The sequence below is a fragment of the Deinococcus misasensis DSM 22328 genome (assembly GCF_000745915.1).
Classification (GTDB): Bacteria; Deinococcota; Deinococci; order Deinococcales; family Deinococcaceae; genus Deinococcus_C; species Deinococcus_C misasensis.
In genome coordinates, this window is sequence record NZ_JQKG01000011.1 from 57,672 (window position 1) to 163,729 (window position 106,058).

Genomic DNA, 106,058 nt, shown 5'->3' on the forward strand with positions numbered 1-106,058 from the left:
GAGCAGGGCCTCAACATTGCCCGTCTGGCTGCCCTGCGTGCCGGTTTTCCCGACACCACTGGCGGAGTGACCATCAACCGGTTCTGCTCCTCTGGGTTGCAGACCATTGCCATGGCCGGTGCAGCCATCCAGACCGGTCAGGCCGAAGTGATGCTGGCCGGAGGGGTCGAATCCATGAGCATGGTGCCCATGAGCGGCCACAACCCGAGCCCCAACCCTTCCCTGATGGACACCCGTCCCGGTGCCTACATTGGCATGGGTCTGACTGCCGAGAACATTGCGGTGAAATACGGCATCAGCCGTGAAGATCAGGACAAATTTGCTCTGGCCAGCCACCAGAAAGCTGCCAAAGCCCAGGACGAAGGCAAATTCAAAGATGAAATTGTGCCTGTCCCTGTGCGCGTGGACAAGTACAAAGGGACCAAAGTGGTTTCTGAAACGGTCACCTTCGAGCAGGATGAACTGGTGCGCCGGGATGCCAGTGTGGAAGCCATGGGTGGCCTGAAACCCGTGTTCAAGCAAGGTGGAAGTGTGACCGCTGCAAACGCCAGTCCTTTCAGCGATGGTGCAGCAGCAGTGCTGATCATGAGCCGTGAAAAAGCCGATGAACTGGGCCTCCAGCCCATCGGTCGTTTCCTTGGCTTTGCAGTGGGCGGCGTGGAACCCGAGTACATGGGCATCGGTCCTGTGAAAGCCGTGCCCAAAGTGCTGGAGCAGGTGGGCCTGACCATGGACCAGATTGACCTGTTCGAACTGAACGAGGCTTTCGCTGCGCAGGCCCTCGCCGTGGTCCGTGAACTCGGCATCCCCGAGGAAAAACTCAATGTGAACGGTGGAGCCATAGCTCTGGGTCACCCCCTCGGGTGCTCTGGGGCCAAGCTGACCGCCACCATCTTGCACGAACTCAAGCGCCGTGGAGGCAAGTACGGCGTGGTGACCATGTGCATCGGTGGGGGCATGGGTGCTGCCGGGGTGTTCGAAGCGCTTTAATCCAACCCTGAGATCTGGGCAGAACAGGCGTCATGCCTGTTCTGCTTTTTCTTTTCTTTGCACACAGGCAAGGTAAAGCGTTTCAATTTGATCCTCTGACAGCGGAATGCCAAAATCTCGGGTCAGGCGGTCTGCAAAGGTGGGTCTGTCCAGAAAAGTCTCCTGTCCGTCTTCCACCCATTTGTGGTCGGTCAGGTACATTTTGTGGTCTGGCACCTGAAAGCCACAAAACAGCTTTTTGCGAAATCCCGAGTCTTCATGGGTTGCATAATGCCTGCACATCTCAAAAAAAGCTTCAAAAGGATGCTCCTGTTCATCAAAAACGTAGAGCTTCTTGTCGTTTTTGATGTCGATGTATGTCCACAAGTCTCCTGCTTTTTGCAAAGTGCAGCCGTTTTCGATGTGCCCTTCCATCAATGGAAAAGGATGCACACTGCCATCGTTGAAGCCCACATCCACCAGAAAATCCTGCGCATCCAGATGCACTTTTAAAGCCAGATGGGCAAAGGGTGGGGCCAGTTCACCATCTGCTTTGAAGGGTCGAGTCATGATGAACTGCACCTCATACCCGAGGTGTTCCAGCAAACTTGCAAAAGCATGGTTCAGCTCATAACAAAAACCGCCCCGTTTGCGGGCCACGATTTTGTCCAGCAAGCGGTCAGGGTTCAGGTCGATGGGTTCACCCAGATGCAAACTCAGGGTTTCAAAGGGGACATGTTGCAGGTGTTTCTCTTGCAAGATCCGCAGGTTTTCCAACGATGGGGGAGAGGGGACAGCATCAATGCGTTTCAAGTATGGGGCAAAGACGGGCAGGGGTTGCATGGTCCATTTTGTTCTGGGCAAGGATTTTGCTTTGCGGTGGAGTGCACCATCCATCCTGATGGATGGTTTATGACGGAGGATGGTCCACCAGAGCAGGCAAAAGGCTGCACCTCTTTCAATGCAAAATCCACTCTGAAAGGGGTGCAGTGACAGCGGAAGAACCTGAGTTTAGCAAGAACCAGTCATGCTGTCAGGTTGAATGGTTTTAAGCTTGGGTTTCCAGCGTGCTCTGGGCCAGACGCTGAAGTTGTTCATTGGCATTTTCGGTGACCAGACCGCCGTGGTAGCAAACGATGGTTTGCACGTCCAGTTCGGCCAGTTTGCGCACAGAAGCTCTGGCGGTTTCGTAATCGGGGGTGGCGCTGGGCATGGGCATGTTCAGCACCCCTCCCTGAGCGGTCAAGGCATCTCCGGCAATCAGGATCTGGTCTTTGGGCAGATACAGGCTGATGTGTCCGGGTGTGTGACCGGGAGTGAACACCACCTGCACCCCTCCTGCAATGTTCAGCACCTGACCGTCTTGCAGGCCTTCAGCAATTTGTGGATACACGTAACGGGCCATGGCTTCACGCAGACCGGGCACGTTTTCAAACATCTGCTCGGTGGGAAATTTGATGGGTCGCTGGGTGCCGTTGATGTAAGGAATTTCAATCTGGTGGGCAAGGGTGTGTGCAGGATGCTCTTTCAAGAGATCACTGAGGGATCCCACATGGTCGAGGTCCTGATGGGTCAGCACGATCCTTTTGAGGTCTGCGAGATGCAGCCCAATGCCAGAAAGCTCCTGCTCAATCTTTGCTTTTGAACCGGGAACTCCAGTGTCCACCAGAGTTGCCCCGTTTTCGGCATCCAGCAGCAATGTGGGATGAATGGTGTTCTCCTGACCGCGGATCACCATCGGCAGTTGCAGCACATGAACCTGTTCACTGAGTTTGAGCATCTGAAAACCCCTTTCTGGATGACAATCAAAACCGCTCAAAATGTACGGGCCTTTCCAACATAGTCAACACAAAAAAAGGCAAATGTGGTGCTTCCACATTTGCTGTATGCCGTTTGACTTATTTCTCGGGCCTTCTCTTTGAAAACCCCATCCAAAGTAAAAATCAGATGAAATCAAGAAGTGGGGTTCAGGCTTTCCATCAAGAACTGGCGGATTCTGCGCTCGACGATGTCTTTGGCCCCCAGCCTTCTTTTGAGTTCTTTTTCCAGAGCCCCTGTGGGAATCAGGTTCTGAGGTGCACGCCGGTCTTTGAAAGACTCGCTGGCCAGTCTGGAGAGCAGTTCGCCAGAGAAATCTGCCACCAGTTTGATGGCTGGAGGCAAATCTTCCACCTCTGGGGGGGCGTAAGCTTCCACACGCACCAGACCCCCATAAGACTGCATGTAAGGGGGCATGGCAGCCAGACGCACATACCACGAATAACGGGCGTAGGTTTCCCCTTCGTATTTGAAGTAAAAGATGGGGGTGCGTTCTCTGGGTTTGAGCTGGGCCAGCAGTTGTTGCTCAGCAGGGGGCAGAAAGTGGGTGTACTGGGTTTTCACAATCCCAAACACCAGTTTCTCGGGGTTGTCGCGCCTGAGGCGGCCATCCTGAAACACCAGACTTTTCAGTTGAATCGGATGGACTGAGACCTCTTCGATGCTGGAACTCAGGTCGTGTGAGAGTTGCTGCTCAATGTGCAGCATCATGTTCTGCAGGCCGTTTAGAGGGGTGTGGATTTCGTTGTCCCGTTCGGTGTGTGGACTGAACAGCAACTCGGGGCACTGCCCGGCCAGAGGGGAGAGCCTGAGAGATTGGGGGACATATCCTCCTCCGGCCACCAGCAACCTCTGGCAGTCCAGATAACTGAGTTTGGCAGGTCGCAAACCGTGAGGATGAAGTTCTACAGCTCCAGTGGCAATTGCGCCAAGCCCTCCGAACACCAGACGGTCCTGATCTTCGATGGTGACGTTGGCGTAAAGCTGGCGGGTGCCATCCACGATGTACACGTATTCAAGGCTGTGGGGGATGGGTGTGCAGGGGATGGCCTGCCAGTCCGGGCCTTCCATGAAGTGAATTTCAGAACGGGTGTTGCGGGGTTCAAGGGTCTGGATCTGGGGTTGGTCTGCACTCCACGGGTCGAGTCGTAAACGCATGGCTTCCTCTCTGCACAGGCATGACCCAAAGGCTGCCTTTTCTGTAAGCATCATACCTGATCCGTTCATGGGGAGGAATCCAGTATCCAGGGTAAACGCAAAGTCTTACTTTTGGCATGTCACTTGAAAAAGCGTTCAGCGTTCAGCCCTCAGCATTCAGTGAAAAGCTTGTATGGAGGCTTTTGCTGTAGGGAGCAGCCAAACACCAAGACACGAAATGAAAGCCACTCAGATTTTACGCTCAAAAAGCAGCAAGAAAACTTTCCTTCTGGCTGATCGCTGATGGCTGACGGCTGATGGCTCTCTCTGTTGGCATGGCCCGACAGCGACTTTGCACTGACCCCAATCCGGTATCATGGAGGCATGAACAGCATCCCTCAACGCTCCACGTCCAGACCGGATTGCAGCTCAGCGAGAGGATCAAAGCAGGTGTCTCCATGAATGTGGAAACCCAGATGGAATCGCTCCCATGTCCCAAATGTGGGCATCCGATGCCTGTGGACCCCAGTTTTCCAGTGTGGTGCGATGCATGCAACCACAACGTGCTCCCTGAACCAGAGGCCAAAAGCAAAAACCGCATGGGTCTGATGGACCGGGTGGCCCTCAAACTTGGAGAAAAACGCAGCAAGCAAATTTTTGACCACTACTGCACTTTGCGTGACCTGAAACCCCATTTGCATTTCAGCAAACTGCTTGGGATGGGCATGGCTTTGCTGCTGGTGTTGTTTCCGGTGGCTCTGGTGGTCGGGGGCTTGCTGCTCCTGATCACCTGGAATGTGGGATTCATGTTCGTGGCTGCACTGTTGTTCATGCTGGCCTACAAAACCATTCCCCAGCCTGCCCCCATGCCCCTGATGCTGCTGGACCCCCAGAGCACCCCGACTTTGCACCGCATTTGCCAGCAAGTGGCAGCACAACTCGGAGCCCGTCTGGAGGGTGTGGCTCTGGATTGGCACCACAACGCTTCGATGGGTCGTTACACCCACCGCAGAACCCCAGTGATGACCCTGGGGCTTCCCCTGATGGCCAACCTCAGCCCGGAAGAAAAGCTGGCCATCATTGCCCATGAAATGGCCCATCAGGCCAACGGGGATTTCTCAAGGTCGTTCATGTTCCAGTGGGCCTGCAACATTCTGGGCATCCTGATGTATCCTCTGCCCGCTGCATGGATGGAAGCACCGCTCTGGGGGTACTACCGCGTGATGGCTTCCTGCCTCTATGAAGACAGCCAGAGGGCCGAATATTTTGCAGACGATGCTGCTGCGTCCATCGCTGGAACCCAGAGCACCATTTCGGTCCTGAGGAAAATGCACCTTGGCACGGTGTACTACCGTTTTCTGGAACACACCATCCGCAACCGGAACCGCTGGGATGTGTTTCTGGCCTTCAAAGAGCATGTGTCCCACATTCCTGCCAGAGAAGGAGAGCGCCTTCGCCGTGCAGAGATGATGGAAGGTTATCGTCTGCAGTCCACCCACCCGCCCACCGCCTACCGCATCCAGAGGCTGCAGGCTTTTGACAAACCTGCTGCTGCCCTGTTCACCCCCGAAGAACTCCAGCAGATGGAAAAAGAACTGCTGGAATGTCACTCTGGAGTGCAGGAAGCCATGATGTCCCTGTACCGCGATGTGGTCTACTGACCCTTTGGCCCAGATGAATGAAGGAGAAAACATGTCCATTGACTCAGAACACGATTTGCAAAGCATGCAGCACGCCGGAAAAGTGGTTGCAGAAGCTTTAAAGACCATGAAAGAAGCCATCTTGCCCGGCGTCACCCCTCTGGAATTGGACCATTTGTGCGGAGAGGTGTTCAGGAAGCACGGAGCGGTTTCTGCTCCAAGGCAAGTGTATGGGGCTCCGGTGCATGCTTTCATCAGTGTGAACGATGATGTGGTCCATGGGTTGCCCACTTCACGTCCGCTGCAGGCCGGAGATGTGGTCAAACTGGATGTGACCCCAGTGGTGAATGGTTACATTGCCGATGCAGCCATCACGGTGGCGGTTCCGCCTGCTTCTCCTCAGGCCCTGAAGTTGATCGCTTGTGCAGAAGCGGCTTTTGAAGCAGCAATGCAGGTGGCTTCCGCTGGAAATCCCATCCATGTCATTGGAAAAGCCATTGAGAACACCGTGACCTCCAGAGGTTTCACGGTCCTTCGCGAACTCTCGGGTCACAGCGTTGGACGCACCATCCACGAAGAACCCACCGTTTTGAATTACCACCATCCCAGAGACCGCTACCCCCTGCATGAAGGGTTGGTTTTGGCCATTGAACCCCTGATCAGTGTGGGTCGTCGGGGCAGGGTGAGAACCCGCAAAGACGGCTGGACCTTGACCACCATGGATGGCAGCCTCAGTGCCCATTTCGAGCACACTGTGGTGATTACGGGTGGGCGTCCCTTGATTTTGACGGCCTGAAGACCATCTGAGGGCCCATAAGCACCTCTGGAGTCCCCAGAGGTGCTTATGGTTTTAGACAGGTTTTACTTGTTTGGACTGGGTACAAAACAGCTTCACCAAAAAGTTTACTAAACAAATCATCAAAATACATCGAATTGAAAGGGTTGTGGCCCAAAAGGTTGGATGGATAAACAGGGTTTGTTACGAAAACAAGTTGTCTTGCTGTTGAGAGACGCAGAAAATCCAAGGAAAACACAACAAAGTATCACTAAACAAATTCAAGTTTACTGAACAAAATGCATTGCAATCCCTTCTGTTTAGTCATAATCTTGAAAGAACCTATTCCGTACACTGAAACAACCCCATTCCATCTGAGCAAAGGAAGGACAGACCATGCAAATCAACACCATCGCAGCCACCACCAATGCCCCTGTTGAAGCCATCTGGCAGCTCTGGACCAATCCCCGTTATTGGGCACGCTGGGATCCAGATGTGGCACAGGTTGAAATGAAAGGGGCCTTCAAGCAGGGGGCCACAGGGACCATCACCCACCCTGATGGCACCACCAGCACCTTTCAGGTGATGTCCTGTGAAATCCACCGCAGCTATGTGATGTCTGTGCAAGTCAGCAAAGGGGTGGAACTGCTGATCAAGCGGGAATGCCATCCAGAGGGAGACTTCTTCAAAATGCAACAGGAACTCACCCTGATTGCTTCTCCCTTCACCAAATTGCTGTTTGCTGCCCGCAAAGATGCCATGCAAAAAAATGCCCTCAAGGCCATGGACACCATGTGGAATTTGCTGCAGGGCGATCTGGGCTTCATCGAGGGACTTTCCGGCCAAGGGCAACGGGTCAGAATCTGAACTGGTGTTGAGATGCATGGTTTTCAGCCCGCTCTGGCGGGCTTTTTTGATGACCGTTTTCTGCTTTGTGTTTTTGAATTCAATTTAAAGAAATCCCAATCTGCCTTTGCGCATCCTCACTGGAAACCCCTTTACCCTGAAAAAGTTCAGTTTGAATGGATTTTTAAGGAGGACACCATGTGGCCATTTGGCAAAAGCACTGAAGAAAGAGTCAAAGATGCATTGAAACAGACCCCCAGACTGCAGTCCTTGAACCTGGATGTTCAAGAACGCGGAGGCACCGTCAGCATCTCTGGTGAAGTGCCCAATCAGAACTACCACCAGCTCATTGAAGTGGTGGCGGAAGGCATCAAAGGGGTCAAGCAAGTGGACCTTTCGGGGCTGCGTGCCAGACAGACCGTGCAGCCTCAGGAAGTGAAAGCCAGCCAGACCGTGACAGGATCCCAGAGCCAGCAAGACCTGGATGATTTGCAACAGGACATCAAAGGCAGCCAGATTGCCAAAGCCGTGCTGCGAAACATCGAAGCCAATGTGGAATTGAAAGACGATCCCATTGATGTGTTGCAAACAGGCCGCAGTGTGATTCTGCGTGGCGCCGTGGACAGCCAGCACGAATACAACCTCGCCGAAAAAATCGCCAGAGAAACCGAAGGTGTCGCCAGTGTGGATGCCTCGGACCTGAAGATCGTGGAAAAAGCCAAAGAGAAATTCCGTGAGGCGCAGGCCAGCACGCAACAAAGCAAACCCAAATCTGGTCCAGTCAACATCCCAGATGAGTGGTACACCGTGAAAGCTGGTGACACCCTCTCAGAGATTGCCCAGCGTTTTTACGGGGATGCCAGCAAAGAAAGCTACATGAAAATTGCCAGAGCCAATGGCATTTCCGATCCCAACCTGATCCGGGTGGGTCAGAAACTGCAAATTCCGCGCTGAAACCTTTGATTTTTGTCCTCGGGTGGTTTCACCCGAGAATTTTTTTGATGCGGTCCAGCAAACCGGTGTAACGCACTTCGCGCCTGCGGGTGGAGGCAATCTGCCATGCATTTTCGGTGCCCACAGCCACGAAGGTGTTTTTGGCACGGGTGACGGCGGTGTAGGCGAGTTCTCTGGACAGCATGTTGTAGTGGGTGTCGTGCAAGACGCCGACCACGGTGTCCCACTCGCTGCCCTGAGAACGGTGCACGGTCAGGGCATACCCAAGGTGCAGGTGGTACACCTCTGCTCCAGACATTTCCACGACGTTGCCCTCAAAATCAATCTGGACTTTGCCACTTCCTTCGCGGATCACCAGACCGAGGGTGCCGTTGAACACCTCGTTGTTGTAATCGTTTTTGGTTTGCACCACGATGTCCCCGACCCTGAGCAAGTATTCCCCAACCCGTGTGCCTTCAGAGCCCGGATTGAACATGCTTTGCAAAGCCTGATTGAGGGCCACCACACCCAGAGGTCCTTTTTTCATGGGGGTCAGGACCTGCACTTTTCGTGGTCCGCCCAGAGAATCCACGAGCAACGCCACCCGTCTGGCTCCGGTGTCGCTTTCCACAGGAATGTGCCTGAACTCTCTGAAGGAGAACTCTGGCACATTTCCGCTTTTGATCTGGTGGGCTGCACGGATGATGGGACTGTCCTGCGCCTGACGGTAAATCTGGGTGAGCCAGACGGTGGGTGCAATCTGGGTCAGCGTGGACAGGGGCATGCCATAATCCACGGGAGGCAACTGGTCTGCGTCTCCGACCAGCAGGATTCTGGCCCCCGGAGCCACTGCGGTCAGCAAGGCCAGCATCAGGCCATCGCCACACATGGAGACCTCGTCCACGATGATCAGGTCGTAGGGGAGGGGTTCAAGTTGTCCAAAACGGAACCCCTCTGGACCATAACTCAGCAATCGGTGGATGGTGCTTGCCGGGTGCAGGGTCATTTCCATCAGGCGTCTGGCTGCTTTGCCGGTGGGAGCGCAGAGACCCACCTCCAGCCCGAGGTTTTCCGCCAGTTCCACCACTTTGCGGGTGGTGTAGCTTTTTCCGGTGCCCGGGCCTCCAGAGAGCACCACCAGACGGTGATCGGTGAGCCATTCCAGCACACGCGCTTGCTCCTCGCTGAGGTCTTTGACGGCACGGGTGGGCACGCGCCACGGGGCCTCCGGTGGTTCAGACAGCAATTCTGCAACCACATGGGCCAGCGCCTTTTCGTTCTTCAGGGCGAAAGGCAAATACACCCGGTCCCCTTCTTGCAGGATCCGCCCAGCTTCCAGAGCATCCTGCAAAGAGGTTTCTGCCAGTTTTTCACTGATGCCCGTGTAATACTTGAGGCCCTTCAGGGCTCTGGTTTTCGGCAGATAGGTGTGTCCGGCCTGCTGCATGGCTTGCTGCATGGCATAAACCGCTGCAGCCATCAGGCGTCTGGGATCGGTGGGCTCCATGCCTTTTTCCAGGGCCAGACGGTCTGCGGTTTGAAAACCGATCCCCTCCACCTCAGTCAGGTGGTACAGGTCGTCTTTGAGCACCTCCAGAGCCATGCTGCCAAACTGCTTCATGGCCCTCTGGGCTTGCGAAACACTGAGGCCCAGAGACTGCAAGCCTGTGATCAGTTTGCGTTCACCGTGCCGTTCATCCCATGAAGCTTGCACTTTCAAGATGGTGGAACGGGTGACTCCGGGCACCTGCAAGAGTTTCTCGGGGTCCAGTTCGATCACTTCGAACGTCTGCTGTCCGAAGTAATCCACAATGCGTTTGGACAGTTTGGGACCCACGCCCGCCACTTTGGCTTGCAGGTAAGCCATGATGCCTTCCTCGGTCATGTCGGTGGTGTCGTCTTTGAGGAACAGGTTGAGCACCTTGTACTGGTAACCGTACTCAGGGTGTTCTTGCACCAGCAGATCGGCTTCGAAAGGATCTCCGGCATCAATGGGAGGCATCATGCCCACCAGAGTGGCATCGCTGTCTCTGCCTTGCGCGGTTTGAATGTCTGCACTGAGAATGGTAAATCCGGTTTCTGCGCGAAATCTGACTTTCAATGCTTTGCCTGTCACCTGAAGTTGTTCACCGAGTTCCACCATTACGTCATCAGCATATCAGATGACAGGGATTGGGTTGGGGGTGATGCACCCGGCCTTGACCTCAGGCAGAACCCTCACCGCAAGGTCAGGCAGTGTGGCGTTTTCAGGCCGTCTGGAAAGGTGATAAACTGAGCCTGATCCAGAAACGGTTCGAAAAGTGGCATCCTCTGGCAGAATCGTTCCTTCCATTTTTGTTTCATCTTTGCTGTGCAGAATGCCACCAAAGGAGCCGTGCATGACCTCCACTGACCTCGCCCGAATCGTGTTTGAGATGGGTTTCACCGAAGACTGGTTGCATCTTGGCATGCTGTCCAACGCCCTGCTGGCAGAGCTTGCAGCAGATTACCAGAGCCAACCCAATGCCCGCCCCGAGCATTACCGCCATCAGGCCTTCACACGTTTCATGCAGCAACATGAAGTGCTGTCTCCAGAGCACTTCACAGCACTTGCTCAACTTGCCGATCTGGACGAAAACCCTGAACTGGGAAACACCATGTGGTCGGAACTGATTGAACGCAAGGATTGCCCTCTGGCTGTGCTTGTTCAAGCCACACAAAAAAAATCAGGAGCCCTGCAAAAGCGGGCTCTGGAACGCCTGCAAGATCAAGCCTGAACGCTCAGGCTTGCACTTTGCGGTGGTTGAACAGAATAAAAAGCCCAGCAGCCGCAATGATGAACAGGGCCATCTTCAAACCCAACTGACCTGCAACCAGACCCAGCACGGGAGGTCCGGCCAGAAAGCCAAAATAAGCCATGGTTGCCACGGCGGTGATGGCACTGGCAGGCCGCATGTCTGGATTTCGACTGGCGCTGGACAGGAAACAGGGAAACAGGGCAGAACAGCCCAGCCCCACACAGGCGAAACCGAGAATCACGGCTGGCAGGGTGTTGATGCCCAGACCCACAAACAACCCGAGTGCCATGATGGCCCCTCCCCACGCCACCACTCTGGGTGCCCCAAAACGGTTGATGAACCCATCGCCCAGAAAACGACCCACCATCATCAAACCTGAAAAGGCAGCGTACCCAAAAGCCCCCTGGCTTTCGGTGGCCCCGATGTTTTCCCGCAAGTACACCGAGCTCCAGTCGGCCATGCCCCCTTCTCCGAGCATCACACAGAAAGCCATGATGCCAATGATCCACAGGGACGGTGCTGGACGGATGAACACCGGCTCATTGTGTGCCTCCTCGGGATGGGGCGGAGTTGGAATGAGAAAACGGCTGGTGACCGCAACGACCACCACAAGGGCCAGACCGACATACATCAGGTGTTCTCCCACCGGCACCTGCTCTTTGCTGAGCCACCCTCCAATCAGCGACCCGATCACCCCACCCAGACTGAACACCCCGTGAAATGAACTCATGATGCTTTTTCCATGCTGCTTCTCGTTCAGGGCAGCCTGATCGTTCATGGACACATCCATCATGCCGTTGAAAGCCCCATAAAAGAACAGGGCTCCAAACAGGGTCCATGCATTTCCAGCGAAACCCGGCAGGATCACCGACAGGCAAGTCAGGATCGCAGAAACCGTGGTCACCGTTTTGCTGCCAAAGCGGGCCATCAGGTATCCGCCAAAGACCATGCTGCACAGCGAACCAATGGCTGCACCCAAGAGGGCCAGACCCAGCACCTCGGGAGACATTTGCAAACTGGCTTTGACATCCGGGATGCGCACCACCCAGTTGGCAAAAGCAATGCCCGTGACCGCAAAGAAAATGTTGATGGCCATGCGTGAGGCAAAAAGAGAGGGAGGATTCACCCCCCCATGTTAACCCCGAGTTTGGGAACCTCCATCCGCAATGCAGCGTAACCACTTCCATGAACAATCCGGGCATCCTCAAACCGCTCCTGCAACCGGCCATGCTGGCTCTGGCGTTGCTCTGGACGCTGCCCCCCTTTTTTCTGTGGTTGATGAACACCCTTGAAGGCTTTCTGGGTTTGCCCCCCATGCACATCCGTCTGATTCAAAACCTTTTGCCAGAGTGGCTTTTTCTGCCCAGTTTGCTGGTGGTGTGGGCTCTGGTGTGCAAAGTGTACAGCGAAGAGGGCAGACAAGAGCACATCTGATCCTCCAAAAAGCACAAAGACGGCAGGGTGATTTTGAACCCTGCCGTCTTTCTCTGGAAACCCCAGAAGCGGTTTCGATTTAAATCTGTGTCACAAGGATCAGATTTCGAAAGCCCATTCACCATCGGTCATGACGGGAACCCGTTCACCGTTGCTCCGAATGCCGGTCACCTGCATGTCTTTGGAGCCAACCATGAAATCCTCGTGGACCTGACTGACGTTGCCTCCGGCAGCCCTGAACTGCTCATCGGTCATGTCGCCACCTCCCTGCAAGCAGAACCGGTACCCTGCACCCAGAGCAATGTGGCTGGCGGCATTCTCATCGAACAACCCGTGGTAAAGGGGTCTGCCAAACTGCGAGATCGGCGAGGAGTGGGGCACCAGAGCCACCTCACCCAGAGAAAGGGCACCCTCATCCATGCTGAGGAGGGCTTGCAAGACTTCCTGATGGTTGTCGGCCTCTGCATGGGTGACCCGACCCTCCTTGAAGGTCAGGGTGAAGCGGTCAATGACTGTTCCGCGCACACTCAAAGGGAAAGTGCTGGTCACAGTGCCATCAATGCGGGTGCAGTCGGGCAAAGTGAACACCTCTTCGGTGGGGATGTTGGCCACAAATTCGGTGTTGAACGGGTCATGGGCCACACCAGACCCTCCGGCCCAGATGTGCCCTTCTGCCAGACCCACCGTCAGATCGGTCAGGGCATTTTGAAAATGCAACGCTGTGAAACGCTGTTCGTTCAGCCAATTTTTGCGGGCATGCAGGCTTTTCACATGGGCTTTCCAGACCTGCACAGGATCCTCCTGATCGGCACGCACAATCTGGAAGATCACCTCCCAGAGCGCCTCAAGGGCTTCCTGCGCTGGCAACTCAGGAAACACCTTGCAAGCCCACTCCTGATCGGGAATCACACTGACCACCCAGGCCACCGCATCCGACATCATGCGTTGCTGGATGGGCTTCACAAAAGGAAAGGTGGCCCGTGACATGCGGGTCATTTTCTCCTGATCCTGCCCTTTGAACACATCCGGACGGTTCAGGGACAGGTTGAGCAAAGACCCCCCTTTTTCAATGAACTCCAGACGGGCTTTGTAAAACCACTCTGGAACAGTCTCCAGCGTTTCAGGATCGGCATGCTGCAAACGGAGCACCTGCAACTCTGGATCGCGGTACTCCACCTCCACAAACTTCGCTCCGGCCTTGTAAGCCTGCCGAACCACCCGGCGCGTGAAATCTTCCAGACCCACATGGCTGGAAATGGACACCATCTGTCCTTTTTGAAGGCCCAGACCGACCTGCACCAGAATGGCAGCAAAGTTTTCGAGTTGTTGTTCAGACATGATGATTCATCCTAACAGCAGAAGGCAGAAAGCAGAAGGCGGATAAGACGCAATTTTGAGACTGGCAAAAGGACATTCGCGGATCAATGTGGATTGAGAAAAAATGGCCATGGCCTTTGCAAGTGTGTGGACCTCTGGCCCCAGAAAGCCTTCTGCCTTGGCCTTCAGCCTTCTGCCAAAAAAACACCCCTCTGGTCTCCCAGAGAGGCATCTGACCATTCAAAAACCTTATTCGTCGTCGCCGGATTCGTCGGCGGTGCGTTTGCCTGCCAACCATTCCAGTCCGGCCCACATCAGGTCGTCGAGGTCACCGTCCAGAACGTCGTCTGGGTTGTGCTTCATCAGGCCTGTGCGGTGGTCTTTGATGTACTGTTTGTCCATCACATAAGAGCGGATCTGGCTGCCCCACTCGATTTTGCGCTGTTCACCACGGGCTTTGGCTTCTTCCTCTTCGCGTTTCTTGCGCTCCTGATCGTACAGGCGCTGCTTCAGAATCTGGAAGGCCATCTCGCGGTTCTTGATCTGGGAACGGGTGACCTGAATGGCCACAATGGTTCCCGTGGGCAAGTGGGTCACACGAACGGCAGAGTCGGTGGTGTTCACGCCCTGACCTCCGGCACCCTGAGAACGGTACACATCCACCCGGACTTCACTGTCGGGAATCACGATGTTGATCTCTTCTTCGGGGACCTCCGGCACCACTTCCACCGAAGCGAAACTGGTGTGGCGGCGGTTGTTGCTGTCGAAAGGGGAGACCCGCACCAGACGGTGCACCCCGTTCTCGGGGGCCATCATGCCGTAGGCTTTTTCGCCCCGGATGATGAATTCTGCGCTGGTGATTCCAGCCTGCTCGCCTTCCTGAATGTCGAGGATGTCCACTTTGTAGCCGCGACGCTCTGCCCAGCGGATGAACATCCGCATCAGCATGCCTGCCCAGTCCATGGACTCCGTTCCACCTGCACCGGATTTGACTTTCACGATGGCAGGGGTGTCGGCGTGCTTCATGGTGAAGAGGGTCTCTTTGTAGAGGTCGTCCACGCGTTGTTCCACGCTGACCACTTCTTCTTTGAGCATCTCCAGTTCCTCAGATGAAGCCATTTCCAGCATTTCACTGAGGCCCTCAGCATCGCTTTTCAGGCTATTGTAGGTGGTGGTCAGTTTGCGCAGGGCGTTGGACTCCTGCGTGACCTGACGGGCGCGGTTCTGGTCGTTCCACAACTCGGGGTTGGAGAGTTCGTGTTCCAGCTCCCTTAAACGGCGTTCCTTCGCGGGAATGTCAAAGATACTCCCGGAGGGCCGCTAACTTATCAAGAATCTCTTGCATCGGTGACCTCCCATGCTTTTCTGCTCTGGTCCTGCACTGTGCAGGGGCATGAAAAACGCACAGAACAGTATAGACCCCACAGGTGAGAAGGTAAACCGATGGTGGAGAAGGCGGAAGGCAGAAAGCAGAAGGCGGAACAAAAAAACAGATTGATGGAGGCTGGAAACATGGTGCTGGAAAGTGAACGGATGGATTCTAGGTGCCCTCACTCCTGACGGATCAGGCCTCCGTGATAATGCAATTCATAAGCCTTGACCCCTTGCACCTCGATCCACTCGTAACCGGTGAAGCACTCATGCCCCCCAGAGTTGGTGTCGATGTAAAGCCCCCAGAGGTGGTGGCATTTGAATCCGCCCAGAAAACGGCCCTCTTGATACTGTTCAGAGAGGGCCACTTTCAGGATGGTGCTGACTTCGGCTGGGGTGATCAGGTCCGGTTTGATGATGCGTCCGTAGTAATTCATGGCCCACAATGGGTTTTTGCGGTGGTAGACCACTTCCTGTCCAATGAAATCGCGTCCTCCAAAGCAACTGTCGAGGTAAGAAAAATCGCCATTGTGGTGTTGCAGGTCCTGTGAACTCGGGCGGTAGGACAGGCTCTTTCTGCTGTTGCCAACATAAGTGTGTGCTTTGGCTTCGACAATAAACGTTTCCAGATTCATGTAAGTCATGGTAGGTGTTTATGAATCAGGCGTAATAGGCCATGTGGCTTAATGGCGGGCTGGGGCGGGTTTTGGCGGGTTGAATGGGAGGGCTCGCACGGAATTTGGAGAGACATTTTCACGCTTGCCCTTGCCAGACCATCAAACGGTTTGCGTGACATCCTTGCTCGATTGTTCATTTTTGGGGTTTGCGAGATCCCCACTGTTTCCCGGATCTGCTGCATGAGACACTGAAAAACAATGGACATGACTTTTACAATTCTGGGTCTGGTGCTGCTGGTGTTGCTGGCATGGGACGTTTTTGCCACGGTGTTCATTCCCAGAGGCCTCTCTGGCCCATTCACCCAGAATTCGCACCATTTGATCTGGAAGGTCTGGCGACACTGGAACCGTGCAGGCACCAAAGGGGCACGTCGACGCCTTTCACGGTTGGGACCCTTGCTGGTGGTCTTGACGGTGGTGGGCTGGGCTCTGTTGTTGTGGCTGGGCTTTGCGCTGGTTTTTTATCCCTGTGTGGACCGCTTTTATTATGTCGATGAGCCCCCGTCCAGATGGGTCACGGCTTTTTACGTGAGTGGATACAGTGTGACGACGCTGGGTGTGGGAGACATTGTTCCCAAAGACGGCATCATGCGCATGGTGACGGTGGTGGCTGCGGGAAGCGGGTTCATCCTGATCAGTGTGGCGGTGACCTATCTGCTGTCGTTTTATGCGGCTCTGGGTCGGGTGACGGCTCTGGCTTACGAGATCCACCGGTTTCTCGGGAAGTCCGACGGCATGAATGCGGCCCATGTGGTCCGAACAGCTGTACAGGCAGACTGTGTGGACGAACTGAAAAACTGGTTGGCGGGCATCGGCACCACCCTTTCAGAGGTCCTCATGGCCGAGCAGCAATACACCCTCTTGAATTACTTCCATGAACCAGATGACATGGCTTTGCCTGTGGCCCTGACCCATGTGCTGGAACTCACCACCCTTTGCAGGTCCATGCTGGCACCAGAGGAGCACAACAGTCTGGCAAATGGTCTGGTGACGGCGGGAACCGAGCGTTTGACCCGGGGTTATTTTGAGACCCTTGCTCAAAAGTTCATGCCTGTGGTTGTCACCCCCGAAAAGGTAGAACAGGCCAGAGAAGTGCATTTTGCACATGCATGGCAGGAGTTGGAGCGTGCAGGCATTCCCCTCAGAGAGAGGGAAGAAGCATGGTCCATCTACAAGACAATGCGGCAGGGATGGGATGTTCCCTGCCACAAGATCCGGGTGTTGTTTGGTTATCCGGGTTTGCCTGAAGTGCTGTGATGTTCTGGCTTGCCTGAAAGGGGTTCAGTTCATTTTGCTGAGGTCCACACTGTGCTGTGGGCTGTTGTAAGGGTGGCTCTGGTTGGTGAAAACCGTGCGGTCGTTCTTGATGGCCAGCACCTGAAAGTAAGGGCGGAAAATCTGCTCACTGACCCCAAAGCCAGCCAAAATGTAATCGAACATGCGTTGCTCTGAGGGGTGCACTTTGCCGTCTGCGAGCAAAGAATCTGCGAGGTTGGTGAGGATGCAGATTTTCTGTGCGTCGGTCAGGATGGGGGCAGCTTGCTGAATGAAGTCTTGCAAGCTGTGTTTCTGGGCATATTTGAAGGCCCGGTCCAGCAGTTGTTTGTTGTTGTAGCCCACGCTGATGGTGCCGTTGGAAGATTCTCCGCCCAGCACAGACAACAGGTGGCCCACTTCTTCGTTCTGGAATTCGCCGTCGGCAGCCATCATGTAAATCATGGCCACTGCAAAAGCCAGATGGGGGGTCATGGTTTCTCCTTTGTCGCCACGGAAAAGATCAAATAAGCCCATGTTAAACCTTTCTTTGGATATAACGTGTGTTGCAAATGGAAAAAACGGAACCAGAGCAGGGGGTTTGGCTGCTGGTTGTCACGCTATACACAAGACATTGTACGTGAGATCACCTTCTGGACATGTGATGCACTTTGGAGGGTGCTCTGGTTAAACTGGAAGGGTAACAACACAGGCAAAAAGCGAGATTTGGCCGATAACACCCATTTTGAGGTCTAGACGGTATACGATTATACGATTATTTCATGTTAGCATTGAAACATGACGCAGACCACCGTAAAAGACACCAAGATTTTTGAACTGATCGAGCAGGAACGTCAGAGACAGATCCACGGGCTGGAACTGATCGCCTCAGAAAACTTCACCTCTGCTGCAGTGCGCGAAGCTGCCGGAAGCGTGCTCACCAACAAATACGCCGAAGGCTACCCCGGCAAGCGCTGGTACGGTGGCTGTGAAGTCGTGGACCAGGTGGAACAACTGGCCATCGACCGCATCAAAGAACTGTTCGGTGCCGAATGGGCCAATGTGCAACCCCACTCTGGCTCCAGTGCCAACCTTGCCGTGTACAAAGCCCTCCTGCAAGAAGGGGACACCGTGCTGGGCATGGACCTCTCCCACGGCGGACACCTGACCCACGGCAACAAGGCCAACTTCTCCGGCCTGAGCTACACCATGGTCGCTTACAAAGTGGACCCCAACACCGAACTGATCGACATGGAAGAAGTGCGCCGTCTGGCTCTGGAGCACAAACCCAGAATGATCATCGCCGGGGCCAGCGCTTACTCCCGCATCATCGACTTCGAAGCTTTCGGCAAAATTGCAGAAGAAGTTGGGGCTTACCTGTTCTGTGACATCGCCCACATCGCTGGACTCGTGGCTGCGGGACTGCACCCCAACCCCACCCCTTACGCCCACGTGGTCACCTCTACCACACACAAAACCCTGCGGGGTCCCCGTGGTGGTGTGATCTTCAGCCGTGACGCAGAACTTGGTGCCAAAATCGACCGTGCTGTGTTCCCTGGTTATCAGGGTGGCCCTCTGGAGCACGTGATTGCTGCCAAGGCTGTGGCCTTCTACGAAGCCCTGCAACCCGAGTTCAAAGCTTACGGCGTGCAGGTCATCAAAAACGCACAGGCCCTTGCCGGTGAATTTGTGAAGCGTGGCTACCGTGTGGTCAGTGGTGGCACCGACAACCACCTCTTCATTCTGGACCTGCGTCCTCTGGGCATCAACGGCACCAAAGCCACCAAACTGCTGGACGCCAACCACATCACCATCTCCAAATCCACCCTCCCTTACGACACCGAGAAAATCATGCACGGGGGCGGCATCCGCATCGGAACCCCTGCCGTCACCACCCGTGGCATGAAAGAAAGCGACATGGCCACCATCGCTTCCCTGATTGACCGTGCCCTGAAAGGCGAAGACGTGCAGCAAGAAGTGCATGGGTTCGCCAGCCGTTTCCCCCTGCCTTAAGCTGCCGAGGGCCCAGAGCCGAGGGCCGAGGGCTGGATTTGGAATTGGAAATCTCGACTGAATGTTGGACTCCCTTGCAACTGTGCAAGGGAGTTTTTAAGTTTAGGAGGTCTGCGCTGGGCGCAGCACGCTGTCTTGTGCAGAACAGTTCACCGCAACTTGGTGAACTTGCCCGCTGCACCCCTAAAGATCTCCCTTGACAATGTTTTTTGTGTATGGCACGTTGCTCTCGGCTCTCGGCTCTCGGCTCTCGGCTCTCGGCTCTCGGCTCTGTCTTGGCTGCAGTGCTTCACCCCAGTTTGGAGAGCACAAAAGAGCACAGAAAGCCCAGCACCGTGAACAGGCCAGAGTAATCGTGGACCACCTCGAAAGCCTCCGGAATCATGGTTTCCACCAGCATCGCCAGAATGCCACCTGCAGCAATGGCTGTGGTGGCTGCGATCACTTCGTTGGAAAAATGCTGAAAGACACTGTAACCCAGCAAAGCTGCAATGCCAGAGATCAGGGCGATGGCTCCCCAGATGCCAAAAACGTAAGCTCTGGAACGTCCGGCTTGTTTCATTCCGGTGCTGCTGGAAAGGCTTTCCGGGATGTTGGACAGAAAGATGGCAATCACGGCCACCAGACTGACTTTTCCACCTTCCAAAAGGCTCAGGCCGATCACGATGGACTCGGGAATTCCATCAATCAGGGCCCCCACAGCGATGGCCATTCCACTGCCCGCATTTTCCTTTTCGGAGGGTTGTTTGTCGGTGCGTTTGCGGTGTTTGGCTCCGCTCTGGGCAAGCCTCTGGTTGGCAAAGGTGAAAATCACTGCGCCTGCCAGAAAACCTGCAGCGGTGGCCAGAAAACCTCCTTTTTCAAAAGATTCTTCCATCAATTCAAACGAGAGGGCTGAAATGAGCACGCCACTGCCAAAAGCCATGATGGCCGCCACCACACGTTGCGGAATGCGTGTGAAATAACCCAACACTGCACCGACAAGCAGTGCAGATCCTGACAGCAAACCCCACAATCCTGCTTGCAACCACATCGGAACCATGACCCCATTCTGAGAGCCCTGCATGAAGGCTGTCTGTAGCATTTCGGGAAAGCTGGAATGGGGTTGCGAAACCCATCTGCAAACAAATGTTTTTTCTGGACGCAGTTCAAAACAGTTGAAGGTTTGCTGGATTTCAGGGAATATGCAAGTTTTTCGGAGCCAGAGTTCAAAATTTTAAGAAAGTGGCCGGGGCAAGAAAAGAAAAAATGTGTTCCAGAAAACAGATCTTCATCCGAGGACTTGTCTATACAGATTCCCTTGATTGAATAATTTGAACCCGATATATTCATTTCAATCCTGTTACATCAATCAAGTTTACCCGAGAATCCTGCTCTGGGATTTGTTTTTTGACCCAGAATTTGTTGCTTCGGGTTTTGTGAAGCCACCCCTTGGTGGCTGGAGGTTTGCATGCACCTGAAACGTTCCCTGATGTCTGTTGTTCTTGGCACCACCACCCTGATTCTGGCGTCCTGCGGCAATTCAGCCCCACAGCAACAAGCGGTTTCCGAGCAGGACTGGGGCAACCACTTGCAATTCAACATCGATGACGCCTCAGGCATTTCACCTCTGGCAGCAGCCTGTCCGACCCAACTGGACACCGGCTACAACAGCTCTGTTTTGAATGTGGGCCTTTACTGGTACAGCCCCTCAGAAAGCACCGACAGGGGAGGGGTGGGCTGCAAAGCCAGAGCAGATGGGGCCGCCATTCCCGGTTACTTCGATCCCTCCAAACCCACCATCATTTACGTGCACGGCTGGAACAATGGTCTGACCGCCTCTGGACGCATTGGCACCACATTGCAGAGCAACGGACGGGAAGACCTGTTCTTCTCCGAAGGCAACCTCAATGTGGCCGATGCATGGATTCAGGCAGGTTGGAATGTCGGCATCTACCAGTGGACCCAACTCGCCGATGACGATGGCGTGCTGGGCAAACCCTACGCAGCACAGGCCAAAATCTGGACCACCACCTACCCCAACGTGAACATGCGTTTCCGCAAGGCCGATGGCACCTTCAACACCACCGGCAGCCTGACCCGCCCCGCAGGAGACCAGTTCGCTCTGGATTACAAGGCTGCCATGGCCCAATTCACAGGCTCTGAAGTTCGATTTGTCGGGCACTCTCTGGGAAGTCAGATGGTTCTGGCCGCAAGCTGGAACCTCTACAACGACACCAGTTTCCCCAACAGCAAAAAACCACGCCGGGTGGTGTTCGCAGATCCCTACTGGAGCCCACCCAGCGCTGACTCGGGCCAGAGTTACAGTTACCTCTCGCCAGATGCCCATCCTGCTGCTCGGGCCAGAAGGCTTGTGCCCATCCTCAAGCAAAGCGGCGTGGTCTTCGAGTGGATCAAGAGTTCTCGGGTCAACGATCTGGGCGGAGACAACAACGAACCCATGATCAAATCGGTCTCCCGCACCGAAGTGTTCCCCGATTACATCTTTGACTGGAACGTGGCTCAGGGGGTGGCACGCAAGCACTCGGTGGCCCCACGCTGGTACTTCTGGACCCGCAGTTTCCCGGTGAACAGCAGCATGGGGGTGACCGCAAGTCAGGACCTGACCCGAGCCACCACCGTCATGAATGCCAGCAGCAAATACGACCAGTCTGGAGGCAAGGGCACCGTCACCCCTTCCGATGACACGTTCACCAAGACCCTGTACTGACCTTTGAACGAAGCTGTCAGGGTTGGCCTTCAGTCTCCTGCAACATCTGCAACCTCAAAGTGAAACCCAGAGAACGCACACCTGTGCGTTCCTTTTTATATAGTGTTGTGGTGGAGTCCATTCACCTCCCTGACCGTTACCAACTACAGGCATGCATCGGAGAGGGTGGCAGTGCTCTGGTTTACCGTGCGCTGGACCACCACCTCGGGCGTGAGGTGGCCGTCAAGGTGCTGCACGATTACGTGATTCCCGCAGACCGGCACCGCTTTGAACGGGAAATCCGCACGCTGGCCAAGCTGATCCATCCCAATGTGGTGACCATTTACGACCTCGGGCACACCGAAGACCGCAGGTTGTTTTTCACCATGCAACTCCTGAATGGGGGGGCTTTCCACGAAGTGGGTCCTCTGGAAGGCACCCCCGAGTCCTTCGAACGGTTTTTTCGGGTGTCCAGAGCCGTGCTGTACGGTCTGGAATACATGCACGAACGGGGCATGATTCACCGGGACCTCACCCCACACAACATCCTGTTTGGGGCAGATGGTTTGCCTCGCATCATGGATTTTGGTCTGGTGTATGCCTCGCAGGATGTGACCCGCGACCTCACCCGCACCGGGTATACGCTCGGGACGCCCCATTACATGGCCCCTGAGCAGGCCAGAGGAGGGGTGGTCGGACCGCACAGCGACATTTACGCTTTTGGGGCGGTCATGTACCGTGCCCTGACCGGACAGGTGCCGTTCGAGGGAGACAACGATCAGGCCGTGCTCTACCAGCACGTTTACGAACCTCCTGTCCATCCCAGTGAAGTGAACCCTGCGGTTCCAGAGCCTCTGGCGGAAGCGGTCCTCAAGTTTCTGGAAAAAGACCACAAGAAACGGCCCATGAGCGGTTCTGCGGCCATCTCGGTCATTGAAGAGGCCAGAGACTGCCTGCTTCGGAACACCATCCCCGGACAGTACCGTGGCGGACTTGCCCGGGCAGGGTACCATCCCGGCGGTCCCACCTTCACCCGGCCCCTGAAATCGCTCTGGTCGGTTCGATTGGGAACGGATGTGTCATGGCCTTCAGCGGTCATCGGAGACCGGGATTTCATTGCGGTGGGCACCCGAAAAGGCACCGTCGCTGTGTACGAACACACGGGTCGCAAGCATGCCGAATACAGCGCCAGAGACGAAGTCACTGCACCCGTCACCCTTGAAGGGGACCGACTGGTGTACGGCTCATGGGATGGGGTGGTCCGTTCGGTGGATGTGCGAACCGGCATCGAGCACTGGCGGCATCAGGCCCGCAGTGAAATCACCACTGCGCCCACCCGTTTCGGAGACCTGTACTTTGTGGCTGCCAGAGACGGCCACCTGCATGCCCTGCACCACAAAACCGGAGAAATGAAATGGGCCTTCAAAACCCAGAGCCCTCTGGCCGGAAGCCCCACCATCTGGGCCAGCACGGTCATGCTCGCCGATGAAGAAGGCTGGGTGTATGGACTGGACGCCAGCACCGGAAAATCGCTCTGGAAGCTGCAACTCAGCAGTGTTCACGCCACTCCGGTGGCTGCGCCCATTTCTCGGGACCAACTGATGCTGCTCGTTCCCACCTGGGAAGGTGAACTGCACGCCCTCAAACTGACCTTGCAAAACGGCAGGTACATGCCCAACCCCGAGGATGTCCTCGAATGGACCTACGATCTGGAAGGCGAAGTCTGGTGCAGCCCGGCGGTCCATCAGGGAAGGGTGTACATGGGCTCATGGGCGGGTCAGTTGTATGCCCTGGATTTGCACACGGGCGATGACCTATGGACCTGCTCCGTCGGTTCCCGAATCACTGCCAGTCCGGTGGTGTCCTCTGGGGTGGTTTACGTTTGCAGTGAAGATGGAGACCTGCTTGCCTTAAACGAAAAAACCGGAGATTTGGTCTGGAAGATCAAAAGCCCGAGCGGCATTCAGGCCACCCCCCTGCTCACCGATTCCACCCTTTACGTGGCGTTCATGGACGGCACGCTCACCGCATTCCGCTGAACGTCGTGCTTACAATGTGGGCATGTTAGCCCAGGTGAGCAGTGTTTCTTTGATGGGTGTGGATGCCCTTCTGGTGACCGTGGAAACCGACGTGTCCTCGGGCCTCCCTGCCTTCAATCTGGTGGGGTTGCCGGATCAGGCGGTCTCCGAGTCCAGAGAGCGCATCCGCGCAGCCATCCGCAACAGTGGATTATCTTTCCCGATTTCTAGAATCACAGTTAATCTGGCCCCCGCAGACCTTCGCAAAGAAGGCCCCCTGTTTGACCTTCCGATGGCCCTCGGGCTTTTGATGGCGCAGGGATTGCTGCCCCAGAATGCCTTGCAGGACTATCTGGTGGCCGGAGAATTGGCCCTTGATGGCAGCCTCAGGTCGGTGCCCGGCATGATCAACATGGCCCTGTTGGCAAGGCAGATGGGCAAAAAAGTGATGCTTCCCTACCTGAATGCCCCAGAGGCTGCAATTCTGGACGATCTGGAGGTTTACGCCCCCCACACCTTGCTGGAAGCCGTCCAGCACCTGAACGGTCAGAAACCTCTGGAAGCCACCCCCAGACCTGAGCCGGAACCTCTGGAACAGGCGCTTTTGTGCATCAGTGACATCAAAGGCCAGACGCAGGCCAAACGGACCCTTGAAATTGCGATTGCCGGAGGGCACAACCTCCTGATGGTCGGCAGTCCCGGCAGTGGCAAAACCATGCTGTCCAGACGCTCAGCCAGTTTGCTTCCCCCCCTGACCGATGAAGAGGCATTGGAAGTCACCCGGATTCACAGTGCAGCAGGTCAACTCGGGGCCAGAGGCCTCATCACCCGACCCCCCTTCCGTGCCCCGCACCACACCGTCAGCGATGCAGGTTTGATTGGGGGGGGTAGCATCCCCAAGCCCGGTGAAGTCAGCCTTGCCCATTACGGCCTGCTCTTTCTGGACGAGTTCCCCGAGTTCAACCGCAAGAGCCTCGAAACCCTCCGGCAACCTCTGGAAGACGGCATCGTGCAAATTTCCCGTGCCAGAGCCAGCGTCACCTATCCAGCCCGTTTTCAACTGATTGCTGCCATGAACCCCTGCCCCTGCGGATGGGCTGGAGACTCCGAAAAACCCTGCACCTGCACGCCAGCAGAGCGCTCCCGCTACATGTCCCGCATCTCTGGCCCCTTGCTGGACCGCATCGATCTGGTCGTGACGGTGCCCAGACTGACCATCGAAGAACTCAACCGTGCTCCAGAAGGTGAAAAAACTTTGGTGGTCCGTGAACGCATCGCCAGAGCCCGGTCCCTCATGCAGCAACGTCAGGGCATGCGAAATGCCACTCTGGTGGGTCAGAAACTCCGCGAAGTCACCCGAATGTCCGAAGCGGCCTCCAGTTTCCTGATGGCTGTCAGCCAGCAACTCTCTCTGACCGGACGCGGTTATGATCGCCTCCTGAGGGTGGCCCGCACCATCGCAGACCTTGCAAGCAGCGAAGACATCCAGCAGGTGCATGTGGCAGAAGCTGTGGCGTATCGGCCAAGGGCTCTGGAAGTGGTGTAAGAAGGCTGCGCCTGCCGAGGGCTGAGGGCAAAAAAGCTTTTGCTAAAGCGAGCAGGGCGCAGCACGCTGCGCCCCTACAGTTCCCCTTGATGGTTTTCTGGACGCACAGCAACATGCTCTCGGCTCTCGGCTCTCGGCCTTATACTGTTCCCTGATGTACTCCAAAACCGCCCAGTTCTACGACGCCATCCACAGTTTCAAGGACTACCACACCGAGGCTTTTCTGGTTCAGAAGCTCATTCGGCAGCATGGCAATGGTGGAAAACGCCTGCTGGAAGGGGCTTGTGGAACCGGAGGACACCTCAAATTCTTCACGGATTTTCAGGCTGAGGCTTTTGATCTGGACCCCAACATGGTGGACATCGCCCGCCAGAATGCCCCCAGAGCGAAAGTGTTTGTCGGTGACCTTGCCGATTTTGAGCTGGGTCAGAAATACGATGTGATCCTGTGTCTGTTCAGCAGCATCGGGTATGTGCAAACGCTGGAACGGTTGCAGGCCACCCTGAACAATTTCAAAAAGCATCTGGCTCCCAATGGGGTGGTTCTGGTGGAACCGTGGCTCACCCCTCAGGAATTCGTGGTGGACCCTCCAGCAGTGCATGTGCGTGAAGTGATGCTGCGCGACATCAAGGTGTGCCGCATGCACATCCCCGAACGCAGGGGCAACCAGAGCATCATCAAATTCCATTACATGATCGGGACGCCGCAAGGTATTGATGTGCATCAGGAGGAGCATGTGCTTGGGTTGTTTTCACCTGCTGAGATGCAGCAGGCTTTTCAGAAAGCCGGTCTGAAAGCAAAGTTTGAAGCGCATGCCTTCATGGCCAGAGGGGTCTGGATCGCGCACCACGCCTGATGGGGATTTCCCTGAGGAAGTCTTCTTTTGCTCTTTTTATGATGGGGCCATCAAGGAGAACCCTGTATGTATGAAAAAGAAGACCAGACCCTTTACATGGTGGTGGTGAACCACGAGGAGCAGTACAGCATCTGGCCAGCAGAACGTGAAATCCCTCTGGGCTGGACGGACACCGGCTTTCATGGACCAAAGCCAGAGTGTCTGCGGCACATTGCAGAGGTCTGGACCGACATGCGTCCCAAGAGCCTGAGGGACAAGATGAAGGAAATGGAACAACAGGGCTCAGGACAACCCTGAAATGCCCATCCTGCCCATCTTGAAACAGCCAGAGCAACCCTGGCTGTTTTTGAATACCTGAAACCCCTTAAATTTTTGTTCTTAAATCATGGATGTGGCGTGCGAACACAGGGTATACACTTGCAGCACATCTCTTTTTGAATTCGCATTTTCACGTGCAAGCACCGTCCTCGGATGAAGATGGGTGCGGAAAGGCCATTCATGACCCAGCCCTTGACCCAGAAAGCGCAGTTGACCGGACGCATCTTGACCCCCAGAGACCCCGGATGGAATGAGGCCCGAGAAGGTTTTGCTGCATGGGCACCGTATGACCGTCAAGAGCCGATCACGGTGGTGTTCTGTCAGGATTCCGAAGATGTGCAAAACGCCATCCGTTATGTGCGTGAGAACCATCTTCCTTTCCGTGTGCGTGCCGGACGCCACAATTACGAGGCGTACTCCTCTCTGGTGAAAGGAGGGGTGATCATTGATGTCTCGGACATCAACTTTGTGCGGGTGTCCAGCGATGCAGGGGTGGCCCGCATTGGTGCAGGCATCGCCATGGTGGACATGTTTGAAGACCTCGGAGAGGTGGGGGTCACCTTGCCGGGGGCAACCGGGGCATCGGTGGGACTGGCAGGTTTGACCCTCGGGGGTGGATTTGGGGTCACGTCCCGCAAGTGGGGCTTGATGTGTGACAACCTGCTTGAGGTCAAAATTGTGGATGCCCAGGGCAACCTTTTGACCGCCAGCGAAACCGAAAACCCCGATCTGTTCTGGGCGTGCCGGGGTGGAGGAGGGGGCAATTTCGGGATCGCCACGGAATTCACCTTCAAAGTGCATCCGGTGGGCAATGTGGTGCTGTTCGAGGTGAATTACCTCTGGGAGACCTTTGAAGCTGTTGTAGACGCTTTCCAGCACTGGGCTCCCACCACCGATGACAGCATCTCCAGCATCCTGATGCTTGCTGTGCCACACACGGTTTCCCAGCAGGCTCCCAAAATCGTCAAACTGTACGGCCAGTACACCCCGGACAGCGATGCTCAACTTCCGCTCATTCAGGAATTGCTGGCCCCAATGTTGCAGGTGCCACCCATTTCCATCAACATCCAGACTTTGCCTTCCCTGATGGCCACCCGAGTCATGCTGGGGGTCAATCCAGTGAATCCCATGTGGAACATCAACCCACACACCGACCAGCAGATTTTCAAGAGCACCTCTGGGGTGGTGAACCAGATTCTGCCGATGGAAGCCATTTCACTCATGAAAAAGCATCTGGACGAGGTACCCTTGCTGTCCAGTCTGCCCAGCCAACCTTCGATGGTGCAGTTGTTGGGTGGAGGGGGTGCAGTCGGTCGGGTGGCGAAAGATGCCACCGCCATGTATTACCGGGATGCCAAATTTGTGATCCAGTTTGATGCGTACTGGACGGCCCCTCAGGACGGTGCAAAAACCATTGCTTGGGCCGAGGAATTCCGTGTGGCCATGCTTCCTTACACAGTCGGTGCCTACGTGAATTACGTGGACCACTACATCAAGGATTACCTGAAGGCTTACTACGCCGAGAACCTGCCCCGTCTGGTGGCGGTCAAGAAGCAATACGACCCAGAGAATTTTTTCAAATTTCCCCAGAGCATTCCCACCCACCTTTGATCCGGGTTGGATGCTGGCCTCCACCTGTCATGGGTGGAGGTTTCTTGCGATACATCGTTCTTTTTAATGGGCACCCAAACAGTGTTTATACAAGTTGCAGGGCGACAACAGCCACCTGTCTCTCTCTTTGATTCAAAACGAACTTGGACAATGAAATGGCTCTCGAGGGCAAAAAATGAAAAAAGTATGGTTTTCTGAGAAATTCTGGATCGAGAAATGCTCTTTTCAAACGCTATTTTGCGAAAGCAGAGATCAAAAAACCGATTGAATCTCATAAAATCTTGTCAATGGGAATTTTGGATCATGGTTTGTAAGATTCCTGTGATTTATGTCTAGACAAATTTTGGAATTGATTCCAATTTTGCCATTGTTCGTGTTGGCATTGCCTCTGGAAAGTGTTAGCATTTGGTTACTCAAACAACCAGACCCACCACCAGAGTGGTGCAGTCGATTCATGCCCTGTGTTCAAAGGACGCTGCTTTGCAGCCTGCTTTTTCCTTTGATGGTCTTTTCTGTCCCGTGTTGCGGGGCAAGAGGCTTTTGTGCCTCAGGAGTCACCATGCGCAAAACCATTCTCGGATTCACCCTGATGCTTGCCCTCGCTGCCTGCGGAACGCAGGTTCCTGTTCAGCAAGACCTTCAAGACCCCGCAGAAAATACAGAAGTGGGACAGCAAGCCCTCAGTGCAACCGCTCTGGGCGCACGTTACACCGATTCCACAGGCACCGTGACGGGCACCACCCACGTCACCTTCAGGGTGTACTCCTCTCAGGCCACCCGCATTGAAGTTTACCTGTACGCACAGGCTGCCGGAACTGCAGAAAAACTCAAATACACGCTCACCAAAGATGCAGCCACCAACATCTGGCGGGTGACTGTGCCGGTCTCCAGTCTGACCGGTGCAGGCATTTCCACGGTGTACTACGGCTACCGTGCATGGGGGCCCAACTGGACCTACAATGCAAGCTGGACCAAAGGCAGCAGCCTTGGATTCATCAGCGATGTGGACGCAAACGGCAATCGCTTCAATCCCAACAAACTTTTGCTGGATCCTTACGCTCTGGAAGTGTCCCACGATCCCACCAGCCCCACCTCTGGGAACTACACTGGCTTTGCCTACGCTTCAGGGCCCACCTATCGCAACACCGACTCTGGCAACGTGGCTCCCAAAGGCATCGTGCTCAGAACAGACACCACCACCTACGGCACCAAACCCACCCGAGCCCAGAAAGACGATGTGGTTTACGAAGTGCACCTGCGCGGCCTGACCCGAGGAGACAGCAGCATCACCAGTTGCGCGGGAACCTACTCAGGTGCAGCCCAGAAAGCTGCTTACCTCCAGAGCCTCGGGGTGACTGCCGTGGAATTTCTCCCGGTGCAGGAAACCGACAACGACAGCAACGATGTCACCGACGCAGCCTCTGGAAAATCCGCCACCAGCACCAACGGGGACAACTACTGGGGCTACATGACCGTCAATTACTTTGCACCAGACCGCCGTTACAGTTGCGACAAGACGGCTGGAGGCCCCACCAGAGAATTCAAAGCCATGGTCAAAGCCTTCCACGACCGGGGCATCAAAGTGTACATCGATGTGGTGTACAACCACACTGCAGAAGGCGGAACCTGGGGCACCAGCAACACCGCCACCATCTACAGCTTCCGTGGACTCGACAACCCCACTTACTACTCCCTGACTGCCGACAAACAGAACTTTTGGGACAACACCGGCATCGGGCACAACTACAACACCAGAAACCCCATCGCCCAGAACCTGATTGTGGACTCCCTGAAATACTGGCGCGATGAACTCGGAGTGGATGGTTTCCGTTTTGACCTCGCCTCGGTGCTGGGCAACACCTGCGAGCACGGTTGCTACAACTTCGACAAGATGGACAGCAACAATGCCCTGAACCGCATTGTTCGGGACGTGCCTCCCAGACCCGCTGCTGGAGGCAGTGGCGTGGACCTGATTGCAGAACCCTGGGCCATCGGCGGAAACTCCTATCAGGTGGGCAATTTCCCCTCTGGATGGAGCGAGTGGAACGGCATTTACCGCGACACACTTAGAAAAGACCAGAACCAGATGGGCATCGAAGCCATCACCCCCGGACAACTGGCCAGCCGATTTGCAGGCTCCAGTGACCTCTATCAGGACGATGGACGCAAACCCTGGAACAGCGTGAACTTCATGGTGGCCCACGACGGATTCACCCTCAAAGACCTGTACTCCTGCAACGGCAAAAACAACACGCAGGCATGGCCTTACGGTGTCAGTGACGGGGGAGAGGACAACAACCACAGCTGGGATCAGGGGGCGATCGCTGCAGACCAGAGAAAAGCCGCCCGCAATGGCATGGCCTTCATGATGCTGAGTGCCGGGGTCCCCATGTTCAACGGTGGCGATGAATTCCTGCGCACCCAACAGTGCAACAACAACGCCTACAACCTCGATTCCTCTGGAAACTGGTTGAATTACTCCCTCACCACCGACCAGCAGAACTTCAGAACCTTTACCCAGAACCTGATTGCCTTCAGAAAAGCCCAGCCTGCCCTGCGCCCCAGCAACTTCTACTCCAGCGTGGACAACAACGGCAACGTGATGGAACAACTGCGCTGGTTCAAACCTGACGGTTCTGTGGCAGACAGTGCATACTTCGGCAATTCCAGCAACCATGCCATCGCTTACCGCATCGACGCCACTGAATTTGGAGCCACCACCAACAACGCCATCTATGTGGCCTACAACGGCTGGTCTGGCAACGTGAATTTCGTCCTCCCATGGCCCGGAACTGGCAAAAACTGGTACCGCGTCACCGACACCTGCAACTGGGCCGAGGGTGCCTCACAGGTGGACCTGAACGCCACCGTGAACCTCGGGGGAGAATGGACCAATTATGGTCTGTGTGGACGGGGTGTGCTGGTGCTGGTGGCCAAGTAAAGATCGCTCTGGACAGAGAATCGTCTTCCGAAAGGGAGGCGATTTTTCAGTTTCAGAAGGCAGAAGGCAGAAGGCAGAAGGCAGAAGGCAGAAGGCAGAAGGCAGAAGGCAGGAAACCCGTTACCACCACCGTAGGGGCGAGGCGTGCCTCGCCCTCCAAGCAAAAGCCAGAGGTTTGAAGTTGCCTTGGCCTTTAGCCTTCTGCATTCCACCAAAGTAACTTTATCTACCCCGCGCTTTCCGTTTTTCCCGTAAAATTCTGGAGTGAGTTCGTATCTGATCAAGGGCACGGCCGCCGAAGGCACTTTGCGCGTGCTGGCCGCCCACACCACCGAAATTGTTCAAGAGTCCAGAGACCGGCACAACCTGTCTTCCACCGCCACTGCTGCCCTCGGGAGGCTCATCACCGGAGCTGCCCTGTTTGCGCAGGTCATCAGCAAGCACGAAAAAAGCCGGGTCACCCTGCGCATTCAGGGAGGGGGTCCCATCGGTTATCTGCTCGCCGAAGGCAGCACCGATGGCAGCGTTCGTGGCTATGTGGCCAATCCCCACGCAGACCTTCCCCCCAGAGAAACCGACGGAAAACTGGATGTGGGCGGTCTGGTCGGCAACGACGGCGATGTGGCCGTGATGCGTTTGCTGGAGAACACCGACCCTTACACCTCCACCACCACGCTGGTCAGTGGTGAGATTGCCGATGACCTCACCTACTACCTTGTGAAAAGCGAACAGGTGCCCAGTGCCCTGTTGCTCGGGGTTTATCTGGAAGGGGGCAAAGTGCACACCGCCGGAGGCCTGTTGATTCAGGTGATGCCCGGAGCCAGTGAGGCCACCCTGCAACAACTGGAGCAAAACATTCAGGGTCTGGGGTCCGTCACAGAGGCTTTGCGTGGCCGCAGTCTGCTGGAAGTCATTGAACGGGCCACTGAAGGTCTGGGCTTTGTGCAGGTCGAGGATCCCCTTCCTGTGCGCTTGCAGTGCCGCTGCTCCAGAGAGAAAGCCCTCGACAGCTTGCAGTACTTTTCTCAGGAAGAGCGTCAGGAAATGATCGATGCAGGCGGTCAGGAAGTGGTGTGCGACTGGTGCAGCACCCGTTACCACATCACCCCTCAGGAAATCCGGGAAGCCTGAGTGGACACCCACCTTTTCACGGCTGAAAAAGGCCGTCTGGATCAACAGGTCAGTTTGCACACCGAATACTCCCGGTCTCAGGTCCAGCAGTGGATTGAGGCTGGACTGGTGTGTGTCTCTGGCGAACCCATCACCCGGCCCAGCTTCAAGCTGAAAGGGGGAGAGGAGGTCACCTTTCAGATCCCTCCAGAGAAGCCCAGCGAAGTCGTCCCTGAAGATGTCCCTCTGGACGTGATTTACGAGGATGAACACCTGATCGCGGTCAACAAGCCCTGGGGCATGATGACCCACCCTGCACAGGGCATCGTGACTGGAACGCTGGTGAATGCCCTGATGGGCCGGATCCAGCTTCCTGATGCAGACAAAGACTTTGGCGATGAAGGTTACCGACCCGGCATTGTGCACCGTCTGGACAAGGACACCTCTGGCGTCATTGTGGTGGCCAAAACCGTGCTGGCCCATGCCAAACTCGCAGAGGCCTTCAAGGAACGGGAGACCAAAAAGACCTACCTGTGCATTTCGGTGGGGCGGGTCAACAATGGGAAAACCATCACGCTGGATGCACCTGTGGGTCGTCACCCCGTGCAGCGCCAGATGATGACCGTCGGCGGAGCAGCCTCCAGAGAGTCCCAAACCCACTTCCAGACCCTTGCTGAAGTGCGTGATGACTCTGGTCGGTGGTACAGTCTGGTGCTGGCAAAACCCCGCACTGGACGCACCCACCAGATTCGGGTTCATTTGCAGCACCTCAAGGCCCCGATTCTGGGAGATGAGGTATACGGCAAAGCTGCACCTCAAATTTCCCGTCAAGCCTTGCATGCCCTCAGTCTGGACATTCCGCACCCTGAAAACGGAAAAGTTTTGCATCTTCACGCACAGGTTCCAGAGGACATGCGCGTGGCATGGTTGGCTCTGGGAGGCGCAGAAACCGATCTGCCACAGCGTTCTTCGCACTGAAGCTTAAACCCGGTCCAGATTTAACGGAAAAAGCACGCAATTGTAAGGAAACGTCATAGAATGAGAAAGACCTGAAATTCAAGGACTTTCTCTTCGATGAGGTGGATTTTCAATGCAAACAGTCTTTACGCCCCACCCCCCCGAGAAATCCCGTCTGACCCTCTGGTGGATTTTCAGTGCAGTGATGTTGCTGCTCACCGGTTACGTCTTCTGGGTCACCCGAAACGCTGAAGTTCAAAATTTCCTGCCCAGTTTCGTGTTGCTGGTGATCTCCTTGCTGATTTTGGGCATCTGTTTGCTGGCCGTGCTGGGCCCTTTGCGGATGAAATACATCATCACCGACCAGACGGTGATCCTGCGGGGTTTCTCTGGTCAAAAGGTCTTGCCCATCCGTGACCTGAAAGCCTATGTGCTTTCTCCATCCATCAACATGCGTCTGGTTGGAACCGGGGTGCCCGGTTACTTCACAGGCCTTTACACCAGTGAACAGGGCAACATTCAGGTGATTGCCACCACCACCACCAAAGGCATCCTGCTCGAACACCAGAAAGGCAAAATCTTCATCACCCCCGAGGACGAAGAACTGTTCTTGCAGATCCTGATCCAGAGGCAACGCAGTTTGCTGACTGCAGCCTAAGGGTCTTCGACCCGCCAAGGGCCGAGGGCAAAAACAATGCTCTGGCTAAAGCTGCAGGGTGAGGCATGCTGTCTTGTGCAAAACGAGGAATCGCGTTCTGTCTTGCCCTAACTACGCGCTTCTTGCCTCTGACAACGTGCACCAGCCGGGTTCGCACTGAGGCGCTTCGCGCTGGGCGCTGATCCCTCTGCCCACTCACCCTTACAGGTTCCCTTGACCTTGTCTGCCACATATCGCATGATGCTCTCGGCTCTCGGCTCTCGGCTCTCGGCTCTCGGCTCTCGGCTCTCGTGTTTGGTTGTGGAGATGTGCTTGTGTGGCCTTCTGCCTTTTGCTGTACCAAATCAAGGGACAAGTGTAATCCAGCCCCCTTCCCACCCTTCATGAATCGGTATGATGAGAGTCGTGCCAATTCGGGCAACACATTTTTCTGGAGGTTCACCCATGCCTAAGTACGAATTACCCCAACTGCCTTACGCTTACGATGCTTTGGAGCCCCACATTGATGCTCGCACCATGGAGATCCACCACAGCAAGCACCACCAGGCCTACATCAACAATGCCAATGCTGCTCTGGAAGGTCACGAAGACCTGCAAGCCCTTTCTGCTGAAGAACTGATCAAGGACCTCTCCAAGGTCCCTGATGCCAAGCGTGGCCCCCTCCGCAACAACGCTGGTGGGCACGTCAACCACAGCTTCTTCTGGCAAATTCTGGGCACCGGCACCGAGCTCAAGGGCGAACTGAAAGAAGCCATCGAAGCCGCTTTCGGTTCCGTGGACGCTTTCAAAGAGAAATTTGCTGCTGCAGGCGCAACCCGTTTCGGCAGCGGCTGGGCCTGGCTCGTGGTCAAGCCTGACGGCAGCCTCGCTGTGGGCTCCACCGCCAACCAGGACAGCCCCCTGATGGGTGATGCCGTGGCCGGATTCAGTGGCACCCCCATTCTGGGCCTTGACGTCTGGGAGCACGCTTACTACCTGAACTACCAGAACCGCCGTCCTGACTACATCTCTGCTTTCTGGAATGTGGTCAACTGGGACAAAGTGGCTGAGCTGTACGCTGCTGCCAAGCAGTAATCATCAATCACAGTTCAAAACCTCCGCTGTAGTGGCGGAGGTTTTTGTTGGCTGTGAACTGACAACTGTAAACTTATTCCATCACAGGAGGCCCCTGTCTGGGTCCACCTTGTTTGATGAAAGGCACCTCTGGAATCAGGGCGGTCACGATCATCCCGAGCACCACCACAATCAGACCCACTTCGAAGATGCCACGGATGGCTTCGGTCCAGGCGGTTTTGAAGGCCACGGAAACATCATGGACAGCACTGGCGGCTTTTTGATCTGCTTTGTCCAGTTGTTTGACGGTGTTGTCGTAGGCCATTTTGAGGTAAGGTTTGGCCTGTGCAGACACCTCACCGCTGGCCAGAGTGGTGCGGTAAGCCTCGGGGGTGTTGGGGTCCTGGGCCAGTTTTTTCATGGCTGCAGGTTCATTGTCAATCAGGGCAGCTTTGGCCAGTTTCTTCTGGTCCTCAAACCTCTGGTGCACTTCAGAAGTGATTTTCTTCTCATCGAAGCCAGAGGTCTGGCTGCTGCCTTCACCACCACGGGTTTGCTGGCTGGCAAACATCGCTTTCATTTCCTGAGGCACCACAGGGGTGACGCGGGTTTCAAACTGGTGGGTGAGGGAGCTGGCAAACACCGTCCCGAGCACAGCCACCCCAATGGTGCTGCCCATCTGACGCAAGAAGGTTGCGCTGGAAGAAGCCATGCCGATTTTGTCTCTGGGGGCGGTGTTGATCATCAGTTGGGTGTAAAGGGGGATGGAAGGTCCCAGACCAATCCCCAAGAGGACCAGTTTAGCCACAATGCTGGCTTGAGATTCATCGGGGTGCAGTGTGAACACCAGAATCAGGAAGCCGGCCAGCAAAAGCACCAGACTGCCCAGCAGCACAGGTTTGTATTTGCCGATGCGGGCCACGAGTTGTCCACTCAGCACGTTTCCAAGCACCACACCGAGGGTCAGGGGGGTCAAAGATGCTCCAGCTCGGGTGGCACTGACCCCCAGCACATTCACCATGAAGAGGGGCAAGAACACGATGGTGCCAAGGAAGGCTGCACCCATCAGGAAAGCGGCAATGGCAGTGATGCTGTAGGTGCGGTTGCTGAACAGCTTCATGTCCACGATGGGCTCACCCGTGCGGATCTCCTGAACCACAAACAGGATGAAGGCCACCAGAGAAGTTGCGAACATCCCGATGATCTGTGCGCTTCCCCATGCGTAGGTGTCTGGTGCAAGGGTGAGGGCCAGCAGCAAGGGAATCACGGCAATCAGCAGCAGTGCGCCACCCACGTAATCGATCTTGCCTCTGCGTCCAGATTGCAGGGGAGGCATTTTGCTGAAAATGAACCACAGGGCCACGGCTGCAACTGGAACGTTGATGTAAAACACCCACCTCCAGCTGACGTAGTCGGTCAGCAGACCGCCAGCGAAAGGTCCAATCACGCTGGAAAGCCCGAACACTGCGCCGAACAGACCCTGGTATTTGGGGCGTTCCTGAGGGGTGAAAATGTCACCGACCACCGCAAAAGCCGTGGAGAAGATGGCGGCGCTCCCCAGACCTTGCAGGGCACGGTACAGCACCAGTTGGGTGGGATCTTGTGCAAGACCACAAAGCATGCTGGCGAGGGTGAACAGGATCACCCCTGCAACCACAATGCGGCGTCTGCCATAAAGGTCAGAGAGTTTCCCCCAGATGGGCAGCGTGGCGGTACTGGTCACCAGGTAGGCGGTGGTGAGCCAGGTGATCCAACTGGTTTCAAATTTCAGATCCTTGATGATCTCTGGTGTGGCTGTGGAAACCACGGTCTGGTCCAGAGCAGCCAGAAAGAGCGCCAACAGCACGCCCAGCAAAGTGGCCATCTTTTGTTGCTGGGTGAACTGTGGCATCTGGGGCTGAGGTGGTGCGGCCTGTGTCATGCTTCCTCCTTGAGTGCTTCCCCGAGTTTGATGAGTCCTTGAGTGAGGTGTTTCAATTCCGCGGCAGTGAGTCCACTGTTGAGAAACCGGGCTTCCAGATAGCGGTGGGCATGGTCCACCACGCTTTTTCCCTGATCGGTCAGGTTCAGGCGAATGCGCCTTGAGTCTTCAGGATCGAGTTCACGGCCCACCAGCCCTTGCTTGACGGTTCTGACAATCATCTGGGACACCATGGGCGGGGCCATCCCATAACTCTGGCTGACCTCGCTGGGGTACTGGCATCCCTGTTGCAGGGCTTGCAGCAAGGGCATGTCTGAGGCGTCGATGTTCAACTCTTGCTCGATGTCCCTGAGCATGCCCCGTTTCATGGAGTGAAAGAAATGCCTCCAGGCATGCATGAACTGGATGCAGTCTTCACGGGAAGGGGGATCTTCTTGCATGAATAAATAATTCTATTTTTTAACTATTTCAAATGTGAACAAAAGCACAGAAGTGAGAAAGCAGAGGGCCAAGGGCCGAGAGCAAAAAAGCCAAAGGCAGTTGGTTGTGGGGGCGAGGCACGCCTCGCCCACGCAGAAAGCAGTAGGCAAAAAAGGCTCTGGCAAATGCGATGAAGGGCGAGGCACGCCTCGCCCCTACATTCCCCCTTGAGGATTTTTTACACGTATGACACGATGCTCTCGGCTCTCGGCCTTCCTTCAGACCAGCATGCTCAGCGCATCTCTGGGACTGAGTTCACAGCCCTTGAGTTGCGGAAAGACCTCCAACATCACGGTCAATGCCCTCTCGGGTTGCTTGGACTCCTCCAGAGCCTTTCCAATTTCCCGCATCACGCTGGCTTTGAAGCCCGAGAGGTCCGGGTCCTGCATGGCGGTTTTGACCCACATCAGGGTGGATTTGAGGTCCGGTTCGGTTTGCATGAGGGCTCTGGCTTCCAGACTGATCAGGGCACTGGTGACGCCGGGATCGGGGCGGGTCTGGTTGCTGGGGTCCTGCATGCCCAGAGCGGCCCTTCTGAGCAGGGCATGGGCACGGTTGACTTCCGCAAGGGCTTTGTCTGGTTCGTGCATTCTGAGGTAAACATCGGCAAGGGTGGCCCTGACCTGTGCCTCTGCATAACTGTGGTTGGTGAGTTCCAGAGCCCGTTTGGCATGCACCAGAGCTTTGCTGGCATCTGGCTCTGCGGCAGCCAGATTGAGCAAGATGTCCGTGATCAGGATGGTGTAGCGGTCTGCGGTGTGGGTGTAAGGGGTGGCTTCTGCCAGCACACGGTGCAGGATGTTGCGGGCCACCTGAATGTCTGGATGGTCAAAAGTGGGTCCCGGAAAAGGAGGCAGGTACGGGTTTCCCAGACCTCGGGCAAGGTAAGCCAGTCCGATGCGGTAACTGGCCCTCCATTCCCGGTATTGGGCTTCTTGCCTGCGTTCGGTGCCGTTCCTGAGTGCCTGCGTTGCTGCTTGTGCCAGACGCAACCCTTCGCGGAAATTTTCCATCGCCAGCATGATGGGGGCTTTTTCCGAAATCACACGGGCCTGAATCACCGGATCGGTGCCCTGCGAAAGACGCTCAGCCTCATCCATCAGGGCTTTGGCTTCTGGAATTCGGCCCAGACGCCTGAGGCCGGTGGCGTAACGTGCAGTGACTCTGGCCCGTTCTTCCAGAGCCGCACCTGCACTTTCCAGAGCATCGTGGGCTTCTTTGAGGGCAGTGACAGCAGGGAAAGGTTGTCCCAGACGCAGCCTCAAATCCCCTTCCTGATAACGTGCCCTTGCATACAGCAAAGGATCGCGGTCCAGAATCGCAGAAAGGTCGTTCAGGGCTTCGGTCCAGTGGCCCGAGTCTTTCATGATCAGGCCGCGCCACAACTTGGTGCGGTTGGAGAGGGTCGAGTCGGCTTCGCTGGCGTATTCCACTGCCTGATTCACAAAACGGGTTGCCGCTTCCAAATCCCCTTGCCAACGGGCCAGAGCAGCTTGCACCAGCACGGCCTCTGCGCGGGTCACCCTTGCGATTTCACTGGTTTCCTTGCCAGACAGCACATCCTGAATGTCCTGATTGTTCAGGAGGTTCTGTGCTGCCTCGTAGGCAGCACGGTCAATGGCACTTTCGGCCAGTTTGACCCGGCCCCATGCGCGTGCTCCAGTGTCGTTGCTTTCCAGCATCACGCTGATGGCGTCTCTGGCGTCCGGGTGGGCATATTGCCCCAGAGCAGCGTAATATCCGGCCACCACACGGGCCAGAGATTCCAGCACTGCACCATGCACCTGCCGTCTGGCTCTGGCCCATGCATCTGCCAGCACCCCATACCGCTCACCGTGTTTGGACACCCACTGGATCACTTCGGCCCAGGCACCCGAGCGGGCAAGGTGGGCCAGCATGCGTTCCTCATAGACCGCTTTTTCACCTTCACGGGCGGTTTCGAGGGCTCTGGCATATGCTTCGGAGGCCAGACGGTGGGCGCGGGCAAGTTCATCGGGGCGCAGGTGCTTTTTGACCTCTGGCAAGAGATCACGGGACACCACCCGCACGGTTTTGCTGGAGGTGTCGTCCATCAGGTTGCGGTACACCTCTGGCAGGGTCCCCAGAGGACGCCCCAACGCATGTTCCACCACAAAACGCGGAGCGCTGGACTCTCCGGGCAGGATGGTTGCAGCCAGCACAGTCAACAGTGCCCGAACCTCGGGATCGCTCAGGACGGTGCGTACATCGTGCACCCTTGCCCCACTGCCCAGAGCGGAAAGTCCTGCAATCAGGGCCAGTTGTTCCAGATTGCGACCACTCTGGCGAATCAGGCGGTCGGCTTCACTGGGGGTGGCAGGCATGCGGGTGGTCAGGAACCTGCGGGCCTCTTCCAGCGTGGGAGGCTTCAGGGTGATCACCTCGCCCTTGTAGTGGGGGTGCACTTCTCTGGGATCGCTGAGGGCCAAGAGCACACTGGTGGAGGTGGTCTGCAAAGGCAAAAACAGGTTTTCCCACACCCACCTTGACAGGCTGATGGATTCTCCAAGTGCATTTCTGGGTTGGGTTCCAGCAATGGTGTTGGGGGCATTCCCAATGCGGATCAACAGGGTTTTGCCTTCCATGCGTTCACGGATCAGGCGGGCCACTTCATGCTGCAAACTGGCCTGCACAGCAAAAGGCAGCCCCGAGTGCAGCCTTGCCAGACTTTCCGCATTGGCCCCGGAAAGCTCCAGAATGCTGGTGAGGGCAGGTGCAATCTCACCATCCAGCATCAGGCGGTAGCTTTCCTGCACCCCGAGTTCACGCAAAGAGCGCTCCAGATGGTCAATCAGGATGGTTTTCCCCACACCGTTGCGTCCCACCACCACCATGCGAGGTGCACGCCCAGTCCGAATTCCTGCAATGAACTGCCGATAAGCACGTTTCTTTTGCCTGCCCAGAAGCTGAGAGGCCTGCTTCATCACCCTGCTTGAGGCCACATCCCTGGCCCCTTCAGGGGGCTCTGGCAACTCCATGTTGTTCTGCTCGTACAGGCTGGCAATGATCTGAAACAGGGTGCTCTTGTCTTCGGCGGTGCCAATCTCACGGTAGATGATGTTCCTGACCGCGTGGGGATTGGCGTTTTTGGCTTCCATCTGTTTTTCCAGCCAGCGCAGGCTGCCAACATGACCGTGTTCGTCTCGCTGGCCGCGCAGCGAGGGCCGCAAGTGTTCCAGAATTTTCAGCCAGGTGGTTTGCATTGCATGACTCCTCGGGTGGTGTTCTTTTGGTCTGCAATGATTATACGGTTTAAACCAGAAAGTAAACCAGTGTACGGATTTGGGATCATCGGGAACTGAGGGCCGAGGGCAATAAGAGCAGCAGAAGGCAGAAGGCAGAAGGCAGAAGGCAGAAGGCAGAAGGCAGAAGGCAGAAGGCAGAAGGGTATATGCCGAGAGCATAGGGCCGAGGGCAAAGAAAGCTTTGGCCAAAGCTTTTGGGATTGCAGACCCACCCCTTGACGATTTTGATATGGCTTACACCATGCTCTCGGCTCTCGGCTCTCGGCTCTCGGCTCTCGGCATCGGGCAATGCCCCCCACCCTTCATCCTTTCATCCAATCCCCCGAGCATGAATGCAACCCACATGGATTTTTGCTATACTCGGTCCTAATCTATACCAAGTCCAACAACCTTCTGGAGGAACACATGCGCTCAATCCTCGTGACCCTTGCCCTTGCTTTTGGCTCCCTTGCCCTTGCCGCCAACACCAACGATGTTGTCAACCTGCTGGAAAAAGGGGACACCAAAGGGGCCGTGACCATGGCCCTGACCCTCAACACCGCTGAAGCTTACGCTTACGCAGCCAGAGCCACCAGTTACAGCGGTGCCCTGCAACCCGAAAATGAGCGTCGTGCCATCTACGAGAAAGCCGAAGATTACGCCAGAAAAGCCATTCAACTGGACAAAAACAGTGGACTGGCACACTTCGAACTGGCACGGGCACTCGGGCGCAAAGCCCAGTTTGTGGGCATTCTGGAAAGCCTGCCCATTGCTCCAGAGATTCGCCGTGAACTGGAAACCGCCATCAAACTGGACTCCAAACTTGCAGGGGCTTACGTGGCTCTGGCCGTCTGGAATGCAGAAATCTCCAGCAAAGGTGCTCTGGTGTCCGGACCTCTGGGGGCAGACTTTGACAACGTGCGTCCCAACATGCAAAAAGGCATTCAGTTGGAACCCGACCAGATCATTCACCGTCTGGAGTTCGCCAAGGCCCTCCTGAAAGACGGAAACCGCCGCACCAAAAACAAGAGCCGTCAGGAAGCCATTTCCATTCTGGAAGCTGCAGTCAAACTGGAAGCCACCGATTTCTGGGCCAAACGCGATCTTGCAGAGGCCAAATCTTTGCTGGCGTCTCTCAAGTAAAATCCACAAAAGCCTGCAGCACCGTTTTGATTTGCAAAGCGGTGCTGTTTTTTGGACAGAAAACCAGATCCAAAATCCATTTGCTCCATGCAAAAACCTTCCCCTGCACACCCCTAAACAAACTTTTGCTGTGCAAACCAGCAGTGTTATGATGGGGGCATGAAACTGGAACTCGAAGACCTCCTGCTGGTGACAGATGCCACCGAAACCCTGCCTGACCTTCACCAACACCTCCCAGAGGGGGTGCGCCTGCGGGCCGCAAAGGTGAACCTCACGCTCGGGGCGTATTTGGCCAGAGGAGGCTTTGGGGAATTGAATGCCAACCCGTTCCGCCATGAAGTGCTGGGCCTGACTTACCTCAGCGAAAATGGACCTGTGGAGGCGGGGGGCATCGTGGTGAAGAACGTCAGCGGTTATGACCTGACCCGTCTGGTGATTGGCTCTGGAGTCAATGCTTTCCAGAGTGCCAACTTGCGTTTGCGCCCCGAGAAGGCCAGTCAGGTGTACCGCACCACAGACCGCCTTGATTTCCAGATCCTCAAAGCACAGGGTTGGACATTTTCATGGCGCACCTCTGCCCACACTTATGTGGAGGGGGATTTGCCCTGCCCAGCAGGTTTTGAGCCCATCGATTTCTGCATGGATGTGCCCACCGAAGATGTGCGGGGTCCCCTCAACCTCAAACCCGAGCAGAACGACCTGACCCGCAAAGTGCTCGGGGTTCTGGGATTGCAAGAGGCCTGAAGCCTCACGCAGGGCAGGGTAAGCGTAAAGTCTGACTTTTGGCATGTCACTTGAAAAAGCGTTCAGCGATCAGTCATCAGCTTTCAGCAAAAAGCTCACCAAAAGGCTTTTGCAAACAGCAAAACAAAAAGCCACAAACGGAAAGCCACTCAGACTTTCCGTTCAAAAGGCAGCCAGAAAACTGTCCTGATTGCTGACTGCTGATCGCTGACTGCTGATGGCTCTCTCTGTTGGCATGGCCTGACAGTGACTTTGCGCTGACCCTGTCACGCAGGGTGAGTACAAGGGCGTTGCACTTGGCGGTGTTGTATCAAAAGCCCTCAGGATCAGCGTTCAGCAGTCAGCCTGAAGGAAAGTCTGCTTGCTTCTCCATCAAGCTTGCAAAACCTGAGCAGGCTTTGTTTTGGGTCTTGCAGTTTTCGAAAGCCAAAGCCTCTGGGTGGTCTTTTCACTGATTGCTGAGGGCTGAATGCTGAATGCTTTTTCAGCTGACATGTCAAAAGTCAGACTTTGTGTCTGCCGTAAAATCTCACCTTGCACCGCTGACGGCATCTCGCAGAAAGCTATACAATACTGCTCATGACCGACAGCAAGACCCCGCTGGACTGGCGGGAGTCCATTCAATCCGGCAATTTCGAGCAAGCAGAAGGCAGAATCCGCGCACTGGAACTGGTGGGGGAGTACCACCCAGAGATGCTGGCAGCGGTGCAGGCCATGATCGCGTTGCTGGGTGCCGTGCGCTCCAAACAGTTCTTGAAAGCCCTCAGACAGGTTCCCAACCTTGAACCTTTGCGCGAGTTTCTTTCGCCTGAAGCCCTCAAGGGGGCCATCGAAAACCTGCAACAGACCGAAGACAAAGAGATCAACCAGCCTGAAGAACTGACCCGCGTGTTGCAGCAGGCTCTGGACAACCCTTACACCCGGGCCGAAGCCCTCAACCGCATTGGGGTGTTGCATGTGCGCCTGAAAGATGCCGTGCAGGCCAGAGTGCACTTCGATCAGGCAATTCAGGCGGACCCCAAACACTTCCGGGCCATCACCAACCTCGGGAATCTGGCTCTGGAAGCTGGAAACAACCAGGAGGCCGAAAGTCTTTACAAAAGGGCGTTGGAACTCAATCCCGAGTACCACCTTGCGCACAACAATCTGGCGGTTTTGCAGCGCAAACAGAAACGCATTGGGGATTCCATCAAGTCCCTCAAGAAAAGCCAGCGGTTTGAACAGCGGGCCATCAGCGAAAAAGCTCGCGAGGAAAGCCGTGCCCAGCCGTCCACCGTCAAATTCGGGGTGATTGCTTTTTACATCCTGATTGCCGTGGTGGTGGTGTTCCTGTTCGTGCAGAGGTAACCATGCACTTTGTTTTCACCTCTGCACAAATCCGGGCTCTGGACCAGTCCCTGCTGGACCACGGTTTGCTGGAAGTGACCGTCGAAAATGCAGGTCGCAGTGTTGCCGAAAGGCTGCACCTTCATGCTCCAGAGGCAAGGGTGCTGGTGGTGGCCGGAAAAGGCTTCAATGGAGCAGATGCACTGGTGGCTGCCCGTCACCTGTTGGCCCTCGGGCACAGGGTGAGGGTGCTGGCCCATCCAGAGGCCCACGCTGCCAGTGTGCAAAAATGGCAGGTTTTTGGTGCTCTGGAACCCCTGAACGCAGACGCCTTGCATGGCGCTTTTCCAGCCTCCGATGTGGTGCTGGAAGGCCTGTTGGGGACCGGGTTTCGGCCTCCTCTTAAACCAGAGTTTCAGGAGGTGATTGCAGCCCTGAATGCCAGTGGGTTGCCCATTTTCAGCATTGATTTGCCTTCAGGAATTGAGGCGGATGTGGCTGTACAGCCTGAGCAGGCCATTCAGGCGACTGTGACGCTGGCTCTGGCAGGTCTGAAACCCTGTCACCTGTTTGATCCGGCCCGCAAATGGAGTGGACGCACCGAAGTGCTTTCCATCGGGGTGCCTGAAAGCCACATGGAGCAATTCACCACCGTTCAGACGCTGGAATCCAGAAACGTGCGCCTGTGGCTTCCCGACCGTGACCAGAGCGCCCACAAAGGCAGTGCGGGTGAAGTGTGGGTGCTTGGGGGTCGCAAAGGCATGACCGGATGTGTGGCATTGAGTGCCCTTGCAGCTTTGCGAACGGGCAGTGGACTGGTGCGTTTTTCCAGCACAGTGCCTGTGGAACACGCCCCAATGGAATCCATTGGACATGAAATCCAGTCATGGCAGGAGGCAAAGCACCTGCCTTTCAAAGGGGCGGTTGCCCTCGGGATGGGTCTCGGCGAGGAGGCCCCTCAGGTGGCTCTGGACGTGCTGGAAAAACACCTTCCAGTGGTGCTTGATGCGGATGCCCTCCAGGTCGTTTTGAAGAGCAAAGGCCATAATAAAACCGTGTTCACCCCTCACCCCGGGGAGGCCGCCCGAATGCTGGAAACCACCATTCCAGAGCTCTTGAAAGACCCCATCCAATCTGCCCGAGCCTTGCAAGCCCAGTATGGCGGTGTGGTGGTCCTGAAAGGCGGTCCCACCGTTGTTGCCAATGCAGAGCAGGTCTGGATCAACACCTCTGGAAATCCCGGCATGGCTTCGGCAGGGATGGGGGACACCCTTGCAGGGATCATTGCCAGTTTGATGGGTCAAGGTCTGTCTGCCACCCACGCAGCCCTGTGTGGGGTGTATCTGCATGGACGGGCAGGGGACTTGTGTTTTAAACTTCACCAGTATGGCTTGCAAGCCTCAGATGTCTCCCAGCATCTGGGTCAAGCCTGGCAAACCATCCTCTCTGGAGATTGAATGGACCCCAAACCCCAGCACAAAGCCCGCATGCGTGAACTGGCCCTCGACTTTGCCCGAACCCATCAGGCCAGAGACCTGTACAGCCTTGGTGAGGCAGCAGGCACCAAACTGGTGTTCATGGACCTCGGAGAGCGCGATGGGGCCTACGATCCTGAGCACAAGGCCATCATCATCAACAACACCAGAGACCTGAACCGCCAGAAATTCACGCTGGCCCACGAAATCGCCCATGCCCTCTTGCTCGATGACGATGACCTCCTCAGCGACATCCACGAAGACTTTGAAGGGGACAGTCTGGAGCAGGTCATCGAGAAACTCTGTGACTGGGGAGCGGCCAACATCCTGATCGAGCCAGAAACCCTGCAAGAGGTGCTGAACCGGCATGGCATCAGTGCGCAGGGGGTGATGGACCTCTCGCGCAAAGCCCACATCAGTTTGCGCAGTGCGATGGTGGCCATTGCAGAGCAAGCCCAAAACCCCACCCTGATTGTGCTGTTTCAGCCTGCTGCGCCCCAGAAACCTCTGGTGGTCAATTTCACAGCTCAGAATGCGGCCTTCAAGTACACCCTGACCCCCGGACAGGTGCTGGTGCAGGACCACCCAGTGCAGGTCAGCTTTGAAACCCGCCTGCCTCTGGAAGAAGACTCTTACGTGCCCTTTGCCAGTGGCAAGAAAATGCCTGCCCACCTCACCACTTACCCCGAGAAAATGCGGGTTCTGGCGGTCTTCAAGACCCCCTGAGAGAAAAACGGAGGGAAAAACAAAAACCCAGAATGATCCGGGTTTTTTGATGCAATGTCAGGAAATCAGGCTTTTCCGGCTTCTTCAGGGTGCAACTGATAGCCAACACCCCGCACCGTCTGGATCACCCGGTTGCCCAGTTTTTTGCGCAGGGCCACCATCATCACATCAATGATGCGCTCACCGCCCTGAAAATCCCGGCCCCACACGTTGTCCAGCAAAGCCTGTCTGGAGTGGGGTTTCTCGGGGTGTTCCATCATGTACCAGAGCAGTTCGGTTTCCTGCTTGGACAGTTCGATTTTCTGGGTGCCAATGTGCACGCTCTGGTCCACTTTGCTGAGGCGCATCTGGCCGGTGGTGGCTTCCAGCGGGTTGAAATTCTGGCGCAAAAGGGCCTGAATGCGGGCTTCCAATTCAGTCAGGTCAAAGGGCTTTCCAAGGTAATCGTCGGCACCACTGCGCAGACCCCTCACCTTGAAGGGGGTGTCAGAAAGGGTGCTGAGCATGATCACCTTGACGCGCAACTGGTGCTCACGGATGTAAGAGAGGACTTCGTAACCGCTCATGTCTGGCAAAATCACATCCAGAATCACCAGGTCGGCTTGGGCCACCTGTTCCAGAGCCGATTGTCCGGTGCGGGCAATCAGCACCTGATACTCCTGGCCTTTCAAATAAGATTGCATCATCATGGACTGGGCCACGCTGTCTTCCACAATCAGAATGCGGGGTTGGGAACGTTGGGGAACGGACATGTTGTCTTGATTATATTGAAATCTCTGAATTGAAACTGTTTTTGCAAGGGTTTGTCCTGAGTGAGGGCAAAATTTCCAGTTTTCTCTGGCCGAACAACGACGTGGTGTTTCACCGGGTTTGCGGACACCCCCTGAAAGATGACCGTGCACAATCCGGTACAATCCGGAGATGGGGGAGGAAACATGACAAGGACAGGCAGCCCGGAGGACATGCAGCTGTTGTGCATTTTTCGCCTGCAATTGGATGGCAGCCTCAAGCACACCTCATGGTTCATTGAACCCAGCCCCGAGCTGTTTGAGGTTTTGCAATATGCCACGGACAATTTGCAACTGGTGGACGGATCCACCCATTTTCGCCTGAACGATTACCATCTGCATGTTGGCCGTGAGATCGGCGGACAGGGATACAGTGTGCTGGTGTACCACGATGCTCCAGAGGAAACCCTGGAACACGCCACCGACAATGTGTTTTATTCGGTGTTCAAGTATTCTGCCATCGGGATGGCTCTGGTCAGTCCTGAAGGCAAGTGGTTGCAGGTCAACGATGCCCTCTGCGACCTGCTCAAGTATTCCCGCGAGGAGTTGCTGACCATGAATTTTCAGGAGGTCAGCCATCCAGAGGATTTGCAGCAGGACCTCAGCTACCTGAAACTGCTGCTGGAACGCAAAATCGAGACCTATCAACTGCTGAAGAGGTATGTGACCCGCGAAGGCCGTTTGCTCTGGGCCCAATTGAATGTCTCTTTGATCTGGCGCAAAGACGGCTCTGCCCGTTTTCTGGTGGCGCAGATTCAGGACCAGACCGAAAGCATCCAGTACCGCGACCATCTGGAAAAACTCAATTACGACCTCGAAGAGGCCCAGAAAACCGCACGGATGTCCACTTTCCTGATCGACCTGAAAAACCACACGGTGACGTTTTCCAAAAGCATCCGTGAACTGGTTGGGCACTGGAAAGGCACCATGCGTTTTCGTTCCCTGCAGCAGGACTTCAGTGCAGACCAGTACGAAGCTTTCCTGAACTGGATCAGTCGCTGTCAGGACTCTGGACAACCCGAGGAGTTTCACCTGCAGCTCAGCGGATTGGTTCGGGGCACCTATGTGCTCAGGGGAAAACGGGATCAGAACGATCCAGACCGCATTCTTGGGGTGCTTCAAGAGCCCTGAAACCCACCTGCAAAGAACCCCCTCTGGAATCTCAGAGGGGGTTTTGTCTGTTCAGAAGTTCACTTCAGTTGCACACGGTACAGGAAGTAACCCGATTCTCCGGGTTTCACCACAGTTCCCGATCCACAAATGAAGTCCAGCGCAACGGTGATGGTGGTGGCGTTCTCTGCGGCCAGATCGAAGCTGTTGCCATTGGGGCAGAACAGTCGCACTTCGGCTGAACCAAACACGTCGGGCACCACAGTGGTTTCTCTGGGGACAGGATCGGAGAGGATCACTTTCGACACATTGGCCAATCCCAGATTGGTGTAGCTGATTTTGTATTCCAGCACCTGACCCACAGTGGCAGGTGCGGTGCTGCCGAAGGTGCCGCCCGTGCTGACGTTGCGCACTTCTTTGGTCAGTTTCAGTTGACCGCCGGTGGCACTCTGGATGGTGGTGGTGTCTTTCACGCTGACCGCATCGGTGACTGCAGGGCCGGTCCAGAGCAGGTTGGCCTGCACGGTGGCGGTGTCGGTGGTGCCAGCAGGCAGGTTGGAGGGAACCAGCACCCGAACCAGCACGTTGCAGCTGGAAAGGCTGCCATCCACATCTCTGGGCCAACTGCTGCTCACGGTCCAGAGGTTTCCAGAGGTGGCTTTCTCGGTGTCGGAGAAGGTGCCGTCACAGTTCAGGTCGCGGTACACCTGATAGCGCAGGGCTCCGGTCACGGTGAAGGTGGTGGTCCCGAGGGTGCCGGGCTGGTATTCGTGGATGTACTCGATGGTGCTGGGACTGAAAGCCTGCTGGCTCTGGTTGCTCCGGATCACGCTGGGCCGCACCACCCCGAAGTTCAGGGTGTCCTGCACGCTTCCCAGAGCAAGGGTCAGGATGCGTCTGGAAGCGTTGGGATCGGTGAAACTGCTGGCCAGACTGACCGATGCATTCGCAAGGTTGGTGCCGGTGGCTGGGCGCTCTGGGTGGCTGACCGTCACAGCGGTTCCTGCAAAGGCTGTGCCAAGGTACAGGGTGTAGCGTCCAGAGCCGTCGGTCAGGGCGTCTCGGGTGTTGCTTCCGCTGGTGGCAGTCACTTTGATGTTGCCCATTCCAGCTTCTTGCCCGTCTTGCAGGGCATTGTTGGCGGTGCCTCCGGTGCGTCCATCGTCGCGGAACACCACACCTGAAATGCGAATGCCTTTGAAGTACCCGAAATTCACATCGGTCACGTCTGTCCCTGCGATGGTGGCAGACACCTGTGCAGGAGTGGGGGACATCAGGATGAAGCCTGATGGGGTTGCTGGTGTGGTACCAGCCGCACTTCCAGTCACAATCACGGTATAACTGCCGGGGGGCAGGGCGGTGAAGCTGTAGGCACCCGTTCCTGCATTGACTGTGAAGGTTTTGTACACGGCACTGTTTTGCAGCAGGTTCACATACACGGTGCTGCCCCCCGTCCAGTTCTCGGGGTTGGTTTTGACCCGGTTGGCATCCACATCTTCGTAGACGCTGCCAGAGATTGTCCGTCCAGCAATCAGTTGCTGGTTGGCGCTGAACTCGGAGGTGCCGTAGGTGGCGAGGGTGCTGGTCAGGGTCACCGTGTCCGTGGTGGTCAGGCCAGTCACGGTCAGGAAGCAATTGAAGGTCCCATTCGAAGCGGTGGTGCAATTTCCGAGGTACCGTGAGGCCTCACCGTGGGGCACCAACAGTCCATCTCCGGTTTCGATGGCTCCGTTCTGGTTGGCCGGGTTGTTGTCTGCCAGAAACACTTCAATGATGAAGGTGCCTGCCACCGGACTGCTGGTTTTGCCCACCTGCCCTTTGATTTCCAGACTGTTTCCAGTCAGCACCGCATAGGTCAGGGTGGGGTAATCGATGGTCTGGTTCGCTGCGGTGGCGTTGTACAGGCTGTCGTTGGGTGTGACCCCATCTCCGGCCAGCAAACTGGTGCTGTCTGTGCGCAGGTCAATGCCCAGAGCACTGTTGTCGTAAATCAGGTTCTGGCTGATGGTGTTGTTGCTCGCACCTGCGGTGACCAGCACGCCCGTCCCGAGGTTGTTGGTGACCACGCTCTGAGAAAGGGTGTTTCCGCTGGACATCAAGCGCACCCCGGCCAGTACCCCGGTCTGGTCCAGCACGTTGCTGTCGATGGTGCTTTGCTGGATGCTGGCGGTTCCTGAACGAATGCCAATCCCGGCGCCCCGGTTGTTGGCAATCCGGTTCTGGGTCAGGGTGACAGCCCCTGTACCAGCGTTGGTGAATGCTGCAATGCTCGGGTATTCGATGGCATTGTTGCGGATTTCGTTTCCGGTGAAGCTCCCACTGGTGGTCCCGGAGAGGTACACCCCATATCCACCCGAGTACGCAAAAATGTTGCGGGTCACACTCAGGCCACTGCTGTTGTTCGCCAAGAGCAAGGCAGATTGGGTGCGGCTTCCTGAGCCCGGATCGGTCAGGGCATTGGCCGGGGTCCCAAACACATTCAGCTGGATGCTGGTGTTGCTGGCCTGCACCTGCAGGGCACCGTTGGGGGTGGTGCTGTCTCCAGAGCCAAAACCGTACAGGGCCAGACCTCGGATTTGCACGTTGCTTCCGGTCACCAGCAGCCCTTGTGTGAGGCTGCGGGCTCCAGAGATGCGAACCTCTGGTCCGGGCACCTGATTGAAGGCCACCGCTGTGCTGCCCACCGTGGTTCCTGTTCCCAGATTCACATTGTTGTTGTTCCCAATGTTGACCGTCTGGGTGGTGGCATCCAGAGAGGTGTTTGGCCCGGAAATGGTCTGGGTTGAGGTCAGGTTGATCACGGCAACATTGTTGTTGAGCTGGGCTGCTGGAATCATGAAAATGCTGTTTTCCACGCCAGCAGGCAGGCTTTCTGTCACCCCTGCACTGTTGATGCGCGAACCCACCTGTGCCAGAGAACTTTCATCTCCCAGTGCATTGGAGTTGATGATGAACTGGGCCAGAGAACCCTGACCGCTCGGGTTGGTGTTCACAATGGTGTCAAAATTGAAGCCGAAATCCACCCCATTAAAGTCGTAACTGGTCACGGTGATGGTGCTGACCGACTGGGCGGTTTCTGTTGAAGTGGTCAGGCTGGACAGCACAGCGGTGCTGGTGTTGCTCCCTGCGTCCACTTTGCTGGGGTCTTCACCCCCCACTTTGTTGGTGACCGGGGTGACCGTGAACCCGGAAGCGTCTGTGCGGTAGGTTTGCACAGGCAACAAACCCGACACGTATCCTGTTCTCGGGCTGGTGACGGTGTTGTTGACCACCCTCACTTTGTAGGTGCCCAGCGGCAGGTTCAGGAAGTAGTCGCCTGCACCGTTGGTGGTGGTGCTGTACTGGATGCCTGTGGTGGCGGTGTCGATGTCCACAGCGTTTCCGTTGCTGTCGTACACCTCAATCCGTGCGCTTCCACGTCCAGAGATGCCTCCAACGGTGGTGTTGCGTCCGGCACCCCCGCCGTAATTCATGTCGGTGAAGACTTTGCCCGAGATCTGGTAACTGAGCTGGGCACCCACCTGCACCACCACTGTGGCACTGCTGGAGGCAATCGAGTAGGTCTGATTGGTGATCAGGGTGTTGTAATTGATGCTGGCCCGGTTGTAGATGTTGGTGCCTGTGGTCACCCCTGCATTGATGGTGACCCGAAAGCGCACTTCTGTGGCATTGCTGAAATTGAAGGTTCCCCCGGTGCTGCCGTTGGCTCCGGTCCCTGCCCGCACCCGAATGCAGTTGACGCTGTTGGGCGTGCCTGCATTGTTCGGACAGAAAAGACCGTATTCGGCACGGTCATCTGCGTTGGTGTCGGTCATGGTGGCTCCATCGATTTTGATGCTGCCAGCCACATAACTGGTGTTGTCTGGAATGGCGTCGCTGAGGGTGACCAGTGTGGCCTGCCCCAGCCCTTCATTTTTCAGGTTGATCACGTATTCCAGTTGGTCGCCGGTGGCAATGTTGCCTCCGTTCAGATCGGTGACCCCCTTGGTGGTTTTCATGTCCGGCTGGTAAATGTCGGTGGCAAACGTCAACACCCCGGTGTAATAGGTGTCCCCGTTGGTGGTGAAATTGAAGTACGCGGTTTTGTCCCCGTTCTGTAAAGGGTTGCTGCTCCCAGAGAGGGTGAAGAAGTCCACATCCACCCCGAGGTTGTTGTTGTAGTTGGGGTTTTTGGCGGTGAAGGTTGCGCCCCCTCTGGAGATGGTGCTGTTGAAGGTGTTGCCAGAGGGGTTGACAGCATCCGTCAGGGGCTGGAAGGTGCTGCTGGTCCTTCCGATGCTGAGCTGGTCGCCTGTGAAATCCTGATCCCCCTCATACCCCATCACCCCGATCTCGGTGTTGATGGTTCCTTGCAGAGGGGTGGTGAATCCTGTCACCGAAATGGTGCCTGTGCCGGTGCCGCTGATGGTCTGGTACCCATCAAACACCGTCAGGCTTCTGGGTTGCAGTTGTGCCGGGTCACGGTAAACCACCACCAGACCCCACACCGCGTACTGGTCGCTTCCGCCCACACTGGCCCGCACCCCACCGATGGTGTAGGTGCCTGACCCTGCATTGCGAACCTGATTGGTGACATCCACAAAGGATTGGTAATCGTTGCCGTTTGCGTCCGTCTGGTTGGCGCTCAATGTGCTGTAACTTCCCCCGGGTGCTTTGAACCTCAACTGTCCACGGGCGGTGTTGGCTCCGCTGTCCCGAGCCGCCCAGTAAAGACCGGCCCACAACACCGTGGCATTGTTGGGCAGGGTCAGGTCTGCCGTGGAAGAGTTGTTGAAGGTGGGGGTGTCTGTGGTGTCCACGTCCACATAAGTGCTGATGTACTGGTTGTTGTTGTTGAGTTGTGAACCGCTGTTGGCGGTGCGGTTGCGGGCATTCACACACTGGGCCGCATTGGTTCCGGTGGTGGTGGAACAGGTCATCAGGGTGTTGCCAATCACCTGGATGTTGCCGGTGTCGGTGGTGGAAAAACGGGGTGAGAAACTGCGGGTGACCTGTGCACTGGCGGTCTGAAACAACAAAGCCAACAACAAAAGCAGGGGAAGAAAAAGTCTTTGCATCATTTGCCACCTTGGTTGAAGAGGGTTTCGGGGCTCACCTCGTCCTGTCCTTGCTCTGGGGTGACTTCAGGAGAGGGGATGGGATTCACTGCAGGGCTGGATGGGTCTGGTTGGATGGGGTTCTCTGGGAGGGTGCTGGGTCGGACAGGCTGGTTTTTGGGAACTTCGGGTTTGCTCTGGTCTTCATTTTTGAAGCTGTTTTCGTCCAGCAAAAAGTCCAGTCTGAAATAAAATCCGGCCTGACTGTCGATGGGTGCAATGCCTGTGAAGCCCCGAGGGTTGTACCCCACCGTTGCCCACACGCCGTTCCAGACATTCACACTGCCTTCAATGCCATATCCGAAAGCTTGTGTTCCAGTTCCGGGCTGGGTCATGTAACGCACCACAGCCCCGAGACCTATTTTATCGGTGATGAACAGGTTGGCTCCGGCCAGACCCTGAATGGTGAATGCGGAAGGGTCGTTCAGCAGGTGACGGGCATCCAGTTGTCCACGGATCTGGTAACTGGGCTGCACGTAATTTCCGGCCACATGTGCACTGAATTGGGGTGCAGAACGGGACAGGGTGCCATCTGCATACTGAACGCTTCCCAGCACCGTGCTGGCATTCATGCGTCCTGCAACATTCAGGTTGAGGCGGGTGCCCAGACCATCCGTACCAAACTCCCTCAAGGCATCAAACCCGAGGGTCCAGTCGCTGTCCAGTTTGCCGGTCATGGCAGCTTTGACAGACAGTTTGCCTCCACTCCCTGCGTCGGAATAATCCAGTCCAAGGCTGGCGTTCAGCCCTCTGGTGGTGTACTTCAGGGTGCTTCCGGTTCCGAGGCTGCCTTTGCCCGAAGAGAGGTCTCCAGAGAGGCTGCCTTTCAGGTCCACACTCCACAGGTCATCGAGTTGCAGGGTGGTGTTGCCGTTCAGTCTGGCCCGGTTGCCGTCTCCGCTGCTGTTGGGCAGTTCATACAAAACGGCGTAACTGGTGTTCCCGAGGGTGCTTTCCAGCCCAACAAACGCCCGGTTGTTGCCTCCCCAGGTGTACTCGTCTTTGAAGACCAGTTGGGTGGTGCGGTCCAGTTTGTAATTGGCCCGCAAGGTGGTGGTGTGGGGGTCCGAAGAAAAATTGAACTGCTGGTCCACGGCCACATTCCAGTTGTCCTGCTCGTAAGCCGCCCCAAGGAACAGGCTGAGGTTGTTCTTGATCCCAAAGTTCTTGCCCAGTCGCACAGATCCGCTCAGGGCGTCTTGCTTGTACTGGAAACCGGTTCTCAGGCTGGCCTGCTCTGCTTTTGCAAAAGTGTCGTAATCGGCCTGACCCAGCCACGACCAGTTGCGGTCAAAGCGGTAACTGGCCTGCAAGTTCAGGTTCACCCCATCTTGCTGCTTGTCCAGCCCTTTGTAACCTTCGGACTGCACTCCGCCTTTCAGGGAAACCGACCAGGGCTGGTTGTTCAGAGAGGCACTGGCCACTGAACGGTAACCCGAGTAATCGGTGCTGGACTGGCCTTCCACTTTGGCAATTTCGCTTTTTGCAGAAAAAACCACCGTGGCGGTGGATCCCTCGGGCAGGCGCACCGCTGCCAGTTTGACCGAAGCGTTGTCGGTTTTGCTGCTGACCTGCACCCCCCACGCTGCGAAGTGGGTGGTGTCTTCTGCGGTGGTGTAGGTCACCCGGATCCGCACGGGGTTCAGTTCATCGTCCAGACCCACCAGAGGTTGCCCAAATTCGATGATGCCGTGCAGATAGTCCATCACGTAATCTGTGCCTGCATTCAGCAGTTTGACGGTTTCTTCCCCTTTGATGGTGGTGACCAGTTCCACCCTTTCGCTGGAGGAGTCGATGTTGGCATCTGGCAGGGCGTAGGTTCTGGCCCCCACCGGGGTGATCTCGAAGGTGCGTTTTTGACTGGGCACCAGACCCACAAATGCCGAAAGCTGGTCCAGTTGCGGGGTCTCGGGGCTCAGGTCGGCGGTCTGACCACTCAGGTACACGTGGGTTTGCGGGATGGGCAGGGCATCCACCGGAACCGGGCCTTCACGGTAGGCCAGTTTGAACTCGGGATGGTCGTACTGGAAAGCGATGGGGGTGTCACCATACAGGGGCTGTTCTTCGATGCTGGCATCGCCACGCAGGGCAAAATTCTGCTGGGTGTTTTTCTCCAACCCTGCACTGTTGATGGCCAGTTGCAATTGCCCGTTCCCCAGAGGGGTTTCCAGATACGCTGCCCCTTTGCCCTGCACCTGAAACGGTGAAACATGGGCGGTGATGCTGGCCATGCCGATGCCCACCTGACGGGTGCTGAACTGCAAAGGCACTTCCAGAGTGCTGTCCAGAAGGCCAAATTTCAGGGTGAGGGCCACAGGTCGGGTGCTGGTGGTGGGACGCAATTCCAGCAAAGCTTCACCGTCCAGCATCCGCACCTGATAGCCCCCCTCAAAAGGGTTCATGTCGGGTTGACCGGGTTCCAGGGTGGTCAGCACATCCACGAAGCCCTCTCCGCTGGGCAGGCCACTGGCGTCTCTGGCGACAATTTTGAACCGGATGGGGGTGATTCCGTCAGCCAGATTTTGAACAGGCTCAACCGTGAGTTTCTCGGGTGCTCCAGCCAGAAACACTTCAATCTGTTCCTGCCCGAGGGTCAGGGTGTTTTTGCCTTTCTGCAGTTCCAGACCCACATACTCGTAAGTGGAGGTTCCCGTGTCCGGATCCAGACTGCGCAATCCCACGCTGCTGTCTGGCACAGGTTGCCCATTGATTTGCAGGTCTGCGCTCTGGTCGGCGGGCAGTTGCACTTTCACGGAAATGCGGTCCCGGTTGCGAACCACGGTCCCTGCCAGAGGCAACTTGATGGCCCCACTGTTTTCGGTGCGGGCTTCAATGGGCCGGGCAAACTGGTAATCCGACAGATGGAAGGTTCCCGAGAGCGTTTCAGGCTCACGGTTCTGCACGAGTGCGACCACCAGAGGTTCCGCCACGTTTTCAAGGCTTCTCTGGTGGGTCACCTGATACTTCAGGGTGCCACGGCCCAGGGCTTTGATTTTCCAGTACAGGGTTCCGCTGTTTCCAATCAAGGGATCAGGCAAGGGCTCACCATTCAGGGTGCTGCTGCCAGCCACATACTCGCTGCCCTCTGGCAGAAGGTGCCCCAGCACCAAATCCTGTGCTGTGCTGTTTTGCACGAAAGGCAATTCAAACTCGCTTTCACGTGTCAGGGTGTACACATTGAGCACATCTGTGGAAAGCTCCACAGGTTGGGCCACCACGGTTTCTCCCATGAAGGCCGTGAATTGCTGTGCCACCGTACCGGGCTTTGAGAAACGTGCATTCCACTCCAGCACGGTTTCTTCAAACGCCTCCAGTTGGATCAGCCGGGTTTCCTGCTCGGACAGTTGCACGGTGTCGTCGTGTTTGCCTTCCAGACGAAACGCAATGGGTCTGGGCAGAGGGTTTTTGATTTTCAGGGTGTAAGTGGCATCCTCACCCATCCGGATGCCTGAGCGGTTCAGGGACAGGTCAAACTGCACCAGAGCCCTCTGGACGGGCAGGGTGTTCACCTGTTCTCCGGCTTCACTGTTTACCGTGCTGCGCAGGGTCCCGGTGGCTTCTGCTCCGTAGGTGGTCTCTGCGAGAAACACATGGGAGGCTTCCTCACCGGGAGCAAGGGTTCCAGAGAATTCGCTTTCGGTGAGGGGTTTCAAAAAGCCCTCGGCATCGTTTTTCAGGGTGTAGTTGGCCGTGCGGGTTCCGGTGTTCTTCAGGCCAATCCGGATGGTTTGCTGCTCACCGGGCAGGGCAGGAGACTGCACCCCCGAGACCTGCATTTCCAGTTGGGCTTGCTGGATGCCCAGTCGGGTTTCGGTGCGGGTCTCGCCGGTGTCGCTTTTCAGCAAGGTGCGGTAGACCACCTGACCGGGCGCAGTGGGGCTCACTTTCACGGGCACCACAAAGGTTTTTTCTTCACCTGCCTTCAGGGAAAAAGTCTCGTTCAGGGCTTCCGTGCTGATGCCTGCATCATGCATGCTGCTGAGTTCAAGGGCACCACTCGGGACGGTCCCACTGTTTTTCACAGTGACCTTCAGGGTCATTTCGCTTCCGGGGTCGGCCAGAGGGGTGGAGGGCACCACATCCACCTGCAACAGGGAACTGTCGTACACCGTCACCGTCTGGGTGGCTTGTGTTCCAAAAGGACTGAGTTGTGCAGCCACAGTCGCCAACCCCGAGCGTGAGGGCATGGCTTTCACCACCAGTTCGGCTGGACGGTCTTTTTTGATGGGGCGGGTCACTTCCAGAGCGTCCTGAGAAGTGAAGCCCTCTGGAAGCTGAATGGACAGGGTCGCAGGAATCAGGCTGTCAAAGTCCGTCGAGGCCACCGCTTTGAACACAAACCCTTCAGACAGGCTGGCCGCATCTTTTTCAGCGGTCAGGGTGACACGGGTCTGGGGCACGTACTCCAAACGCAAGATGCCACTCTGGCCCCCTTGCAATTGCACCTGAGCAGGGGCATTCAGCACGGTTCCATTCAGAGGGTTTCCCTGAAGGCTCTGGGGTCCGGGTTCCACCACCAGCACGGTTCCATTGGCAGGCACCTGCACGGTTTTTCCATTCAGGGTGGCCTGTGTTCCCATGGAGCGTGCCTCGTCAGGAAGATTCAGGAGCGCCACCACACTCACAAAAGCCGGGGTGGTTTCATCCACAGGGTACAGATCAAGGGTGTCTCCAGACAGGCTGGCTTGCAGCACGCTGGGATCGGTGTCTGGCTGGCTCTGGCGACCCGAGACCAGATAAGGCCCACCCTCTTTGCTGAGGGGCACCTCGGCAGGCAAAGAGACCAGTTGGTTGCGCCCCGAGTTGTCGGTGATTTGCACCACCGTTTCCATGCCAGAACGGGCTTCCAGTTTCAAGACTGTGCTCTCCTGCACGTCATTCAGCAGCATCAGCGGCTGAAAGTGGCTGCCTTGCACCCTGAAATTCAGGGCAGGATAGGACACCCGACCCTGATTCACCCGGAATTGGGCACTGCTGGACAGCCCCTCAATGGGATGGCTTCCTGCCACAAGGTCTCCAGAGAAAACCGTGTTCCAGCTGGAAGTCAGGGTCATGGTTTGACCCTGAACCCTAGCCTCATCCTGGCCTTTGCCTTGCAACTCCACTTTGCCGTCCTGATCCAGCCGGATGGTGGCCTGATCGGCATTCCAGAGCACTTCGCCCGAGGGAAGCTCGGGGAGCACCACCCGGGCAGCAAAAGACATGGAAGTCAGCAGGAAAGTCAGGGAAGCAAACAGGCGTTTCATTTCACTTCCCACGATACCTGTGGATCCGTTACGGCACTCTCGCCGGGATTTGTTAACACGAATTCATACTGCAGGATGGTTTCACCAGCACTGAACAGGTCGTCGGTCAGGGTGTGCTGACCCAGCACCAGTTCGGCACCACGGGGCAAGAGGTCTTCCAGCAGAAAATTCTCCAGATCGGTTTTGGCTTGCACCTTCAGGGTGACAGCGTAGCGGTTGTCTGAACGTTTCTCAATGGTTTTTTGCACCGACACCGGACCAAAGTTCAGGCGGGTGGAGCGCAGCAGATCGGTGTGGGCTCTGGCGGTTTGCAAGGGGAAATCCAGCGTTCCCAAACCTGTGAGCATCATGGACTGGGTGCCCCGCTGTCCACCGTCCTGAGGGGTGGCTCTGGGCACATAACCCACCGAGTTGGGATCCAGACGCACGGCCCACACCCCATTGTCCAGCCCATCGAAGCTGTAACGGCCCATCTTGTCGGTCAGGACCATCCGGCCTCCTGCCAGAATCACACGGGCTTTTTCCACGGGTCGGTCGGTCTCTGGCTCGAACGTGCCGTTGTCGTTGATGTCCAGATACACCCGTCCAACCAGAGTGGCCAGAGGCCGGGCCAGTCCGCCCACCACTTTTGCGGTGGCGACTGCGGTGGACTGCATGGCAATCACAGTGGTCTGTGCGCTGTTCATGCCCACGGCAGTGAACTCTGCGGTGTTCTGGATTTTCTCAGAGACCTCTGGCAGCACACGGGTCTGGAAGGTGATGGTCAGCACAGCACCTGCTTCCAGATCGGGCAGGCCCGTCCAGGTGATGCGCTGTCCTGAAACGCCGGGGTCCTTGAAGGCCACCCCGTTCACGCGGGTGCTTCCAGCAAGGTAAGCCAGTCCTTTGGGCAGGTCGTCCACAATTTTCACCTGAGAGACTTTGCCACTCGGGCTGCGGTTGGTGGCGGTCAGTTTCCAGCCCAGCTGGTCACCGATCATCACCTGATCTTGCAGGGCGGCCTTGGCGAACAGGATCCCCGAGGACCACACGCCCAACACCACTTCATTGGAGAGTTTGTTTTTGACTTCATCGCTGGTCAGGCTGAAGGTGTTGCGCAGCAAAGCGCCATCGGACAGCTCCTGTTTCAGTTTGACCGTCACCAGAATGCTGTTCTTGCCGGGCTTGACCGTGCCCAGCTTCCAGACCAGAGCGGTCTGGTTCTCGGGCAGGGAGGTGATGCCGGGTTGCACGGATGCACGGATGAAGTCCAGACCGGTCATCAGGGTGTCTTGCACCGTCACATTGTGCAGGTCCACCCCTGTGGCATTGGTGTACTCCAGCAGGTAAGTGAAAGACTCACCTGAAAGGTAAGGTCCAAAAACCGGAGCTTGCCCCCGCGCATCCTTGATGCTCTTGTTCAAAAGCACCGCATCGCTGGCCACCAGATTCAGTTTCACCACATCCCAGGTCCGGTTGATGGGACCGTGTGCAGAGGTGGCCGTCAATTGAAATTCCACGTTTCCGGTCAGCCTGTTGCTGGTTTTTTCATAGCACACCCAGTAATTCAGGGCTTCTCTGGCTTTCAGGCGCACAGGTTGAACCAGAGGCAAACGGAACAGGTTCAGGAAAACAGCGTTCCAGCCTTCAGGGGTCTGTGCAGTCAGGGTGTAGTCGTCTTCACTGTTGGAGGTGTTCAGCAAGGTGTGCTCAAAGCACATCTCTGCATCGGGAAGGGTGATCTCCTGACTCTGGCGGTCTGCGGCAGAACCTTCAGGGGCTTCCGGGTCATTCACAGGCCCGAGTGCCACCCCGTACTGCGCCTCAATGGTCATGCTGGCACGGGCTTCCACATTCAGATTCACGTTGTTCAGGGAATTGGCTTTTGCGGTGGCAAGGTTCTCGCGGGGACCGGCCAGAGCTGTTGCGGTGGCCTGCACCTGAAATTCCAGAACCGCCTGCTCCATGGGAGCGAGTTCCGTCAGGGTGGCGGTCACCATTCCACCCATCTCCTGCACCACAGGACTGCTGTCCAGGGGCTTCAGGCTGTTTTTCACAAACACCAGACCCTTCAGGGTGCTCTGGTTCAGGTCATCCTGAATCAGCACGTCTTTCAGGTAGGTGTTTCCGGTGTTCTTCAGGGTCAGGCGCACCGTGGCCCGCTCACCCGGTTTGACCACTTCAGGGGTGATGCTTTTGATCAGGGTCATGCTGCTCTGGGTGTTCAACTTGACCTGAAACACGTTGTTGTCGTCTTTTTCACCTGTTGCACAACTGGCGGTCGGATTGAAATGTGTGTCTCCAGAGGCGTTTTTGGGCACCGTGAACACCATCAACAGTTTGAGGGCATCATTGGCATTCAGATCATGGCGGGTTTGTTCAACATCCAAACTGTCCTGTTCGCCGTTGCCGTTGACATCTCTGAAAAACTTCACATTCTCCGGGGTCCAGGTGGGATTCACCTGCATCCAGTTCAGGGTGAAGGTTCCTGCTTCATTCCCGAGGTTTTGCAGGGTCAAAGGGACCACCACTTTGCCACCGGGAATGCTTTCAAAGACCTGCCCCGGACGGCTCAAATCGCCATCCGGGGTCAGATTGGGGATGCACACACCTGTGATGGTGGTGCTGACTGCGTTGCTGAACACATCCGCATCATCGGCAGACACGGTGGCCTGATTGATGATGGTGCTGCCCGAGGGGGTGGTTGCAAAAGCAGAGCCGAGGGTCAGGAGGGTCAAAAAGGAAAGAAAGGATTTGTTCACCTGGGATACCTCAATTTCTGGATTGCAAATGGCCCTCGGGCAGCACAAAGGCAGGGCAGACATGCCACCCTGCCAGACGAGATCACTGAACTTTGACTTTGAAGATCACGGTGCCGACAGCGCTGGGGGCAAGGGCATCGCTGCTGTTGATGGTGCCATCTGAGTTGGTGTCGAAGGCCACGAAGATGGTGCGGTTGCTGCCCCACTCGGCGGCATCAATGACCCCGTCGGAGTTGGCGTCAGCCGTGGCCCAGGTGGTCCAGGTCTGACCGCCGTCTCTGGACACCAGCACTTTGTTCTTGGCGATGGTGGCGGTGTCGATGTCGAGGCTGAAGAAATCGGTGTAGTTGGGCACCGGGTCAGACACGATCACCTTGCTGATGGGCTGGGTGCCGATGTTCTGGGAGCTGATGGTGTAAGTGAGCACATCGCCGGGTTTCGCGGTCGCTTGATCCACAGCCTTGGTGACTTTCAGGTTGCCCCCGATCACTGCGGTGGAGTCGTTGGCAGAGACGGTGGCTTCCTGGGTGTAAGACAGGAGGGTGCTGTTGTTGAAGTCCACCCCGGCGGTCACAGCAACAGTTTCGTTGGTTCCGATGGCGGTTCCTGCAGGCACAATCACCCGGACCACGATGGTGCGGTTGGTTCCTGCAGCCAGCACGAATGCTTCAGGGTTCACGGCAAAGCTTGCTCCTCCATCGATGGAAATCAGGTAGGTGAAGCCTTTGCTGCTGGTCATGCTGGTCAGGTCGATGATGGCTGGAGCGTTGCCGGTGTTGGTGATGGTGTGGGTGTACTCGATGGTGCCAGGGGCGCCCACGGTTCCGCTGCGGTCAGGCAGCATCTGCACACTGTTCACGGCATTCACGCTGACCGGGAAAGTCAGGGTGTCCTGCTGGCTGGGGCTGTTGTTGCTGCTGATCACCACAGGCACATTGTCCACACCGGGAACGTCGCCGTAGGGAGGGGTCAGCACAACCACGTACTTGGTGGTGGTTCCGGGGCCCATCAGTGGGGTGGAGTTCACGGCCACACCCAGCTCACCTGCATCCACCACACCATCACCATCAGCGTCATTCCACTGGTAGACGGTGGCGGTGTAACCGGGGAAGCCAGCAAGGTTGGGGGTCAGGTTGTAAGAGTCGTTCTGCTGACCGTTGTTGGTGACCGAGAAACCGTACTGGATGCTGGAACCGGGGTTGGTGCTCTGGGTGGGGGCGGTGTCGTTGTTGGGATCGGTGTCGGTGCCGTTCAGGGGGGTGGCATCGGCGTCCATGCCGTAACCGGACTGGACAGCGCCAGCCTGTAGCACCACAGTGTCCACACCGTCGTTCAGGGTGGCTGCGTTGCCAGAGGGGTTGCCCACGCTGGTGGCGGTCAGGGTCAGGCTGGGCACGTTGCCCACAGTGGCGTTGGTGGGAACCTGGCATTTCAACACGATGTCCTGGGTCACGCCACTGGCCAGAGGACCAAAGGTGGAGGGCAGGGGGGTGATGCCGTCAGGGTAGAACAGCAGGCAGTTCTGCACATCAGACAGGCCCGAGGTGGCAAGGGTGAAGCTGTCGGAGGTGTTGCTGTTGTTGGTGATCTTCACATTGAAGACCAGTTGGCTGCCCTGATACACGCTTCCAGAGGCCGTGATGGTGTCTGCGCCATCGGTGGCCTGACCCGAGCCGTTGTTTTGACCCGCAGCAATCGCGTAGCTGGTGGCAATGGTGTTGGTGGTCTGGTTGGAGGTGACCGTTTCAGGGGTGCCGTCGCCGTTCAGGTCCACAGTCAAAGAGCCGGTGTTGTTGATGGCGGTGTTGGCCGGAATGGTGGTGGCTGCGTTGCCGTCCGTCACGGTGACTTTGAAATCCAGACTGTATTGGGCGGTCTGGGGGAAGAACGCAGGAGCAGTGGCGTGGTTGACGTTCTCGATCAGCAAGCCCACCTTGGTTGCAGAAGCAGAAATGGTGGTGGTCCATGCGCCAGAGACATAGTAGTAGACTGCAACGGTTCCAGCACCTGCGCTGGCATTGGGGGTGTAGCTGGTGTCCAGGACGGTGTTGGCGGGCAGGGTGTCACTGACGAAAATGCCGTTCTTGCCGGGAATCACGTTGGCCACAGAAGAAGCGGCGCTGCCCCCGGTGTTGCTGCCTTTCAGGGTGTACACAATGGTGTCGCCCTCTTTGATGGAGGTGGGGCCACTGGCGGTTTTGTTGAAAGTCATCACGGCCTGGGTGGTGACGGTGACTCTGGCGGTGTTGTTCAGGCTGCTGCCTGTGCCGGTCTCAGGAAAGGTGCCGGAAGCGACTGTGCTTCCGGTGCCCACCAGATTCATGTTGACTGTGTTGTTGTTGACCAGGGTGCCGGGGGTGGTGACGGCAGCCACCAGTTTGACCACTTCATCTGGGGCAAGTGTGATGGAAGAACTGGTGATTTCGGTTTCACCGCTGTCCACCAGACCGTTCTGGTTGGCATCGATGTACAGTTTTTTGGCAGAGAAGTTGTCGCTGTCGCCGGTCAGGTCATTGATGGAAAAGGACACCGAAATGTTGGCGTTGCCGGTGTTGGTGACGGTGTAGGGGAAATACACTTCCTGACCCGCCAGAGCACTCTTCTGTTGAGCAGGTGCAGTCCCAGCAGAAGCTTCATCCGGGGTGATGCTGAAAGAAGGCAACTCCTGAACCACCGTGATCACCTGATTGGAAACGGTGGACTGTGCACGGCCTTGATCGTCAAGGTAACTGGCAGAGGCAACGTTGCGGATTTCGGTTCCAGCAAGTGTGCCAGCGGCCTGTGCGGCGGCGGAGAGCAGAAGGGCAGTGGAGAGGAGCAGTTTTTTGTTCATCATCGGGTCACCTATTTGACGTTCACGCGAACTTCGAGGGTCTGGGAGGCTTCAGGTTGCAGGCTTTTGAGAACCCATTTGACATGGGTGTATTGCTGGGGTGGGATGGTGACCTCTCTGGAAATTTGTTTTCCATTTTCCTCGACCATTACGGTTTTCTTGAGGGGCTCTGGAGCAAAGGACTTGCCACCGTCTGCGCTGTATTGCAGGGCTGCCCCCTCAAATGCTGTGGCCGAATTGGCCAGGTACTGGGTCTGGTCGGGAATGGGTTGCACGATGGAAACGTTGCTCAGGGCTTTGCGGGTGGTGTTTTGCACGGCTGTGGAGAGCACCAGCAAATCTTTCGGTTTGACCGAAGTGGGGTTGAGTTTGCGATTTTCCTGAATCTTGCCGTCTTTGGTCTGGGTCGTCACCAGGTAGGTGCTGCTTTTGACCACCAGAGCACTGGTCGTGGCCGAAACAAGCAAAAGGGGGACAACCCACAGAGCTGTGAGCGTTTTCATCGTTCCTCCATGAGAACTTGAAGTGGGTTCAGTGTAGACCTCTGCACGTGGCAGGAGTCTTAAGGGTTTTTATTAATTTGGGTTAACGTGTATGGCCAAAGTGTGTCCAGACCGTCAAGTTTTACTTACAATTCCCAGAACGGTTTTTGTTTTCAGGGCCTGCTGGATGATCTGCATCAAATGTTTTGTGGCTTTGCCTGAAAAAGAGTTTACATCAGGTGAAAGGCTTGAGGACTTCAGGTTCAGTTGTGGCCTGTCTTACCAGTGGGTTGCAGAAAAACATACATACCTTTCGGAGTTCGCCTCTTAAGATGAACAGGCAAAACCAGAGAAACCCACAGAAACATTGCAAACCTTTCAAGGAGGCTTTCATGAACGATCCCAAACAAACCGCACACACTGAATTTTTGGCCAAAATCAACGAACTCCTCAAAGACATCCGCATCGCCATGCTCACCACCCAGCATCAAGGAGGAGAGCTGTTCAGCCGTCCCATGACCACACAGGAAGCCGAATTTGATGGCACCCTGTATTTTCTGACCAGCAAAAAAACCGGAAAAATCGCTGACCTTGTGCAGTTCCCGAAGGTCAATTTGGCCTACAGCCACCCCGGAAAAAACAGTTATGTCAGCGTCTCTGGCCGTGCACAGCTCCTCGATGACCGTCAGAAGATTGATGAACTCTGGAACCCCATCAACGCAGCATTTTTTCCTGACGGCAAAGACGATCCAGACATTGTGGTGCTCAAAATCGAAGCCGAGAGCGCTGAGTACTGGGACAGCCCGAGCAGCAAAATCGTGCAGGCCTACAGTTTCATCAAGACCGCCATCACAGGCGACCATGACCATGCAGGTGAAAACGAACGCCAGAAAATCTGAGTTGCATTTGTGCGTTTTTTGGCCTGATGTGATGACTTGTGGTGCATTCAGTGAAAGAGATTCTTTCTCTTTCACTTTTTCAAGGTTGTGGCAACATCAAGCATGACTGCATTGCACACAGAACACATTCGCATCCGCAACACCGACCAACACAAACCTCTGGGGATCACTCTGGAAATCTGGGGCAGCTTTCATGAATTGAAGCCCGGTCAACTTCTGGACATCGAATTGCAGTTTGATCGGCAGAACTTTGAAACCCCTCCAGAGTTTTACATGGAATGGGAAGAAAGCCACATCACCATCTATCTCGCCAGCAATCCCGAGTATTTTTCGAGTCTGGTGGCCCATCAGGTTCGCATCGATGGAGAGGTCGCAGAAAACTGGTCTGGCAGCATGCCTCCACTGCCTTCTGGTGTTTCTCCTGTCTCCTTCATTCATGAAGTGATTCTGGGGAAAAAGCCAGACTCCAAAAATTGAACAAGACGGTCCATGAAGCACCAAAAGCAGGAGGGCATACCTCGACATCTGAATGTTCCCTGTACCCTTGGGTCATGAAAGACCTTTATCGCGAAGAGATTTTCATTCAAAATCATTCAGGTGAAAACATGCATGTGGCCCTTGAGCCTCTGGACAGACATTACCCTTTGAACTCTGGTCAGGAAATGCGCATTGAAATCACCTATGACCTTCCCCAGATTCCAGGCTCCTCCCAATTCCATGCGGTACAGGAAAAGGGAGGCATCAGGTATTACATTGCAGGATCAAGGCACCAGAATGAGCATCTGGTGGGGTTTGTGGTCTGGGTCAATGGGGAACAGGTGGATCAATGGATGTGAATGCTGTTAGGTGTGAAGGTGCAGTCTTCTTGCTGGCACAAAAAAGGGCGCAGCATGCTGCGCCCTGCAAAACCAGAGGAAATGTTCTTAACTGTGGATGGTGCGTTTGTCCACACCCATGGCGGCCTCTTTGACCACTTCAGACAGGGTGGGGTGGGCGTGGATGGTGCGAGCAAGGTCTTCTGCGCTGCCAGCGAACTCCATCACGGCGACCACTTCTGCGATCAGTTCGGAGGTGTTGGGACCGATCATGTGTGCAGCAATCAGGCGATCGGTTTTGGCATCGGCCAGAATCTTCACGAAGCCTCGGGTGTCACCGTGGCCCAGAGCGCGACCGTTGGCCAGGAACTTGAAGCTTCCAGCTTTGTATTCGATGCCTTTGTCTTTGAGTTGCTTCTCGGTGGGTCCAACCCATGCGATTTCAGGGCTGGTGTAAATCACGCTGGGAACGCAGTCGTAATTGACGTGTCCAGCCTGACCTGCAATGATCTCGGCGCAGGCCACCCCTTCGTCTTCGGCTTTGTGGGCCAGCATCAGGCCACCGACCACATCCCCAATGGCATACACATTGGGCAAATTGGTGCGGTAGTGCTCATCAATCTTGATGAAGCCCCGTTCTGTGAGCTGCAAGCCCACTTTTTCAGCCCCGAGGTTGGCGGTGTAAGGCACCCGTCCGACCGAGGCGATCAGTTTGTCGCACTCGTAGGTCTGTTCGCCTTTGGGGTCGGTGTAGGTGACCACCACTTTGTCGCCCAGATCTTCCACCTTGGAGATCTTGACGTTCAGGACCACTTTCATGCCCTGTTTCTGGAATTGACGCAAGGCTTCTTTGGCGATGCCTTCATCGGCAATTTCCAGGAAGCCGCCCGCTTCCAAAGCGGTCACTTCGGCACCCAGACGACGCCACACGCTGCCCAGTTCCAGACCGATCACTCCGGCACCAATCACACCCAGTTTGGCAGGCACTTTGTCCAGAGAGAGTGCACCCACGTTATCGAGGATGTTGCCGCCAAACTTGAAGAAGGGCAGTTCTCTGGGTTTGGATCCGGTGGCCAGAATCACGTGTTTGGCTTTGATTTCTTCTTCACCGACCTTGACAACCCACTGCTCGCCTTCCTGACGCTCAAGGCTGCCGTAACCGTGGTAAGCGGTGATTTTGTTCTTTTTGAACAGCATCTGGATGCCGCCGGTCAGCTGCTTCACGATGCCGTCTTTGCGGGCCATCATTTTGTCCAGATCCAGTTTGACCTCGGACACATTGATGCCGTGCTCGACGTATTCGTGCTGCACAGCTTCAAATTTTTCACTGGAATCCAGCAGGGCTTTGGAGGGGATGCAGCCCACGTTCAGGCAGGTTCCACCCAGAGACTGCTTGCCTTCTTTGTTGCTGAAGGCATCCACACAGGCGGTTTTGAAACCCAGTTGGGCTGCACGGATGGCGGCCACGTAACCACCGGGGCCACCACCGATCACAAGCACATCGTATTCAGACATGGTTGTTCCTTTCACATGTAGGGGCTCAGGGAACGGTCCCCCTTAAAAAGGGGGACAGCTTCGAGCTTGCGAGAAGCAGGGGATTACAAATCCAGCAACAAACGGGCGGGGTCTTCCAGCAGTTTCTTGATGGTGACCAGGAACAGCACGGCTTCGCGTCCGTCAATGATGCGGTGGTCGTAACTCATGGCGATGTACATCATGGGGCGGATGACCACCTGTCCGTTTTCGGCCACGGGGCGCTCGATGATGTTGTGCATCCCGAGGATGGCGCTCTGGGGGGCGTTCAGGATGGGGGTGCTCATCATGCTGCCGAAGGTTCCACCGTTGGTGATGGAGAAGGTGCCTCCGGTCATGTCATCAAGGCCGAGTTTGCCGTTTTTGGCTTTCTGGGCGTACTCACCGATTTGTTTCTCGATGTCTGCGAGGCTGGACTGGTCGGTGTTGCGCAGGATGGGCACCACCAGACCGCGTTCGCTGGCCACGGCAATGCCGATGTCGTAGTAGCCGTGGTAGATGATGTCGTTGCCGTCCACGCTGGCGTTGATCACGGGGTACTGTTTCAGGGCTTCGGTGGCAGCGCGCACGAAGAAGCTCATGAAGCCCAGTTTGATGCCGTGCTTCTTGACGAACTCATCCTGATACTTCTTGCGCAGGTCCATGATGGGTTTCATGTCCACTTCGTTGAAGGTGGTCAGGATGGCAGCGGTGTTCTGCACATCTTTCAGACGCTTGGAGATGGTCTGGCGGATGCGGGTCATGGGAACGCGCTGCTCGGGGCGGGCTCCAGCGGGCAGTTCAATTTGCACCGGGGCAGCCTGAGCGGGTTTGCTTCCGCCTGCCACGTGGGTCAGCACATCGCCTTTGGTGATGTTGCCTTTGGGTCCGGTGGCCTGCACATCGGCAGGGTTCACGCCGGTTTCGGCGACCAGTTTGCGCACGGCAGGGGAGAGGTCTCCGCTGGTGGAGTGGACCTGGGTGGGACCCTGAGGCAGTTCAGCTTTGGCACTGTCCTTTTTGGGCTCCTCTGGGGCAGTGGGGGTGGCGGATCCTGCGGTGGCAGCGGTGTCAATCTTGGCGATGACTTCTTCGCTGGCAACGGTGTCGCCTTCGTTTTTGGAGGTTTCGGTCAGCACGCCAGATTCCTGAGCGTACACCTCAAGGACCACTTTGTCGGTCTCGATTTCAATCAGGACGTCGCCTTTGGCCACGGCCTGACCTTTTTGTTTCTTCCACCCCAGCAGGGTGCCTTCGCTCACGGACTCGGAGAATACGGGAACTTTTACGTCAACGATCATGTTTGTGGGTCTCCTTCAGGATCATACCCTGTGCAGGGGCAAGTCGGCAGTAAAAGGGCAGTGGTTTCCCACTGCCCATGGGCATCTGTTTATTTTAAGCCCAGAGCGCGCTGGATCACATCCTGCTGCTCTTGGTTGTGTTTGCTGGTGTAACCCACGGCAGGGCTGGCACTGCGGGGACGGGTGGCGTCCTTCAGGGTTTGACCGTTTTGCATGCACTGCTCAATCTCTTCACGCACGAACATCCATGCGCCCATGTTGCGGGGTTCTTCCTGAGCCCACACAATTTCGGCATTGGGGTACTGTTCCAGAATGGTTTTCAGTTGTTCATGTGCAAAGGGGTAAAGCTGCTCAATGCGCACGATGGCCACGTTCTTCAGGCCAGCTTCTTCACGGGCTTTGAAGAGTTCCCAGTACAGTTTGCCAGAGCACAGCACCACACGGTTGACCTCTTGCTGAACGGCAGCGTTGTCCGGGATGATTTCCTGAAACTTGCCATTCGAAAGGTCTTCCAGAGGGGACACGCACATGGGGTTTCTCAGGAGGCTCTTGCCGGTCATCACAATCAGGGGCTTCCTGTAATTGCGGATGATCTGGCGGCGCAGCATGTGGAACACCTGTGCAGGGGTGGAAGGCACCACCACCTGAATGTTGTCCTGTGCGGTCAGTTGCATGAAGCGTTCCAGACGGGCGCTGGAGTGCTCGGGACCCTGACCTTCGTAGCCGTGGGGCAGCAGCATGACCAGTCCGGCCAGACGGCCCCATTTGGCTTCACTGGAAGAAATGAACTGGTCGATCACGGGCTGGGCACAGTTGGCAAAGTCGCCGAACTGGGCTTCCCAGAGCACCAGCGTGGAGGGGTCGGTGGCAGCATAACCGTACTCGTAGGCCAGAACGGCTTCTTCAGAGAGGGTGGAGTCGATGACTTCCACTCGGCCCTGATTGTCAGACACATGGGCGAGGGTCAGGTACTCTTCTCCCTCGGGAATGTCTTCGGTGAGTTGGTTGTGCCACACGGAATGGCGGTGGGTGAAGGTTCCGCGTCCAGCGTCTTCACCGCACAGGCGCACATTGTACCCCTCGTTCAGCAGCGTGCCGTAAGCGAGGTTTTCGGCCATGCCCCAGTCCAGAGCCTGCTTTCCGTCGACCATGTCGCGGCGGGCTTTGGCCACACGCTCCACACCACGGTGCAGTTTGAAGTTCTCTGGGATGGTGGTGATGGCATGTCCGACTTTTTTCAGGGTGTCCATGTCCACGGCGGTGTTGGCCTCTGCGGTCCAGTGGGTGCCCAGCACAGCTTTCCATTGTCTGGAGCGTTCTGCGTTGAAGTCGGTTTCCACTGCGTCAGCAACAGTGTCACCTTTCTCCAGAGCAGCACGGTACTCCTCAACGTAAGTGTTGGGGTCACTTTCGGTCAGGATGCCCTCTTTGGCCAGCACCTGTCCGTACAGGGCACGGGTGCCAGGGTGCGCCTGAATTTTGCGGTACATCATCGGCTGGGTCATGCTGGGGTCGTCGCTCTCGTTGTGGCCCAGTTTGCGGTAACCGATCAGGTCGATGAACACATCTTTGTGGAAAGTCTGGCGGTAATCCAGAGCCAGTTCTGAAGCCCAGACGCAAGCCTCGGGATCGTCGGCGTTCACATGGAACACCGGAGCATCAATCATTTTGGCCACATCGGTGCAGTAACGGCTGGTGCGGGCATCCCTCAGGTCGGAGATGGTGAAGCCCACCTGGTTGTTGACCACGATGTGCAGGGTTCCGCCGACCGTAAAGCCACGAATTCCGGCAAGGTTGAGGGTTTCGGCGACCACGCCCTGTCCAGCCACCGCAGCATCCCCGTGAATCACGATGGGAAGCACGGTAGAACGGCCTTCCACATCACCAAGTCGGGCTTGACGGGCACGGACCGATCCAGCCACCACAGGGTTCACAATTTCAAGGTGGGAGGGGTTGAAAGCCAGAGCAAGGTGCACCGGTCCACCTTCGGTTTGCACATCCGAAGAAAAGCCCATGTGGTATTTCACGTCTCCGGCGAAATCACTGGAGAAGGTTTTCTTGCCATCGAATTCAGCGAACAGGTCGCTGGGTTTCTTGCCGAAGATGTTGATCAAGACGTTCAGACGGCCACGGTGGGCCATTCCGACCACGATGTCCTTGACGCCCAGTTTGCCTGCACGCAGCACGATGCTGTCGAGCATGGGAATCAGGGTTTCGGTGCCTTCCAGAGAGAAGCGTTTCTGACCCACATAACGCACGTGCAGGTAACGCTCCAGACCTTCAGCGCTGGTGAGCTTCCTCAGGATGCGCTTTTTGGCATCTTGGGAAAAGTTGAAACGTCCCTGTGCGCCTTCGATGCGTTTTTGCAGCCACTGGCGCTCTTCGGAAGGAATGTACACATATTCATAGCCGATGGAGCCGCAGTAGGTCTTTAAAAGTTGCTCGCGAACTTCTGCGAGGGTTCCAGAGAAACCGCCGTCTTCCACGCGGGCAGACAGGTCGGCTTCGGTGAGGCCATAAAAGCCCAGAGAGAGCTCGGGCACATCTTCCAGTTTGCGGATGTCCAGAGGGTTGATGGTGGCTCTCAGGTGACCCAGCAAGCGGTAAGCGGCAATGTAGGCAGAAATGCCTGTGTTGGCCTTGCCTTCTTTGCTGCCTGCTGCGGTCTGCCCGTTGAGTCCAGTGAAACGCAGCAGGGGCTTTTGACCCAGGGTCAGAAAGGCTTGCTGCACTGGAGAGTGTGGGGTGTCGGTGGGTGCACCATTTCCCTCAAAAAAACGGCGCCACTCAGGCGCTACCGATGAGGGGTCACCCAGATAATCTTCGTACAGGGCCTCCAGAAAACTGGCACTGCCGCCATACATGATCGTGCTCTCGGCTGACTTCATAACGTCTATTAGCATACCCCTCTGGAGCATGAGGGGAAAAGGTGAAAAGCTCGAATTGACACTGTTACTCTCAGAGTATATACGTGTTTTGGGCGTTTCTGGAAAAAAGTTGTGATCTTTGACCCTGTCCTGACGGTTTTATTTCACCGTGCATCCAGAATACAGGCGTTCCGCTGCCCTTTGCAGGGTCTCTTGCCCCTTACAGAAGGCAAACCGCAATCCGGCAAATGGAGCCACCCCCGAGTCGTAGAACACCCCCATCGGAATGCTGGCAATCCCCACTTCGGTGAGCATCCATTCAAAAGCCTGTTCTTCTGAAAGGCCCAGACCAGAGACATCTGCCACCACGAAGTACCCACCTTGGGGCGTGCAGGTCTTGAATCCGGCTTGCTGTAAAGCAGAGGTCAAAAAGTCCCGCTTTTGCAGATAATCCCTCTGGACACTGCCCGAGTAATCGAAACGCTGCGCCTCCTGCAAAGACAGCATGGTGGCCTGCTGCAATGGGGTTGGAGCACAGAAAGACACCCACTGGTGCACCCCTCTGAGGGCGTCCGTCAGGCGTTTGCTGCCAAAAGCCCATCCCACCCGCCATCCGGTCACAGCAAAGGTTTTGCCTGCACTTCCCACGGTCAGGGTGCGGTCCTGCATGCCGTCCAGCGCATGAATGGGAAGATGAGGGACCCCGAAAGTCAGGCGGTCATAGACCTCATCGGAAATCACATCCAGATCGTGCTCCATCGCAATGCGGGCAAGGGTTTGCAGTTCCTGCAAGGTAAACACTTTTCCAGTCGGGTTGTGTGGCGTGTTCAGGATCAACACGCGGGTTTTTGGGGTGATGGCAGCCCGCAGCTTTTCTTCAGACAGGTGGTAGGCCCCATCAAACTCCAGAGGCACGTAAACCGGAATCCCTCCCGCCAGTTTTACCTGAGGACCATACATGTCGTAGGTGGGCTCAAAAAGGATCACCTCATCGCCCGGTTGCAAAATGCCCTGCAAAGCGCTCTGGACGGCTTCAGTGGCTCCAGCGGTGATGGTGATTTCTGTGGCCGGATCCAGCTTCAGGCCCAGACGTTTTTCGGCATCTCTGGCCAGTTCTTCACGCAAAGCAGGAAGCCCTGCCACAGGTGCGTACTGCTGTGGACCTGTCAGGGCCTGTTGCAAAGCCTCCTGTAAGAAGGATAGAGGAGCATGGTCTGGAAACCCCTGCCCGAGGTTCACGGCCCCGAGCCCATTGGCCCTCAGGGTGACTCTGGTGAAAGGGCTTTCTCTGAAGGTCTGAAGAACAGGGTTGAGGTCCCGCATACAGGGGAGTTTAATGTTTTTTGGAAGGCACAGTTTGAATCGTCTATCCCTTGAAAGAGCAAGCACAAAGTCTGACTTTTGGCAGGCCAACTGAAGAAGCGTTCAGCGGTCGGCCCTCAGCTTTCAGCGAAAAGCCTACCAAAAGCGTTGGCTTTCGAAAATGGCAAAACACAAAAGCAAAGCCCACTCAGATTTTGCAAGTTCAAAGGGTTGGAAGCAGACTTTCTTTCTGGCCGATGCCTGACCGCTGAAGGCTGAACGCTACTTTCACTGGTTCAGGTAATGGGACAGGGTCATGCTGGCCTGATCGATCTGGACGCGGTCTTGCATGCTGAAAATCAAACCATGGCGCAAATGTTTGATGTTCAGGCGCAGGGCATTGGCAAAAGAATCCACACTTTCCAGTTCTTCCCAGCGCACCGTCAGAAAGGAAGAGACGCTGTTGAACACCAGACGCTTGCTGGTGATCAGCAGTTCACCAGAAGCCTGAGGGCGCATGCCTTCTGTGAACATGTAACCGCTTAAAGGGCTGGACAGGTGGTACTGCACGGTGCGAATGATCCTGCACCCGATGTTGTCCAGCAAAGGTTGTTGCTCGGAGAACATGTGCAGTCCGGTGAGCAGCACATGCACTTTCTCCTCTGGGGCAAGGTATGCCGGGCGGTAATCCAGCAAAGGAAGTTTCAAGGGGTCCGGGCTTTTGCCGTTTTTGCTGGTCTGAATGGGAGTGATGTGGTTTTTCAGCTCGGCAGGCATGGGGGCATCTGGCGCGGCCTGAATGTCCAGAGCGGATTCATCTGTGGATGGTTGCGTTTCCACAGCATCAACAGCAGCAGTTTTGGTTGTGCTTTTCTTACGCGGCATGAGACCACCTGACACGGGCACCTGCCCGGGATTGACATGGATTCAAAATGGGTTGATCCCATTATAGTGTTTTTTTTCACCCGTCACGGTGTTGGATTGACGTGAATTATTGTAATTCATCAATAAACAGAGGAACGTGAGATTTTTCGATGATCTCGTAAATGCGCTCCAGCACCACCGGATCCACCCCCGGCGTGGCAAGACGAAAGCAGGCAGAATATTTGCGGTACAGGTCATGGGTGCCGGTCCCGAGTCGCTGCAGCTCTGTGGGACTCAAAAGGCGCAGAAAACCCTGTTCTTCAACAAAAGTGTCATCCCGTCCAGCAAAGAGCACCGCATGCAAAAACTCACTGACGTACCTCGGGTTGTACCAGAATCCGTAATTCATCTGGTCGGTCAGGTCATCGAGTTCAGAGAATTCCTCTGCTTGCATGCCTGTGCTGACCAATTTGCGGGCCAGTTCCATGCGACGCAGGCGCATCCGGGCGTACTCTGGCAGGGTCAACTTTGGGTTTTTGGGGCTGAGCTTTCCGCCGACCTGACGTTTGAGGCGGTACGCGAGGATGTAATCCTGGTACTCAAGGAGCAGTTGTTCTACAGGCCGTTCCATCTGCTTTTACTCTAATCCCTGAGGGGCAGATGGAACAGGCATGTGTGTACCATTTCCATGTCTTTCAACACAGTTTCAACGCTGTTTCAGTGGGCTTGATGACGCAGTACATAAAAATTGCCATGTGAGCGCACAAAATCGGTCAGAACATACCCTTTTTCCAGATAAGTGGTCAGGGCTTCACGGCCTGCTGCACGCCATTTGCGGGCCTCTTCCAGATCGTGTTGCACCAGATGGCCAAAATCCGCAGGAAGCTGATAGAGCAATACCTCGTCTTGCAGGTCCAACGTGTTTTCAAAACCACGGTTGATGGTTCTCAGGCCAGAGACTTCCAGTGAAGCAGGAGGGGCATAAATCCGCTGGAAAACCTCTGGATCCCGCAAATTCCACTCTGCAATCACACGGTCTGAATCCACCCCAGCATTGACCCCACTCATCTGGCCGTACAGGTTGGGATGGTATTCCCGCACCACCGCCCCGAGTTTGCGCAAATTGAAGTTGGCGTTCACCGAACGCATGGGGTCGTAACTCCAAACCACCTGTTCAATGCCTCTGGACAGGCACCAGTCCCTCTGAAACCGTTTGAGACGCACGGCCACATCTGTTCCCCGATGACCGGGCAACACCCCCAGCATGTGGGAGTGTTGTTTTTTGGGGTCAGCGGTGGGAATGCCCATCACAAAGCCAATCATTTCCCCGTGGTCAAAAGCGCCTCCCACCAGCCCACCCTGATACATGAACGCCACAGTCAGGCCATGTGGAACAATGTCCAGTTCACTGCGACCCCACACCAGAGCCTGAAGCTCCTGAACCCGTGAGACTTCCTGATGGCCCTGCACTTCCCGGATTTCGATCATCCGTGAACCTCATGCTTGCGCAGGGTGATGGTGTTCAGGAAATCTTGGTTCAGGGTCACCCCGATTCCCGGACCCTCGGGTACAGGCATCAGACCGTTTTGCGCTTCCAGAGGTTCATTCACAATGTCGGTTTCCCAGTAACGGCTGGCACTGGAGGTGTCACCGGGCTTGGTGAAACCGGGCAGGCTGGAAATGTGGATGTTGAAGGCCCGACCTACGCCAGCTTCCAGCATCCCTCCCATCCAGAGGGGAATCCCAAAAGACTGGGACACCGTGTGGATTTTGATGCTCTCGCTGACCCCTCCCACCCGTGCGGGTTTCAGGTTGATGACCCGTCCAGCATGGTTTTCAAGGGCTTTGCGTGTGTCTTCAGCAGACAGGATGCTTTCGTCCAGACACAGGGGGGTCTGGATCAGTTTTTGCAGTTTGGCATGGTCGTGCAGGTCCTCATAGGCCAGAGGCTGCTCGATGTAGTCCAGACGGTACTCGTCCAGCTTCTGGAAAGTGCGCACATCGGCCATGCTGTAAGCGCTGTTGGCATCCACGGTCAGGGTGATGTCGGGGAATTCGGCTCGGGTGTCTTTCACGATGTTGACATCCCAGCCGGGCTTGATTTTGAGTTTGATGCGCCGGTACCCCTGCATCACATGCTTTTCAACAGCACGAACCGTATCGTCCACAGTGGGCTGGATGCCCAGAGACACCCCAACCGTGACCTCTTTCCGAACCCCTCCAATCAAATGGGAGAGGGACACATTCAGGCTTCTGGCCCACAAATCCCAGAAGGCCATCTCCAGCACGGCTTTGGCCATCCGGTTGCCTTTGAACGGGGCCAGCACCTGCCCCAGTTCCTGCGGATTGTTGAAGTTTTTCCCGAGCACTCGGGGTAGCAACACCTCTTTCAAAAGGTATTCTGCGCCGGGAGTGGTTTCTTCGCGGTAGAGGGGAAGCATCTCCATCACGCTCTCGCCGTACCCCTCCAGACCTTCGCCTTTCAAGGTCAGCACCAGAATGGTGCGTTTGATTTGCACTCCAAAAGAGGTTTCAAAGCGGAACTTGAGGGGAAGCTCGATCAGCTGCAGGGTGGCGGATTCGATTTTCATGCTTTTGATTCTTACACACTTGGGGATGGGGCTACGCTCTGCCGAGGGCTGAGGGTAAAAGAGGAGAGCCGAGGGCCAAGGGCCGAGAGCCGAGGGCAAAAAAGGCTTTTGCTGAAGCTTTCAGAAAACACAAATCCCCTTGATCATTTTCCGCACGCAGGACACAATGCTCTCGGCTCTCGGCTCTCGGCTCTCGGCTCTCGGCTCTCGGCTCTCGGCAACTGGGCGAGACATGCCTCGCACCTACAATCACCACTTACCCCCCTCACTCCCCAGAGACTTGGATACAATAAACCCCATGGGTTACACATATCCGGCCCGACTTCAGGGCGCCAAAGACATCATCATCGCCGACAAGGTCAACAAGCATTACGGCAGCTACCATGCCCTCCGTGACGTCTCCATCAACGTCAAGCAAGGTGAGGTCGTCGTCATCATTGGACCTTCCGGCTCTGGGAAAAGCACGTTCATTCGCACCATCAACCACCTTGAGCAGCATCAGGGCGGCAAGATCGTGGTAGACGGCATCGAACTCAACAACGACGTGAAAAACATCGACCAGATCCGCCGGGATGTGGGGATGGTGTTCCAGCAGTTCAACCTGTTCCCCCACCTGACGGTCTTGCAGAACATCACTCTGGCCCCGATCCGGGTCAGGAAGTGGGACAAAAAGAAAGCCGAACAGAAAGCCTACGAACTGCTGGACCGGGTAGGCATCCGCGAACAGGCCGAGAAATTCCCCGCGCAACTCTCTGGAGGGCAACAGCAACGTGTAGCGATTGCCAGAGCGTTGGCAATGGAACCGAAGATCCTGTTGTTCGATGAGCCGACCAGTGCGCTGGATCCAGAGATGATCAAGGAAGTGCTGGACGTGATGAAAGAGTTGGCACACTCGGGGATCACCATGCTGGTGGTGACGCACGAGATGGGGTTTGCTCGGGAAGTGGCGGACCGGGTGGTGTTCTTCGACAAGGGAGCGATTGTGGAGGAAGCCACCCCAGAGGACTTCTACAACAACCCGCAGCATGAACGCTCCAAGTTGTTTTTGAGTCAGATCCTCGGGCACTAGAGGGCTTCACCCTGCTAAGGGCTGAGGGTCGAGAGCATCGTGTGATACGCATAAAATATCGTCAAGGGAAATGTAGGGGCGAGGCGTGCCTCGCCCTCTATGCTTTAGCCAAAGGTCTTTTGGCTCTGGGCTCTCAGCCCTCGGCATCCCACTGAGCGCTCCTGTCCAACTTGCGCAATGAAGGCTGCCCAAAAACACAAAAGGGGGCTTTTTTCCCCTTGTGCACTTTGAAAAAGCAGTGCAGGATAAGTTAACCCTACTGGTCCTGTGCAACACGAAGAGGGTGGGAGGTGAACCATGACTCCAGTTGGAACGGTCATCTGGCAAGGCATGTCCAGAGCATTGCAAGTGACTTCGCGTGCCGAACTCGTGTGGGCCATCGAACAGGCCCTGAAAGAAGCCCAGTCCAGAGGAATGCCCCTTTCCCTTGAACTCTGCGTGCACAACACCGGAGTCATGAGCATCGTGGTGGGGGCCGAGCGCAGTTATCTGGTGTTCAAACCCCAAAACGGTCGGTTTTGCCATGTGGCCGATGATGTCAAACAGGGCACCTGCATGGTGTTTCTGGAAGACGGTCACCTCTCAGAAATCGATCTGAAATTCACAGTGCCGTTTGAGCTGGCCCGTGAAGCACTGCTCAGCTTTGCAGAAACCGGTGAAATTCCCAGAACCCTGAGTTGGATGAGTGCTTGAAGGTGTTCACGGGCCATCCCTGACAGTGAACAACGAGAAATCCCTGCCCCATCCATGCAGGAGATCCATCAGCTTCTGTGGTGAAAACCACCACCTTTGACCCTCAGCTTTTTCCTGAAGCGCAAAGCCCGAAGGGCAGGCTACCCTGATGGGCATGAACCGTCTGCTTTTGGGTTTTTGTTGTGTGCTCATGCTGGGCACCGTGTCCTGCAATCAACGTTCCATTCCAGAGCCACAAATGATACTGATGGAACAGGCTTTGCCCATGGGGGCTTTCAAAACGGCAGTCATGGATGCGGTGCAAGGAATGCTTTTTCCCAGCGAATCAGATTTTCCTTTTGGGTGGTTCGAGAGCAACCTCAAAATCCTGCCAGAGGCTTCCCGGTTTGCTTCCCATGTGGGCAAGAAAGGGGAGGTCGCACAGAAAATGGCTCTGGATGTGTTCTTCCAGAGGTACACCCGCATCGAACCGTGGATGGATGAGGGACAGGTGCAGTTTGCCCATCAAATGCAAAACCTGCAACGCATTTATCAGAACAGCAGCAAGAAACTGGCGGTGTACCGTGTGGGAACCGTGCAGGTACACATCTATATTGTGACGGTGGTTCAGGGGCGTGTGGTGGGCCTCCACACCATCAGCATAGAGACTTGATGGGGGCCAGGTGTTCTTGCTGTGAACTGAAAACTTTCACGCATCTTTGCGCAGTTTGCTCAGGAAAAGCCATGCCAGCACAAATGCCCCAATGGACACGAAAAACACGGCACGGTATCCACTCTGGTCTGCCAGCAATCCCCCTGCTGCCGGAGCAAACACCATGAAGGCCATGAGGGTGTTCATGGTCCCGAGGTAACGGCTGCGGTCATGGGCAGGGGAGATGTTCAGGGTGTAACTGCCAAAAGCCAGACCGTAGCCTTGCTGTGCCATGCTGTATAGCATGAACACCAGCAGATACATGGCCGGTTTGTCTGGTGGGGTCAGCAAAGCCACGATGGGGGCCAGCAGGGCAATCGAGGTGGCAATCCGCATCACCCTTCGGCTGCCTTTGTCTGTGCCAATCCACGTCCAGAACAGGTTGGACAGCGGAACCACCCCAGCAATCACCATCAGGAAGTAACCGATGAAGGTGGGCTCGATGTGCAGGTTTTTCAAGGCATACACGGCAAAGAACGGTTCGGCAATTCCTCCGATGGCGACCAGAGCCCTTGCCACCAGAAAACGGCGCATGTCCGGATCTTTGCGCAGCATGTTGGGAATGTTGCGGATGTCCTCAAAGACATTGGTGCGGGGTTGCACGGGCTCATCGGGTTCCTGCACCCGACCAAACACCGCGTATCCAGCCGTGTAAATCAACCCTCCCAGAAAGAAAATCAGGGAATAGTTGTAGGGAAAAGCCAGATCGGAATCCATGATGAAACGCACCAGAATGCCAGCACCAAAAGCCAGAATCCCTCCCCCAAGGTTGCGCATCCCAAAAAACAAGGGGCGTTCTTGCTGGGGTATGATCTTGGACACCACTTCCAGCCACGGTAAACCAGTGATTCCTGCGGCCAGAGAACTGCCCGCAATGCACAGCAAAAACAGGGCCAGCAACAAGGTGGGCTGACCAATGAACAGAAAACTGGTGAGGGCCAGACACATGTACATGATGGTCCGGATGTTCGCCATCTTGTTGTAAACCGGCAGTTTTCGGGGATAGCTGCGCACAATGGACGCCACATAAAGCTGGGGCAAGAACCACATTCCGGCACTCAGGGCAGGAATCAATCCAATGGTCAAATTGCTGGCCCCGAGTTGCGTGGCAAACGCAGCAATCACGATGCTCGGGTTCATCAGGCCATCGGCCATCAGGACCAGCCAACCATTGAACACCCCAAACTTGAAGTTGTTTTCCCGCATCCGTTGTCGCCACAGCATGTTCTGACTCCTGTCCCGATGCGAGGCAGAGTTTTCAGGGTGCATCGGGCCTTGAAAGGGCTGTCCCTCTGGTGCCATATGCACCGGGACAGCCCTCTTTGAGGCAATCCTAACCCTGAGTGTGCACAATTAGGCCATTTGTCGCAGGGAGGAGAAATTGGCTTAGGCAAAATGGCATAGGGCAAGAAAATGCCGAGGGCCCAGAGCCGAGGGCCGAGGGCTAAAAAAGGCTTCAGCTAAAGCAATACAGGCATATATTCCCTTGACGATTTTTTATACACACAGCATCATGCTCTCGGCTCTGGGCTCTCGGCTTCAGGGCGAGGCACGCCTAGCCCCTACATGGCTCTCGGCCAATCGGCACACGCAACCCTATTCTTTTGCCCATCCAGAACCCTAAACTGTTCCCATGATTCAATTCATCGCTGATCTCGGAGAATTGCACCGCCTGCATGCGGCTTACAACACCAGCACCGTCATTGAACTCCTGAGGTCAAAAGGGGCTTCACAGGTGTACAGCACCGTGTTCATGGGTCCAGAGCATCCCCTCAAATTTGCCCTTGAGACCGCTGGAATTCCCTGCAGCGTGCTGGCCGAAGATGACCGTCAGGCGCAGAACGATCAGGGCAAGATGTTTGAATACCTCAATCAATACGCTCAGGGCAAGAAACTGATTCAGCAAAGGCAGCGTCTGGATGCCGAACTGGTGCAGGCTTTGCAGCAACCCCTCACCGCCCAGAGTGTGCACAGTGACGCCCTATTGCAGCAGATGCAGCACTACCACACCGAAGTGGGCAAGATTCTGGAAGAAGGTCCAGCCACCGCCTACCGCAAGGACCGCCTCAAAAAAGCTGTTGCAAAGCTGCAAGGGGTGTCGGATGCCTTTGTGCTGGCTGCTCTGGACGACATCCCCGAACTTTTGACCCTCATTGAAGGCAGTCAGGTGATCGATCCTGCAGGTTTTCAACCCGGTGAAAGTTCAAGGGTCAGGGCTCTGGCAGACCGTGCAGCCCTGATCGATGAAGAGGACGATCTGGAAGCGGTGGTGACCGGGCTTTTGCGTGAAACGGGAGATGCCCTCACACCCAAATCTGAGCTTCAGTACGCTGCAGCCAACATTTATCTGGCAGTCGGGGATCTGGAAAGTGCCCGCAGCCTGTTGTTTGATGCTGCCCACGGGGTGCAGGACCACCCGAGGTACCTTCCCGGTCTGATTTTTGCCCGTCTGGGTCAGGTCAGGGACGCTCTGGGAGACCGCGAAAATGCTGTGCGTGCTTATCAGGCAGCTCTGGCCCTGAGCTATGCCCCAGAGGTGGCCATTGAAACCGCAAAGCAGGGCATGGAAGCTGCATTTAATATGGATGGCTTACCCAAGGAGGGCACCGAACTAGGTGAAAGGTAGCATGTTCTGCTCGCAGGACCGCTTTAGAATGGGATCAATCCGCGTTGCAGCGTGAAACTGAAGGTCCGCAGGATTTGCAGCAGAAAAACCTCTGGGAACGGTGACACACTGGTTCTCAAGGCACCCATTCCTAAATTTCCTCTGCCCCTTTCAAGTGGGCAGTCAAAGAAGGTAAACCATGTTGATTCCCAAAGATGTCATCGAAATCGGCTATCAGGGCCGTGAAATCAAAGAAGCTTTGCGTGCTGCCGAGGTGGCCAAAAACCAGAAGCACCCCAAAGCCCGCATTGTGCAAGACCTGAATGCCGTGATGTCCAGTCCCGAGCAGTATCTGGACCATGCCATTTACAAGCATCTGGCTGCCCTGATGCACCAGAAGCGCGATCAGGCCCAGCTGATCAAGAGCCCTCTGGACTATGCCATCTGGGGTCGTGAAAACATCGAAGATGGTGCTTTCGGACAGATGCAAAACGTCATGAGCCTTGCTCCCACGGTGGCTGGAGCCCTGATGCCCGATGCCCACTTCGGATACGGAATGCCCATTGGTGGGGTGGCCGGTCTGGAAAATGCAGTCAGTCCAGCCATGATCGGTTACGACATCGCCTGCCGGGTGCGCATCAGCGTCTTTGATGGGCCCCTGTCTGGCAAGAAGACCCTCAAAAACGATAAATTGCGCAGAATCCTGCTGAACAACACCCGTTTTGGTGCCGGAGAAGGCTGGTCCAAAAATGATGCCCCAGAGCACGATGTCCTTGATGATCCCCGCTGGAACAGCATCGCCATTGCCAAGCAACTCAAAGACAAAGCACGAATCCAGATCGGCACCTCTGGAAGCGGGAACCACTTTGTGGAATTCGGCATCCTGACGTTGGAAGAAGCCTCTCAGGAACTGGGTCTGGATGCAGGTGAATACCTTGCCCTGATGAGCCACTCGGGTTCGCGTGGTGTGGGACACAAAATTGCCACCGAATACATGAAGCGTGCAGAGAAGAACCTGCCCAATCTGGATTTGCCCTACAAGGCTCTGGCATGGCTGGACCTGAACACCGAAGACGGTCAGGAATACTGGGAAGCCATGAACCTGATGGGCGATTACGCCAGTGCCAACCACGCCATCATCCATGAACGCATCGCCGAAGACCTTGGGGCGCAGATCATCGGGCATGTGGAGAACCACCACAACTTCGCATGGAAGGAACAGCACGGAGGCAAAGAGTTGATCGTGCACCGCAAAGGGGCCACCCCTGCGGCAGAGGGTCAACTCGGGGTGATTCCGGGCAGCATGACCCAGCCTGCTTACATCGTGGTCGGCAAAGGTGAGGAAAAAAGCCTGACCAGTGCCAGTCATGGTGCTGGACGCAAAATTGGCCGCCGTGCAGCAGAACGCACTTACGACCAGCAGGACCTGAAAAAAGCGGCGAAAGACGCGGGTGTAGAGGTCATTGGTGCAGGTGTAGACGAAGGCCCATATTGCTACAAAGACGTGCAGGAAGTGATGCAGGCCCAGAGGGATCTGGTCAGGCCCATCGCATCCTTCCAGCCCAAAATCGTGCGCATGGACGCTGGCAACGAAGACATCTGAAGCAAATTTCCACGTCTGGGGTTGCTTTCCAAGGAAGGCAACCTTTTTTGATGTGGGTTTCAGCGGTCAGATCAGGGCTCAAAAAGGAGATTTATGTTGTGGATGGTTTCAAAACACATTGCTGAACTCAAACCGCATCCCAATGCGGATGCACTGGACATCGTGAAGCTCGGGGCCAATCAACTGGTGGTCAAAAAAGGCGAAATGCAAAATGGCGATACAGTCCTTTTCATCCCCAAGGATTCCCTTCTCCCAGAGCACATGCAGCCTGATTTCCCTTATGCCAGAGAAGGCCGGGTTCGGACGGTGCAACTGCGTGGTGAGATCTCGATGGGGATTGCCTTGCCTTTGGCAGCGGTCCAGTGGTTTTTTGGGGATGAAATCCATGCCCTGATCCAGCTTGCCGACATCGGTGAAGATGTTTCTGCTGTGCTGGGCATCGAAAAATACGAGCCTCAAATTCCTGCCCACATGCATGGAGAAGTGGAAATCATGCCCATCCATGTGGTGTATGGTCAGCACGACTGCAACCAGTACGGCACCTACCGCGATGAACTCGATTTCAATGAACGGGTGGTGGTCACGGAAAAGCTGCACGGCTCTCAGGGCATTTACCTGTTTGTCAGAGGAGAAACGGGTCAGGAAGTGTACGCCACCTCCAAAGGGATGCTCAGAAAAGGCCTTCTGCTCAAGCCCTCTGAAAGCAACGTGTACTGGCAGGCCCTCAAAAACACCGGACTTTCCGAGAAAATTCAAACCCTTGCAGGCCAGACGGTTCAGGTGATTGGAGAGGTGATTCCGGTCCAGAAAGGCTACCCTTACGGCCAGAGCAAAATCACTTTGCGCATCTTTGAAGTACGCATTGACGGAAAAATCCTGCCCTATGATGCCCCAGAACTGCTGCCCCTGAAAGACCTCTGGGTGCCAGTGATTTACGACGGCAAATTTGGCAAGGCCGACCTGTACGCCCTCAGCAAAGGAAAAGAGCAGGTGTCAGGGCAGGGTCTGCACATCCGCGAAGGGGTGGTGGTGCGTCCCCACGTGGACCGCAAAGCTCTGGACGGTGAGTGGCTGAAACTCAAAGTCATCAACCCGGCTTACAAAGAGACCGGCGAAGAATTCAACTGAGGAAACACCATGGACAAGTTGCTGATCATCGATGTGGAATCCACCTGCTGGCAAGGCAAGATCCCTGCTGGCATGACCAGTGAGGTCATTGAACTCGGGTATGCCATGTTGCAAAAAGGGGAGGGTGTGCTGGAATGGGGTTCTTTCTTGATCCCTCCCGAGCGCAGTGAAATCAGCCCGTTTTGCACCGAACTGACCACCATCAGTGCGCAAACTTTTGTGGATGAAGCGGACAAGGTGGTGTCCCGTCAGGACTTGCTTTCAAAACTGGATGCGCTGGTTGGCAAGCATGGTTGGCTGTCCTTCAAATCCTGCACATGGGCATCGTGGGGCGACTACGATTTCAAGATGCTCTGCAAGACTTTTGGGGAACACCAACTGAACAAAGACCACCACATCAACATCAAAAAACAACATGCAGCATTTCGGGGTTTGCCAAAAGCTCTGGGCATGGGTCAGGCCTTGAATCTGGAAGGACTGGTTTTGCATGGCACCCATCACCGGGGTGGAGACGATGCTTACAACATCGCCCAGATTGCCCGCAAAGCGCTGGATTGGTGAGGGGAAAGTTCACAGTAGACAGTGCACAGAAGAATTGACTTTCTTGCTGGTGAGGTGGTCAGACTTACCTCTGAAAAGCATTGAAAAAACAAGACCTCCTGAGTTTAAGGAGGTCTTGTCATGTCTTGCTGTCTACTGTGAACTGTCAACTCTTTCAAGCGCCTGAAGCGTGTACGCCCACTTACTTGAAATTGTAAGACTTCGGCACCACCACCACGCCACTCTCGGTGACCACGAAGCCTCTGGAGCGGTCTTCTTCAAGGTCGTAACCGATCTGGGTTCCTGGTGGGATGTGCACGTTTTTGTCAATGATGGCGTTCTGGATCCGGCAGTGACGGCCAATTTCCACTTCATCGAGGACCACGCTGCGGTTCAGTTCGGCGTAGCTGTTCACCCGAACGCGGCGAGACACCACGCTTTCACGCACGGTGCCCCCAGAGACAATCACGCCCCCGGCCAGCAGGCTGTTGAGGGCCCGTCCGGTGCGGTCTCCGGCTTCGTGGACAAACTTGGCGGGAGGGCTGAATTCCATGGCGGTGCGCAGGGGGAATTCGGGGTTGTACAGGTCAAACTCGGGTTTGGCGCTCACGAGGTCCATGTTGGCCTCGAAGTAAGCGTCCAGGGTTCCCACATCGCGCCAGTAGGTGTTGGGTGCACTCTGGCCGGGGATGGGGTTGCGGGCAAAGTCGTAAGCCTGCACATGGTAACCATCGCGGATGGCTTTGGGAATGATGTCTTTGCCGAAGTCGTAACCGCCTTCGCGTTCGGCTTCGTGCAGCAGTTCTTCCAGAGCTCTGGCGGAGAAGATGTAGTTGCCCATGCTGGTGAGGGCGGTGTCGGGTTTGTCTGGCAGGGCTTTGGGATCTTTGGGTTTTTCTTCAAACCCAATGATGCGGTAACGCTCGTCCACCTGCATGACCCCGAAACGGCTGGCCTGACTGACCGGCATGGGGTAAGCGGCGATGGTGATGTCTGCACGGGTGTCCTGGTGCATTTCGATCATGTGGTTGACGTTCATCTTGTAGATGTGGTCACCCGAGAACACAGCCACATAGTCTGCATGGTAGTTTTGCACGAGGTGGAGGTTCTGGTACACCGCATCAGCGGTTCCGCGGTACCACACCGGACCAAGTTCCTCGTAGCGGTACATTTGTGCAGGAACGAGGGTGATGAAGTAGTCCGAGAGGAACGTGCCGAAACGCCAGCCCCGTTGAATGTGTTCGGTGAGCGATTGGGCTTTGAACTGGGTGAGCACGTAAATGCTGAAAATGCCCGAGTTGATGAAATTGTTCAGCGCAAAATCAATGATGCGGTATTTGCTGCCGAAGGGCACTGCGGGCTTGGACCGTTTGGCGGTGAGGGGGCTGAGTCGTGTGCCTTGTCCGCCTGCCAGAATCATTCCTAATACTCGTTTCGCCACTGTCAACCACCTTAGCGTTAAATTTGGCTTCATTCTATCCCAACTTTGCGATTCTCACCTGTGGGATTTTCCTGAGAACTAAACATGAGAGGCTGTTTTTACGCAGTCCTTTTTTCAGAGGCGTTTCATCTGTGAGAAGAATCACGTGCTGTGCTGTTTTGATGCCTTTCATGACGCTTTGTGAACAAATGGACTTGCATTTGGTTCAATTGTCAGCTTTTCTTCAAAGGGACATTTGTCTGGTTTTTCTGGAAGGTTTGCAACGATTCGACGCCATGGGGTGTGGTTTCAGGTGCCTTTTTGTCAAAAAGAGCCAAAATGCTGGAGCTCTTTTTCAAGACGATCATCAGCACGATGTTCAAAAAATTCAGCGCAAAATGCACAAAAACCACAGGGTGCTGTGGCAGCTTTTCCATGATGCGACAGTTTGTTTGTGTATTCGGGACGCATGACTAGAACCCTTGCAGTACACTCTGGACAATCAAAACTCTGGCAAGGCCAGAGGAGAGGAGGCCGACTGGCACAGGGATCTGGCGGATTTCTTTAACCTTAGTTAAGTGTATACAATACACCTAATTTCCCCCCTTTTCACAGGGTGCAAATTGATCGAAAAACGTGTATTGAGACACATAAAAAGCACTTTGTTAAGTCAAATGACTTGACAGATGAGTTTTTTGCATATCTGTGCAAAAAAGTATTTTGCTAGAGTTAAGGAAATTTCCAAACCCATCCAATACACGGAGGAAGACCATGGGCACACAGGACCTGAGTTACTTGGGAGTGAACAACGTCAAATTGCACTGGAATCCCGGTGTTGCAGAACTGTACGAAGCTGCTGTTCGGCTCGGCGAAGGTCACATCGTTGAAGGGGGTCCTCTGCTGGTGGAAACCACTCCACACACCGGACGCAGCCCCAAAGACCGCTTCATTGTGGAAGACGAAAACACCAGAGACAAAGTCTGGTGGGGAGGCTTCAACACCCCCATTTCCAGCGAAGTTTTTGACAACCTGCTGGGCAAAATGGTGGCTCACATGGATGGCAAAGAGGTGTTTGTGCAAAACCTCTACGCTGGGACCGACCCTGATTACCACATGCCCGTTCGTTTTGTCACCGAAATGGCCTACCACAGCCTGTTTGTGCGCAACATGTTTGTGCGCCCCACCAAAGCCGAACTGCGCAACTTTGAACCGTCCTTCACAGTCATCAACATCCCGAGTTTCAAAGCAGATCCTGTTTTGGACGGCACCCGCACCGAAACCTTCATCATCGTCAACTTCAGCAAACGCATGATTCTGGTGGGCGGCACCAAATACGCTGGAGAAAACAAAAAAGGCATTTTCGGGGTGCTCAACTTCGAACTGCCTGATCTGGGTGTCATGCCCATGCACTGCTCGGCCAACATTGGACCTGCTGGCGACACTGCCCTGTTCTTCGGACTCTCTGGAACCGGAAAAACCACCCTCTCTGCGGATCCCAAACGTGCCCTGATCGGTGACGACGAGCACGGATGGACCGACCACGGCATTTTCAACTTCGAGGGAGGCTGCTACGCCAAGGTCATCCACCTGAACCCCGCTGCCGAACCCGCCATTTTCCGCACCACCCGCATGTACGGCACCGTTCTGGAAAACGTGGTGATGCGTGAAGACCGCACCCTCGACCTCGACGATGGCTCCATCACCGAAAACACCCGCAGCGCCTACCCGATCACCCACATCGACAACATTGCCCCCGGTGGACGCGGCACCCGACCCAAAAACATCGTGTTCCTGACCGCCGATGCATACGGTGTGCTGCCTCCCATCTCACGCCTCACCCGAGAGCAGATGATGTACCAGTTCATCTCGGGCTTCACGGCCAAGATTCCCGGCACCGAGCAAGGTGTCACCGAGCCCGTCCCCACTTTCTCCACCTGCTTTGGAGCCCCTTTCATGCCCCGTCATCCCGGCGTGTACGCCGAATTGCTGGCCAGAAGGGTGGAGGAGACTGGAGCCAGAGTCTGGCTCGTCAACACCGGATGGACCGGAGGCAAATACGGACAGGGCAAACGGATGAGCATCTCCTACACCCGCAACATGATCAATGCTGCTTTAAACGGCGATCTGGACGATGTGGAGTTCGTGACCGAACCTTTCTTCAACCTCTCCATTCCCACCAAAGTGCCCGGTGTGGACCGCAGCATCCTGAACCCCAGAGACACCTGGCAGGACAAGTCCGAATACGACAAAACCGCCCGCAAACTCGCCCGGATGTTCCGGGAAAACTTCAAACGCTTTGAAACAGGTGTGTCCCCTGAAGTGACTGCCTGCATGCCCGTGCACGAAGAACTCGTCTGATCGGTCCATAGACCCTTCCAGAGGCGCTTCTCCGGGAGCGCCTCTTCGCTTGATCCCGAAACCTGTTTGGAGGTACCCACCATGCACATTCTGGGAATTGACGCACGCAAAAACGAACTCTGGGCCTGCTTGCTCAGCGACGACAAAGAGAAACACCTCGGGGCTTTTCCCAACAGTGAACTGGGGGTCGGATGGATGCTCGCCTGGGTCAACCAGTACACCCCCATTGGCGATGTGCAGATTTGCATTGAATCCGACACCTGGGAAGCCAGAACCTGCACCCGCACGCTGAAAAAGCAGGGCTGTCAGGTCAGCATGCAGCGTCCTCCCATGGCCCAGTTGACCCCTTTTGACACCCCCCCCATGCAGGCAGAATTGATGGCCCTGTTGGGGATGGAAAAAGCCCTGAAAGCCTGAAATCGGTTTTCAGTTCACAGTTTTCACCGCTCAGTGCGAAGCGCCTCAGTGCCGACCAAGCCGCCTTGGAGGCACGCTTTAAGAGGCAAGAACCAGCACGTCGTCAGAGCAAGACAGTTCACGGCGAACCTCAAAACATCTGTGTTGCTCACAACCATGCGGTCCAGAGGCTCTTTTGAAAGGGTGGGTCTGGACCACATGGGTTTTCAGGACAATTGCTCTGCCTTCTGCCTTTCTCCTTCAGCCTTCTGCCACAGCGCACAACGTCCCCATGATGCCCTCGGCTCTCGGCCCTTGGCCCTCGGCTTTTTGCTCCTGATTTGCTCATCCCGCCGTGCTATTTTTAATGCTACGGGCCTGACCCGTTCGGACGAGACGCGCCGTACCCGAGAAGCAAAGACGACGCAGGGAGGTTTCTCGTGGAACAGGTGGTTCAGGTTTTCGGTGCCCTTTTGATTCTTGCGGCCTTTGTGATGGTTCAGGCCAAAAAAATGGATCCCACAGCGCGTTCATATCTGGTGCTCAATGCGCTCGGGTCGGCCATTCTGGCTTATGACGCTTTCCACACCCAGCAGTGGGGATTTGTCCTGCTGGAAGGGGTTTGGGCGATTGTGTCCATCAAGGGTTTGCTGGACACCTTCAAAAAGCACCCTGCTTGAGACCAAAGAACACGAAGTCCCCTTGAAATTCAAGGGGACTTTCAACTTGATGCCGATGGCTCTTTTCGGCGAAATGCAGGATCACTTCTCGCTGTTCACTGTCAACTGCTTAACGCTGCCGTTTGACCACCGTGGCGGTCAAATTGACTTCTTTCTTGTTGCGCCAGACTTTGATGGTCAACTTCTGACCGGGTCGTTTGGCAGCCACCAGACGCACCACGTCGTACTGGTCTTTGACCCTCTGGTTGTCCACGGCCACAATCACATCTCCAAGGGCCACCAGAGCGCGGTTGTTGTCGCGGATGGCTCCCCTCAGACCTGCACGTTGGCCCAGAGACCCTGCGGGGACCTCTTCGACCACGGCCCCATCTGTGGTGGTGATGCCCGCCTGTTTGCGGATGATCGGCTCCAGATCCCCGAGGTTGGACATGGTGATGCCCAGAGAGCCACGCTGGGAAATTCCGATTTGTTCAAGGTCCTGAATGGACTCTTTGACCACATCAATGGGAATCCCCAGACCGATGGAACCATCTGCGGCAAAAGTGTTCGAGGCCATCATGGCATCGGCAACACCGACCACCACCCCTCTGGAGTTCAGGATGGGACCTCCACTGTTGCCCCTTTGCAGGAAAGCAGTGGTCATGAGCATCTGGGGAATTTCCTGACCGATGTCATCTGCAGGTGCAGCCGTGCGTTCGACAGCAGCCAGTTCTCCGGTGCTCACAAAACGCCGGACCCCAAAAGGAGATCCGAACAGGATCAGTTTCTGCCCGATGATCAGGTTGTTGCTGCTGCCAAAACGCACGGTGGCTGGAGCTTGCACCCCAGAGACCGCCAGAATGGCGATGTCAATGCCGGGATCAATGCCGTCCAGTTTGGCATTCACGATGCGCCCATCGGCCAATTCCACCTGAATGCTCTCGGCATACTGCACCACGTGGTAATTGGTGATGATGCGGTTGGACTTGTAAAAGAAGCCACTTCCCACTTCCTCGGGAAGGTCTCCGGGCTGCAACTGGGATTTGGGAATGCGCGCAATGACCCGCACCAGTGCCTTGAGGTTCTTGTTGGTGACCTCAACTGTGTTGATTTCATCACTGGTGACCAGCGGACTGGCTGCCTGAAATTTGCCAAGCATGAAGCCCGCTGCACTGACAGTCAGAAGTGCTGCCACAGCGATGGAGATGCGCCTCATTCCCCTGAGTTTCAATTAACCCTCCGAGTTGCTGCTGGGACGGCTGTCCGTGACGTAGAATCCAGAGCCTTTGAAGGCAATGCCTGGTTTGCTGATCAGTCGTTTGACCGGATCCCCCGTCTCGGGGTGAACGGTCCACGCGGTTTCTGTGATCCGCTGGGTGACTTCGAAAACTTCACCGGTCTTGAGGTTTTTGTATTGATACGTGGGCATTCACCGACACCTCCCTGAGTTCAGATCGGCTTTTTCCTTGTTGGCCCTCAGGGTTTGGGGCAGGAAAAAGACCACAAAATATGGTAACAGAAGCTTGATGAAAATACCCCAAACGGTTTTACCATGTCCCTCTCACTGTACTGACCGTTCCAGAGGGGAGGGGGTGCGCTGCACACGGTTCTCTGGAGGATGTTGGATCTAGACATTCCTGAAGGTCAAGACCCTCTTGAGGTTCCATTGATCGTTTTGATCACTACACATCATCAGCATGATGTGTATGCTATAGTCTGACTGAAGATTGTTGGACCGATGGAGGTGTAGGGCACACACATTTTGAAGGAAGAACGGGAAGCGCAAGGTCCTGCACACATGCAGGAATACGAGGTGGAGGTCAGCGAACACATCTGCGGATGCCTCCAGGGTGAAGTCCCACCCTCCCCGAATTGCTTTTGAGCAATCAAGTCCAGTGATAACCCCCACGGCAACGCGGACATAACCACGGACAGGACCACACCACAACAAGGGCCACCCTGCCCGAGCAACCCCAAATCCGGCGTCATGCAGCAACCTGTCTGAGTCAGGTTGATTTGACAGATGCCACAACCCATGTAAGCCGTCTTTTCGTTCTTCTGCACAGGCAGAAGGGCGCTTTTCAGCAGGAGTAAAACATGTGCGGAATCGTTGGATACATTGGCCCTCGTGATGCCCAGGACGTTCTGATCTCGGGTCTTGCCAAACTGGAATACCGTGGCTACGACAGCGCTGGTGTGGCTGTGCGCACCGGAAACACCATCGAAGTCAGAAAGCGTGCCGGAAAACTGGCCAATCTGGCCGGAGAGTTGGAAAAAGAGCCCCTCAAAGGCACCCTTGGCATTGGACACACCCGCTGGGCCACCCACGGTCTGCCCAACGACACCAACGCCCACCCCCACGCCACCGAAGATGGCAGACTGGTGATCATCCACAACGGCATCATCGAAAACTACCTGCACCTCAAAGATGCCCTGATGGCCAGAGGCCACATCTTCCGCAGCGAAACCGACAGCGAAGTGCTGGCCCACCTGATCGAAGAAAAATACCAGGGCAATCTGGAAGTGGCTGTCCGTGAAGCCCTCGCAGAAGTGCGCGGTGCATACGGCATTGTGGTCACCCACATTGACCATGACGAAATCGTGGCTGCCCGCACCGTCAGTCCTCTGGTGATGGGCGTGGGTCAGGGCGAGATGTTCCTTGCATCTGATGTGCCTGCACTGCTGCCTTACACCCGCACCATGGTCTTCCTGCACGATGGCGACATGGTGGTCCTGAACAAAGAAGCCTACAGGGTCATGGACCTGCAAGGCAACCCCGTTCAACGCGAAGAAACCCTGATCGAATGGGATGCAGAAGCTGCTGAAAAAGGTGGCTTTGACACCTACATGCTTAAAGAAATCTACGAGCAGCCGCAAGCCCTCACCAACACCCTGATTGGTCGCCTCCACGACGAAACCGGCGAAGTGAACCTCGACATCAATCTGGACCCTGCCAGCTTCAAGCGCATCTCCATCATTGCCTGCGGAACCGCCTTTTACGCTGGTCTGGTCGGTGAATACCTGATCGAGCAACTGGCCCGCATCCCCGTTGAAGTGGATGTGGCCAGTGAATACCGCTACCGTTCCCCTCTGGTCAGCGAAAACACCCTTGCCATTGTGATTTCCCAGAGCGGTGAAACCATTGACACCCTCGAAGCCCTGCGGGAAGCCAAGAAGCAAGGTGCCAAAACCCTCGGGGTCATCAACGCCAAGGGCTCCAGCATGACCCGCGAAGTGGACGATGTGCTTTACATCCACGCTGGCCCGGAGATCGGGGTGGCCTCTACAAAGGCTTACACCGCCATGGTCAGTGCCATGCTGATGCTGGCCCTCTGGCTTGGTCGTGCCCGTGGCACCCTCAACGAAGAACTGGGCCGTGAACTCCTGCAAGGTGCCCGCGAACTTCCCCGTCTGGTGGAAGAATGCCTGCAACCCGAGCGCGTCGAGAACATCAAACGCATTGCCCAGAAGTACCACCAGGCCCGCGATTACCTGTTCCTCGGGCGTGGCGTCAACTCTCCCACTGCTTTCGAAGGTGCCCTGAAACTCAAAGAGATCAGCTACATCCACGCTGAAGCTTACGCAGCAGGGGAAATGAAACACGGTCCCATCGCCCTGATTGACCAGAACCTGCCTGTGGTGGTCATCGCCACCGAAAGCTTCCTCTTGGAGAAAACCATCTCCAACATTCAGGAAGTCAAAGCCAGAAGTGGCAAAGTCATTGCCGTGGTCAGCGATGGAGACACCGAAGCTGCCCGTCACGCCGATGATGTGATCTACGTGCCCAGAGCCGCCGAAATGGTTTCTCCTGTGGTGAACGCTGTGGCCATGCAACTGCTGGCCTACTTCACGGCCACTTCTCTGGACCGGGATGTGGACAAACCCCGCAACCTTGCCAAGAGCGTGACCGTCGAGTAAGGATTCACCTGCAAAATTGAAGATTCCAGAGGGTCGCCCATGGGCGGCCCTTGTGCGTGATGGTTTCGCTTGACTTTGGGGATGGGTCCACTTACCCTGATGTAAAGTAAGCTTGACATGAAAGGGGTCCATCCATGCAAATGAAAAGAGAGCGGCGGGAGTACAGAATCAACAGGGTGTCCCTCTGGTGGACCCTTGGGGTGTTTCTGGTGACCATGGTGATGGGAACCAGTGCCACGCTTGCAGAAAAACATCCAGATTCTCTGTGGCGTTATGTGTCCATGTTGATGGTGTTGCTGTATGGCGGCGGCATCGTCTGGTTTTGTGAGGTTTACCAGAAGATGCTTGATGAACGGATTCGCATTCGCAACGCCGAAGCTGCACGCATCACTGGAAGCTGGGCGTTTGCCCTGAGCATGACTTACATGCTGGGGGGAAAGATGCTCGGTTTCAACTGGCCCAACCCTGATTTGCATGTGCTGGCCCTTCTTGCTGCTGGGCTTTATGCTCTGGTTTACTTCATCCTCTGGCTGCGTTCCAGATAAACCCACCAGACTTTTCATGCTCACCTGCTACTGTGTACTGCATGCTCCGTGTGCTCTACACCGTTCTTTTTTGCCTGATCGCCTTGTTGGCCCCACAATCCATCGCCCAGAGTGAAACCCAGTCTGCCCAACATGGTCAGACCCTGGAAGGCTCCATCATCGACCTTGATCCCCTGACGGTGAAAGTCGGAGAGGCCACCTATCCCCTCAACAACGATGGTCAACTGGAAGTGAAGTTGGGAGATCTGGTGCAGGTGTTCCAGACCCTCGACCCCAATGGGCAGACCATTTACTACCTTGCGGATTTTGTGCGCTGGCCGTATCTGGCCATCCTCACCCTGATTTTTGTGGTGGTTGCAGGGGTGGTGGGCAAGGGAAAAGGCATTCGGGCCGTGATTGGCATGTTCCTGTCCATCGGGGTGATTTTGCTGATGGTGATCCCATTGATCCTGGCAGGTTGGAATCCTGCTCTGGTGGCCCTCATGGGCAGCACGGGCATTTTGCTGTTCAGTGTGTATTTTGTGCACGGCACCAACTGGACCACCACCGCTGCACTGGTTGCCACCATCCTGACCGCTGCTGTGGCTGTGGGCCTTGCCATGGTTGCCATGGAATTCACCCACCTCTCGGGCATTTTCGACGAGGAAACCATGTTCCTCAGGCAAATGGGCATCACCGACCTGAGGGGTTTGCTCTTGGGAGGCATGATCATCGGGGCACTGGGGGCCCTGGTGGATTCCACCATCCCACAGGTGGCGGTGGTGCGAGAACTGGCCCACATCGACCCCAAACAAAGCTGGCAAAAACTCTTTGTGTCCAGCATGCGGGTGGGCCTTGACCACATCGGCAGTCTGGTGAACACGCTGGTGCTGGCTTACGCAGGAAGCAGCCTGTCTTTGTTTGTGCTCTTTCAGGCAGGGAACACCAGCTGGAAATCCGCCCTGAACATGGAAGTGGTTGCAGGTGCAGTGGTCCAGAGCCTTGTGGGTTCCATCGGTCTGATTCTGGCAGTGCCTCTGGCCACCCTGATTGCCTGCATGGCCCACCATTACGGCCGTTTGCCTGCACCTAAAGAAGGCGAAGGACACCATCACCATCACCACCATTGAAGGTTGCAGAAAATCAGAGACAGAAACCCTGATCATGCAAGAATTGGGCGAAACCCATTTTCGTTGAAAGCAGTAAGATGAGAAACACATAGGAGCCAGAGGTGACCTTAAAACAGGCCGTTGACCACTTATTGATTGCTGTACACGATCCTTCTACCGTTCCAGATGACCTTTATCCTCTGGCACAGACTGTTTTTGATGAGGCCCGCAAACACCCCCGTGCTGCTGTGGAAGAAGCCCTGAAAGACCTTGCTCAGGGCTTGCAGGTTCCAGAGTCTGGCAAAGCCGGTTTGATCGGCATGTGCCTCGGGGCTTTTCTGGAAGGGGGATGCTCTCCAAAAGATGTGCAAAAACCCATTCTGGATCGGCTGGAATTTGTGTTGCATCGGGCCAGTGCTTTGCTGGAACAAAGTGAAGATCCCGAGGCCCCTTCCGAGGAGTGCCTTGCTGTGCTGGATGAGCTGGAATTGTTCTGGCGTCCAGCCATCGCCCTGATGTCGGTCAGCCCTGAAGCCCGAGCCGAAGCTTTGCCTTTGCTGCCTGTTTGCATTGCTCTGGCCGATCACTCCGAGGGAGCACACTGGTTGAGCAAAATCATCCCAGTCCTGCATGAGGAACCTGTGGTGGTGCTGGAACCCTCCACGCACCTCGGGGTGGAGGGGGTGCTCAGTGGTGTCACGGACAATTTTCAGTTGCATGTCCTGCTGATGGACGCTTTTCCACAAAAGGGCCTGTTCAAGCGAAAGCGCACCACGGACCGCATCGTCAGTGTGGCCAAAGGGGATGGTCCGCAAACCAGTGATGAAACTGTGGAAGGGGCATGGAACCTGTACACCCATCAAGCCCTTCTGGATGACCTGACCCTGTCTGAGGCCCCAGAGCACTGGATCTGGGGCGAGGGAACCCCCTCAGACATTCCAATCCTCGAAGACCGACGGGTGATCTTGCTCGGGGCACCCACCTACCGGCGCACTTGGAACAGCATGCGCACCTTTGATGCCCTGAAGGCCGAGCTGAAAGTGACCCGCGTGTTGAACGACAAGCAAGTGCGGGCATGGTTGGAGCGCATCACCAACAGGGAAGATTAGCAGAAAGCAGAAAGTAGGGGCGAGCGGACAGAGGGATCAAAAGGCGATCCCTCGTTTTGTACAAGAAGGCATGCCTCGCCCGCTGTGGAAAGTTTATGCTCTGGCCTGATTGTTGCCTTGGCCTTCTGCCTTCAGCCTTTACCCTTCTGCCTTCTGCTTTATTGCTGCTCTTTTCTCAGGGTGGGAATGCGAATGCCTCCCTTGCCGTCCCAGCCAGAGAAGGCATAAAACAGCCCCGGAATCCCTGAAGTCAGGTAGTCGGTCAGGGGATCGCGGATGGGTGGAGAGTCCAGCATCCGGGTGATTTCCTCGGCGGTGAAGAAACGGGCTTCCACGATGAAGCCATCAGGGTCTCTGGGGTTCAAAAGGCCTTCCCAGTCGGCTTCAAAGACCAGACTGATTGCCCGGTCATGGCGGCGCACATCTTCGATGTGGACGCAGTAGGCCAGATGGTGGATCTTTTTGAGTTTCAATCCGGTTTCTTCAAGGATTTCACGGACCAGAGCCTGAGGGGCGGTTTCGCCGTGCTCCACCACACCTCCGGGCAGGGTGTAGCGCACCCGTCCTGACTTTTGCCAGTCGTTGCCCACCAGCAGGATGCGGCCCTGTTTGTCCCTCAGGATGGCCGCAGTGACCAGCAATTCACGCCTTGCCACATGGCCCCCTCACTCTGCGGCCTCGGCCATCTCTGCCAGCAGTTCTTCGCGTTCCACCCTTTGCAGGGCTTCCAGCACATCCTCCAGATTGCCGTTCATCACCAGATCCAGAGGGTGGTTTTTGTCCTCTCCGGTCAGGCGGTGGTCGGTCACGCGGTTCTGGGGGTAATTGTAGGTGCGGATTTTTTCGCTGCGGTCCCCAGAGCCAATCATGCTCTGGCGCTCACTGCGGATTTTTTCTTCTTCTTCCTGCCTTTTGAGGTCGGCAAGGCGGCTTCTCAGGACGTTCAGGGCCTTCTCACGGTTCTTGATCTGGCTGCGGGCATCCTGACACACCACGATGATTTCCTCGGGGGTTCCCGGTCTGTACACCACGCGCACAGCCGAGTCGGTGGTGTTCACCCCTTGCCCTCCGGCACCCTGAGAACGGAACACGTCGATGCGCACATCCTGCATGTTGAGTTCCACCTCGGATTCTTCCACTTCGGGCATCACGGCCACCGTAACGGTGCTGGTGTGGATGCGCCCCTGTGATTCGGTGGCAGGCACCCTCTGGACCCGGTGAACCCCACCCTCAAATTTGAAGTGACGGTAGGCGCGCTCACCAGAGAGTTCCACCACCACTTTGGAGAATCCGCCCAGATCGCTCGGGTTGGAATCCAGCATCTCCATTTTCAGGCCGGTCCTTGTGCAGTAACGCTCATACATGCGCAACAGGTCTGCAGCGAACAGGGCGGCCTCATCCCCTCCGGCTCCCGAGCGGATTTCCAGAATCACGTTGCGTTCGTCTCTGGGGTCTCTGGGGAGCAACAGGACATCCAGTTCCTGTTCAATTTCAGGCAAACGGAGGTGTGCTGCTTCCAGTTCCATCTCTGCGAGTTCTCGCATGTCAGGGTCGGTCAGCAGTTCCTGGGCTTGTTTTTGGGACTCCGAGAGGGTTTTGTATTCCTCCCAGAGCTGCATGATGGGCGTGAGTTCAGCGTATCTGCGGTTGAGTTTGAGATAAACGTCATTGTTCCCGAAAACTTCGGGATTGCTCATCTCGCGCTCCAGACTGCGGTACTCGCGCTCGAGGTCTATTAATTTTTCAGCGATCACGGGACGAACGGCACCTCGCTTCGCTGTAAGGAAAGAAAGACTTGTGTGGCGGACATGATGCAACCAGTTTACTCGACTGTGCGTTTCAATGTGGAAGGGAATGTACACAGGCTTGCAGCACGGCATAAAAAACCTCTCCCTGTTCGGGAGAGGCAAGCGCAGCGAGGAGGGGGTTCAGTCCATTGCGGTGGCAACGAGGTGCTGGTTTTGCTCGATGTGCACCCCAATGCCTTGCAAACGCTCGGTGAGGCGCTCGTAACCGCGGTTCAGGAAACGCACCCCGTCAATGACGGACTTGCCTTCTGCGGCCATGGCAGCAATCACCAGAGCGGCACCGGCACGGATGTCTGCGGCGCGCACAGGTGCACCGTGCAGCTTCTTGCCTTGAATGACCTGGGTGTGCTCTGGGACTTCAATGTTGGCTCCCATGCGGCGCAGTTCCACCACGTGGGTGAGGCGCTCTGGGTAAACTTTGTCCATCACGATGCTGGTTCCGGGGATGGTGGCCAGCAGGGCGCTCATCTGGGGTTGCACATCGGTGGGGAAGCCGGGGAACTCGGTGGTGGTGAGGTTCACAGGACGCAGTTCACCATGACGGGCATCGATCATCAGGGTGTTGTGATCGAGTTCCAGAATGTGTGCGCCCATTTCGGTCAGTTTGGCGGTGACGGCACGCAGGTGACCGGGAATCACGTTGGTGACAGTCAATTGGCTGCGGGTGGCCACGGCAGCAATCAGCATGGTGCTGGCTTCGATGCGGTCAGGAATCACGGTGTACTCGCCACCACGGAGTTCTTTGACCCCGTTGATCACGATGGTATTGGTTCCAACACCCTGAATGTCTGCGCCCAGAGAGTTCAGGAAGCGCACCATGTCCACCACATCGGTGTCGATGCTGGCGTTGTCCAGAATCACGGTGCCTTCTCCGAGCACGGCGGCCAGAATGGCGTTCTGGGTTCCGCCCACGGTCAGGATTTCAAAAACATAAGAGCCACTGAAGGTGTCTGTGCGGCTGGCAATGAAGTTGCCGCCTTCTTCGTCCACGTCTGCACCCATGGCGCGGAAGGCCTTGATGTGCTGGTCCACAGGACGCTGACCAAAAGCACAACCGCCGGGCATGCTCACTTCGGCATGTCCAGCGCGGGAAAGCAGTGCGCCCATCAGGATGAAAGAGGCGCGCATTTTGCTGACCAGAGCGTAAGGGGCAACGGTGGAGGTCAGCTCTGGGGTGTGCATTTCAAGGGTGTTGGGTCCGAGCCAGCGGTATTTGGTGCCGAGGCCGGTCATCAGTTCCAGAATGGTGTAGATGTCTGCGAGTCTGGGAATCCCGTGCAAGACGACGGGCTCTTTGCTGAGCAGGCTTGCCACAATGATGGGCAATGCGGCGTTTTTGGAGGGTTGTGCTTTAAATTCGCCGCTCAGGCGGGAGCCACCGAAAATGGTCAGGGGGGTATCCAGAAGCATAGTGTCCTTTCAGATCAGCAGTCGCTGAGTTGTTACCAGAGTGTATGGGTCAATGCCCTAGGAGTATCTTACACACTTGACTCATGGAAGTCCAATATCTGATAGTGTTGTTGGTGTGTATTTCGAATGCTAAAATATTCCTAAAGGAGTGACCGTGCCGAAGAAAGAAAAAAAGCGCTTGCAAGTCGTCATCTCTGAAGAGCAAGACGCACTCCTCACCAAGACTGCGTACGAACTCTCCAGTCCTGAACGCCTCATTTCCAAGAGCGAGGTGGTTCGTCTGGCGATTGAGAAAATTGCTCAGGATCTTTCCGCCGGAGACACGGAGAGCCTCAAAGAATACATTTCCACGCTCGACGATGAACACGACGACTGAGTTTGCCATCCATGGCCTTTGTCTCTTGAAGTTCAATGTCCCCAGAGGGACCTGAAGGGTGTCCGTTCACAATCAACGGATGCCCTTTTTCATTTGAGCTTTGGTCCAGTTTCAAAGTGAATCACCTGTCAGCAACCACAGATTGTGATTCGCATGACAGGTTTAAAAACCTGAGAACAGGTTAATATTGATCCCCTTTTTGCTTTGTAGGATTTCTTATTTCTGCCCTTAAGAGGACCTTTTACTCAGCTTAAGATGGACTTCAGGATCGTCGTCTGGATACATGCTGAAAGCAGGGGCACGCACCACCACCACAGAGGCCTGCTGGCGCAGTTTCTGGATGGTTTTCAAGACGGCCTCGGGTTTCTTGATTTCAGGGACAGTTTTTCGGGCCATCAGATGCCTGCCTTCAGGATGTTGGACAGCAATTTGCGCTGTTCGTAGGTGTATTCAAAACCGCGGTATTTCACCACGATCCGCTCTTTGAGGGCGTAAATTTCGCCGGACTTGTACCCTCCGGCATAAATCAGGTCCTGATCGAAATGCCCGAGCACCAGAGTGCCCCCATCCAGAAACTTGTCCATGAAGGTCTGCTCGAAGGGGATTTCTGCAACAAAGAGCACGGCATCCTGTTCTTCGAAAGGCTCTCCAAAAAAGGCACGGGCGGCTTTTTCCGAAAGGGACCAGGAAGCCAGAGACTCCTGCCACACACCAACCAGAGGCTTGTCTTCTTCTTCCCATGCTTCAGCGATGGCTTCCACAAAAGCGGTGCCTTTGACGGCCCGGTAAGCCAGAAATTTCTGGGGAAGGGGAACCTTCAGTTGCTTCGCCAGCTTTTCCCAGCGGCTTCTGCGGCTCCAGTACACCTGACTGACCACCTCATCGAGGTCATTCTGGGGGTCCAGGGCGTTCAGTGCCCTCACCCATGAACGGCGCACACTCTGGTGGGCCGCACTGTCACTGCTGCAAAGCTTTTCGGAGATCTCGCGTGCAGATGCGTAAAATCCCTTGTCCTGATACAGGTCATGGTAATACAGGTTGCCCAGCATTTTGCCAAGCTCTCTGGCTTTCTGGGGATCGGTGTTGTTGGTGTAAAACTTGCTGAGGCTTTGCTGGAAAGCCTGAAGTTTGGGATCTTTTTCGAGGGCAAAAAGCATGCGGGCTCCTGTTGCGTATGGCTTGCTCAATATAACAGAACTGAACTTACAGATGTCCTTCTGGAGTCCTGCAAATCAGCGGGCATGCAAAGCCTCCAACCTGACATCGCACCTCAAAAAGCAATCAACAGTCAGATGCCTTCCGTTTTGACTCGATGCCTCCACCTTTCCAAAAACAAATCCCTCTCTGACCAGAGAGGGATTTGCAAAACACCTGCTTTACTTTCGGTTCTTGGCCAGTTTCAGGTAATACTCGCTGCTGTCGTCCTCTGGATCGAGGGTTACGGCTTGCATGTAAGCCTGCACCGCACCAGAGTAATTTTTCTGTTCGTAGCGCACCCGTCCCAGCCATGCCCAGGCTTTCTGGTAATTGGGACTGAGGGTGGTGGCCTGTTTGAACAGGCTTTCTGCACCTTTCAGGTTTTTCTGCTGGTAGGCGGTGTAACCAGAGCGGTAGGCTTTGACGGCTTCCAGTCCATACTGGCTGGCCTCTGTGGCGTAATTGAGCCAGTAGGTGTTCTCGGGGGTCTGGCCTTCCAGTTCAGAGAGTTTCTGGTATCCGGCCAGAGCGGCTTTCACATCGCCCAGTTCAAAAGCGGTGCGGGCATAGTAACGCCAGCCTTCGGTGAACTCGGGTCCCAGTTCGGTGGTTTTCTTGAACAGGTTCAGGGCTTCGGTTTTCTGGTTTTCGCTGTAGGCACTGTATCCGCGCACAAAAGCCTGATTGACCTCCGGGCCAAATCTGGAAAGCCGGTCTCCCACATTCACAAAGTACTGGGCTTTGGAGTCGGTGGGATTGATGTCCAGCACTTCTTTCCATGCATTTTTGGCATTGGAGTAATCCCCGAGGTCCTGATAGGTTTCGGCCAGCAGGTAACGGGCTGGATAGTAATCCGGGGTGACTTCGATGGCCTGTTTGGCATATTGCAGGGCTTCTTGCAGATTGGGCTCGTTGCGATGGGCTGCGGTGAAAGCCAGATTGTGCAGGGCTTCAGAGTAACGCTTTTTCTCGTCTGCGCTCAGGTTGCCGACCTTCTGGAAGTCTTCCCATGCAGTCTTGGCTTTGATCCACCACTTCACATCGCTGTAGATGTTGGCCCGCAAACGCAAGACCTCTGGGGTTGGGGTCTGGTTTTTCAGTTCCTCAACCCGGTCCATCAGGCTTTTCCAGGTGGTGTTTCCGGTGGTTTTGGGGGCGGTTTTCAGGGCGTTCTGGTATTCGTTTTGCAGTTCAGAAAGGTTTTGCTGGGCGAATCCCTGTCCAAAAAGAAGTGCAGATGCAATCAGCCATTTTTTCATGGGTGTGGTCCTCCAGATGTTTTGAGAAAGGGCTTGTGGGAAGGGCTGGAATTGAGAAGCAAAAAGGCAGCTTTTTCAGGTGACGGGTCTCTCAGGTGACGGGTCTCTCAGGTGATGGGCAGCCCATCTGTGGAAGGCAGACGGGGAATGAATATCTCAAAGTATCCATACAAGATGAGCAGGACCAGAATGAACCCCATCAGAATCCTTTCCCAATTGATCTCTTTTTTCTCATCCTTGGGAACAGCGACAGGCACATCTTCCAGAGACATGCGTGGCAAGGGTGTGGTTTGCAGGCCGTAAATCACCTGTCCCTTGTACTCACCAAGCGGCACAAAACCCAGTTCTTGCAACTGCTGGTCGGTGATGGGGTGGTACAGGGTGACGGGCATGGGATAGGTGATGTTGTGTCCCACAGGAAGCCCTCGAATGTAGCGGATGGTCATTTGCAGGGCTTCCAGAGCATGCTCGGGTTGGTTGTGTTCTGCGTCCAGCATCAGGTGATGGATCCAGTAACTGCGGGTGTCGTTGACCCACCCGAGGGTGACCAGTCCGATCAATTTGCCTTCGCTTTTGATGCCATAAGCGAGGTATTGCAATTGGTTGGCTTGCAGCAATGCATACCAGTTGGGCGGATTGAGGTTTTCCTGTTCAGCAGGCAGTTTCAGTTGAATCAATTGTTCCCAGTTTTCCTGGGTGACAGGCGTCAGTGAAAGCGGCATACCAGAGTATACCTCAAAACTAAGCAAAGTTGAGCGTATTTAACTCAAGTTTTATTTTTCAAGCTTTGCAATTCTTCTTCCAATCGCTCAACACGGTCAATCAGGGCCACCAGCAAAATTGCATAGTGGTCATACAGTTTTGGTCTTTCCAGACGCTTTTCTCCGGCCATCCACTCGGAAAGCAGCGCTCTGGATTTCTCCAGCACCTCGTCTGAGGAGACCTCTTTCCAATTGCGGTCCTGCAGGATGGTTTTGGCAAAATTGATTTCTTTCACAGGTCCTCCTGACAAAAAAGAGAGGATGACAGGGCGTCATCCTCCAGAGCACAACACATTTTGGGACAGGCCACTGTAAGGCCAACAACTCAGGCTTTGGAAGAATGCTTGGGCGGAATCGGCATTCCACCCTTGGTGCCAGACATCCGCAACACCGTCTGGATGTCCTTGTTGCGTTTCAGGGCGTCTGCCAGCACGCTCAGGTCGTTGTTGCCACGCACGGTGGTTCTCAGGTAAATGTGGGCAATGCCTCCAGAGCCCACTCCCGCTGTCACATGCAGCACATTGCGGCGTTGCTCGGTGATCACCTGCAGCACCTCTGCAAGCAGGTTGGGTCGGTCGGTGCAGATGATGTCCAGATCCACAAGTTGCTCCACCTCATTGGAGGCAGACCAGGTGGCGTCCACACAGCGGTCTGGTTCGTCGCGCAGCAGGCGCTGCAGGTTTGGACAATCGGCGCGGTGCACGGAAACCCCACGCCCTCGGGTCAGGTAACCCATGATCTGGTCACCCACAATCGGGTTGCAACAGTGGGCCACTTTGGCGTCTGTGACCACCCCATCAATGATGATGCCCCCATCTTTCTGCTTGGGAGGGGCTTTGCGCTTGAGGGGTTGCTTGACCACAGGCTGGGTTTGTTCGGCTTCCAGTTGAGGGGCCAGCACCTTTGCCACGTTGGCAGGGTTCATGCGCCCCGAGTGGATTGCCAGATAAAGCTCGTCCGGGTTGCGGGATCCCAGCAGTTTCTCTGCCACATCTTCCAGCAACTTGGTTCGCATCAATTGACGAACCGCCAGATTGCGCTTTCTCAGGTAATTTTCCAACTGGTCGTGGCCATTTTGCAGGGCATCCTGACGCTCCTTGGTCCGGAAGAAATGCCGGATTTTGGTGCGGGCAGAACGGGTGACTGCAAAATTCATCCAGTCTTTGCTGGGGGTGGCGTTCTTGCTGGTCAGGATTTCCAGACGGTCCCCGTTTTGCAATTCGTAGTTCAGGGGAACAATCTGACCGTTGACGATGGACCCCACACAGGTGTCTCCCACCCGAGAGTGGATGTGGTAGGCAAAATCGATGGGGGTGGCCCCTTTGGGGAGATTGACGGTGTCCCCTTTGGGGGTGAACACAAACACCCGCCCGGAGAGCAAATCGTTTTTCACCGCATCAATGAAATCCGATGCGTCGGTGATTTCCTGTTGCAACTGCTCCAACTGGTTCAGCCAGTTGATTTTCTGCTCGGTGGTGGTTTTGCCTTGCTGGTCCTGCTTGTAAAGCCAGTGTGCAGCAACCCCATACTCTGCGATGTAATGCATCCGTGCAGAACGGAGTTGCACCTCGATGGGCAAACCCGAGAGGCTGATCACGGTGGTGTGCAGGCTCTGGTAACCGTTGGGTTTGGGGACTGCGATGTAATCTTTGAAACGGCCCGGAATCGGGGTCCACATGCTGTGCACAATTCCGAGGGTGTGGTAGCAGACCCGTTTTTCCCGGCCCAACTCGGCCATCTCAAGCGCCCTCTGGTACTCCTCTGCGGAATCGAAATTGATTTCGCTGGCGGTCACTGGTTTGGGGGTCAGGATCACCCGGATGGCCAGCAAATCAAAAATCTGCTCCAGAGACTTGTGCTCGTGGACCATCTTGTTGTGGATCGAATACAGGTGCTTGCTGCGGCCTGAAATCTCGATTTTGATCACCCAGCGGGTCAATTCCAGATCGTCGCCAAGGGTGAATTTGATCTGCTCGATGGCCTTCTGGATGTGGTTCTCGCGCTCAGATTTGCGCATGTTGAGCGCACCCACCAGGCTCTCAAACTCTTCAGGGAAGAGGTACTTGAAACACAGGTCTTCCAGTTCCCACTTGATCTGCCCGATCCCCAGACGGTGGGCCAGAGGAGCAAAAATCTCCAGTGTTTCTCTGGAGATCCGCTTTTGCTTGTGTTCGGGCATGCTGCCAAGGGTGCGCATGTTGTGGAGGCGATCCGCAAGCTTCACAATGATGATGCGCAGGTCGCCGGTCATGGCCATCAGCATCTGGCGCAGGTTTTCGGCCTGCTCGTCTTGCAGGTTCTTGGAAAGCTTGGTCAGTTTGGAGACTTTGGTTTCGCCTTCCACGATTTTGCGCACATCGTGACCAAACGCCTCTTCAAGTTCCTCAAAAGTCACATCGGTGTCTTCGACAGTGTCGTGCAAAAGGCCCGCACAGACCCCATCGGCATCCATTTTGAGTTCGGCCAGAATCATGGCGACCGCCACAGGATGGGTGATGTAGGGTTCGCCACTCTTGCGGTTCATGCCCCTGTGGGCCTTTTCGGCCAGCACAAAAGCACGGTCCACCTTCTGGCGTTCTTCGTCAGTGAGATAGTCAAGAGCATGAACGAGTTCTTCGTAACCGTACATCCAACACCTGCCCGGCAAAAACCGCTGATTTTGCGCCTGTCTGTGCACTCTGGCAAGGACAGGACACACTGAGATGACATTGTATAGGGTTTTTGATGGGGTGACCAGTGTTGTCTGAAGGGCTACGCCCTGCCGAGGGTATAGGGCACAGGTCCGAGGGCACAGGTCCGAGGGCAAAAGAAAGCTTTGGCCAAAGCAATGAAGGGCGAGGCACGCCTCGCCCCTACAGACGTTTCCCTAGTGCATGATCACGAAAGAGGTTGTGCAAGGGGCTCCAATTTTGGACACGCATAATAAGCGCAGACCCGAGACTCCAATTCCTTCGCCGAAAGCAAGCCCTGAGCAGGTATCACCGCCCGTTTGCCATGTAGCCATTTCGGTTCGATGGGATTCAGCCAGGGGCTTCTTTTCGGCAGCAAACCACTCAAAATCCGCACTCCACCTGATGCTTTTGCCTCACGGTTGTACTGCTTGATCCAGAAGATGACCTGTTTGCTGATATGCCAACTGGCGTTGTCCCACACCAGCAACAAAGCCTTTTTACCCTGCTTGCCCAGTTCCTGAGTGACCCACT

At 55.7% G+C, this 106,058-nt stretch carries 86 protein-coding genes and 1 riboswitch (1 of these 87 only partly in view); of the genes, 44 read left to right on the forward strand and 42 right to left on the reverse strand.

The features are described from left to right. Positions 1-990, forward strand: the 3' portion of a protein-coding gene (locus Q371_RS08880) for a thiolase family protein (RefSeq protein ID WP_034339143.1). 183 nt of this gene lie to the left of the window's left edge; 990 of the gene's 1,173 nt are visible here — the last part of the coding sequence; its start codon lies off the left edge, out of view; it ends in the stop codon at positions 988-990. A gap of 30 nt (positions 991-1,020) precedes the next feature. Here the strand turns inward: Q371_RS08880 and Q371_RS25540 are convergent, their stop codons facing one another. From Q371_RS25540 to Q371_RS08895, 3 genes are all read right to left on the reverse strand, one after another. Next, the gene (locus Q371_RS25540; RefSeq protein ID WP_169743813.1) at positions 1,021-1,812 is read right to left on the reverse strand and encodes an arylamine N-acetyltransferase family protein; all 792 of its coding nucleotides are present in this window, start codon (positions 1,810-1,812) and stop codon (positions 1,021-1,023) included. A 205-nt stretch (positions 1,813-2,017) separates the two neighbouring features. Next, positions 2,018-2,749, reverse strand: a complete 732-nt coding sequence (locus Q371_RS08890; protein WP_034339146.1) for an MBL fold metallo-hydrolase — start codon at positions 2,747-2,749, stop codon at positions 2,018-2,020. A gap of 173 nt (positions 2,750-2,922) precedes the next feature. Then, the gene (locus Q371_RS08895; protein WP_034339149.1) at positions 2,923-3,945 is read right to left on the reverse strand and encodes a DNA double-strand break repair nuclease NurA; all 1,023 of its coding nucleotides are present in this window, start codon (positions 3,943-3,945) and stop codon (positions 2,923-2,925) included. Between the two features lie 437 nt (positions 3,946-4,382). Between Q371_RS08895 and Q371_RS08900 the strand changes: the two genes are divergently transcribed. The 4 genes from Q371_RS08900 to Q371_RS08915 all read left to right on the forward strand — a co-directional run bounded on the left by Q371_RS08900 (position 4,383) and on the right by Q371_RS08915 (position 8,139). Then, on the forward strand, positions 4,383-5,585 hold the full coding sequence (locus Q371_RS08900; protein WP_034339151.1) for a M48 family metallopeptidase: 1,203 nt from the start codon (positions 4,383-4,385) through the stop codon (positions 5,583-5,585). Between the two features lie 31 nt (positions 5,586-5,616). After that, the gene (map, locus tag Q371_RS08905) at positions 5,617-6,360 is read left to right on the forward strand and encodes a type I methionyl aminopeptidase (RefSeq protein WP_034339307.1); all 744 of its coding nucleotides are present in this window, start codon (positions 5,617-5,619) and stop codon (positions 6,358-6,360) included. Between the two features lie 375 nt (positions 6,361-6,735). Then, on the forward strand, positions 6,736-7,206 hold the full coding sequence (locus tag Q371_RS08910) for an SRPBCC family protein (RefSeq protein WP_034339153.1): 471 nt from the start codon (positions 6,736-6,738) through the stop codon (positions 7,204-7,206). Positions 7,207-7,383: 177 nt separating this feature from the next. Next, positions 7,384-8,139, forward strand: a complete 756-nt coding sequence (locus Q371_RS08915) for a BON domain-containing protein (protein WP_034339309.1) — start codon at positions 7,384-7,386, stop codon at positions 8,137-8,139. Positions 8,140-8,167: 28 nt separating this feature from the next. Here Q371_RS08915 and recD2 read toward each other — a convergent pair whose 3' ends face one another. Beyond that, positions 8,168-10,261, reverse strand: coding sequence for an SF1B family DNA helicase RecD2 (recD2, locus tag Q371_RS08920; RefSeq protein ID WP_034339155.1), 2,094 nt, complete (start codon positions 10,259-10,261; stop codon positions 8,168-8,170). 235 nt (positions 10,262-10,496) lie between these two features. Here recD2 and Q371_RS08930 point away from each other — a divergent pair, with 235 nt between their 5' ends. Next, positions 10,497-10,874, forward strand: a complete 378-nt coding sequence (locus Q371_RS08930; protein ID WP_034339160.1) for a hypothetical protein — start codon at positions 10,497-10,499, stop codon at positions 10,872-10,874. 4 nt (positions 10,875-10,878) lie between these two features. On the opposite strand, the gene Q371_RS08935 is transcribed toward Q371_RS08930, so the two are convergent. Beyond that, positions 10,879-12,021 carry an MFS transporter gene (locus Q371_RS08935; protein ID WP_034339163.1) on the reverse strand — a complete coding sequence of 381 codons (1,143 nt, stop codon included), beginning with the start codon at positions 12,019-12,021 and terminating at the stop codon, positions 10,879-10,881. 59 nt (positions 12,022-12,080) lie between these two features. On the opposite strand from Q371_RS08935, the gene Q371_RS08940 reads away from it, so the two are divergent. Then, positions 12,081-12,329 carry a hypothetical protein gene (locus tag Q371_RS08940; protein ID WP_034339166.1) on the forward strand — a complete coding sequence of 83 codons (249 nt, stop codon included), beginning with the start codon at positions 12,081-12,083 and terminating at the stop codon, positions 12,327-12,329. A 99-nt stretch (positions 12,330-12,428) separates the two neighbouring features. Here Q371_RS08940 and Q371_RS08945 read toward each other — a convergent pair whose 3' ends face one another. The 3 genes from Q371_RS08945 to Q371_RS08955 all read right to left on the reverse strand — a co-directional run bounded on the left by Q371_RS08945 (position 12,429) and on the right by Q371_RS08955 (position 15,661). After that, a complete protein-coding gene (locus Q371_RS08945) occupies positions 12,429-13,667 on the reverse strand; it encodes an aminopeptidase (protein ID WP_034339173.1) in 1,239 nt (412 codons plus the stop codon). Between the two features lie 228 nt (positions 13,668-13,895). Continuing rightward, positions 13,896-14,991, reverse strand: a protein-coding gene (gene prfB, locus Q371_RS08950; RefSeq protein WP_157442607.1) for a peptide chain release factor 2 whose coding sequence is annotated in 2 segments (ribosomal slippage) — positions 13,896-14,945 and positions 14,947-14,991 — 1,095 coding nt in all. Because the reading frame shifts where the segments join, the coding sequence is not laid out codon by codon here. A 205-nt stretch (positions 14,992-15,196) separates the two neighbouring features. After that, positions 15,197-15,661 carry a DUF5680 domain-containing protein gene (locus Q371_RS08955; protein ID WP_034339175.1) on the reverse strand — a complete coding sequence of 155 codons (465 nt, stop codon included), beginning with the start codon at positions 15,659-15,661 and terminating at the stop codon, positions 15,197-15,199. Positions 15,662-15,898: 237 nt separating this feature from the next. On the opposite strand from Q371_RS08955, the gene Q371_RS08960 reads away from it, so the two are divergent. Continuing rightward, positions 15,899-16,951 (forward strand): potassium channel family protein, encoded by a 1,053-nt coding sequence (locus tag Q371_RS08960; RefSeq protein ID WP_169743814.1) that lies wholly within the window; start codon positions 15,899-15,901, stop codon positions 16,949-16,951. A gap of 24 nt (positions 16,952-16,975) precedes the next feature. On the opposite strand, the gene Q371_RS08965 is transcribed toward Q371_RS08960, so the two are convergent. Further along, positions 16,976-17,443, reverse strand: a complete 468-nt coding sequence (locus Q371_RS08965; RefSeq protein WP_211253821.1) for a tellurite resistance TerB family protein — start codon at positions 17,441-17,443, stop codon at positions 16,976-16,978. Between the two features lie 303 nt (positions 17,444-17,746). Between Q371_RS08965 and glyA the strand changes: the two genes are divergently transcribed. Further along, a complete protein-coding gene (gene glyA / locus Q371_RS08970) occupies positions 17,747-18,961 on the forward strand; it encodes a serine hydroxymethyltransferase (protein WP_034339183.1) in 1,215 nt (404 codons plus the stop codon). 289 nt (positions 18,962-19,250) lie between these two features. Here glyA and Q371_RS08975 read toward each other — a convergent pair whose 3' ends face one another. Continuing rightward, positions 19,251-20,003, reverse strand: coding sequence for a ZIP family metal transporter (locus Q371_RS08975; protein WP_034339312.1), 753 nt, complete (start codon positions 20,001-20,003; stop codon positions 19,251-19,253). A 408-nt stretch (positions 20,004-20,411) separates the two neighbouring features. Between Q371_RS08975 and Q371_RS08980 the strand changes: the two genes are divergently transcribed. The 11 genes from Q371_RS08980 (at position 20,412) to Q371_RS09030 (ending at position 34,739) form a co-directional block, all read left to right on the forward strand. Then, positions 20,412-21,671 carry a hypothetical protein gene (locus Q371_RS08980; RefSeq protein ID WP_034339186.1) on the forward strand — a complete coding sequence of 420 codons (1,260 nt, stop codon included), beginning with the start codon at positions 20,412-20,414 and terminating at the stop codon, positions 21,669-21,671. Between the two features lie 110 nt (positions 21,672-21,781). Next, on the forward strand, positions 21,782-23,689 hold the full coding sequence (locus tag Q371_RS08985) for a protein kinase domain-containing protein (protein ID WP_245618298.1): 1,908 nt from the start codon (positions 21,782-21,784) through the stop codon (positions 23,687-23,689). A 22-nt stretch (positions 23,690-23,711) separates the two neighbouring features. Continuing rightward, positions 23,712-25,214: a YifB family Mg chelatase-like AAA ATPase gene (locus Q371_RS08990; RefSeq protein ID WP_034339191.1), complete on the forward strand. Its 1,503-nt coding sequence runs from the start codon at positions 23,712-23,714 to the stop codon at positions 25,212-25,214. Between the two features lie 154 nt (positions 25,215-25,368). Continuing rightward, a complete protein-coding gene (locus Q371_RS08995) occupies positions 25,369-26,070 on the forward strand; it encodes a class I SAM-dependent methyltransferase (protein ID WP_034339193.1) in 702 nt (233 codons plus the stop codon). A 66-nt stretch (positions 26,071-26,136) separates the two neighbouring features. Beyond that, the gene (locus Q371_RS09000) at positions 26,137-26,367 is read left to right on the forward strand and encodes an MbtH family protein (protein WP_034339197.1); all 231 of its coding nucleotides are present in this window, start codon (positions 26,137-26,139) and stop codon (positions 26,365-26,367) included. A 201-nt stretch (positions 26,368-26,568) separates the two neighbouring features. Beyond that, the gene (locus Q371_RS09005) at positions 26,569-27,999 is read left to right on the forward strand and encodes an FAD-binding oxidoreductase (RefSeq protein WP_034339200.1); all 1,431 of its coding nucleotides are present in this window, start codon (positions 26,569-26,571) and stop codon (positions 27,997-27,999) included. Positions 28,000-28,558: 559 nt separating this feature from the next. Then, positions 28,559-30,940, forward strand: coding sequence for a glycogen debranching protein (locus Q371_RS09010; RefSeq protein WP_034339202.1), 2,382 nt, complete (start codon positions 28,559-28,561; stop codon positions 30,938-30,940). Positions 30,941-31,204: 264 nt separating this feature from the next. Beyond that, a complete protein-coding gene (gene hslO, locus Q371_RS09015; protein ID WP_245618299.1) occupies positions 31,205-32,071 on the forward strand; it encodes an Hsp33 family molecular chaperone HslO in 867 nt (288 codons plus the stop codon). Then, the gene (locus tag Q371_RS09020) at positions 32,072-33,028 is read left to right on the forward strand and encodes an RluA family pseudouridine synthase (protein WP_034339204.1); all 957 of its coding nucleotides are present in this window, start codon (positions 32,072-32,074) and stop codon (positions 33,026-33,028) included. A gap of 112 nt (positions 33,029-33,140) precedes the next feature. Next, positions 33,141-33,665 (forward strand): PH domain-containing protein, encoded by a 525-nt coding sequence (locus tag Q371_RS09025; protein WP_034339207.1) that lies wholly within the window; start codon positions 33,141-33,143, stop codon positions 33,663-33,665. 444 nt (positions 33,666-34,109) lie between these two features. Then, complete coding sequence (locus Q371_RS09030) at positions 34,110-34,739, forward strand: superoxide dismutase (RefSeq protein WP_034339209.1); 630 nt, start codon at positions 34,110-34,112, stop codon at positions 34,737-34,739. A 73-nt stretch (positions 34,740-34,812) separates the two neighbouring features. Here the strand turns inward: Q371_RS09030 and Q371_RS09035 are convergent, their stop codons facing one another. From Q371_RS09035 to Q371_RS09045, 3 genes are all read right to left on the reverse strand, one after another. After that, positions 34,813-36,639, reverse strand: coding sequence for an MDR family MFS transporter (locus Q371_RS09035; protein WP_034339213.1), 1,827 nt, complete (start codon positions 36,637-36,639; stop codon positions 34,813-34,815). Further along, a complete protein-coding gene (locus Q371_RS09040; RefSeq protein ID WP_034339216.1) occupies positions 36,636-37,079 on the reverse strand; it encodes a MarR family winged helix-turn-helix transcriptional regulator in 444 nt (147 codons plus the stop codon). Before Q371_RS09040 ends, Q371_RS09035 begins: the two co-directional genes overlap by 4 nt. Positions 37,080-37,337: 258 nt before the next feature. Beyond that, on the reverse strand, positions 37,338-40,340 hold the full coding sequence (locus tag Q371_RS09045) for a tetratricopeptide repeat protein (protein ID WP_084571350.1): 3,003 nt from the start codon (positions 40,338-40,340) through the stop codon (positions 37,338-37,340). 447 nt (positions 40,341-40,787) lie between these two features. On the opposite strand from Q371_RS09045, the gene Q371_RS09050 reads away from it, so the two are divergent. The 5 genes from Q371_RS09050 (at position 40,788) to Q371_RS09070 (ending at position 45,775) form a co-directional block, all read left to right on the forward strand. Further along, positions 40,788-41,504: a hypothetical protein gene (locus Q371_RS09050; protein ID WP_034339219.1), complete on the forward strand. Its 717-nt coding sequence runs from the start codon at positions 40,788-40,790 to the stop codon at positions 41,502-41,504. Between the two features lie 159 nt (positions 41,505-41,663). Then, the gene (locus tag Q371_RS25545) at positions 41,664-42,248 is read left to right on the forward strand and encodes an FAD-binding oxidoreductase (RefSeq protein WP_051963835.1); all 585 of its coding nucleotides are present in this window, start codon (positions 41,664-41,666) and stop codon (positions 42,246-42,248) included. 579 nt (positions 42,249-42,827) lie between these two features. After that, positions 42,828-43,595, forward strand: coding sequence for a tetratricopeptide repeat protein (locus Q371_RS25550; protein ID WP_051963837.1), 768 nt, complete (start codon positions 42,828-42,830; stop codon positions 43,593-43,595). A 2-nt stretch (positions 43,596-43,597) separates the two neighbouring features. Beyond that, on the forward strand, positions 43,598-45,031 hold the full coding sequence (locus Q371_RS09065) for an NAD(P)H-hydrate dehydratase (RefSeq protein ID WP_034339222.1): 1,434 nt from the start codon (positions 43,598-43,600) through the stop codon (positions 45,029-45,031). Continuing rightward, positions 45,032-45,775 (forward strand): ImmA/IrrE family metallo-endopeptidase, encoded by a 744-nt coding sequence (locus Q371_RS09070; RefSeq protein WP_034339224.1) that lies wholly within the window; start codon positions 45,032-45,034, stop codon positions 45,773-45,775. 65 nt (positions 45,776-45,840) lie between these two features. On the opposite strand, the gene Q371_RS09075 is transcribed toward Q371_RS09070, so the two are convergent. Beyond that, positions 45,841-46,527, reverse strand: a complete 687-nt coding sequence (locus tag Q371_RS09075) for a response regulator transcription factor (protein ID WP_034339227.1) — start codon at positions 46,525-46,527, stop codon at positions 45,841-45,843. Positions 46,528-46,710: 183 nt separating this feature from the next. Here Q371_RS09075 and Q371_RS25555 point away from each other — a divergent pair, with 183 nt between their 5' ends. Further along, the gene (locus tag Q371_RS25555) at positions 46,711-47,694 is read left to right on the forward strand and encodes a PAS domain S-box protein (protein ID WP_169743815.1); all 984 of its coding nucleotides are present in this window, start codon (positions 46,711-46,713) and stop codon (positions 47,692-47,694) included. A gap of 59 nt (positions 47,695-47,753) precedes the next feature. Here Q371_RS25555 and Q371_RS09085 read toward each other — a convergent pair whose 3' ends face one another. From Q371_RS09085 to Q371_RS09105, 5 genes are all read right to left on the reverse strand, one after another. Beyond that, positions 47,754-52,730 (reverse strand): right-handed parallel beta-helix repeat-containing protein, encoded by a 4,977-nt coding sequence (locus tag Q371_RS09085; RefSeq protein ID WP_169743816.1) that lies wholly within the window; start codon positions 52,728-52,730, stop codon positions 47,754-47,756. Next, positions 52,730-58,015, reverse strand: coding sequence for a hypothetical protein (locus tag Q371_RS09090; RefSeq protein WP_034339232.1), 5,286 nt, complete (start codon positions 58,013-58,015; stop codon positions 52,730-52,732). The genes Q371_RS09085 and Q371_RS09090 overlap by 1 nt, the downstream gene beginning before the upstream one ends. Then, positions 58,012-60,756 carry an isopeptide-forming domain-containing fimbrial protein gene (locus tag Q371_RS09095; RefSeq protein WP_034339233.1) on the reverse strand — a complete coding sequence of 915 codons (2,745 nt, stop codon included), beginning with the start codon at positions 60,754-60,756 and terminating at the stop codon, positions 58,012-58,014. Before Q371_RS09095 ends, Q371_RS09090 begins: the two co-directional genes overlap by 4 nt. An 82-nt stretch (positions 60,757-60,838) precedes the next feature. Further along, positions 60,839-63,592: a beta strand repeat-containing protein gene (locus tag Q371_RS09100; protein ID WP_034339234.1), complete on the reverse strand. Its 2,754-nt coding sequence runs from the start codon at positions 63,590-63,592 to the stop codon at positions 60,839-60,841. A gap of 8 nt (positions 63,593-63,600) precedes the next feature. Beyond that, complete coding sequence (locus tag Q371_RS09105; RefSeq protein WP_051963844.1) at positions 63,601-64,092, reverse strand: hypothetical protein; 492 nt, start codon at positions 64,090-64,092, stop codon at positions 63,601-63,603. Positions 64,093-64,463: 371 nt separating this feature from the next. On the opposite strand from Q371_RS09105, the gene Q371_RS09115 reads away from it, so the two are divergent. From Q371_RS09115 to Q371_RS09125, 3 genes are all read left to right on the forward strand, one after another. After that, a complete protein-coding gene (locus Q371_RS09115; protein ID WP_034339331.1) occupies positions 64,464-64,970 on the forward strand; it encodes a pyridoxamine 5'-phosphate oxidase family protein in 507 nt (168 codons plus the stop codon). 102 nt (positions 64,971-65,072) lie between these two features. Beyond that, the gene (locus tag Q371_RS09120) at positions 65,073-65,447 is read left to right on the forward strand and encodes a hypothetical protein (RefSeq protein WP_034339237.1); all 375 of its coding nucleotides are present in this window, start codon (positions 65,073-65,075) and stop codon (positions 65,445-65,447) included. Between the two features lie 74 nt (positions 65,448-65,521). Further along, positions 65,522-65,806: a hypothetical protein gene (locus Q371_RS09125; protein ID WP_034339239.1), complete on the forward strand. Its 285-nt coding sequence runs from the start codon at positions 65,522-65,524 to the stop codon at positions 65,804-65,806. Between the two features lie 87 nt (positions 65,807-65,893). Here Q371_RS09125 and lpdA read toward each other — a convergent pair whose 3' ends face one another. From lpdA to menC, 8 genes are all read right to left on the reverse strand, one after another. Then, positions 65,894-67,300: a dihydrolipoyl dehydrogenase gene (gene lpdA / locus Q371_RS09130; protein ID WP_034339240.1), complete on the reverse strand. Its 1,407-nt coding sequence runs from the start codon at positions 67,298-67,300 to the stop codon at positions 65,894-65,896. An 83-nt stretch (positions 67,301-67,383) separates the two neighbouring features. After that, the gene (gene odhB, locus Q371_RS09135) at positions 67,384-68,595 is read right to left on the reverse strand and encodes a 2-oxoglutarate dehydrogenase complex dihydrolipoyllysine-residue succinyltransferase (protein ID WP_034339333.1); all 1,212 of its coding nucleotides are present in this window, start codon (positions 68,593-68,595) and stop codon (positions 67,384-67,386) included. 92 nt (positions 68,596-68,687) lie between these two features. After that, the gene (locus Q371_RS09140; RefSeq protein WP_245618300.1) at positions 68,688-71,486 is read right to left on the reverse strand and encodes a 2-oxoglutarate dehydrogenase E1 component; all 2,799 of its coding nucleotides are present in this window, start codon (positions 71,484-71,486) and stop codon (positions 68,688-68,690) included. A gap of 138 nt (positions 71,487-71,624) precedes the next feature. Continuing rightward, positions 71,625-72,788, reverse strand: a complete 1,164-nt coding sequence (locus Q371_RS09145) for a pyridoxal phosphate-dependent aminotransferase (RefSeq protein ID WP_034339242.1) — start codon at positions 72,786-72,788, stop codon at positions 71,625-71,627. Between the two features lie 267 nt (positions 72,789-73,055). Next, the gene (locus Q371_RS09150) at positions 73,056-73,652 is read right to left on the reverse strand and encodes a hypothetical protein (RefSeq protein WP_034339244.1); all 597 of its coding nucleotides are present in this window, start codon (positions 73,650-73,652) and stop codon (positions 73,056-73,058) included. Positions 73,653-73,758: 106 nt separating this feature from the next. Beyond that, entirely contained in the window at positions 73,759-74,262 is a 504-nt protein-coding gene (locus tag Q371_RS09155; RefSeq protein ID WP_034339245.1) for a hypothetical protein, read from the reverse strand. Positions 74,263-74,348: 86 nt separating this feature from the next. Further along, the gene (locus Q371_RS09160; protein ID WP_034339246.1) at positions 74,349-75,119 is read right to left on the reverse strand and encodes a GNAT family N-acetyltransferase; all 771 of its coding nucleotides are present in this window, start codon (positions 75,117-75,119) and stop codon (positions 74,349-74,351) included. Then, positions 75,116-76,222, reverse strand: a complete 1,107-nt coding sequence (menC, locus tag Q371_RS09165; RefSeq protein ID WP_034339248.1) for an o-succinylbenzoate synthase — start codon at positions 76,220-76,222, stop codon at positions 75,116-75,118. Before menC ends, Q371_RS09160 begins: the two co-directional genes overlap by 4 nt. 298 nt (positions 76,223-76,520) lie before the next feature. Between menC and Q371_RS09170 the strand changes: the two genes are divergently transcribed. The 3 genes from Q371_RS09170 (at position 76,521) to Q371_RS09180 (ending at position 78,636) form a co-directional block, all read left to right on the forward strand. Further along, positions 76,521-77,291: an amino acid ABC transporter ATP-binding protein gene (locus Q371_RS09170; protein WP_034339250.1), complete on the forward strand. Its 771-nt coding sequence runs from the start codon at positions 76,521-76,523 to the stop codon at positions 77,289-77,291. 297 nt (positions 77,292-77,588) lie between these two features. Next, entirely contained in the window at positions 77,589-77,984 is a 396-nt protein-coding gene (locus Q371_RS09175) for an Imm1 family immunity protein (RefSeq protein ID WP_034339251.1), read from the forward strand. A gap of 154 nt (positions 77,985-78,138) precedes the next feature. Continuing rightward, positions 78,139-78,636 (forward strand): nuclease A inhibitor family protein, encoded by a 498-nt coding sequence (locus Q371_RS09180; protein ID WP_169743817.1) that lies wholly within the window; start codon positions 78,139-78,141, stop codon positions 78,634-78,636. A gap of 36 nt (positions 78,637-78,672) precedes the next feature. Here Q371_RS09180 and Q371_RS09185 read toward each other — a convergent pair whose 3' ends face one another. Then, positions 78,673-79,899 carry an MFS transporter gene (locus Q371_RS09185; protein ID WP_034339255.1) on the reverse strand — a complete coding sequence of 409 codons (1,227 nt, stop codon included), beginning with the start codon at positions 79,897-79,899 and terminating at the stop codon, positions 78,673-78,675. 409 nt (positions 79,900-80,308) lie between these two features. On the opposite strand from Q371_RS09185, the gene Q371_RS09190 reads away from it, so the two are divergent. The 4 genes from Q371_RS09190 to Q371_RS09205 all read left to right on the forward strand — a co-directional run bounded on the left by Q371_RS09190 (position 80,309) and on the right by Q371_RS09205 (position 84,572). Continuing rightward, positions 80,309-81,301 (forward strand): hypothetical protein, encoded by a 993-nt coding sequence (locus Q371_RS09190; protein ID WP_034339256.1) that lies wholly within the window; start codon positions 80,309-80,311, stop codon positions 81,299-81,301. 178 nt (positions 81,302-81,479) lie between these two features. After that, positions 81,480-82,883: an RtcB family protein gene (locus Q371_RS09195; RefSeq protein ID WP_034339257.1), complete on the forward strand. Its 1,404-nt coding sequence runs from the start codon at positions 81,480-81,482 to the stop codon at positions 82,881-82,883. Positions 82,884-82,976: 93 nt separating this feature from the next. Beyond that, positions 82,977-84,011, forward strand: a complete 1,035-nt coding sequence (locus tag Q371_RS09200) for an RNA ligase (ATP) (protein ID WP_034339258.1) — start codon at positions 82,977-82,979, stop codon at positions 84,009-84,011. A gap of 9 nt (positions 84,012-84,020) precedes the next feature. Then, positions 84,021-84,572 carry a 3'-5' exonuclease gene (locus Q371_RS09205; RefSeq protein ID WP_034339259.1) on the forward strand — a complete coding sequence of 184 codons (552 nt, stop codon included), beginning with the start codon at positions 84,021-84,023 and terminating at the stop codon, positions 84,570-84,572. Between the two features lie 181 nt (positions 84,573-84,753). On the opposite strand, the gene glgC is transcribed toward Q371_RS09205, so the two are convergent. Continuing rightward, positions 84,754-85,992 (reverse strand): glucose-1-phosphate adenylyltransferase, encoded by a 1,239-nt coding sequence (gene glgC / locus Q371_RS09210; protein ID WP_157442608.1) that lies wholly within the window; start codon positions 85,990-85,992, stop codon positions 84,754-84,756. A 303-nt stretch (positions 85,993-86,295) separates the two neighbouring features. After that, positions 86,296-86,442, reverse strand: a complete 147-nt coding sequence (locus Q371_RS26910; protein WP_157442609.1) for a hypothetical protein — start codon at positions 86,440-86,442, stop codon at positions 86,296-86,298. 300 nt (positions 86,443-86,742) lie between these two features. Here Q371_RS26910 and pckA point away from each other — a divergent pair, with 300 nt between their 5' ends. From pckA to Q371_RS09230, 3 genes are all read left to right on the forward strand, one after another. Next, positions 86,743-88,329 carry a phosphoenolpyruvate carboxykinase (ATP) gene (pckA, locus tag Q371_RS09220; protein ID WP_034339262.1) on the forward strand — a complete coding sequence of 529 codons (1,587 nt, stop codon included), beginning with the start codon at positions 86,743-86,745 and terminating at the stop codon, positions 88,327-88,329. Positions 88,330-88,410: 81 nt separating this feature from the next. Continuing rightward, complete coding sequence (locus tag Q371_RS09225; RefSeq protein ID WP_034339263.1) at positions 88,411-88,746, forward strand: hypothetical protein; 336 nt, start codon at positions 88,411-88,413, stop codon at positions 88,744-88,746. A gap of 346 nt (positions 88,747-89,092) precedes the next feature. Further along, positions 89,093-89,155: riboswitch (guanidine-III (ykkC-III) riboswitch) on the forward strand. A 10-nt stretch (positions 89,156-89,165) separates the two neighbouring features. After that, the gene (locus Q371_RS09230; protein ID WP_034339264.1) at positions 89,166-89,405 is read left to right on the forward strand and encodes a CBU_0592 family membrane protein; all 240 of its coding nucleotides are present in this window, start codon (positions 89,166-89,168) and stop codon (positions 89,403-89,405) included. A 109-nt stretch (positions 89,406-89,514) separates the two neighbouring features. Here the strand turns inward: Q371_RS09230 and Q371_RS09235 are convergent, their stop codons facing one another. Together Q371_RS09235 and Q371_RS09240 are read right to left on the reverse strand one after the other, a co-directional pair. Beyond that, positions 89,515-90,600 (reverse strand): S1C family serine protease, encoded by a 1,086-nt coding sequence (locus Q371_RS09235; protein WP_034339265.1) that lies wholly within the window; start codon positions 90,598-90,600, stop codon positions 89,515-89,517. Positions 90,601-90,615: 15 nt separating this feature from the next. After that, positions 90,616-90,813 carry an FmdB family zinc ribbon protein gene (locus Q371_RS09240; RefSeq protein ID WP_034339266.1) on the reverse strand — a complete coding sequence of 66 codons (198 nt, stop codon included), beginning with the start codon at positions 90,811-90,813 and terminating at the stop codon, positions 90,616-90,618. 668 nt (positions 90,814-91,481) lie between these two features. On the opposite strand from Q371_RS09240, the gene glmS reads away from it, so the two are divergent. From glmS to Q371_RS09265, 4 genes are all read left to right on the forward strand, one after another. Beyond that, positions 91,482-93,302, forward strand: coding sequence for a glutamine--fructose-6-phosphate transaminase (isomerizing) (gene glmS / locus Q371_RS09250; protein ID WP_034339268.1), 1,821 nt, complete (start codon positions 91,482-91,484; stop codon positions 93,300-93,302). 134 nt (positions 93,303-93,436) lie between these two features. Further along, on the forward strand, positions 93,437-93,847 hold the full coding sequence (locus Q371_RS09255; protein WP_034339269.1) for a hypothetical protein: 411 nt from the start codon (positions 93,437-93,439) through the stop codon (positions 93,845-93,847). Between the two features lie 41 nt (positions 93,848-93,888). Next, positions 93,889-94,956 (forward strand): YibE/F family protein, encoded by a 1,068-nt coding sequence (locus Q371_RS09260; RefSeq protein ID WP_034339336.1) that lies wholly within the window; start codon positions 93,889-93,891, stop codon positions 94,954-94,956. Between the two features lie 101 nt (positions 94,957-95,057). Further along, complete coding sequence (locus Q371_RS09265) at positions 95,058-96,044, forward strand: hypothetical protein (protein WP_157442610.1); 987 nt, start codon at positions 95,058-95,060, stop codon at positions 96,042-96,044. Between the two features lie 158 nt (positions 96,045-96,202). On the opposite strand, the gene Q371_RS09270 is transcribed toward Q371_RS09265, so the two are convergent. The 3 genes from Q371_RS09270 to murA form a co-directional block, all read right to left on the reverse strand. After that, a complete protein-coding gene (locus Q371_RS09270; RefSeq protein WP_034339271.1) occupies positions 96,203-96,700 on the reverse strand; it encodes an NUDIX hydrolase in 498 nt (165 codons plus the stop codon). Positions 96,701-96,709: 9 nt separating this feature from the next. Continuing rightward, positions 96,710-97,798, reverse strand: coding sequence for a peptide chain release factor 1 (gene prfA, locus Q371_RS09275; protein WP_034339272.1), 1,089 nt, complete (start codon positions 97,796-97,798; stop codon positions 96,710-96,712). Between the two features lie 174 nt (positions 97,799-97,972). Continuing rightward, the gene (gene murA, locus Q371_RS09280; RefSeq protein WP_034339273.1) at positions 97,973-99,262 is read right to left on the reverse strand and encodes a UDP-N-acetylglucosamine 1-carboxyvinyltransferase; all 1,290 of its coding nucleotides are present in this window, start codon (positions 99,260-99,262) and stop codon (positions 97,973-97,975) included. Positions 99,263-99,416: 154 nt separating this feature from the next. Here murA and Q371_RS09285 point away from each other — a divergent pair, with 154 nt between their 5' ends. After that, positions 99,417-99,638, forward strand: a complete 222-nt coding sequence (locus Q371_RS09285; RefSeq protein WP_034339274.1) for a hypothetical protein — start codon at positions 99,417-99,419, stop codon at positions 99,636-99,638. A 228-nt stretch (positions 99,639-99,866) separates the two neighbouring features. Here the strand turns inward: Q371_RS09285 and Q371_RS26915 are convergent, their stop codons facing one another. The 7 genes from Q371_RS26915 to Q371_RS09315 form a co-directional block, all read right to left on the reverse strand. Beyond that, on the reverse strand, positions 99,867-100,034 hold the full coding sequence (locus Q371_RS26915) for a hypothetical protein (RefSeq protein ID WP_157442611.1): 168 nt from the start codon (positions 100,032-100,034) through the stop codon (positions 99,867-99,869). Further along, positions 100,034-100,795 (reverse strand): hypothetical protein, encoded by a 762-nt coding sequence (locus tag Q371_RS09290; protein WP_034339275.1) that lies wholly within the window; start codon positions 100,793-100,795, stop codon positions 100,034-100,036. The genes Q371_RS26915 and Q371_RS09290 overlap by 1 nt, the downstream gene beginning before the upstream one ends. 219 nt (positions 100,796-101,014) lie before the next feature. After that, the gene (locus Q371_RS09295; protein ID WP_051963855.1) at positions 101,015-102,094 is read right to left on the reverse strand and encodes a tetratricopeptide repeat protein; all 1,080 of its coding nucleotides are present in this window, start codon (positions 102,092-102,094) and stop codon (positions 101,015-101,017) included. A gap of 107 nt (positions 102,095-102,201) precedes the next feature. Next, positions 102,202-102,816, reverse strand: a complete 615-nt coding sequence (locus Q371_RS09300) for a hypothetical protein (RefSeq protein WP_034339276.1) — start codon at positions 102,814-102,816, stop codon at positions 102,202-102,204. A 44-nt stretch (positions 102,817-102,860) separates the two neighbouring features. Beyond that, positions 102,861-103,091 (reverse strand): hypothetical protein, encoded by a 231-nt coding sequence (locus Q371_RS09305; RefSeq protein ID WP_051963858.1) that lies wholly within the window; start codon positions 103,089-103,091, stop codon positions 102,861-102,863. Positions 103,092-103,180: 89 nt separating this feature from the next. Beyond that, on the reverse strand, positions 103,181-105,484 hold the full coding sequence (locus tag Q371_RS09310; protein ID WP_051963861.1) for a RelA/SpoT family protein: 2,304 nt from the start codon (positions 105,482-105,484) through the stop codon (positions 103,181-103,183). 248 nt (positions 105,485-105,732) lie between these two features. Further along, positions 105,733-106,058, reverse strand: a 326-nt coding sequence (locus Q371_RS09315; protein WP_034339278.1) for a transposase, incomplete at its 5' end; no start/stop codon positions are given.

Excerpts from the sequence above, each read along its gene's own strand:
- Q371_RS08915 (WP_034339309.1), top strand. The coding sequence starts at position 7,384 with ATGTGGCCATTTGGCAAAAGCACTGAAGAAAGAGTCAAAGATGCATTG.
- Q371_RS09050 (WP_034339219.1), top strand. The coding sequence starts at position 40,788 with ATGCGCTCAATCCTCGTGACCCTTGCCCTTGCTTTTGGCTCCCTTGCC.
- Q371_RS09010 (WP_034339202.1), top strand. The coding sequence starts at position 28,559 with ATGCGCAAAACCATTCTCGGATTCACCCTGATGCTTGCCCTCGCTGCC.
- Q371_RS09140 (WP_245618300.1), bottom strand. The coding sequence starts at position 71,486 with ATGAAGTCAGCCGAGAGCACGATCATGTATGGCGGCAGTGCCAGTTTT.
- Q371_RS08990 (WP_034339191.1), top strand. The coding sequence starts at position 23,712 with ATGTTAGCCCAGGTGAGCAGTGTTTCTTTGATGGGTGTGGATGCCCTT.
- Q371_RS09070 (WP_034339224.1), top strand. The coding sequence starts at position 45,032 with ATGGACCCCAAACCCCAGCACAAAGCCCGCATGCGTGAACTGGCCCTC.
- Q371_RS09120 (WP_034339237.1), top strand. The coding sequence starts at position 65,073 with ATGACTGCATTGCACACAGAACACATTCGCATCCGCAACACCGACCAA.
- Q371_RS09225 (WP_034339263.1), top strand. The coding sequence starts at position 88,411 with ATGCACATTCTGGGAATTGACGCACGCAAAAACGAACTCTGGGCCTGC.
- Q371_RS26910 (WP_157442609.1), bottom strand. The coding sequence starts at position 86,442 with ATGCGTCCCGAATACACAAACAAACTGTCGCATCATGGAAAAGCTGCC.
- Q371_RS09000 (WP_034339197.1), top strand. The coding sequence starts at position 26,137 with ATGTATGAAAAAGAAGACCAGACCCTTTACATGGTGGTGGTGAACCAC.
- Q371_RS09045 (WP_084571350.1), bottom strand. The coding sequence starts at position 40,340 with ATGCAAACCACCTGGCTGAAAATTCTGGAACACTTGCGGCCCTCGCTG.
- Q371_RS09300 (WP_034339276.1), bottom strand. The coding sequence starts at position 102,816 with ATGCCGCTTTCACTGACGCCTGTCACCCAGGAAAACTGGGAACAATTG.
- map (WP_034339307.1), top strand. The coding sequence starts at position 5,617 with ATGTCCATTGACTCAGAACACGATTTGCAAAGCATGCAGCACGCCGGA.
- Q371_RS25550 (WP_051963837.1), top strand. The coding sequence starts at position 42,828 with ATGACCGACAGCAAGACCCCGCTGGACTGGCGGGAGTCCATTCAATCC.
- Q371_RS09235 (WP_034339265.1), bottom strand. The coding sequence starts at position 90,600 with ATGAGGCGCATCTCCATCGCTGTGGCAGCACTTCTGACTGTCAGTGCA.
- Q371_RS09025 (WP_034339207.1), top strand. The coding sequence starts at position 33,141 with ATGCAAACAGTCTTTACGCCCCACCCCCCCGAGAAATCCCGTCTGACC.
- Q371_RS09240 (WP_034339266.1), bottom strand. The coding sequence starts at position 90,813 with ATGCCCACGTATCAATACAAAAACCTCAAGACCGGTGAAGTTTTCGAA.
- glmS (WP_034339268.1), top strand. The coding sequence starts at position 91,482 with ATGTGCGGAATCGTTGGATACATTGGCCCTCGTGATGCCCAGGACGTT.
- Q371_RS08955 (WP_034339175.1), bottom strand. The coding sequence starts at position 15,661 with ATGACTTACATGAATCTGGAAACGTTTATTGTCGAAGCCAAAGCACAC.
- lpdA (WP_034339240.1), bottom strand. The coding sequence starts at position 67,300 with ATGTCTGAATACGATGTGCTTGTGATCGGTGGTGGCCCCGGTGGTTAC.
- Q371_RS09030 (WP_034339209.1), top strand. The coding sequence starts at position 34,110 with ATGCCTAAGTACGAATTACCCCAACTGCCTTACGCTTACGATGCTTTG.
- Q371_RS09145 (WP_034339242.1), bottom strand. The coding sequence starts at position 72,788 with ATGCGGGACCTCAACCCTGTTCTTCAGACCTTCAGAGAAAGCCCTTTC.
- Q371_RS09195 (WP_034339257.1), top strand. The coding sequence starts at position 81,480 with ATGTTGATTCCCAAAGATGTCATCGAAATCGGCTATCAGGGCCGTGAA.
- Q371_RS09105 (WP_051963844.1), bottom strand. The coding sequence starts at position 64,092 with ATGAAAACGCTCACAGCTCTGTGGGTTGTCCCCCTTTTGCTTGTTTCG.
- Q371_RS09180 (WP_169743817.1), top strand. The coding sequence starts at position 78,139 with ATGAACCGTCTGCTTTTGGGTTTTTGTTGTGTGCTCATGCTGGGCACC.
- Q371_RS09075 (WP_034339227.1), bottom strand. The coding sequence starts at position 46,527 with ATGTCCGTTCCCCAACGTTCCCAACCCCGCATTCTGATTGTGGAAGAC.
- Q371_RS09035 (WP_034339213.1), bottom strand. The coding sequence starts at position 36,639 with ATGACACAGGCCGCACCACCTCAGCCCCAGATGCCACAGTTCACCCAG.
- Q371_RS09100 (WP_034339234.1), bottom strand. The coding sequence starts at position 63,592 with ATGATGAACAAAAAACTGCTCCTCTCCACTGCCCTTCTGCTCTCCGCC.
- Q371_RS09310 (WP_051963861.1), bottom strand. The coding sequence starts at position 105,484 with ATGTACGGTTACGAAGAACTCGTTCATGCTCTTGACTATCTCACTGAC.
- Q371_RS09005 (WP_034339200.1), top strand. The coding sequence starts at position 26,569 with ATGACCCAGCCCTTGACCCAGAAAGCGCAGTTGACCGGACGCATCTTG.
- Q371_RS09090 (WP_034339232.1), bottom strand. The coding sequence starts at position 58,015 with ATGAAACGCCTGTTTGCTTCCCTGACTTTCCTGCTGACTTCCATGTCT.
- Q371_RS09160 (WP_034339246.1), bottom strand. The coding sequence starts at position 75,119 with ATGATCGAAATCCGGGAAGTGCAGGGCCATCAGGAAGTCTCACGGGTT.
- Q371_RS08940 (WP_034339166.1), top strand. The coding sequence starts at position 12,081 with ATGAACAATCCGGGCATCCTCAAACCGCTCCTGCAACCGGCCATGCTG.
- Q371_RS08890 (WP_034339146.1), bottom strand. The coding sequence starts at position 2,749 with ATGCTCAAACTCAGTGAACAGGTTCATGTGCTGCAACTGCCGATGGTG.
- recD2 (WP_034339155.1), bottom strand. The coding sequence starts at position 10,261 with ATGGTGGAACTCGGTGAACAACTTCAGGTGACAGGCAAAGCATTGAAA.
- Q371_RS08900 (WP_034339151.1), top strand. The coding sequence starts at position 4,383 with ATGAATGTGGAAACCCAGATGGAATCGCTCCCATGTCCCAAATGTGGG.
- menC (WP_034339248.1), bottom strand. The coding sequence starts at position 76,222 with ATGAAAATCGAATCCGCCACCCTGCAGCTGATCGAGCTTCCCCTCAAG.
- Q371_RS09150 (WP_034339244.1), bottom strand. The coding sequence starts at position 73,652 with ATGCCGCGTAAGAAAAGCACAACCAAAACTGCTGCTGTTGATGCTGTG.
- Q371_RS09085 (WP_169743816.1), bottom strand. The coding sequence starts at position 52,730 with ATGCAAAGACTTTTTCTTCCCCTGCTTTTGTTGTTGGCTTTGTTGTTT.
- Q371_RS09295 (WP_051963855.1), bottom strand. The coding sequence starts at position 102,094 with ATGAAAAAATGGCTGATTGCATCTGCACTTCTTTTTGGACAGGGATTC.
- Q371_RS08995 (WP_034339193.1), top strand. The coding sequence starts at position 25,369 with ATGTACTCCAAAACCGCCCAGTTCTACGACGCCATCCACAGTTTCAAG.
- Q371_RS08980 (WP_034339186.1), top strand. The coding sequence starts at position 20,412 with ATGCACCTGAAACGTTCCCTGATGTCTGTTGTTCTTGGCACCACCACC.
- Q371_RS08945 (WP_034339173.1), bottom strand. The coding sequence starts at position 13,667 with ATGTCTGAACAACAACTCGAAAACTTTGCTGCCATTCTGGTGCAGGTC.
- Q371_RS09255 (WP_034339269.1), top strand. The coding sequence starts at position 93,437 with ATGCAAATGAAAAGAGAGCGGCGGGAGTACAGAATCAACAGGGTGTCC.
- Q371_RS09125 (WP_034339239.1), top strand. The coding sequence starts at position 65,522 with ATGAAAGACCTTTATCGCGAAGAGATTTTCATTCAAAATCATTCAGGT.
- Q371_RS08895 (WP_034339149.1), bottom strand. The coding sequence starts at position 3,945 with ATGCGTTTACGACTCGACCCGTGGAGTGCAGACCAACCCCAGATCCAG.
- pckA (WP_034339262.1), top strand. The coding sequence starts at position 86,743 with ATGGGCACACAGGACCTGAGTTACTTGGGAGTGAACAACGTCAAATTG.
- Q371_RS09290 (WP_034339275.1), bottom strand. The coding sequence starts at position 100,795 with ATGCTTTTTGCCCTCGAAAAAGATCCCAAACTTCAGGCTTTCCAGCAA.
- murA (WP_034339273.1), bottom strand. The coding sequence starts at position 99,262 with ATGCTTCTGGATACCCCCCTGACCATTTTCGGTGGCTCCCGCCTGAGC.
- Q371_RS08975 (WP_034339312.1), bottom strand. The coding sequence starts at position 20,003 with ATGGTTCCGATGTGGTTGCAAGCAGGATTGTGGGGTTTGCTGTCAGGA.
- Q371_RS08960 (WP_169743814.1), top strand. The coding sequence starts at position 15,899 with ATGACTTTTACAATTCTGGGTCTGGTGCTGCTGGTGTTGCTGGCATGG.
- Q371_RS09200 (WP_034339258.1), top strand. The coding sequence starts at position 82,977 with ATGTTGTGGATGGTTTCAAAACACATTGCTGAACTCAAACCGCATCCC.
- Q371_RS09155 (WP_034339245.1), bottom strand. The coding sequence starts at position 74,262 with ATGGAACGGCCTGTAGAACAACTGCTCCTTGAGTACCAGGATTACATC.
- Q371_RS09185 (WP_034339255.1), bottom strand. The coding sequence starts at position 79,899 with ATGCTGTGGCGACAACGGATGCGGGAAAACAACTTCAAGTTTGGGGTG.
- Q371_RS09040 (WP_034339216.1), bottom strand. The coding sequence starts at position 37,079 with ATGCAAGAAGATCCCCCTTCCCGTGAAGACTGCATCCAGTTCATGCAT.
- glyA (WP_034339183.1), top strand. The coding sequence starts at position 17,747 with ATGACGCAGACCACCGTAAAAGACACCAAGATTTTTGAACTGATCGAG.
- Q371_RS26915 (WP_157442611.1), bottom strand. The coding sequence starts at position 100,034 with ATGGCCCGAAAAACTGTCCCTGAAATCAAGAAACCCGAGGCCGTCTTG.
- Q371_RS09115 (WP_034339331.1), top strand. The coding sequence starts at position 64,464 with ATGAACGATCCCAAACAAACCGCACACACTGAATTTTTGGCCAAAATC.
- Q371_RS08910 (WP_034339153.1), top strand. The coding sequence starts at position 6,736 with ATGCAAATCAACACCATCGCAGCCACCACCAATGCCCCTGTTGAAGCC.
- Q371_RS08965 (WP_211253821.1), bottom strand. The coding sequence starts at position 17,443 with ATGACCCCCCATCTGGCTTTTGCAGTGGCCATGATTTACATGATGGCT.
- Q371_RS09175 (WP_034339251.1), top strand. The coding sequence starts at position 77,589 with ATGACTCCAGTTGGAACGGTCATCTGGCAAGGCATGTCCAGAGCATTG.
- Q371_RS09170 (WP_034339250.1), top strand. The coding sequence starts at position 76,521 with ATGGGTTACACATATCCGGCCCGACTTCAGGGCGCCAAAGACATCATC.
- Q371_RS08930 (WP_034339160.1), top strand. The coding sequence starts at position 10,497 with ATGACCTCCACTGACCTCGCCCGAATCGTGTTTGAGATGGGTTTCACC.
- Q371_RS09065 (WP_034339222.1), top strand. The coding sequence starts at position 43,598 with ATGCACTTTGTTTTCACCTCTGCACAAATCCGGGCTCTGGACCAGTCC.
- Q371_RS25540 (WP_169743813.1), bottom strand. The coding sequence starts at position 1,812 with ATGCAACCCCTGCCCGTCTTTGCCCCATACTTGAAACGCATTGATGCT.
- Q371_RS09205 (WP_034339259.1), top strand. The coding sequence starts at position 84,021 with ATGGACAAGTTGCTGATCATCGATGTGGAATCCACCTGCTGGCAAGGC.
- Q371_RS09260 (WP_034339336.1), top strand. The coding sequence starts at position 93,889 with ATGCTCCGTGTGCTCTACACCGTTCTTTTTTGCCTGATCGCCTTGTTG.
- Q371_RS25545 (WP_051963835.1), top strand. The coding sequence starts at position 41,664 with ATGAAACTGGAACTCGAAGACCTCCTGCTGGTGACAGATGCCACCGAA.
- Q371_RS25555 (WP_169743815.1), top strand. The coding sequence starts at position 46,711 with ATGACAAGGACAGGCAGCCCGGAGGACATGCAGCTGTTGTGCATTTTT.
- Q371_RS09190 (WP_034339256.1), top strand. The coding sequence starts at position 80,309 with ATGATTCAATTCATCGCTGATCTCGGAGAATTGCACCGCCTGCATGCG.